This window comes from Corynebacterium sp. (assembly GCF_052107835.1).
In the GTDB taxonomy this organism is placed as follows: Bacteria; Actinomycetota; Actinomycetes; order Mycobacteriales; family Mycobacteriaceae; genus Corynebacterium.
In genome coordinates this window covers 1-115,343 of sequence record NZ_JBQEDF010000002.1, presented here as the reverse complement: position 1 = coordinate 115,343, position 115,343 = coordinate 1, and the positions used below count along the sequence as shown (strand labels likewise).

The window sequence follows — 115,343 nt, the reverse complement described above, 5'->3', positions numbered from 1 at the left end:
CGGACAACAGCCAGGTGGCGTTCACCGAAGCGCTGATCTACAGCTGGTTGACGCAGAAGATCAGCGGGGAGTGAAAGGGAGGGCCGGAGGGTCCTACACTGGGAGCCATGAACGGCTTGGCCGCCGTGGACTTCGAGCTGGCGCGCCAGGTGCTGCAGCGGGGCATCGCGGCGCTGTTCCTGATCGGCTTCGTCTCCACGCTGAACCAGTTCCGACCGCTCGCGGGTGAACGCGGCCTGCTGCCCGCCCCGGAGTTCCTCGACCGGGCCCGCGAGATCGAGAAGGCACGGGGCGAACCAGTGCTGCGCCCCACCCTGTTCCGCCTGCTCAGGTACACCGACCGGCGGTTGGCTGCCCTCTGCTGGGTCGGGATCGTTGTGTCCCTGCTGCTGGTCCTGGGCGTCCCGCAGACCGGTCCGCCGTGGGTGCCGATGCTGTGTTTCCTGGCGCTGTGGTTCGGCTACATGTCGGTCACCAGCATCGGGAGGACGTTCTACGGTTTCGGCTGGGAGATGCTGCTGTGCGAGGCGGGGTTCCTGGCGGCGTTCCTCGGCTCTGATGCGCAGCCGCCCGCCACCCTGGTAATCGTGCTGTTCTGGTGGCTGGTCTTCCGCCTGGAGTTCGGGGCGGGGATGATCAAGATCCGCGGCGGACGCGAATGGCGCGACCTCACGGCGATGATGCACCACCACCAGACCCAGCCGATGCCAGGGCCGTTGAGCAGGCAGTTCCATCTGCTCCCCGCCTGGTTCCACCGGGGCGAGGTGGTCGGCAACCACATCACCCAGCTCGGGGTCACGTGGCTGCTGTTCGTGCCCGTGCTCAGCCTGGTCGTCGACGCGTCCTGGCCGGTGGTTGTCGGCGCCGTGGCCGCCGGTCTGGTCATTGTGACGCAGCTGTGGCTGGTGGCCAGCGGCAACTTCGCCTGGCTGAACTGGGCGACGATCGTGCTGGCGTTCTCGGCGGTCGGGGTGGCAGGCTCCGGGGAACAGACCGGGGACCTTCCGGTGTACTGGGCCGTCATCACCACGGCGGTGTTCGCCGTCTACGTCCTGCTCAGTTGGCCAGCGGCGCGGAACCTGTTCTCGAAACGGCAGGTGATGAACGGATCATTCAACCGGTGGCAGCTGGCGAACGCCTACGGCGCCTTCGGCACGGTGACGACGACACGTACCGAGTACGTCATCGAGGGGACGCTGGGCGGTGGGGACTGGCAGGAGTACGGCTTCCGGGGCAAGCCCGGCGACGTGCGCCGGGTCCCGCGGCAGTTCGCCCCGTACCACCTGCGGCTGGACTGGATGATGTGGTTCCTGCCGCTGGGCGGGAGGCTGGATTCATGGTTCACGGTGCTGCTGCGACGGCTGCTGGAGGCTGATCCCGCGACCCTGCGCCTGCTCGGCGATGACCCCTTCGACGGTGAGCCTCCGGACGCGGTGCGGGTGATCTCCTACCGCTACCGGTTCGCCACCCGCCGGGAGTTCGCCGAGCAGGGCGTGCGGTGGATCCGGGACCGCCGGTACGAGCTGGTCCCGGCTATGTGGCGGGACGCGGTGCTGTAGCGGATCCAGGTGCACGCACCAGGAGCAGGTTGCCGACCACGACGGCAAGGCCGAACATCAGTGCCGCGTCAATGGCGTGGGCCAGGAACGCGCCCACCGCGGTGGGGCCACCCCAGGCGTTGACGGTCATCGCGGGGTCGGTGCTGAACCCGACCTGCATCCCCATCCTCACGGCCAGGTAGCCGCAGAACAGGGCGACGATGACCGCACCGACGAAGCGCAGGAAGAACAGGAAGTTCCGTGTGCTCTTCACCGACCCCGTGGCATCCCCGAGGGTCGCCCGGAATCGTTGGGCTGTCCGTCTGCTCCATGGGATTCCGAGCCAGCGCAGCGTTCCGTGGCGCCAGGTCAGGACACCACCACCGAGTACCAGGCACAGCGCCAGGACCACGTGCTGCGCGATGGCGTTGGTCGGGGGATCGTGGTCGGGTGCGTCTGTCCCCGTACCGGCGGCGATGAAGCCCAGAACCACGCCGGCGGCGAGCGCCGTCACGGTCAGGGACACGAGGGGGCGGGACAGTGTGTTCCGGGACAGTGTGTTCAGCATGGAACGGACGTTATTGTCCGGTGGTCCCCGACCACATCACCCGCCAGAGGGATATTCCCTCCCGGGGTCAGCCGCCGAACTTCTCGTCGATGAACCCGGTGACGTGCTCCGCCAGCAGTTCATTCGCCCGCGTCGTCAGATGTTCCGAGGCGGCGAAGATGTGGGTCTGGTCGGCAACCTCCGAGACCCAGGCGTCCTGCCCGCACACCACCGCCCCGGGCACCGCGCAGGCGTCCTCGTTCGCGCCGTGGGTGAACCCGTGGTCCCCGGCATTGTCCACCAGATCGTCGATGAAGGAGTACGTGTCGAGCACCTGGACGCGGTCGTCCTCCGGCAGGGCGTCCTGCAGCTCATCGTTGTAGGCGACGGTGAGCTCGCCGACGAAGTCCCGCGAGGCCTCCGTCTCGAACCACGGCGCCTTCGCCAGGTCGTAGAGGGTGAACACAACGATCTGCCCGGCATCGTTGTCGAGCATCCGCTGCACCGTGTCCGCTTCGTCGGACGCCGCCTCCCGCACGCGGTCACGTTCGGCGTCCATGACATCACCGGACACGGGAACGTTGTCCCGCAGCGACTCCGCCATCTCCTGGTTGATCATTGGATCGTAGTTGTAGGCGACGTCGTTCGTCCCGACGAACACTGTCGCCACCTGACTGGGGCTGAACGAACCGTGTTGGTCGAGGAAGCGGTCCAGCTGGACGTCGGCACTGATCGGGGCACCGTCGGGATCATCGGACACCGCGGAGTACGGCTCGGCGGCACGCGCACCACCCTGCGCGTAGTTCAGGTGACCCGGGCCCGGTTCCCACGTAGACGTCCGCGGCGTCCCTGACCGCCTCATTGGAACCGGTGGGTTGTCCCAAGTCCTCGGCGACATGCTGCGCCCAGGTCTGTCCCGGCATCGTGGTGAAGCGGAACCCGTAGGTTCCCGCATCGGTGAGGCTGTCGCCGAAGAACACCGCCTCGGCGGTGCCGGAGGCGGACCTGTCGCTGCTGCAGCCTGCGAGCACCAGCGCGACGGAGGCCACGACCGCCGCGGGGGTTCCCGGAATTGTCCGCGCGCTCACTGGAACGCCCGCTCGATGATCTCCAGCGCCCCGATGGCGTCCTCCGGGGCGACGGGCGGAGGGGCCCCGTCCCGGATCGCCGAGGAGAGCCCGCGGTAGAAGTCCCCGTAGTTGCCGTCCTCGGTGGGGATGCGGTGCTGCACCTCACCGGCGTACAGCATCCCCCACTGCTCCTGCGGCGTCGTCCCGAAACCGGGGTCACCGGGGCGGCGTCCCGCCTTCAACGCCGCCTCCTGACCATCCAACCCCCAGGTCACGTACCCCGCGTCCGACCCCGACACGCTGAAGCGCGGTGCCGGAACCGGTGCGACCGCACTCGCCCACAGGTGCGACATGACGCCGTTGGCGTGGTGCAGTGCGAGGAATGCGTCATCATCGGCGGCGGCGAACGGCCGGCGGCTGGCGATCTCCGCGTGGACGTCCTCCACCGGGCCGAACAACTGGAGTGCCTGGTCGATGATGTGCGTACCGAGGTCGAAGACGATCCCGCCACCCTCGCCGTGGGTGCTGGTGGTCTTCCACGACAACGGCTGCTGCGGCTTGAATCTCTCGAACCGGGACTCGAAACGGTGCACCTGTCCGAGGTCACCGCTTTCCACCAGCCGGCGGACGGTGAGGAAGTCGCCGTCCCAGCGCCGGTTCTGGAAGACGGTCAGCACGAGGCCCTTCTGCGAGGCCTTCGCCACCAGGGACCGACCGCCCCCGGATGTCAGGGCGAAGGGCTTGTCCACGACGACGTGCAGACCGGCGTCCAGCGCCCGGTGGGCGAGGTCCTCGTGGGTGGAACTCGGTGTACCGATCACGACCAGGTCGTAGTCCCCGGCATTGGCCCAGACATCGTCCGGTGAGTCCAGGAGCCGGACGTCCGGGTACTCCTCCAGGGCGGCCCGACGCCTCTCCCCGTTGCCGGTGACCACGGCGGTGACCTCGAAATCAGGGTCGGCCGCCAGGAACGGCGCGTGGAAGATCCGGCCGGACAGTCCGAAACCGAGGATGGCGGCGCGGATGGGTGTGGTGTCTGCGGTGCTCATGCCTTACGAGAGTAGTTGCGGACGGGCCTGGGCGACCCTGTCCCTCACCGCGGTGATCTCCCGCGGTGTCACGCGGCAACACCCGCCGATGTAGCGCACCCCGGCATCGAGGAGGTCGGGGACGGCGTCGATGAGGGACGCGGGTTCCCCGCTCCGGGGTACCCACACCCGTCCGATGTGGTCCCAGGTCTCCCCGCTGTTGGGGTAGGCGATCAGGGGTGTGTCAGTGAACTCTGCCATGCGGCGGACCCCGGCGAGCACGTCGGGCACCGCCCCACAGTTCACGCCGAGCCCCTGGATCACCGGGGTGTCAGCAACGATCGACGCGACCTCCTTCAGGTCCGTGCCGTCGCTGAGGGTGCCGTCCTTCACCGTCACCGACAGCAGCGCAGGATGCCCTGCCGCGGACAGCTCCCCCGCCAGCGCCTCCACCTCGAGGATCGAGGGCACGGTCTCCGCCAGCAGCCAGTCCGCGCCGGTGTCGGCGAGGATCCCGATGCGGCGCCGGTGCCACCGGGCGAGTTCGCCGGACGAGACGCCGTAGGCGCCGTCGTACTCGGTACCCTCCCCCGGGCCCGCACCGTAGGGGCCCACGGAGGCGGCGATTCCACGGTCGCGCCCATCCACGGCCGATGCCTCAAGGGCGGCGTCCTGCGCCAGACGGACACTGGAGCGCAGCAGGGATTCCGCGAGTGCATCGGCGTCCTGCGCCGGGGCGCCGGCCGCGATGAGACCGTCGACGGTGACCTCGTAAGAGCAGGTGGTGGCGATGTCGGCGCCGGCGTCGAAGAAGTCCCGGTGGGCGGCGAGCACCTCCGCAGGGTTGTCACGCAGGATCTGCGCGGACCACAGCGAACCGGTGATGTCGTTGCCGCGGTCCTCCAGCCGGGTGCCGAATCCTCCGTCGAGAATGAAAATGGGGTCTGTCATCCAACCCAGTGTAGACCGAGCTGTACAGTGTTCGCATGACCGCACAGACCAGCACCGACGACAGCACCAGCACTGCGCCGGAACACTCCTCCCTGAAACGCTCCATGGCCTCGCGCCACCTGGTGATGATCGCCCTCGGTGGCGTGATCGGCTCGGGACTGTTCGTCTCCTCCGGCTACACCATCGAACAGGCCGGACCGCTCGGGGCGGTGCTGGCCTACGGTATCGGCGCGCTCGTCGCGTGGCTGGTCATGACCTGCCTCGGCGAACTCGCGGTGGTCTACCCGGTGTCCGGCGGCTTCCACGTGTACGCCACCCGGAACCTGGGGTCCGCCTGGGGTTTCACCACCGCCTGGTTGTACTGGCTGTGCTGGGCGGTGGCGCTGGGCAGCGAGTTCACCGCCATCGGGATCCTGATGCAACGGTGGTTCCCGTCGGTTCCGGTGTGGGTGTGGTGCCTGGTGTTCGCCGCGGTGCTGTTCACCCTGAACGCGATCTCCTCGAAGGTCTTCGGCGAGGCGGAGTTCTGGCTGTCGCTGATCAAGGTCATCGCCGTGGTGACGCTGATCGTGGTGGGCGCCGCGTCGATCATCGGCATCAATCCCCTGACCGATGAACCGGCACTGGGGCTGGGCAACTTCGACACCGGTGACGGCCTGTTCCCGGCCGGTATCGGCGGCGTGCTGATCACCACCCTCGCGGTGTTCTACGCCTTCTCCGGCACCGAACTGATCGGGGTGGCCGCCGGGGAGACCAGGGATCCGTCGACGACGATCCCGCGGGCCATCCGCACCGCGGTGTTCCGGCTGACGGTGTTCTTCATCGGCGCGATCGCGGTGATCGCCGCGATCATCCCGTACGCCAACGCGGGACTGGACGAGAGCCCGTTCGTCACCGTCTTCGACGTCGTTGGACTGCCCGGCGCAGGTGACGTGATGAACTTCGTGATCATCACCGCACTGCTGTCCGCGGGCAACTCCGGGTTGTTTTCCTGCACCCGGATGCTCCACTCCCTGGCTGCGGAAGGTCAGGCGCCGGCGGTACTGGCACGGACGACGGCGAAGGGCATTCCCATGGTCGCCCTGTGCGTGTCGATGCTCGGCGGACTGGCGTCGCTGCTGTCGAGTGTCGTCGCCCCGGGCAGCCTGTTCCTGGCCCTGGTGTCCGTGGCCGGGTTCGCCGTTGTGGCGGTGTGGATCTCCATCGCCGCGTCCCAGATCGCGTTCCGTCGGCGGTTCACTGCCGCGGGAGGACGCACTGCCGCACTGCCGTACCATTCGCCGCTGTTCCCGGTTGTTCCGGTCACGGCCCTGGTGCTGCTCGTGGTGTCCCTGATCGGGGTGGGGTTCGACCCGTCACAGCGGGCCTCCCTGTACTTCGGGGTGCCGTTCACGCTGGCATGCCTGGGGTACTTCCGGTGGAGGCACGGTCCCGGGGTGTTCCTGCCCGCGCGGAGTGTCGAGGAGGACTTCACGGACCGTGCTGTGCCCGTGTAGCGGCGTTGAGGATCGTCGGGATCACACCTCCGGACCGGAGCAGGTCGATCTCCATCCCGGTCTCCACCGCCGCCGTTGCGACGTAGTGGTCGGCCCCGGCACCGTGGTGGACCATGATCTCCACAGGGCCACGCGGTCCCAGTCCCCGGGCGGGCAGGACATCCACCGTGTCTCCAGGGGCCAACGCACCCAGAACCGTCGTGAGCTCACCGGATGTCTCCACCGGGAGAATGCCCATGCCGACCAGGTTGGACCGGTGGATCCGCTCGAAGCTGGCGGCCAGGACAGCACGAACCCCCAGCAGCGCCTGGGCCTTCGCCGCCCAGTCCCGTGACGAACCCATTCCGTAGCGCTCCCCCGCCACCACGATGACCGGCAGTTGTTCATCCCTGTAGCGGCGCGCGCCGTCCCACAGCCGCATCCGGTCGCCCGACGGACCATGCACCGTGTACGCCGACGGTGCGTCCTGCTCCCCGGCGCCCGGAAGCAGGGAGTTACGGACGGCACGGGCAGCGAACGCGCCGCGACCCATGACCTCCCAATTCCCCCGACGGGATGCGAAGACATTCAGGTCATTACGGTCCTCACCATGCTCGACCAGGAAGTCCGCGACGGCACCGGCGCGCGGGATGGCACTCGCCGGAGAGATGTGGTCGGTGGTGACGTCGTCACCGAGTACCAGCAGGGGGTGGGCACCGGTAACCCCGTCCAGCACCGGCGGCGACGGTACCCCGTCCGACCGGGCGAACGGTGGTGGGCGCAGGATCGTCGACGCTGGATCCCAGGGGAAACGGAGAGAGTCCGGCACCTCCAGCTGCTCCCACATCTCATTGCGGGAGGCCGCACGGAAGTCGGCGGCGAAGTCCGCCGGGTCCACAGCATCGGCGACGGCCCTATCGACCTCGTCGGGACCCGGCCACAGGTCAGCAAGGTGGATCTCCCTCCCGTCAGCCAGGATCTGCACCGGCTCGGCGGTCAGGTCACGGCGCAGGTCACCTGCCAGCGCAAAGGCCACAACCATGGCTGGGCTGACCAGGAATCCGATGCTGAGATCCGGGTTGATCCGCCCGGGGAAGTTGCGGTTACCGGACAGCACGGCTCCGGGGACGATGCGTCCTGCGTCCCGCGCCCGGGTGATCCCGTCCGGAAGCCCACCGGAATTGCCGATGCAGGTCGTGCAACCGAAGCCCACGATGTCGAAGCCGACGGAGGACAGGTCGTCGAGTAGCCCGCCGCGTCGGAGGTAGGACGCCGCTGCCGGGGATCCCGGCGCCAGCGAGGTCTTCACCCAGGGCGGTGGGGTGAGACCGAACTCGCGGGCCCTGCGGCCGACGAGACCTGCGGTGATGATCAACCGTGGATCGGTGGTGTTCGTGCAACTGGTGATGGACGCCAGTGCCACGGGGAACTCTGGCATCGCGTGCGGCATATCCGGCGCGTCCGGTGCCCCCGCGCCGGGCTCCGACATCAGTGCGTCCGGGATCCCCGACACCGGCAGCAGGTCCTGGGGGCGCCGCGGTCCGGCGGCGCTGGGCGCGACCGCCGACAGGTCGATGGACAGCGTGCGTGAGTAGGACGGTTCAGCATCCGGATCGAACCACAGGCCGGCGGCACGGCAGTAGCGTTCGACGAGGGCGACGTGGACGTCATCCCGTCCCGTCATGCGCAGGTAATCCAGCACAGCGGCATCCACCGGGAAGTACCCGGTTGTGGCGCCGTACTCCGGTGCCATGTTCGCCACCACGGCCCGGTCACCGACCGACAGCGTGGAGACACCCGGTCCATGGAACTCCACGAACTCCCCGGTGACACCGAGATCACGGAGACGGTGGGTGACCACCAGCGCCAGGTCGGTGGACGTTGTTCCGGGTCCGAGCTCGCCGCTGAGGTGCACCCCCACGACATCGGGGATCCGCAGCGTGGTCGGCATGCCGAACATCACAGTCTCGGCCTCCAGGCCGCCGACCCCCCAACCCAGCACGCCCAGACCGTTGATCATCGGGGTGTGGCTGTCGGTGCCGACCATCTGGTCGGGTACCACCCAGAGTTCGCCGTCCCGTTCCTCGGTGGTGACCACGGTGGCGAGTTGCTCCAGGTTGATGGTGTGCATGATGCCGGTCCCCGGCGGATTGATGTGGATGTTGTCCATGTTGTCCGATGCCCACCGCAGAAAACGGTAACGCTCACGGTTGCGGCGGATCTCCTCCCGCAGGTTGCGCGAGGTGGCGTGAGGGGTGGCGTAGGACTCGACGGCGAGGGAATGGTCGACCGCGACCTCCACCGGCAGCGTCGGTGACACGACCGCGGGGTCGATGCCGGACGACGCGAGTTCGTCGCGCATGGCTGCCATGTCCACCAGCGCCGGGGTGGACGTGGTGTCGTGCATGAGGATTCGGCTGGGAGCGAAGTGGATCTCGTCCCTGCTCGTACGGGTTTCCGGCCAGGCGCGGAGGGCCGCGAGCATGTGTTCGCGGTCGTTACCACCGGCACACCGCCCAACGTTCTCGGCGAGAAGCCGGAGGACCACTGGCCAGCGTCCGTAGTCGTCACCGAGGGTGACGGTAGCCGCGAGGTAGCGGTGCCGTATGCCGTTGACCGTCATGGCGTTCGTCGAATCCGCACCGTTCATGCTGGTCATCCTCATCTCCTCGCAGTCTTATAATTTATAGACTGTAGCTGAATGCCGGGATGGTGCGGTACTCTGCTGCTCATTCCCCCGTCAACATCTCCTCGGCGAAAGGCAGCGGTGCCCCCACCTCCGAATGGCCCGTCCACCAAGAACGACTACGCCTACGCTCAACTCCACAGCATGATCCTCACCGGGGAACTGGAACCCGGATCACGACTCGACCAGAGCCAACTCTCCCGTGACCTGGGACTGAGTACCACGCCCCTGCGAGAGGCGATCAGGAGGCTGACCAGCGAAGGGCTTGTTCAGCTCTCCGCACACCGGGACGCACGGGTATCGGCAGTCAGCGCCGAACAGGCCACACATCTTCTCGAGGTCCGGGAAACACTGGATCCACTGGCTGCCGGACTCGCCGCAGACAGACGCACCGACGAAGACCTCGAGCGGATAGGACGGGCGGAAGAGGGCCTTCGTCCGCTGGGCACTCCTGCCGACCCGGATTCGCTGCGCCACGCCCTGGAGTCCCACCGGACCTTCCACCGGGCCATCTACACAGCCAGCCGGAACCCGGTCCTCATCGATGAGCTGGAACGCCTGTGGGACAAGGCGGACCGCTATCGGATCATCGGATTGAAGTCACGCCGGGACGCAGGCGACGACACCCGGCGCGTCGCCGCCGAACACCGGGGCATCACCGCGGCAATCGAGTCGGGGGATGCAGCCCTCGCCTCCGACGCGATGCGCCTGCACATCCGCGGCAGTCTCGGCTGCCGGGCGATTGACGCACTTCACGATTAGTTCATAACTTTCACCGGACTCCCCCCAGGGGTGAATTGATTCAGTCCCGACCACCCCCGTCGACGGGGGTGGTTCGCGGTGACCTGGTGGATCATCCGTGGTCAGACCTCTCTTCCCTCCACTCCCACCTTTCACCGAATCAGTGGTGTGCATCACTCCGGGATGCAAGCGTGTTCGTCCTCATACTGCGACCCCATACAGTTTTGCTCACCCGTACCTGGACCCATCGACTGCAACGGACCGCATGAAAGGAACCGCCGAGCAATGCCGAGCGCAACTGCCGACGACCCCCCTCCCTCCTCCGAGACACCGGAAGAACCCGGTGGTGCGGGGAGCCCATCACCCGATCGACCTCCCTCACCGATGAAACGGGTGGTGAGCGTCATCGCCGCAGTCGTCGGCGTAGCGCTCGTCGCCTTCGGCGTCGTCGACGCCAACAACTCCACCGCAGGTGCGGACGCACGCTCCGCCCTCTCCCTCATCGCCCCCGCCGACGCGGGTGGCGGCTGGGACAGCACCGCCCGCGAGGCCCAGCAGGCGTTGCGCGGCGAGAGCATCGTCAACAACCCCCAGGTGGTCAACGTCCCCGGTGCAGGCGGCACTATCGGGCTCAGCCAGCTTTCCGGGATGAACGGTGACGCCACCACGATGATGGTCACGGGCATCACCATGCTCGGGGCGATCCACATCAACGGTTCCGGCATCGACCTGGACGACGTGACACCTATCGCCCGGTTGACCGACGACTACGACGTGGTCGTTGTCCCCGCGGACTCCCCCATCAACTCCATGGACGACCTCGTCGACGAGTGGCGGGCCAACCCGGACAGCTTCCCGTTCGGCGGCGGCTCCCTGGGCAGCCTCGACCAGATGATCATTGCCCAGATCGCCGGCGAAGCCGGTATCGACCCCACCTCGGTCAACTACCTCGCCCACTCCGGTGGCGCGGAGCTGGCCACCGCTCTTCTCGCGGGGACGATCACGGCCTCGGTCAGCGGTTACGCCGACTTCGAGGACCAGATTGACGCAGGGCGGTTGAAGATGATCGGCGTATCCGCCCAGGAACCGGTCGACGGTATCGACGCACCCACCCTCATCGAGTCCGGGTACGACGTCTCACTGACCAACTGGCGCGGCCTCGTCGCCCCTCCCGGTCTCACCGACGAGGAACGGGCCAACCTCGAGGACATCGCGTCCGAAATGATCGCGAGCGACACCTGGGTGGACGCCATGGAACGAAACAACTGGACGGACACCTCGCTGATCGGCGAGGACTTCACCACGAACCTCGACGAAGAGACGGCAATCGTCGACGGTATCTGGTCCGACCTCGGCTACTGACCCGGCCAACCGAAGAGAGAGGAGAAACCATGACTTCCAGCACCACCACAGTACTGCCTTCCGGGAAGCGATCCTTCATGACCGGACGTGGCTCGCTGTACCTGGCCGGCGTCCTTGCCCTGTTCACCGGATACATCGCCTACGGCATCATCACCATGGACGTCCCGGAGTCCGCACAGGCACCGGGACCGAAGTTCTACCCCACGCTGCTTGTCGTGGCGACATCACTGATCATCATCGGACTGGTGATCAGCGCGCTACGTAACCCCGACATCGAGGAAGGGGACACCCTCTACATCCCACCGGTCGGTGAGAACCGCAGCGAGTCAATGATCCAGTCCACCGACAAGCCGGACACCCGCAACCTCATTGTCGCGATGGCCAGTTTCCTGGTGTTCGCCCTGATCCTGGAACCGGTCGGCTGGATCCTCTCGGCCGCTCTGCTGTTCTGGGTCCTGACCCTGACCTTCAACGCGAAGAAGCCGTTGTTCAAGCTCGCCGTCGGCCTGGTGGTCTCCTGTGCCATCCAGGTGGCGTTCTCCAACGGTCTGGGGTTGGCCCTGCCGGCCGGAATCCTGGGAGGGGTGTTCTGACATGGACTCACTGTCACTGTTGATGGGGGGCTTCGGCGAAGCCCTCAACCCAATGAACCTGGTGTGGGTCTTCATCGGTGCGCTGCTCGGCACCGCAGTGGGCGTGCTGCCCGGGATGGGCTCGGCCATGGCCGTCGCCCTGCTGCTGCCGATCACGTTCACACTCGACCCCACCGCGGCGTTCATCATGTTCGCCGGGGTCTACTTCGGCGGGCTCTTCGGCGATTCGACGATGGGCATCCTGGTGAATACACCGGGTGGTTCCACGGCGATCGCCACGTCCTTCGAGGGCTACAAGATGACGTTGAACGGCAGAGCGCCCCAGGCCCTGGCGACATCAGCCATCGGTGCGTTCACCGGTGGTCTCATCGCCACCACACTGGTCGTGTTCTTCGCGCCGCTGTTGGCGGACTTCGCCGTGAACTTCGGCCCGGCCGAGTACTTCGCCCTGGCCGTCTTCGCCTTCCTCGCCTGTTCCGCGGTGGTCTCCGACTCACTGATCAAGGGGCTCGCGTCCCTGATGATCGGACTGTTGATCGCGACAGTCGGCATCGACGGCATCTCCGGGACGCAACGGTTCACCGCCGGTGTCCCGGAACTGTTCGACGGCATCAGCATCATCGTGGTCACCGTCGGCATCCTGGCCCTCGGCGAGGTGTTCTACACCATCTACGAGCGCCGTCGCCCCAAGGCGCGTCCGTCCGTCAAGGTCACCGGAAGCGCGTACCTGAAGTGGGAGGACTTCAAGGAAGCCCTGCCCGCCTGGTTCCGTGGGGCCAGTTTCGGTGTGCCTTTCGGGGTGATCCCGGTCGGCGGCGCAGAGGTACCGACTTTCATGGCCTACGCCACCGAGCGCAACCTGGATGCCCGGCGTAAGGATCCCCAGTTCGGCAAGGGTGCGATCCGCGGCGTCGCCGCACCGGAGGCCGCCGGAAACGCCACCGCCGGTACCGCGATGGGCGCCCTGCTGTCGATGGGTCTGCCCACCTCGGCAACCGCGGCAATCATGCTGGCCGCGTTCCAGCAGTACGGTATCCAGCCCGGTCCCCTGCTGTTCGAGCGCAACGCCGATCTGGTGTGGCCGTTGCTGGCCTCACTGTTCATCGGACTGTTCGTGCTGCTGATCCTGAACCTGCCGCTGGCACCGATGTGGGCGAAGCTGCTGCTGATCCCCCGTCACTACCTGTACCCGGGTATCGCGTTGTTCTGTGCCCTGGGCGTCTACGCAACCTCGGCGGCGACGACCGATCTTCTCCTGGTGCTGGCTATCGGCTTCGTTGGTTTCCTGATGAGGCGTTACGGGTTCCCCCTGGCTCCGATCATGATCGGTGTGATCCTGGGCCCGCTGGCGGAAACCAGCTTCCGCAACGCACTGCTGGCCTCCGGCGGGTCGTACTCCTCACTGATCGACTCCCCGATCACCTGGGTGCTGTACGGACTGATGGCGATCGTCATGGTTGCCGCCGGATACAAGCACTTCTCCAATATGCGTAACTCCAGGAAGGCGACGCAGCGTGCCGAGAAGGTTGCGGAGATCGAGGCTGCTGACGCCAACGCCGACGAAACCGCGGACCGGAGTTCCTGACCTACCCCCGGTCGTGGATGCTCAGGTCCACGTGGCGGCCGAACGTCCATGCCGGGTCCGTGAGGATCCGTGCCGCGATCAGGCCCGCCCCGATGGCGATGATGCCGAGACTGGCGGTGACCGCGGAGCCGATGGCGGTGTTGATCGCCCCGTCGTTGAGGTAGTACACCGTCTCGTACAGGGCTGGTCCCGGGATCATGATGACCGAGGCGGGCACGGTCAGCGTGATCCGTGGCAGTTTCGTGGGACGCGCCAGCGCCGCGCCCAGCAGGCCAACCGTCAGCGCCCCGACGAAGGCCGCCCCATGATCCGGCACACCGATCTCCAGGAGCAGCAGTCTCCCCACGTTCGCGACGGCGCCGATGGAGGCCGCGACCAGTGCCATACGCCGTGAGGAGTTGAACAGCACCGCGAAACCGCCGATGCCCACCACCGACGCGACCGTCGCTGCCGCGTACCAGGCGATACTGGTCGACGGGGAATCCGCGGGAAGCGGATGGAGCCCGGTCAGCAGGGACACCGCGGCAGCCGACATCGTGGCGGTGAAGATCACCGTGGTGGCGTAGCCCAGCCTCGACATCCCCGCCGTGAGATCGAACCGCCCCAGGTCGAGCAGCGCCGAGAACAGCGGGAACCCCGGCATGAGGAACAGCACCGCGGCCACGAAACCCATGCTCACCTCCTCCGCCTCCATCACCCCGGTCGCCGAGAGGGTCTGGGAGAGCCCGGCGAAGACCAGGCAGGCCACCGCAGCGGAGATGGCCGTCGTCCCGATCTGGTTGAAGTTGCGGTGCGCGAAGAAGTGCCGGGCCGTCTGCCCGACCGCAGCGGACGCCCCGACGATGAGCACCCCGGGCAACGAGTAGTGGTTGAGGATGCCGAAACCGGCGCAGGCAAACCCTGCCGCGAGCGCCTGGGCCCAGACGGCCCAACGCTTCGTCACCAGTTCCTCGACCCGGTCGAGTTCACCGTTGAGCTTCTCGGCGGTCAGGTCGGGCCCCATCCGGTGGCTGAGGTTCTCCAGCGCCTCGATCCGCGACGCGTCCACCGCCGGGGTGTTCCTGTTCGCCACCACGGTGCGGGCCATCCCCCTGCGTCGGAACGTGCAGGTGATGCTGTTCACGGAGACCACGGCATCCACCCCGTCGAAGCCGAGTGCACGTGCTGCCCGCTTCATCGCCCTGATGATCCGGTAGCCACCGGTGCCCGCTCCCATGAGCAGGGTCCCCAACCGGAGGACGGCCTCCGCCCCGTGGTCCATCGTGCGCTGTTCCTCGATGATCCTGAGCAGCGCAGCATAGTCTCGCTCATTGTCAGCCACACCCCCATCCTCCCACCACAACGCCGATGGACGCTGGGCGAAGCCCCCGGGTGCGGGGACGGCTACAGCTCCAGCAGTCGCGCCACCAGCAGATCCGCGAAGCTCCCGCCGGAGACCTTCCCGGGAGCAACCTCCGCCTCCAGCACCACCCGTACGTTGGCACCGTCGACATCCACGCCGGTGCCGTCCGGGTTCCGGGACGCATTGCGCTGGTCGCGCATGTCGCAGATCGTCTGGCCGCGCCCCGGGCCGGCCGAATCGTCGACCACCACCGGCACCCGGGGTGCCCGCACCAACGAGACCTCCCCCAGGGCGATCGCCGCCGCCAGCGGGTCGTGCAGCGCACAGCACCGACGTCCGCACACGCTCTCGTAGAAGCCGGAGTAGAAGTCCAGCATCTCCCCGATCGCCTCCACGACCGGCACACCCGACGACTGCAGCCGCCCGATGTGGGAGGCCTCGAAGGTGTGCTGCATCGTCACGTCCAACGGCACCAGCGTCACGGGCCAGGACGCCGACACCACGATCTGCGCGGCCTCCGGGTCGTTGAAGATGTTCGCCTCCGCCGCCGGACGCACGTTCCCCGGCTCCAGCGCCGCACCACCCATCGCCGTGACCCCGCCGACCCGTCCCGCCAGGTCGGGGTCACGTTCCAGGGCGATGGCGACGTTGGTCAGCGGACCGATGGCGATCACCCGGAGGTGATGTCCGTACTCGTGGGACAGGCGGATCAGCATGTCCGCGGCGTCCTCCCCCACCGGCATCGCGTCCGCCGCGGGCAGCAGCCGGTCGCGCACCCCGCCGACCCCGTCGCCGCCGTGCACCTCCACCGCGCCGCCACCGAAGTTCCCCGCCACCGGCTCGGACGCACCGACGGCGACCGGGACGCCGGAGCGTCCCGCCATACCCAGCAGCCGCAGGGTGTTCTCCGCGCCGCCGGACGCACTGACGTTGCCGTGCACGCTGCCCACACCAACCAGGTTCACCTGCGGCGCGGCCAGCAGGTACCCCAGTGCCAGGGCATCGTCGATGCCGGTGTCGCAGTCCAGGAACACGGGAATGGAGGCGTCGGTCGTGTGGGGCATGACCGCGATAGTAACCCGGTGAATTAACCGCGTGGAAAACGCGGTGCCATCAAATGGGAACCCGCCGCGCCGTATAATGATCCACCGTGATGTTTCATCGGCGATCACGCCCACTCTCCCCCGCCCGCCCCGTCGCGGTCCTCACCTCGATACTGGCCGTAGCGTCCCTTGTCCTCAGCAGCTGCGCCCTGCGCGGCCTCGACGACGACGCCCTACGGATCCAGTTGTCGTTCATCAAGAACTCCCAGAACGCCGGTGAGTACATCGCCGACCACGACGGGTACTACGAGGACGCCGGCTTCACCAAGGTGGATCTCATCGCCGGGCCGACCGCCGTGGAGCAGTCCGCGGCCGCCGGGCACTCCACCGTCGCCGGGTCGACCGCGCTCGGTGCGGCCAACGCGATCGACGCGGAGGGGATGCCGATCAAGATCATCGGGGCGATCTACGCGGTGAACGCGTTCACCATTCTCTCCATGGACGGCCCGAACGCCATCCGCACTCCCGCGGACCTCGAGGGCGCACGCATCGCCGTGACCCCCGGTACCGCGCAGTCCATGGTCGAGGGGCTGGCCCGGGCCAATGACATCGACCCGTCCACCATCACCTTCGTCCCCGCCGGTGAAACCTCCGTCCTCACCAGCGGCGAGGTCGACGGCTTCCACGGGCTGACCGCCAACCAGGGGATCCAGCTCGAACAGGCCGGGAACGACATCGTCTCCCTGGACCTCTCCGAGCACGGCATGCCCTTCGCCGGTGCGGCTTACGCCGTCTCCCAGGAGAGCCTCGACGACAACCGCGACAACCTCAAGAAGTTCCTGGAGGCGTCCATCAGGGGCTGGCGCGACGCCATCAACGACCCCCGGTACGGCACAGACCTCACCCTGGACAACTACGGCTCGGACCTGGGGCTCGACCCCACCAACGAGCTCCTGCAGTCCGAGGCGCAGGTCCAGTACATCGACAATGACTACACGAATCCCGGTGAGCTCTTCCGGCTCACCGACGGGGCCATGGACGAGAACGTGGAGTCTTTGCAGCTCAGCGGTATCGACATCACCAAGGACGAGCTGTTCGACATGAGCCTGCTCGACGAGGTCTACGAAGAAAACCCCGAACTCAAGGACGCACCATGACCACTCAAGAGAACACCGGCATCAGGCTCGACAACCTCACCAAGACCTTCCCCGGCGGGGTGACCGCACTGGGCGACGTGAGCCTGGACATCCCCCACGGCAGCTTCCTGGCACTGGTCGGCCCGTCCGGCTGCGGAAAGTCCACCGTCCTGCGCATCCTCGCCGGCCTGGAGGAGCCCACCGAGGGCACCGCGTCCGTGCACGACCTGACGCCGAAGGAACTGCGCAGCCGCCATGAGCTCGGCATCGCCTTCCAGGACGCCGCCCTGCTGCCGTGGCGCTCGGTCTCGTCGAACATCCGGCTCCCTCGGGAGATCGCCAAGGACCCGCTGCCGGACAGTGTCCTGGCGGACCTGATCAAGCTGGTGCGCCTGGAGGGCTTCGAGGACTCCAGGCCCGCCCAGCTCTCCGGCGGTATGCGCCAGCGCGTGTCGATCGCCAGGGCACTCGCCGCCGATCCGTCCGTCCTGCTCCTGGACGAGCCCTTCGGCGCACTCGACGACATGACCCGCCAGCGCATGAACCTGGAGCTGCAGCGCATCTGGACGGAGAACCCGTCGACGACGCTGCTGGTCACACACGGCATCTCCGAGGCGGTGTTCCTGGCGGACTCCATCGCGGTGATGAGCGCGCGTCCGGGCACGATCCGCGAGATCGTGGAGGTGGACCTGCCCCGGCCTCGCACCCCGGAGATGATGCGGACGCCTGAGTTCCACGCGATCGTGGACCACGTCTCCGACCTGCTGTTCTCCTTCGAGGAAGCAGAAGCAGAAGAAGCACGGGACGCATGATGACGGGAACGACCACCGCCCTCCGCGGCACGCTCAACGTCCTGGCCGTCCTGGTCGGCGTCATCGCCCTGTGGTGGCTGCTGGCGGCCACCGTCCTGCGTCCCCTGGAGACGATCCCCACCCCCGGCGACATCATCTCCCGCATCGCCGACGACGGACTGAACTTCTACTGGACGAACCTGTGGGTCACCGCCCAGGAGGCCGGCCAGGGCTACCTGCTCGGAGTCGGCCTGGCGATCGCGGTGTCGGTGCTGGCCCTGCTGTTCCCCCGGCTGCGCGGGATCGTGATGCAGGTGGCGGTGATCACCTACTCCCTGCCGATCATCGCCGTGGGGCCGGTGATCTACCTGATGGTCGGCGCCCCGTCCAGCGGGGATCCCTCGGCCACCGCAGTGCTGCTGTCGGCGCTGGCGATCTTCTTCACCACCGTGGTCGGCACACTGTTGGGCCTGGACGCGGCGGACCAGCGGTCGCTGGACCTGGTGGACGTCTACGGCGGCTCACGCCTGACCCGCCTGATGAAGGTGCAGCTCATTGCCGCGGTGCCGTCCACACTGAACGCCCTGAAGATCGCGGCGCCGTTGTCCGTGCTCGGTGCGATCCTCGGTGAGTACGTCGGTGGTGTGGACCGTGGCCTGGGCCCGGCGCTGCTGAACGCCCAGCAGTCGTCGGACGTGTCGCGCACCTGGGCACTGGCCCTGGCGGCGGCGGTGCTGGCCGGGGCCTGGTTCGCCGTGATGGCGGTACTGTCCCGCGTGGTCACCCGGCTCGGCTGGGGTGCCGCGGAGGTGTCGACCACCGCGACGGTGAGGAAGCGGAAGTCCCCGCTGGCCGTGGCCGTCGAGGTCGTCGTCTCCCTGGTGGTCATCGGCGCAGCGTGGACGTTCGGCCTGTGGCTGTTCGACATCTCCCCCTTCGTCGGCCGCACCCCGGCGGAGGTGCTGGGTTACCTCGGGGACAGCACGAGTGTCGAGGAAGGCGGGGACGGCGGGAACAACCTCGCCGCCCTGCTGCCGGACCTGTGGCGCACGCTGCTGGACACCGGGATGGGCTTCGCGCTGGGGCTGGTGGCGGCGATCGTCGCCTCGTCACTGTTCCTGGTGTTCCCCACCCTGGAGCGCGCACTGATGCCGCTGGCCCTGTTCTTCCAGTCGGTGCCGCTGGTGGCGATCGCCCCGGTGCTGATCATCGTCCTGGGGCGTGGGCAGGTCACCGTGGCGATCATGGGCGCGATCATCGTGTTCTTCCCCGCACTGGTGAACATCGGCTCGGCGCTGAAGAACGTGCCTCCGGCACTGATTGACCTGGTGCGCACGTACGGAGCGGGACGCACCGGGGAGCTCCTGAAAGTCAGGATCCCCGCGTGCCTGCCGGCGATCTTCGCCGCGGTGCGCATCGCCATCCCCGGCGCGCTGTCCGGTGCGCTGCTGGCCGAGTGGCTGGCGACCGGCCAGGGCATCGGCTCGACGGTGATCACCGCGGTCGGCAACGCCGACACCGATGTGGTGTGGGCGTCGGTGACCGTGGTGACGGTGACCGCGCTGATCCTCTACGGCCTGGCTGCGCTGCTGGAGGGGGCCGCACGGCGGCGCTGGGGGACTTAGGGGGCCTTCCTCTGCACCGGGTCAATCAGCACACCCGGGTTCAGGACACCCGACGGATCCAGTTCCGCCTTGGATGCCCGCAGTGAGCGGGCGAAGGGGCCGGAGCGCTGCCGGTCGTACCAGGGCCGGTGGTCGCGTCCGACGGAATGGTGGTGGGTGATCGTGGCCCTGTGCTCCACGAGAACCTCGGAGACCGCGGCCTTGATCTCGTCCCACTGCTCCACGGTTCTCCCCCACGTCCCACCGGCGTAGATGCCGAAGTACGGCGCGGGGCCGTCCGGGTAGACGTGGGTGAACCGGCAGCTCACGACACCGGTCAGTCCGAGCTTCTCGAAGGCGGCCATCGCCGCGGCATTCACGGCGTCCCTGAGTTCGGCGAACTTCTCCCACGTGCAGGCGGTCTCGAAGGTCTCGACGATTACCGACGACGCCGCCAGCGCGTCCCGCTGGTACGGCATCCGGATGAAGGACGACTTCCATGTGTCGGACGCCCCGCTCTGGTCGGATTCGCCGGCGCGTCCCGCGTCCTGCTCCGGGACGCTGCCACCATGGTTCCCGCAGATAGACAGGGCATGACGCATCGGCTCGTCCATCGGGCGGGACGCCGACTCGAAGCCCAGCACCAGCACGCCGCCGGACGTGGCCGTGCCGGCGTTCAGGAAGGCCTCGACTGGATCGAGCAGCCGGCAGTTGGCCGGGAACAGCCCCGACTGCGCGATCTCGCGTGTGGCGTCGACGGCCTTGGTGTAGTCGTCGAACAGGACGGATGCCTTGCTGCGGTACCGCGGACGCTCCTGCAGCCGCATCCACGCCTCCGTGATGATGCCGAGCGTGCCCTCGGAGCCGAGGAACAGGCGGTCCTGGGACGGGCCCGCGCCCGAGCCAGGCAGCCGCCAGGATTCGGAGGCGCCGGTCGGCGTAATCACCCGCATCGACTCCACCAGGTCATCGATGTGGGTGTACACCGTGGCGAAGTGGCCCCCGGCGCGGGTCGCCAGCCAGCCGCCGAGTGTGGAGAACTCGAAGGACTGCGGGAAGTGGCGCAGCGTGTACCCCTCGGGACGCAGCGCCTCCTCCAGAGCCGGGCCGTAGATTCCCGCCTGGATTCGTGCTGCACGGCTGACCTTGTCGATCTCCAGGATCCTGTTCATCCCGGTCATGTCGAGGGAGACCACGGCCGCATACTGATCCAGCCCGCGCGGTTCCACTCCCCCGGTCACCGATGAGCCGCCGCCGAACGGGATCAGGGCGATGTTGTTGGTGGTGCACCAGTCGAGGACATCGACCACGTCCTGCTCGGTTCTCGGTCGGATGACCAGGTCAGGGACGTTCTCGACCTTTCCGAGCAGGACGCGCACCACGTCGCGGAAGGCCTGCCCGTGCGAGTGTGCGACGCGGTCCTCGAGGTCGTCGGAGATCAGCGATGCCAGTGACTCCGGTGGCTGGATGCGCGGCGGTTTCACACCGAGCTCGGTCAGCGGCGGACGGGTGTGTTCGGTGAGGTCGGCGTCCGGCAGCAGGAGCCGGACGCGGTCCAGGAGCTTCTCGCGCTCGTCGCCGGTGACGGCGTCCTCGATGTTTCCCCAGCCCCACCATGAGCGTGTCATCGACTGTCTCCTCTCCGGTCACCGAAACCTATTTCAGGAGACAATCTACCGTCGCGCGGTGCCCGGGATGCCCGAATCCGTTGATCAGGCCGATGGGCACTTGGTACAACGACTGCAGATCCCCGGATCTCATGGCAGTAAACAGGGCACTTTGCAGTCAAAGCTGCTCGCCGCCACGCGCGGCCAGCAGCACATCCCGCGCCAGTGCCGAGGCCGCCTCACCATAATGGTCCGGGTCGGAGACGATGCCGCCCGGGAGCCGCTCCCGCTCCTCCAACGGAGCAATGAACCCGAGTAGGACGGCGTGCGGCGACTCGAAGTTCACCTCGTACTCCGTGAGCCGTCGATGCCCGACGTCCGTCTCCAGGTACCACCCCGAATCACTGAGCAGATCAGCGATCGCCGACTTCTCCCCGCGGGGCATCCCTGTGGTCGCGACACACAGCAGAACCAGCGCACCGATCTCGTTGCCCAGCTTCCGGTCCTCGATCGAGGAGTCACCCGTCATCATTCGCTTGACCAGATGTCTCCACAGCACCTGCGGATCCCCCACCGCCTTCTTCCCCGCAGCGGTGAGCACCACATGCCCGCGGTAGGTGCGCAGCAGCCCGAAACCTGTGAGAGCCCTACGCACCTCCAGGACCTGCTTAACCAGGGACTCACTGTTGCCCCTCACATGACGGTCCATGGAAGCCGGAAGCGCCGCCCATGCTTGCTTCACGATCGCCGTCGGCAGGTAACCGGACGCCGTGAGCTTCACACCCTTGTCACCGGCATCAGCGATGATCTCCAGGAAGTGGGTGATACCGCTCAGAGCATCAGCCTTCTGCTCGGGGGCGAGGTCATCCCGCTCCCGGTGGAGCACCTCCAGCTTGGAGCCGAGGAACACCGTCCACGGGGACTGCTCCAAGTAAGTCCAGATCGTCCGGAACACGGGGTAGCCGCGCAGCAGGCCAGGAACATAGTCCGGGTCGGAGGACGCTTTCGCCCACCATTCCACCGCCGTCAGACGTTGGTTGATCTCCTCGACGTCGATGAACTCCAGATCACTGAGGACGTCCGGGAACGCGTCCGCGAACTCGCCGAGTTCCTCCGCGGTTCGTCGGCTGCCGCAGTCCTCCGGTGGTGCAGCCCGCTCCCCGCCGAGGTACACGGCAGCCAGCGCGTCCTGCTCCCTGTCCTTGACCTCCACGAGGGTGACGGTCAGGTCCCAGTTGTCGCCGAAATCGTAGAGGTAGTGCAGGACGTCGCCCGGCTGCTGGACGGTCTCATCCAGCCGGACCTCGGAGGCGGGCGCCCCGTCGTTGTACGGGTCCGGCTCGTTGACGTCGAACGGGCAGAGGAACAACTCGGCGTCGGCATTGAAACTGTCTGCGCTGGCACCGAGGGCGAACCGGTAGAGGTGGTAGTCCCACCACAGGTAGGACGCCTGGATCGCCTGGTGCAGGACGCCGAGCGTCAGGTCCGACGCGACGTCCACCTCACGCCAGATCGGTGGATCGGAATCCACGATCTCCAGGCGGATACGGAAGGTACGGCGCTCCGGTAGAGGCTCGCGGCGCAGGTGGGGACGGTCCGGGATGGGCCCCAACATCTCCTCGAAACCGGGCGGGGGCTCGGACGGTTGGTCCTGCGGCTGATGGATCGGCATGGTGGCCAGGGTAGACGCGACCGCAGGCGTGGAACACCCATCTGCCTGCCGGTACAGTTACCCCACCGGCGGATGCCCGGATCCGATCGAGATCCGGTTGTAGGCGTTGATCAGTATGATCGCCCACTCCAGCGCGGCGACCTGCTCGCCGGTGAACTCCCCCAGCGCGGCGGCAACGGCGTCCTCCACCGTGGGGCGTCCCGACCCCGGCTGCGGTTCGGTGAGCGCCTCCGCCAGCCCCAGCGCGGCGCGCTGTGCGGGGTTGAACACGCCGGACGCGTCATGGCGCCAACTGGGCAGCAGGTCCAGTTCGCTCTGCTCCACCCCTGCCTTGCGGGCGGCGGGCACGTGGACACTGAGGCAGGTGGGGCAGCCGTTGATCTGGGAGACCCGCACATTGACCAGCTCAATCAGCGAGCCCGGCAGGTCGGCGGCGTCGTAGGCCCTGCGTCCGGCGAGCACGGCGCCGTTCATCGCGCGGTAGATCTCCGGCTGGGTCTTGTCGATGTAGGGGCGCGGATCCCCGGGACGGCTCACCGGTCGCTCCCGTCACCGTGCTCCTCCACGAAGGCCAGGTCATTGTTGGTGGGCTGGCGCAGCGGTCCGTCCCACCCCTTCTTCTTCGTCCAGGAGTTCACGTACGGGCACACGGGAACCACGGTCAGCCCCGCAGCACGGGTGTCCGCCAGTGCGTTCTCCACCAGGACGCCGGCCAGGCCGCGTCCGGAGTAGTCGTCGCCGACCTCGGTGTGGAAGAAGATGCGGGCGCCGTCGTGGTCGACGAAGTAGGCGGAACCGACCTTCCCGTCATTGCCGTCAATGTAGATGCCGTAGGCGTTGCCCTTGGGGGTCAGGCGGACCTCGACGGGTGCGCCGGTCTTGTCGGTGAGCGGGGCTGGGGTGCTCATGGTGTTCTCCTTGTTTGTGGGTGGTGTGGGTGCGTAGGGGTCGTCGCCGGGGCGGGCGACCGGGGACGGGTTGGACCTGGCCTTCAGAGGAGACCCGGGGATCTCCGGCGCGGGCAGGCGGTCGGGCCCGTCCGGGTCGTGCCCGGTGTAACCCTCTGTCTTCCCGAACAGCTCTGAGTGGCTGTTCCATTCCTCCCGGAACCGGCGGATCTCGGCGTCCGAGCGTCCGACGAAGTTCCACCACATCACAACCGGTTCGGTGAAGGGTTCTCCGCCAAGCAGGATCAGGCGGGCCCGGGTGCCGCCGGTGTTGCGGATGCGCAGTTGACTGCTGCCGGTGCCGGTGTAGGCGAGTTCGGTGCGCCGGACGGTGGCGTCCTCCACGGTGACGGTGCCGGTGTCGACGAGGACGCCGTGCTCGAAGGACTCGTCGACGGGGAGGTCCAGTCTGGCACCGGGTTCCAGGTGGATCTCCGCACCGAGCAACGGGGAGAAAGTAAGCACCGGCGACGTGCTTCCAAGGGCGGAACCGAGAAAGACCAGGGCGTCCCCACCGTCGAAGACCACCGGTTCGGGGACGTAGTGGTCGAAGCGGCGTTCACCGTGGCGTGCGCCCTCCGGCAGGACGGTCCACAGCTGCACGCCGTGGAGGATGACGGTGTCGTCGGTGGAGACCTCGGAGTGGCAGATGCCGGCACCAGCGGTCATCAGGTTGACCTCGCCGGGTCGCACCGTTTCGTGGATGCCGTGGGAGTCGTCGTGCCGGATCTCGCCGGTGAACAGCCAGGACACGGTCTGCAGTCCGGTGTGCGGGTGCGGGGCCACGTCCATGCCGCCGGTCTCGCCGACAGGGTCGGGACCGTAGTGGTCGCAGAAGCACCAGGCGCCGATGAGGCTGCGGCGGCGCTGGGGCAGCGTGCGGTGCACGGTCATGGCGCGTGGACCTCCGAGCGGGACGTCGCGGGCTGTGATGATCTCGACGTCGACGCCGGTGTCACCGGTCGTGCACAGCTGCTCCGCGGGACGGGGATCGGTGTTGGACATCGGGGTGCACCTTCCGTGTCGGCGGACTGGCATCTAGTTGATGTATCACGTACTTACGCCCACAGTGTACGCGGACCCATCCGGAAACGGAGGCCAACACACACTCCACACACGACCACTACCCTGGCGGACATGTCTGACATCAAGAACATCCCCGTCCATGCACTCGACGGTTCCGAGCTGAACCTCGCGTCCTTCAGCGGGCCGGTCCTCGTCGTCAACGTCGCCTCGAAATGCGGGCTAACCCCGCAGTACACCGCACTGGAACAGCTGGCGAAGGACTACGGCCCGAAGGGACTGACCGTCGTCGGCATGCCCTGCAACCAGTTCATGGGCCAGGAGCCCGGCAGCGCCGAGGAGATCGCCACATTCTGCTCCACGACCTACGGCGTGACCTTCCCACTGCTGGAGAAGGCCGACGTCAACGGGGAGAACCAGCACCCGCTGTACGCCGAGCTCACCCAGACCCCTGACGCCGACGGCGAGGCCGGGGACGTCCAGTGGAACTTCGAGAAGTTCCTGGTCAGCTCTGACGGCCAGGTGCTGAACCGCTTCCGCCCCGCGACCGTGCCGGACGATCCGGCGGTGATCTCCGCGGTCGAGGCGGCGCTGTAAGGGCTGCCGGGAGGTACAGCTAGCCGAGCGACTCCAGCACCAGGGCCCCGGCGCGCTGCACGTAGGCATCGGCGTCCGACGGGCTGCGTCCCTCCTCGAAGGACGTCGTGGCCGTCAGGGCCACCGAACGTCCCGGAAGCAGGATGTAGCCTGCATCGTGACTGGCGCCCTCGACTTCGCCGGTCTTGTTCGCCAGGACGTCCTGCGGAATCACCGCGCCGAACTTGGTGTCCACCTGCTGGCCGCGCATGAGGTCGATGAAGTGGGCGCTGGACGCCGGGGACAGGATCTCGCCGCGCTTGATCTGCGCGAGGAAGTTGGTGACGCCGGCGGCACTGAGGGTGTTGGGACCTTCCGACGTGCCCCCGGGATCCATCATCTTGGACCCCAGATGGAAGTCGCCGTAGCCGAGGGACGCCATGTAGTCGTTGACCGGGGCGAAGCCACCGACCTCGTCGATGAGGATATTCGCCGCCGAGTTGTCACTGACCTGGATCATGAGCTGGGCCAGCTCACCGACGGTGACCTGCTGGGGGAAGTTGCGGTCCTTGAGCTCACCGGATCCGCCGACGATGTTGGGCTCGTCGCCGTTGAGGGTGACGGTCTTGTCGAGGGACGCCCGCCCCTGCTCCGCCTGGTGCAGCAGGGTCGCCAGGATCGGCAGTTTGATCACGCTGGCAGCCCTCTGCTGTTCGCCCGAACCGGCGTCGACACTACCTTGCGCGGCTACCGGGTTCAGGTCCCGCACGGAGACGCCGAGGTTGATGCCGTCGGCTGCGGCCTCGTCGACGAGCGCGGAGAGTTGTCCGTCCAGGTTCTCCCAGGATGTGTCCTGGCCGGGAATGACGGATTCGGCGATGTCACTGATGGGGCCCGGGAGCGGCGGCGGGCCACCAGGGGCCGCCTGGGCGAATCCCGGTGTGGCCGCGGCGACGGCCACCGCCAGGAGCGGCGCCGCAAAGGTTCTGGACTTCGCGTGGGTTCTGTTTGTCTTTGGCACGTGATCCTCTCGTCGCAGGCGATGTCGGGATAACTTCCTCGGAACTTCCGGGGACGGTACATCATCGCGGCGGGACGTGCCAGGTAATCGGTGGGACTGGTGTGACCGGAAAGTGTCACTGTCAGGCGACGGGACTAGGACGAGCCGGGCATGGACCCCTGAACCGACCCCAGCGGCGAGCACTCCCGGGACGTTGCGAGAGCGGCGACGATACCGGCACCCAACCCGTTGGCGTACTCGGTTTTCTCCTGCGCGGTGATGCCATGCGCTCCCCCGCCCGTGGCACTGCCGTACTCACTGTAGATCCACGGGACGTCGGCAATCAGCGAGATCACCGGCAGGTTCCCACCCCACAGGCCGGGGCGCTCATCGAAACTGTTGTCCGTGACCTGTACGTTCCTGCGCTCGGCCAGTGACCTCGCCCCCGCGACGACGGTGGACATCCGCTCGGATTCCGCGGCCACGCCTGCATTGTCGAAGGTGACGGTGTGCGGTTGCCCGTCCTCCCCGGTGCCGGTCCTGGACCCGCCGTCACGCTGCGGGAAGATGGCGGAACCGGCGGCACCCGGCGTGCTGTGGACGGATACCCCCATCACCGCGCCAGCGTCGGTGGCGCGGTCAACACGTTCGCGGTAGGTGACGTTGTCGGCGACACTGTCCTTGAGCAGGACGGCCCGGAACCCGGCGGCCTCCACCCGCTGCTTGACCGTGGTAGCGACGTCCAGGACGTCGGCGTCCTCCCGGCCGTTGGGGTAGTCCGCCATCAGGACGCCCGTCTCCGGGTCGACGGTGTTGGTCTCGACCCCGTTGTGACCGGGATCGATGGCGACGGTGCAGGTTGTTGCTCCTGTCGAGCCGGCTCCGGCGCCCGAGCCAGGAAGTGACGACCCGGGCAACGGTGCCGCTGACGCCGTGACAGTGCCGGCGACCACCGCCAATGCGACGGACGCTGCGGCTGCCGCCGCCATTGCCGGTGTTGTGGACGGACCCCTTGGGGCACGGACGACAGAACGTTTCCTCACGAAAGTCATGGGTCCAGTGTATAGAGCACTCAGAATTCAGTCACTTCTGCCCCATGTGTAACAGGTTGTGGGCCACGGCCACCGCGAGTACAACCTCAGGTTGCCCAGCGACGCCGAGCCTTCGTAGTAGTTGGGGTGCGGGATACCGAGGATGACGTTGTCCGGGTACTCGGATCCCTCCGGCAAGATCTCCTTGGTGAACTCACCGTGCGGTCCGGTCACTTCGAGCCCCCGGGCCCGCTCGATGGGAAGTACGCAGAGCGGAAATGACTCCTTCCACCGGGGTTTCATTCACCGTGATTCTGGTTTCGCAGCGATTCAAAGCGTTGAGACGTCCCTTCCGAAGGGCCAGAGTCATGCTGCATGACTCGCGAACTGATCTACAACGCCTTTCTCCACCTCACACCAAACCACCACAGCCATGGGTACTGGCGCACCCCCGAAGGCCAGGGACAGTACGGGTACTCGAAGCTTCAGCCGTACGTGGAAGCCGTAAAGACCCTTGAGCGAGGCCGATTCGACTCACTTTTCATCGCAGACGTCGTCGGAGTGTACGACCTCGACTTCGGCGACGGAACCGCGAGCATCCGAGCTGGATCCCAGTTCCCCGAGCCTGATCCCGTATCGATCGTCTCAGCCCTCGGGCTGGTCACAGAGCACCTGGGCCTGGCAGTCACGAGCAATATCATTCAGAGTCATCCATTCTCATTTGCACGCCAGTTGTCATCTCTTGACCACTTCACTGATGGTCGTGTCGCCTGGAACATCGTCACGTCCTACCTGTCCAACGGATTCAGGAACTACGGGCACGACACCATTGTCGGGCACGACGATCGCTACCGGTGGGCCCAGGAGTACGTCGACGTCGCATACAAGCTCTGGGAACACTCCTGGGAGGATGGAGCGGTCCTTCACGACCCGGAGACAAACCGATTCTTCGACCCGGAGAAGATTCACCGGATCTACCACGAGGGCGAGAACTACAAGGTCGAAGGACCCCACGTTGTCGAGCCTTCGCCACAACGCACCCCCGTTCTCTTCCAAGCAGGAAACTCCCCCGCCGGCCGCGAGTTCGCCGTTCAGAATGCCGAGGTCACCTTCCTGCCTTCCAACACCCCGGCTACCGCGCAGCGCGACATCGCCGTCCTCAACGACTTGGCACGACGTCGCGGAAGAAACCCTGACTCGCTGAAGAAGATTGTCCAGCTGTCAACAGTCATCGGTTCGACCGAGGAAGAGGCACGTCGAAAGCAGGAACACCTTTACGACAACATCGATTACGACGCACTCCGGGCATTTCTCAGCGGCGGAAGTGGCATTGATCTGTCCTCAATCGACCCCGACACCACTCTTGATCAACTGAAGGACAGGACGGAGCTCGGGGACGGAGTACGTTCACATTTCCGAGCCGCCGTCGAGGCCGGCTACGGCAATGGCCGTCCCGTGACGTTCCGCGACTTTCTCCGCGACCACGCATTCCTCCCCGGCCGGTTCGCGGGAACACCCGAGCAGATCGCAGACCTCGTACAGGAATGGGCCGACGCGGGAGTTGACGGGTTCAACGTCGTTCCGGTGACCACGCTTGGAGGCTGGTGGGACGAATGGGTCGATAACGTCGTACCTGTCCTCCAGGAACGCGGACTCGCACAGCGCGAGTACCATCCCGGCACTCTCCGGGAGAAGCTGTTTCGTTCCGGCCCCTCCATCGACCCGACCCACCGCGCTCACCAGGTGAGTCTGAACGACGGAGTGTCGACGGAGACTGCCTCGTGACCCCACCCAGAACCCTCCTACAGGGCACTGGGGTGCTCGGGATAGCAATAGCCTCGGTTGCTGCAATCACCTCATGTACATCCTCCTCAGCCACCACAGCATCGGATACCCCGAGGGATGACACGATCTCCTACGTCCACGCCCAAGAGCCACCCTGCATCTGGGGCTCCTGGGTGCAGGCGGCCTACACATCCCGCCAGGTATTCGATTCCTTGGTCAGCTGGGACGATGACCACCCGGTCCCCTGGTTGGCGAAGGATTGGGAAGTCTCGCCCGATGGCAAGGACATCACCTTCTCCCTGAGGGACGATGTCACCTTCACCGACGGCACCGAGTTCAATGCCGCCGCAGTTGTCGCGAACACAGACTACTGGGTGGAGAACCTCGGCTGGAACAGCTTCTCGTATCTGGAGGGCGCCTCGGAGAATGAGGAATACAATGTCACCCTTCATCTTTCAGAACCCAATCCAGGGATCTTCCGTGTGCTCTCGAACGGTCATTATGGGATCCAGTCCCCAACCGCACTGGAGAACAATTCTGAGGCGGAAAACTGTCAGTACCCCGTCGGGTCAGGACCATGGAAGGTAGACGACTGGTCCCAGGGGCAGAAGATTCTCTTCGAGAGAAACGACGAGTACAGTTCCGCACCGACCAACGTCATGAACCAGGGGCCACCCCACGAAAAGTACCTTGAATGGAAGTTCGCCCCGGATGCGAACACACGCTGGAGTGCGTTGACCAGTGGCGAAGCGGATGCTGTCTACGACCCACCTGCCAGCCAGTGGGGCACCGCGGAAGAGGATTACCAGGTCCACTCGTACATCACGGGCGGACGCCAGCAAGCGTTCTCCTTCAACGTTGAGCAGGGCCCGTTTACCGATGTCCGGGTACGTCAGGCATTCGCCCACGCGACAGATCGAAAGCGCATCACAGAAACTGTCTTCAAAGGGTCGGCGCCGTACGAGGCCAACGGATCACTGAGCCCCGCCAATCCGTACTACCTGGACGTCAACGACAGCTACGGCTTTGATCCAGAACGAGCGGGGGAACTCCTCGATGACGCTGGGTGGAAACTCAATGACGACGGTGTGAGGGAAAAGAACGGCGAAACCCTCCACATCCGACTTCCCTTCGGCTCGGATGCGATCGTCGGGCAGGACGGGACCGCTGCACTTCAAGCCGTCAAGGAGCAGGCTGACCAGGTCGGATTCGACCTGGAGCTCATCCCTCTGACACAGACCCAACACTTCGCGGGTGAGAAACAGGGAGCCGACGAAGCCGAGCTGATCTTCGGGTACTGGGTCTGGCCATCTCCGAACATCCTGGACATCGTCTACAACGCCGGCACGGAGGAGGAACCGAACGGAAACAACAAGAGCCACTTCAGCAACCCGGAGGTTGAGGAAAGAATCATGGCCGCCCAACGAGAGACCGACCCTTCCGTCAGGGAAGACCGGTACCACGACCTCCAGTCCTACTTCAACGACGAAGCGATAGCGGTCGGATTCTATGACTTCACCAATAATGTTGTCACGCAGAAGGACCTTGAAGGGTTCAAGCAGGACCAGGGAAGCAATGGCATGCCCATCTTCAACGACGTGACGTTGGAGGACGGATAAATGGCCACCACAACAACCTCCGGCCCCCTGTCCGCTGCCACCGAGGACCCACAGTCAGTTGCCGCGTCGAGAAGGAAGAGCCTACTGGCGATAGTCGGGAGGAAAGTGCTCTCCTCCGTCTTCGTCCTGTGGGGAGCGTTTACCGTCACCTTCATAGTCTTGTCCGTCCTGCCAGGTGACCGGGCCACCATCGTGTTGAACGTGCAATCGGGCTTGACGACCGTGCGGACCGGTGACGAAATTGCGGCGGTTGAAGCGGAGTACGGTTGGGACCGCCCAGTGATCGTCCAGTACTTCGACTACATCTGGAATGCTCTGCAGGGCAATCTCGGCGAATCCTGGGAATTGCGCAGGTCAGTTGTCGACATCATCTCCGAACAGCTGTGGCCGACGATTTCCCTGGCAGTTTTCGCGCTGGTGCTGGCATGGATACTGTCGGTCCTCTGGACACTGATCACAGCCGGACGCGGCTCACGCACAGGTTCCATCGGTTCGGGCGTGGAGACCATCGCCGCAGGACTGCCCCAGTACTGGCTTGGAGCGATCCTCCTCATCGTCTTCGCCGTACAACTTGGCTGGTTCCCCGTTATCGGCGGCACAGGATTCGTAGACACCATCCTGCCCGCCCTTTCGCTGGCGATTCCTCTGGCAGGCTTCCTCGGACAGGCAACGCGGACCGAATTCGACCGCGCGTTCCGCCAGCCATTCGTGACCTCTGCGCGAACCCGTGGCATGAGCGAGAACGGAGTCCGTGCACGCCATGTCCTGCGCCATTCCCTCATACCCGGGATCACTTTGTCCGGATGGGCCGTGGGCAGCCTGATCTCAGGTGCCGTGCTTGTCGAGCAGGTCTTCGCACGACCGGGGCTCGGTTCGGTCCTGGTCCGCTCCGTGTCCAACAAGGACTTCGACCTCGTGATAGGGATCGTTGTCCTGATCAGCCTCTTCTACGTGGTCGTCAACCTGATCGTCGATCTCGTCTACACCGTCGTTGACCCGAGACTCAAGGAGACGCAATGAGTACCCCGGTAGCGTCCCAGTCCACGATCCGGGCCCGGTACCGACTACCGAAACTGGGCGTACCGCTCTCCGTTGCGGTGTCCGGAGCCATTGCATTCGTACTTCTTGTCGCTGCGATCGCACCATCCCTTCTTGCCACCCACTCACCGTCCGACATCAGCCTGGAGAGTCCTCTGGCAGCTCCGTCCACCGAGCATTGGCTGGGGACCGACGCCATCGGACGTGACCTTTACAGCAGGATCATCCACGGAACCCAGACTTCGCTTCTGATCGGTGCCTTGGCCATGCTTCTGGCGCTGGTGTTGGCGATCATCCTGGGCTTTGCATCTTCTCTCGGGCCGAAATGGATTGCTTCGGTAGTCGATCGACTTCTCGAAGTCCTCCTCGCGTTTCCGGTCCTGTTGCTGTCCCTGTTATTCGTGGCATTGCTCGGACCTTCAGCGACCAGCCTGGTCATCGCCGTGGGAATTGGATCCGCCCCCGGCTACGCCCGACTCATCCGCGCACAGGGGATGAGGGTCCGGAACTCATCGTATGTGGAAGCGGCGCGGGCTCTCGGACACAGCCGTCGAGTGCTGTTCACCCAGCACATCTTCCCCAACGCTTTCAGACCACTTGTGGCACTGGTGTCCCTCGGTATCGGACAGAGCGTGGTCTGGGCTTCAGGGCTGTCGTTCCTCGGGCTCGGCGTTGCGCCTCCGTCGCCAGAGTGGGGTGCGCTACTCAACGCCGGCAAGGGCGATATCGCCACCGCCTGGTGGTTGGTGATCATGCCTGGTCTAGCCATCGCGGTAACTGCGCTCGTATTCACACAGATCGGACGGTTCATCCAGGATCGATCGGAAGGGATTTCACAATCATGACCACCACCCCACTACTTCGAGTTGAGAACCTCAACGTCTCCTTTGCGAACTCCGGTCGCAGTCGGACTAGCAAGGATGAGCTGAAGCCTGTGGTCAAGGACATCAGCTTCACGCTCGACCGCGGGAGGTGTATCGCACTCGTCGGGGAATCCGGTTCCGGGAAGTCTGTGACTGCCCGCTCACTGGTCGGGCTCACCGGGGAAGGTGCGGTAGTCAACGCCGACGCGCTGGAGTTCGAGGGAGCCGAGTTGCAGGGGCGCCCGGACTCCTGGTGGCAGGACATTCGCGGCTCAAGAATCGGCTTCGTCCTCCAGGACGCGCTGGTGTCGTTGGATCCCCTTCGGCCCGTCGGCAAGGAGATCTCCGAGGCTTTCACACTTCATGCGGGCACGAGGGGTGTCGACGTACCCGAGCGGTCTGCACGAGACGACGCGGTCACGAATCTTCTTGCCGAGGTAGGCGTACCCGAACCCGAGATTCGTGCACGCCAGCGACCCGACGAGCTTTCCGGTGGGCTCCGCCAGCGGGCCCTGATCGCATCAGCGATTGCTCTCAACCCGTCTCTGGTCATCGCCGACGAACCGACAACTGCACTGGACGTCACTGTCCAGGCACAGGTTCTTGACGTGCTGGAGACCATGATATCCGCAGGTACAAGTGTCATTCTCATCAGCCATGATCTTGCTGTGGTTGCTCGCTTGGCGGATGAAGTACTGGTCATGAACGGCGGAAGAGTCGTGGAGTCCGGCCCTACTGAAGAGCTCCTGCGGGCACCACAACATCCGTACACACGCCAGTTGATCAACGCAGTTCCCAGTGAACGGACAAAAGGCGGTCGCTTGACCACCCCTGCACGGTCGCACCGCTCCGCCTCGAGTCTCTTCCCCCCACATGAAGCCAATCCCGACTCTGTTCACTCCGAAACTTCTGGGCCTGTTCTCGACGTCCAGAATGTGTCCAAGTCCTACCGTGGCCCTGATCGGCAGTACAGACGAGTTGTCAAGGATATTTCTTTCCACCTCAACCGGGGAGAGACAGTGGGCATCGTCGGTGAGTCCGGCTCCGGGAAGAGCACCTTGGCACGTATCGCACTGGCCCTGGTGAAGCCTGATTCCGGTCACGCCTATTTCAACGGTGAACGGTGGAGCGATGCCTCTGAACCACGGCAACGCGCGATTCGTCGCAAGATATCGGTGGTGTTCCAGGATCCACTGAGTTCCTTTGACCCACGATGGAAGGTGTCCAGAATCCTCACGGACGCCATTCACCTCGGGGATCCCAGATACGCCAGTAAACCCAGGGACAGAGCCGTAGAACTGTTGGAGATCGTGGGACTGTCCTCTGATCATCTTGATGTCTGGCCGCTTCACCTGTCCGGCGGGCAACGTCAGCGCGTCGCGATTGCACGTGCTCTGGCGACCGATCCAGAGATCATCGTGCTCGACGAGGCAGTATCTGCCCTTGACGTCTCAATTCAAGCTCAGATACTTGACCTTCTGAGCGATCTACAGGACCAACTCAACGTGAGCTACCTGTTCATCTCCCATGACCTCGGAGTCATTCACCACATGAGTGACCGGGTTCTCGTCATTCAGGACGGGAACCTGGTCGAACACGGACCTGCCGACACGGTCTTCAACGCTCCGCAGCATCCATACACCCAACAACTCCTCGAGTCGCTTCCACGGCTCGACGCAGCCCGCACACCCGACACGATCGCATCGTGAACCTTCAGGAAGGAATCTCCATGACGACGGCAACAACCACTTCGCCAGCCTCAATCTCCGACCGGGTAACGGAGGTGACGAAAGGGATCAGGGAGGATGCCGTGCAGCGCGAGCTATCCAGCCTGTCGCCCGAACCCCAGGTGAGAGCCCTCGCGAAAGCTGGTCTGGGACGACTTCGTGTCCCGTCTCAATTTGGCGGTGCGGACGGTTCAGTAGCCGATCTGCTGGAACTGCTGGTACCTCTGGCCGCGGCGGATTCAAACTTCGTCCAGATCTTCCGTGGGCACTTCGGTTTCGTCGAATTCCTCCTCGATCAGGCGGACTCCCCGGTACGCAATGATCTCCTCAATGCCGTTGGGCGCGGAGAGATCTTTGGTCCCGCTGCATCGGTTCCCGCCACTGGGCAGCCGGGCGGTGGGGCGGCCCCCGCAGTCATCATCGACTCAACGACCACACTCCGGAAAGAGGGCGATCACACGCTGCTCTCCGGAACGAAGTTCTACACAACAGGCAGTCTCTACTCGGACTGGATAGCCGTTGCCGTCGTGGACGAGGACGGCGCGAAAGAGGTTCTGGTCCGCCGCGATGATCCCGGCGTGACCGTGGTAGACGACTGGGGCGGGTTCGGCCAGCGCTTCACAGCAAGCGGAACAACAACTTTCGACGACGTCAGCGTGCGCGATGGTTACGTGTTCGCCCGTAACGAGTCTGGGACTGATGCATATCTCGGTGCTTTCTATCAGTTCATTCATTCCGCGACCCAGGCCGGAATCATCCAACGGGCGACCGAGGATCTCGCGGAGGTCGTTCGTAAACGGAAGAGGAGCTATCCCCTGGCGACCGTGGCTGTTCCTCGAGATGACCCGGAAGTTCTCCAGGTTGTCGGCGATGTAGCGTCCGCGAAGTTCGGAGCACGTGCGAACGTGGAATCGCTGGCACGTGCCTTTGACAACTACCGATCGTCCAACAAGAACACGGACAAGTTGACGCAGGCTATCGTTGCATCCGCGCAGACACAGGTACTGAACACCCGGTTAGCGGGGGAAGCGACGTGGAACCTTTTCAATGCGGCCAGCGCATCCGCAACCAACGGCGATTTGGCATTGGACCGTCACTGGAGGAATGCGCGGACGATCTCGTCCCACAACCCCGTGATCTACAAGGCTCGCACGGTCGGTGACTTCACGGTCAATGGATCAGTGCCGGACGTGCACAGGGGGTTCGGCGCATCCGCCACTCGCCAACAGCCCGGAGAAGAGGACACCGACGGCCGTTAACGGTTGATGTTGCCGGAGCGGTGCCACTCAGCTATCCACTACCGGGACTGAATACCCCATCATCTCCAACTCCCCCGCCACAGCCAACGCCAGATCCTCCCGTCCGGGGGCAGCGACCACCTGCACGGACAATGGCATCCCCGACTCACCGTCCACAGCGACCGGGACGGAAACCACCGGGCAGCCCGTCAGCGTGACCGCACGGCAGTGGAACATGAGCTCCCACCCACTGAGGACATGACCGTCAACGGTCATGGTTCCATCGTGACCGCATGCCGGCCCCGGAGCGACGGGCAGCACCACGACATCCACTTCGTCGAATACCCGCAGCGCCTCCGCCCGCGACGCCAACGCCGTCGGCTTCGCAGTTTCCGCGTCCCCGACGGGATCATTGGCGATCGATGCCGCCGTTCCCGGAGACAGCAGGGCGTCCCTCCCGACGACGGCTGCGCGGTGGTCCAGCAGCGGTTCCGCGTCACGCCACGCGTTGTACTCCTCAACAAGCCCAGTGAATACCGCGGAGTTCTCGGACACTGAATGACCGGCACCACCCAGGTGACCAGCAACAGCGGCGACGGCTGCAGCAACTTCCGCACTCACCGGTTGGATCCGTTCGCCAGTGCTCCAGGCGATGCGAAGCGGGGTACCCACCGACTCGCGATCCGCCGTCACCGTGTGTCCGGACATGATCTGCCAGGCCGTTGACACGTCGGCGACTGTGCGGGCCATCGGCCCGATGACCTGCAGCAGCCCCTGCACCGAATCAGCAGGTTCCACCGTCCCCCCTTCCTCGTCGATTCCCATCGCCCCGCCCTTCCCGGGAACCTGCCCGTCGGACGGCATCATCGCACCCAGCTCCGCATCACCAATGGCACAGGGCGCCGTGGGACGCAGTCCCACAATCCCCGTGCACTGGGCGGGCCACCGGATGGAACCGCCGAAATCCGTCCCCACCCCCAGGGCCGACAGACCAGCCGCCAGGGACGCCGCCTCACCGCCGCTGGATCCTCCGGGCGCCAGCGACTGCTTTTTCGCGGCGGCCAGGGGATTCTCCGTCCTCCCTCCCTCCGGACTCGTACAAGTGACCCCGAAGGCGAACTCCGGGCAGTTGGTCTTGCCGATGATGATCGCCCCGGCGTCCTCCAGCCGCTGCACGGCGGTTGCCGTCACCGTGCCGATCTCTCCGTGGAACGCGCGGGACGCTGCGGTGAGCGGGAGCCCCGCGACAGCGATGACGTCCTTGATGCTGACAGGAACCCCCGCGAGCGGTCCAACCCTTCGACCGGCGGCAACGGCACGGTCGATCGTGTCCGCGCGATCCAGTGCCGCCTCGAAATCCACGGAGATGTAGGCGTTCAGCCGGGCGGACGCCGCATGGAGTCGCCGTGTGGCCTCGATGACTGAGCGGGCGGTGAAGCGGCGTTCCTGCACCCCGTCGGCGATGTCACCCGCTGACAGCCAGCGGGGATCATCGATCCCGGGGTCCCGGTCCAGGTAGGAGCGCTCGCCGTGATTCTCGAACTCCTCCATGGCGACCGTACTGTCGGCGGTTTCCATGGCGTTCAACAGGTTCACGTGCCGTTGGTAGCCATGCATCAGATCGCCGTGTTCCGCGGCCTCGTTCTTGAGGTTCCACGACATCCACACCTGCATCTGGGTCATCAGCTGCCGGTAGAAGTTGCTGAGCCGTCCGCTGTCCGCCGCGTCCACCACCGCGGTATGGAAGCCGATGTTCGTCCGGGTGAACGCCACGGGGTCGCCCGATGTGGCGGCCTTGTGCATCTTTCCCAGCCAGGATCGCGCAGGGGTGAGCGCCTGCGCCATCGACGGTGGGGAGCCAGCCGCACCATGCAGGATCTTCTCCAGCGCGAACCGTTCGAGGGCATGCCGCAGGTCGTAGATCTCCCCCAGATCCCCGTGCGTCATGTCGACCACCCGGTGGCCCCGCCGGGGCAGATGTGTCAGGAGACCGCGGGTCTCGAGGACGCGCAGGGCCTCCCGGAGAGGGGGTCTGCTGATCCCCATCGCCTCGGACACCCGCGGCTCACTCACCCTGTCCCCGGGGCGGAGCCGACCGCCGAGAATCTCCTCGGTGATCTTCTCGGCGGCGGACTCCACAAGACTCTGCTGCTGCTTCATGCGTCCAGTAAAGCATGGGGATCCGACATTTAACCGGTATGAAACCAAAGGTCACAAACCTGCAAACTCAGTTCTGTAGACAGTTCAGACATGAGTAGAGAACAGTCCCAACCCCTTGTCGAGATGATCGTCTGCCCCATGACGGCGCCCTCCGACACCTCCGCACTGGAGCGTGCGGTGGAGGACGCCGACTTCTCCCCCGCAGACGTCATCGCCCTCGTGGCCAAGTCCGAGGGCCACGGCCTGCCCAATGACTACGGCCGCGTCCTGTGCGAGCAGTCCCTGAAGTCCAGCCTCGCGACGCTCCGCGGTACGGACACCGATGAGGTGTCCGCCAGCACCTCGGTCATCGTCTCCGGTGGATCACCGGGCGTCCTCAGCCCGCACGTCACCGTCATCGCGCAACGCTGGGTGCCGGCCGACCCGGAACGTCCTGCGGAGCCGGAACCGGACGGTGGCGGACTCGTCCTCGGACGGGCCACCACCGAACCGATCCTCCCGGAGCATGTCGGCCGCCGTGCGCAGGTCGAGACGGTGTCCACCGCCGTCGCCGCGGCCATGTCCGATGCGGGCGTCGCCGATCCCTCGGACGTCCACCTCGTGATGGTGAAGGGGCCCGCGCTCACCCCCAGGACCATTGACGAGGCCCTTGCGTCCGGAAAGAGCGTGGTCACCACTGATCCGGGAATCGGCCCGCAGGGATCGATGTGCTTCTCCAACGACGCCTCCGCCCTCGGCGTGGCCGTCGCCCTCGGCGAGGTGCCGGACTCCGCGGTCACCGATGAGGTCATCCGGCAGGACTGGAGCCTCTTCAGCTCCGTCGCCGCGACATCGGCCGGCGGGGAGAAGAAGCAGGGCGAGGTCCTGCTCCTCGCCAACCGTGCCGACTCCCTGTCTCCGCTGCGCATCGGCCACAGCCTCATCACCGACCTCCTGGACACGGACGGGGTGCGGAGGGCCCTCGCCAACGCCGGTCTCGACGTCGGCCCCCAGGCCACCGGGGATGAACGGGGACGTATCGCCCAGGTCTTCGCGAAGGTCTGCATCCCCGCGTCGAATGAACTGCGCGGCGCCCCCATCGTCCTCAACGCCGACCATGAAGCGCATCACGTCGCCAAGGCACTCGGTGCCGCCATCGTGGGTTCGGTCACCGGAAAAACCACCGCCTTCGTCTCCGGCGGCGAGAAGAACTCCCACATGGGGCCACCCGGCGCGAACCCCGTCGCCGCCGTGGTGCGCAGGTAGAAGGGCTGCGGAACCATGAAGATCGACTGGTTCATCGTCTCGCTCCTCGGCGTCCTCGCCGTCGGGCTGGTCCTGCCCGCCAGCGGGAGCGCGTCCCAGGCGGTCTCGTGGATCGCGACCGGAGCCGTCGTCACCCTGTTCCTCCTCAACGGTCTGCGCATGTCCCCGGCGGATGTCTGGAACGGTGCGCGGAACTGGCGGGTCCAGGGGCTGATCCTGCTGACCGGCTACGTCGTCTTCCCCGTCCTGGTTCTGGCGGTCACCCTGGCCGCGTCCGGGGTTCTCGACCCGGATCTGGCGGCCGGACTGGTCTTCCTCAGCACCCTGCCCACTACGGTGCAGACCTGCGTGATCTACACCGTAGAGGCAGGCGGCAACGGGGCTGCGGCACTGACCGCCGCCACCGCCTCGAACCTTCTCGCGCTGGTCCTCTCCCCGCTGCTGGTCCTGCTGATGCTGGGGTCGCACGTGTCCATGGGCACCGGAACCGTTGTCAGCATCGTCCTCCAGATCCTCCTCCCGTTCGGCCTCGGGCAGTTCCTCCGCCCCTGGTGGGGACCGTGGGCCACCCGTCACGCCGGACGGCTGAAGTACATCGACCGCACCGCGATCCTCACCATCGTCTACTCCGCTGTCAGCGCCGCCACCCTCGCCGGTGTCTGGGAGACGGTCAGTCTCACCTCCCTGGCGGTGGTCGTGGGTGTGGCCCTCGGTCTGCTCCTCGTGGTCAGCGGATTCATCACGCTGGCCACCCGCACCACCCGGCTCCCCGGACCGGACCGTACTGCGGTGCTGTTCTGCGGCAGCCAGAAATCCCTCACCACCGGACTCCCCATCGCCGGGGCACTGTTCCCGGCCGGGGGTCTCGTCATCGTCCCGCTCATGATCTACCACGTCGTCCAGCTCATCATCGGCGCCGCGGTGGCACGCCGCATCGCGACATCGCCACAACCCGCCGGAGTCACCCCGTGACCACCCACCACCCCACGGAGAACACCATGGAACCCTCGCTGAACCTGACAACCGCCACCGGCATGCCGCTGCCGAGCGGCGAACTGCTCCCCGACGGAGATGAGAGAGTCGCCGCGCTGTCCGACCGCGTCCGCACCGACATTGACGTGACCTCACACCACGGCCCCTGGGTGCCGCACGATGATGATTCCGTGCTGGACGTCGTCGTCATCGGCGGCGGACAGGCCGGCCTCGGGGCCGCCTTCGCCCTGTCCCGGGAGGGGATCGACCGTGTCCTCGTCATCGACGACTCGTCCGACAGAGAGATCGGATGCTGGACCCGGTACGCCCGGATGCACACCCTTCGCAGCCCCAAGTGGCTCAAGGGAATCGAGCTCGATGTCCCCAGCCTGCACGTCCGGCAGTGGTTCGAGGCCGCGTACGGTGCAGCCGCCTGGGAGGAGATCGACTTCATCCCCCGCGTTGACTGGCACGACTACCTCCGCTGGTACCGGTGGGTGACCCGTGTCAGCGTCCGCGACCACACCACCGTCACCGACGTCGATCCGCCGGACGGGTCCACCGGTCCGGACGCGCCGTTCACCCTCACCGTCGAGTCCGGGGACACCACGGGGATCGTCCGGGCCCGCCGGGTGGTCTTCGCGCTGGGCCTCAATGGTGCCGGTGGTCCGCGGGTCCCCTCCATCATCGCGGACAACCTCCCGCGCGAGCGGTGGTTCCACACCGAGGAGAGGATTGACTTCAGCGAGATCGCCGGGCGTCGCGTCGCGGTCCTCGGCGGAGGATCCTCCGGCTTCGACAATGCCGCCCTCGCGCTGGAGAACGGGGCGTCCGCGGCAACCGTGTTCATGAGGCGGCAGGAGGTTCCCGTGCACAATTCCCTGCGGTGGATGGAGTTCCCCGGGATGCAGGAGCACTTCTACGACCTCACCGATGAGCAGAAGTGGGAGTTCTCCCAGTTCAACGGCGGTCTCCCCCAGCCGCCGACGCAGCACACCCTGTGGAGATGCTTCGGGCTCGACGGATTCTCCCTCCAGCTCGGGCAGGGGTGGGATGCCGTCGCCGTGGTCGACAACCCCGACGCCCCCGGCGGGCGGGAGGTCGAGATCACCACCACGGTGGACGGGGAAGCCCGTGTCTACCGGGTGGACTGGGTGATCGCCGGAACCGGGTACGACACCGATCTGCACCGGCGTCCGGAGCTCCGTCAGGTGGTGGATTCCCTCGCCCTGTGGAAGGACCGGTTCGAACCCTCCGACGGACAGCCTCTGGGCAACAGCCCCTACCTTGGCCCGGGTTTCGGGTTCACACCGGTGACCGATGACCCCGATCTGGCATGGGTGACACGGCTCTACCACTTCTCGACCGGGGCCAAAGCCTCCATGGGGTTGGCCGGCCACCAACTGTCCGGAATCTACGCCGGAGTCAAACGTCTCGGCTGGGGAATCAGCACCGACATCACCCGTGAGAACTGGCCCCGGATGATGTCGGAGTTCCGCGAGTTCGAGGACCGGGAAGTCAGCTTCATCGGCCCCTACCACCAGGGCGAAGGCTGGTTCCCCGGCCGCTCGTCCTACGCCACCGACATTGCGCGGTAGCAGCCACTGTCTCAGGAGTTCAGGAGGAACCCATGGGTAAGAACAGTACGAAACAGAAACCAGACACCACGCAGGACGCTGCGTTCATCGGCTCGGACGTCGACACATCCCTCGGCTGGAAGCTGAACTCGATGTTCGGCATCCAGCACGTCCTGATCATGTACGTCGGCTGCGTGGCTGTCCCGCTGGCCTTCGGTGCGGCGCTCGGACTGGATTCCGAGACGGTCGCGCTGCTCATCAACGCCGACCTGTTCGTGGCGGGCATCATCACGGTGCTCCAGAGTCTGGGCGTCGGGAAGATCGCGGGTGCCCGGCTCCCCATCATCGGCGGTGCCACGTTCGTCCAGGTGGCAACGATGATCTCCATCGGTCAGCAGTACGGGCTGCAGGCCGTCTACGGTTCCATGCTCGCCGGTGGCCTGATCGGGATGCTCCTCGCATGGCCGTTCAGCAGGATCCTCAAGTTCTTCCCGCCGATGGTCACCGGGTCGGTACTCCTGGTACTCGGAGTATCGCTGGTCAGCGTGGCGACTGACCTGGTGGTCGGGAGCCCCGATTCGGCCGACCACGGCAACCCGCGGAACATCGCCATCGCGCTCGTCGTGATCATCATCGCCGTCGTCGTCAGCGCCCTGGGAAAGGGGATGCTGAGCAAAGCCTCCCTGTTCATCTCCATGATCTGCGGAGTGATCATCTGCATCCCCTTCGGGATGGTGGACTTCAGCGACGTGACCGACGCGCAGATCTTCGGGTTGATCGCCCCGTTCCACTTCGGCGCCCCTGAATTCCCGCCGGTGGGCGTGATCAGCATGGCCATCATCATGGCGGTGATCTTCGCCGAGACCATCGCGAGCCTCTCCGCACTGAGTGAGATCACCGGGAAGAAGCTGTCGAAGGGAGATGTAGCACGCGGGCTGGCTGTCGACGGCTTCTCGGGCGTGCTCGGCGGTGTGATGAACGGGTTCATGGACACCGTCTTCAACCAGAACGTGGGTGCGGTGAAGACCACGCGCATCTACTCCCGCTACGCCACGGGCTTCGCCGGGATCTTCCTGATCATCCTCGGGCTGATGCCAGTGACCGGTGCGGTCATCGCGGCACTGCCGGAACCGGTGGTTGGCGGTGTGGGCCTGGTCCTGTTCGGGTCGATCGCCGTTGTTGGTGTGGGGACGCTGAAGAGCGTGTCCACGTCAGACACGATCAACTCGACCATCATGGCGCTCGCTGTGGGCGTGGGATTGATGACGAAATTCGCACCGACGATGTGGGACGAGTTCCCGGACTGGTCGCAGAGCATCCTGGCGGACGGCGTGGTCTTAACGGCCGTGACGGCCGTGCTGCTCAACCTGATTTTCAACCACACATCGATCGCGGACCGGGCACGGGCGAACAGACGGGAGGAGAAACCGGTGCAGTACTCGGCGTTCATGTAGTGCGGATGGGCGCTGAGTCCCGAACCGGAATATACTGTTATCCATCCACAACTCCACCGCCACGAAGGGCCCTCACACGTGACCAGGAAACCCGGAACAACGAGGGTAGGCCTCGGTCTCCTCTGCAGCGCTGCACTCGCCCTCGGGTTGGCGGTATCAGCCACCGCACTACCGTCATCGAGGTCCTCTTCCTCCCCTTCTTCATCCTCCTCCTCGTCATCATCGGTCGGTGGCTCGCTTATCCCGTCCCCTCCGGACGAAGGCACGTGGCTCGGGAGTTGGAGCGCCGCGATGACCGAACCCGATGTCGAGGGCACCATCTCAGGCGACGGATTCACCGACACCACGGTGCGGCAGTCCGCGCACCTGTCCATCGGTGGCCAGTCAGTGCGCCTCCGCCTCAGCAACGCCTACGGCACTACTCCGCTCGACGTCGGTGCCGTCACCGTCGCACCAGGCACGCCACTCTCGGAAGTCGACGAAAACCAGATCACCCTGGTCACCTTCGACGGCTCACCCTCCACCACTGTCCCGGTCGGACACGAACTGCTCTCTGATCCCGTCCCACTGTCCGTCGAACCGAACTCCGACCTGGTCGTCAGCATGCACCTGCCCGGCCCGACCGGTCCAGCCACCACCCACCCCCTGGGAATGTCGACGTCCTACATCGCCGACGGCGACCAGACCTCGGCAGGAACCCAGGTTTTCTCCGAGCTGGATCAAGGACGCTACTTCCTCCGCGGGGTGGACGTGACCTCGTCCGCCCAGAATTCTGTGGTGTTCTTCGGCGACTCGATCACCGACGGTCACTCGTCCACGGTGGACGCCAATCTCCGCTACCCCGATCAAGTGGCCGACCGACTGCTGGAGCGTCCCGTCCCCCAGCAGTGCGGCGTGCTCAACTCCGGGATCAGTGGCAACCGCCTCCTCACCGACGCCGGCACGAACGGCGATGCCGCGATTTTGCGGTACGACACAGACGTGATCGACCGGCCGGGTGTCGAGACCGTCGTCCTGCTGGAGGGCATCAACGACATCAGGACGACCGACGGCACTGTACCGGCAGAGGAGTTGATCGAGGTCTACCGCGAATTCATCGACCGCTCCCACGACAACGGCCTGCGCGTCATCGGAGCAACGCTCACGCCGTTCGGGGCGTCCGACCGGTACACCGATGCCGGCGAGGAAACGCGTCTGGCCGTCAACGAATGGATCCGCACCTCCGGCGAGTTCGACGACGTCATCGACTTCGATCACGCGGTGCGAGACCCCTCCAACCCCGGACAGATCGACCCCGAGCTCGACCCCGGCGACCATCTGCACCCGAACGACGCCGGCTACACGGCCATGACGGACGCGGTGGACCTGGAGTCGGTCTGCTAGGAGCTAAGCCGGATACGATCAACCCTCCTGCGGCACGGTCGCCCGGGCGAACTCTTCCGACATCAGCCGGTTCAGCTCGCGCATCCGTTCTGCGTCGATCTTCACCACGGACCGGTCGGCGGTCAGTAGGCCGTTGAGCTCGTCCTCGACATCGGACAATTGGGTGTAGACGACAGCGGAAAGCCCGGCGGTGATCGCGGGCAGCACCTCGTCACGGTGCAGGCGGTCGACAGCGTCCGCAAACTCAACGGCAGTCCGGAAACTCCGGTAGCCGAACTCCTCGCTGCCGCTGAACTCGTGGCCCTCCAGTCGCAGGCTGTACCCGCCGTACTCCGTCACCGCCACGGCACGCCCGTCGCTGCCCCACCCACTGTCCGGACTGATCGGGCGGGAGTAGATGTGCAGGCTGCGCATGTCACCGCCGCCCTGGTCATGCCAGCCACTGGCGTGGTCGATGATGCGGTCGGGGTCTAGGCGACGGACGCGGTCCGTGACCTCCAGGGCGTCGAACTGGCCCCAGCCCTCGTTGAACGGCACCCAGCACACGATCGAAGGAACACTGCCGAGCAATTCCACGGTGCGGTCGAGTTCGCGTCGGAACTCCTCGCGGCCGTCAGCGTCCTGACGTCCGAACACGCTGTAACGACTGTCATCGAGCTGCTCTGACATGCCCGCGGGAGCATCAATGACGGTGGGGTCGTAGCGCCGTCCGCCATTGACGAAATCCTGCCAGACCAGCATGCCGATCCGGTCACAGTGGTGGTACCAGCGCAGTTGCTCAATCTTGATGTGCTTGCGGAGCATCGTGAACCCGAGGTCCTTCATGGCTGTGATGTCGTGGACGAGGGCCGCGTCCGACGGCGCCGTGTAGAGACCGTCCGGCCAATAACCCTGATCAAGGACACCGGCGTGGAAGTACGGCTCACCGTTGAGAAAGAGTCTGGGAACCCCATTGCAGTCGGGCTGCATGTCAACCGAGCGCATCGCCGCGTAACTGGTGACGTGGTCGTCGCCGAGAGTGACCTCGAGGTCGTAGAGGAACGGGTCCTCCGGTGTCCACGGGTGCGCGTCCGGAATGGGGATCCGCACCTCCTCCCCCACAGGTGCGTTCACCTCGGCGACGGTGTCACCCTCGGCGAGGACGGTGACGTGCACGTCGGTGCCGGTGCTGGTGCCGGCGACTGACCCGGCGCCCGCGTCCACGACAATGCTGAGTGTGCCATCGACCAGGTGGGGACGGGTCCGCAACTTCCCGACGTGAACTGCGGGCACCGCCTCCAGCCAGACGGTCTGCCAGATGCCGGACTGCGGGGTATACCAGATCCCGCCGGGGTTGCTGGACTGCTTGCCACGCGACCGGTGGCTGGCATCGGTGTCGTCGGTGACGGCCACGGTGAGTTCGTGCTCGGCGCCGTCGGCGAGTTCGTCGGTCACATCACAGGTGAAGGGCCAGTAGCCACCACGGTTCGCTCCGACGCGTACACCGTCGATCAGGACGGTGCAGTCCTGATCCACCGCGCCGAAATGCAGGAGCACCCGGTCCGTGGACGTCGTGCGGAAATCCTGCGGCAGAGAGATAACTCGCTGGTACCAGAGCGTTTGGCCGACTTTGAGGCTGCGCCCAACGCCGGAGAGTTCGGATTCGGGCGAGAAGGGGACGATGATGCTCCCGTCCCAGGTGCCTGGACCGTGCTCGACACGCTCGCCGCGCTCACCGTGGTCGCCGCGCTCACCGTGGTGTGGCGCTGGACCGTCGGTAATCGCGTAGTCCCACCGTCCGTTGAGGTTGAGGTAGCTGTCACGGACGAGCTGCGGACGAGGATATTCCGGCAGTGGATCCTCCGGGTCCAGTTCTTCTGCCCAGCGGGTGTGCATGCGGTGTCCTTTCTGGTGCGGGGCGGGGTCTGCGTTCTCGTCGCCGACTGGTCGATCGATGACATGCCGACGTCCCCGCACAGGGTATTCGCGGTTCCCGGGCTTTTCGAACAGCACGCCGGCCATGTCCGCCCCTTGCCGTAGACATGTGGGTGCCGCGAATCACACCGGACTCTGAAGGGAACTCGCATGCTGTTCGACCACAACAACCTGGACCCCTCTTCTCGCGAACCAGGTCACGACCCGAACGATCCCCTCTACCACTACAGTCCTCACGTGGTGGACGACATCAGCCTCGACGGTGAGAGTCGCGACAACCCACCCGACCAGTTCATGGACGCAAAGCTTGAGTTGTCCCGGACAAAGAGACATGCCCTGGCGATGGACATGGTCGGGAACGTGGGAAGACTCAACCAGGGAATCTTCAACAACGCCATCGCACTCCAGACGTTTCCGCGGGCCACGCACCTCGAATCCGCCACGGGTTGGCGCACGCTCGGACGGCGGATCCTACCGGAGACACACCCTGCTGTAGCGCTGCGTGTGAACGGCCCCATCGAGTTCGTGTGGGGTATCGCCGACACCGTACCTCTTGACCAACACCACGACGTGACCGATCCGCGGGCCGAACGCAGGAAGATGTTGGACGGGCTGCACATCGATGTGTCCGAGGACCTCCACAGACTCATGTACTCGGGGATGATGGGGATCGATTTCCATCTCGTCGATGGGCAGGACGAACCGGTGACCCTGCAACGTCAAGAGATCACGGGAAAGAAGCGACACGTCATTGGCTGCTACTCCTACTTACTGCGATCTTCAACGACGGCTGACCCGGGTACCGTGTGGGATGCCCTGATTCGCACACTTGCCGGTATTCACCTCCGGCACTTCGGGCTCAAACCTGGAGCCATCACAGGCTCGCACCGCAACGGTATCGACCCTCAGGCACTTCTCTTCGAGCGGGAAGCTGTGGCATGGATCCTGGAACGCCGACGAAAGCCCCAGACTCCACCGCCGTCGGCACTGAAACCGTGGATTGATGGCGCGGAGATCCCCGGCGACGTTCGCCTTCGAATGGTCTTCACGGCGGCCGGCACGATCGACCGGTGTATGAGGTGGAACAGGCTGTGAGTAGGTATCGCCTGGGAGGGTAGCAAGGGCGCGACAGTGTCGACTTCCCCGGGGTGTTAGGGGTGTCCGCACTCGATGTGTGGCGTCCCAGGGTGGAACAGCGGGGCGAAAACGCCCTACGGCGCCACGCCCAGGACGGGGCGCTCCGGGGATGCAGCAGCGCCGCTTCCATGCCGAACTTCATCGACGGCCCAGAAGACCTCCTCGGGCGTGGACGGCAGCGGCAGAGCAACCCGAGGAGCAGCCCCACCGTCACCCGCCGATCTACCAAAAGCCCCCACCGCTTCCCGTAACGCCTCACGCACCGACAGCGCCAGCACCAGCGGCGGCTCCCCCACCGCCTTCGATCCGTACACCGCACTCTCCTGCCCGCCGTCCGCGCCGCTGACACGATCCTGGTCCAGGAAGGACACAGTGAACTCCCCGGGCATCTCCGACAGGCTCGGGATCTTGTAGGTGCCCGCGCCATTCGTCAGCAAACGGCCCCGCCCCGGACCGTCGGACTCGTCCCACCGCAGATCCTCCAGCGTCAGCCACCCCAACCCCTGCACGAACCCGCCCTCGATCTGCCCTCGGTCAATCTGTGGCGCCAGTGACTCCCCCACGTCATGCACCACGTCCACCCGCCGCACCTCGTACGAGCCGTCGTACCGGCTGACCTCCACCTCGGCCGCCGCGGCACCGTAGACGAAGTAGCGGAACGGTGAGCCTGTCACCGTTTCAGCGTCCCAGTGGATCCCGTCCGTCCTGAAGAAGCCGGACGCCGACAGTTGGACGCGCTGCATGTACGCCGTCGCCACCACCGACTCCCAGGACACTGATCCAGCACCCGGTGCGAACACCCGACCGCCGGAAAAACGGACGTCATCAGGATTCGTCCCCATCATGGTCGCTGCCACGCCCCGCAGCCGCGAGAGGATCTGCTCGCACGCGTTCTTCACTGCCCCACCGTTCAGGTCGGTCCCCGAGCTCGCCGCGGTGGCCGAGGTGTTCGGCACCTTGTCGGTCCGCGTCGGGGCCAGCCGCACCCGCGACACCGGCACCCCCAGAGCTCGTGCAGCGACACCGATCATCTTGGTGTGCAGCCCCTGCCCCATCTCCGTCCCGCCGTGGTTGATCAGCACCGAGCCGTCCTTGTACACCAGCACCAGCGCGCCGGCCTGGTTCAGCGTCATGAACGTGAACGAAATCCCGTACTTCACCGGCGTCACCGCCAAGGCGCGCTTCCGGTCAGTGTGCGAGGCATTGAACGCGGCGATCTCCGTCTGCCGCCGCGCAACGTCTCCCTCTGCGTGCACCTGTGACCACACCGCCTCCAACCGTGGAACCTGCGTGACGGTCTGCCCGTACGGCGTTGTCTGCCCCTCACGGTAGAAGTTCCGCTCGCGCAGCACTGACCCCGACAGCCCCAGCACCGGCGCCGCCTGCCCCAGGATCTCCTCGATCAGCACCATGCCCTGGGGCGCCCCGAAGCCACGGAATGCGGTCTGCGAGGTCTTGTGGCACTTCGCGATGCGCCCGTGCACCCGCACATTGGGCAGGTGGTAGGCACTGTCCACCGAACACAGCGAGCGTTCCAGCACCGCCTCGGACAGATCCAGGCACCAGCCACCATCGGCGGTCATCGTGGCGTCCAGCGCGGTGATGCGTCCGTCCGCGTCGAACCCCGCCTTCCAGGTGTAGTGGTAGCCGTGGCGCTTCCCCGTCAGGGCCATGTCCAGCGCCCGGGGAAGACGGATCCGGACAGGACGCCCGGTCAGCACCGCGCCGAGTGCGGCGACGGCGGCGAAACCGTGGTGCTGCATCTCCTTGCCGCCGAAGCCGCCGCCCATGCGCAAGCACTGCACGGTCACCGCGTGGCTGGGGATCCCCAGGACGTGCGCCACGATCTCCTGCATCTCGCTGGGGTGCTGGATGCTGGCGTGGATGAAGACCTGCCCGTTCTCGTCGACCAGCGCGATGCAGGTCTGGGTCTCCAGGTAGAAGTGCTCCTGCCCGCCGATCTCGGACTCACCGTCCAGGACGTAGGACGCTTCGCTGAATCCCGCATCGATGTCCCCGCGCACCATCGTCGGGCGCGCCCCGTGGAAGCTCCCGGCCGCGATCGCATCGGACAGGGAGACCAGTGACGGCAGCAGTTCGTAGGAGACCTCCACCGCCTCGGCACCCATCCTGGCCTGCTCGAGTGTCTCGGCGAGCACCCAGGCGACCGGCTGACTGTGGAACATGACCTCCACGTCCCCGCCGGGGAACAGCGGCTGGTCGTGGCGGACGCCGGCATCGTTGACCCCCGGCACATCCGCCGCAGTCAGCACCCGCACCACGCCGGGCATCGCCAGCGCCGCGTCCACCCCTAGGGACAGGACGCGCGCATGGGCGTGCGGTGACATCACCGGCCAGGCCTGCAGGACGCCGGACAGACGCCCCTGCAGGTCATCGGTGTACAGCGCCGCACCGGTGACGTGTCCGACCGCGCTCTCGTGGGTCACAGGGCCACGTCCGGGTCGAGGAACTCGTTGGTGTACAGGTCCTCGCCGCTCAGGTCGTCGGCAACCGCGTCGTCCTGCTCGGTGAAGATCGGCGTGAGCTGGTCAATCAGGGTGGACGTCCTGTCCTCGTCGAAGGACCCGAGTGTGCCGTCGGTGCCGTTGGCGACCAGGCCCTCCTCGCGCATTGTGGTTACTCCGTAGTCGGCGAGCTCGGGCCCGTAGATCCAGCCGGCATCGAACTGCTCAACGATGTCGACGACGAAGTCGTTGGTGGCGTCCGGTTCATTCATGTAGTCCGCGAGGCCGCGCTGCAGCACCGGGACCAGTTCGGAGAGGCAGTCGGACTGCTCCTCGACCTGGTCGCTGCGCATGGAGAGCGTGGACTTGTAGGTCTCGAATCCGGTCTCGTGGACGAGTTGGTAGTCCACCGGCTTCATCCAGCCGTCGACCTCGTTCTCGTACTGGAAGGGCTCGGTCGAGGAGAAGCCCTGCTGTGCCTTGGCCCCGTCAGCGGCGACGAAGTTCGACGGAGAGCCGTCGTAGCTGGAGTCCGTCTGCGACTCGTCGAGGATGCCCTCGCCGATGAGGTACTTCATGTAGGTCTCGTCGGAGAAGTACAGGACGTCCGCCCGCTCGTCCTTCAGGTCGGCGATGGTCTCGACGTCCGGGTAGGTCTCCGGATCCCACATGATCATGTGGGGGCTCACGTCCAGGGTGGACATCACGGATGTGGTGGGCATGTCCTCGGAGTGCTGGATGGCGGAGTCCATGTTCACGTAGCCGAGCATGATGTCCGGGTCCTGGTACATCAATGACGTGACGGCCTGGTTGCCGATGGCCGGCCCACCGGAACGGATCTCTAGGTCAACACCGGTGTAGCCGTTGTCGCCGTCGACGAGTGGGCCGGTGACGGCCTTGGCGTCCGTGTCGATGTTGATGGAGTCGGCGGTCTCCCCCTTCGCGTCGAGCAGTTCGTAGAGGTGTGCCTGCTCAGCACCGGGGAACCAGTCGGTCTGCACGGTGACGGTCTCGGGGCAGGACGCTGCGAGGTCGGTGGAGCCGATCTCGCCGTCGTAGCCGGAGGCGTTGTTGGTGGATGCGCTGTCGTCGCCGCAGGCCGCGAGGGACACGGTGGTGAGAGTGGCCAGTGCGGCGGCGCTGATGGTGCGGAAGGTTTTCATGTTCTCTCCTCGGTGGTACAAGCTCAGTGGTTCCAGAAACCGATGTGGGGTGCGGCGGCCTGGTCCTCGAGCAGTGGGCCGATGACCTGAATGTGGCGCTGTCCGCTGGACGCGACGGTGCGGCAGTCGAGACTCATGGTGGGGTTCTCGGGGTCGTCGCCGGTGAGTTCCAGCAGGCGGGCTTCGGACAGTCCATAGACGATGCGTCCGATGCCGGTCCAGTAGGCCGCGCCGGTGCACATCACGCAGGGTTCGGCGCTGGTGTACAGGGTGGACGCGGCCATCTGGTCGGAGGTTCGGTGGCGGGACGCCTCGGCCGCGGCGGTCAGTTCGGCGTGCTGGGTGGGGTCGCCCGGGGGCATGGAATTGTTGCTCCGTGAAGCGACAATCTCCCCGTCGGCGTCAACGACGAGGGAGGCGAAGGGGTGCCGGCCGTCGGCCTTGGCCTTGTCAGAGAGGTCGATGGCGTGCTTGAGGAAACGGAGGTCATTGTCGGTGGGGTTGTCTGCAGTCGTCACGAGAGGTGAGGGTATGACGGTGATTGCGATACGGGAAGTGAAGAACCATCGACATATCCGATGGGTCACTGTATTTCGCGGTACCCTTCCAGCATGCGACTGACACTTGAGCAGGTGGAGGCGTTCGTCCTCGCCGAACGACACGGGTCCTTCTCCGCCGCGGCACGGGAGATGGGACGCAGCCAATCGACGGTGAGCACATCAATCGCAAACCTGGAGATCGCGTTGGATACGGAGTTGTTCGACAGGACGTCGCGGTTCCCGAAGCTGACACCGGCCGGGGTTGCGCTGCTTCAGGAGGCGAAGGCGCTGTACAACCGCGGAGTCGAATTCGAGCGGCACGGGGACGCGCTGGCGGCGGGCGAACCGACGAATATCACTGTCGCTGTCGGAGTCCCCCACCGACAGGTCGCCCCGGTGTTCGCCCGCTTTGCCCAGGAATACCCGCATGTGGACCTGACGATCCAGAACCCGACGAACGGTGATGTTGCGTCACTCGTCCTGCAGGACGAGGCGCTGCTTGGGGTCGCGTTGGCTGTGCCGCAGTACCCGGAGGGGATTGCGTTTCGGCAGTTGGGACGGTTGATCATCTCGCATGTGGTGCACCGTGACCATCCGTTGGCTCGGTTGCAGCGGCCGTCCTTCGAGGACATGCGGGATGTGCGGCATCTGGCGTATACGGCGCATGCGGCGACATTGCCGACGAGTGAGTATCTGCAGTCGACGCAGACGTGGTTCTCGGATTCCTACCAGTCGTTGATCCACCTGACGTTGGCTGGTGTGGGGTGGGCGACGGTGCCGCGACAATTGGTCTTGTCCGAGATTGCCTCGGGCGAGCTGGTGGAGTTGAACTTGGGCGCGTACCCACACACGGACTGGTCGGAGAATGTGGATGTGCTGTGGCGCCGAGACCGACGCTTCCCTCCGGTCGAGGAATGGTTGCGGCTGCAACTGTGCCGGCACCGGGTGCATGAGATCGGGCGGGACGGACAGGATACGGCAGGGTTGTAGTCCAAGACACTTGCACTCTCCCCCACACAACTGCCGGTACCATTGCGCTGACTGATACTGACGATGACAGGCAGGAACACATGACACCACCGATGTGGGGAATCCACAATGACACTCTGACCGAGGAGCTTGTCGATGAAGGCTTCATCAGCATCGGCTGGGACGAACTCGGTGACCTCAGTGAAATCCGTAACGGGCGAACCGGGATTAAGAAGAATCTTACTGCTCTGCACCCAGACGACAAACCACGAAGTATCGCCGGCCAGGCCGGTGTCCTCTATCGCTTTTCGTCGGAAATTGCTCTCGGAGACATCATCCTCGCTCCGTACAAACCCGACAGCACAATCAACATCGGAGTTGTTACTGGGCCCTACCACTATCGAGGTGACGCCCCAACCCATCGACACCGTCGATCAGTACGATGGGTAAAGACTGGCTTACCACGTGCTGTGTTCAGCCAGTCTGCACTCTACGAATTTGGCTCGGCTCTCACACTGTTCAAGATCGCTCGTCACACCAAAGAGGTCGAGACAGTCCTCGAGGCCGACACCGATGATGCCGACCAGATGGCAGAAACCATCGACACGCTCCCCGGCCCTACACCAATCGACGATGCTAGCGACGATGAGGAGTTTGACCAGCCACGGGCCTCACGGATCGAACGCCACACACGAGATTTCATTCTTGAAGCCCTCACCAACAAAATCAACCCACGCGAGTTCGAAGAACTTGCGGCTGATCTTCTTCGTGTGATCGGGTATCAAGCCCGTGTAACGCAGTACTCCCAGGACGGCGGAGTCGACGTTATTGCGCACAAGGATCCTCTTGGGATTGAACCGCCGCAGATCAAGGCACAGTGCAAACAAAAGGTCGCCACGATAGGTTCGCCGGAGGTCCAACAGCTCGCTGGCACGCAGGGCGATGGCGAATTATGTCTGTTCTTCACTCTCGGAACGTACAGCCGCGAGGCCCTGGCAATAGAACGGCAGCGCCCGGGACTTCGCCTACTCTCAGGGGAGGACATCGTCACTTTGGTAATGGACAATTACGACAAACTCCCTGAGAGATGGCGTCGCACAATACCGCTTACGGCGGTCCTCGTAGTTTCCGATAACGTGGAGTGAGGGGAGCTTCTCCGAGTTCGGTGTAACGCCCCAGGAATGATTCTTCCGAAGGCACTCGAAGATGCCACGTACCATGGCCGACATGATCTCCGATTTCGACGAACTGCTCCGACATATTCGTCCCCTGCTCCCGGAAAACGGAGCGCCAATCGAGGTCGACGCCGAAGACTCCCTCACAGTAACTTGGCCCTCCTGCTCACTCATGGTGGATCGCTTCGCCGTTTCTACCAACCGGACGTCGATGCGCCGACTGACGGCGGACCAATCACCGGAACCAGGTGAGCATGTGCACCTCTGGATGTACCTCAAGGATTCGGCTGACAAACAGCTTTTGTCCCGACAGTCTGCGGATCCCGCAGCACTCGCAGCTCTCCTCGACCAGTGGTTCCACCCACCCGTGCCGAACCCGATCGAGTTAACCGTAGAGGGCCTTTCCTCTCCCCTCCGGGGATCGGTCCGGCTGACCATCGACATCCCAGAGTCGTTGCCAGGAGAAGAGTCACTGTGCCCCGAGGACGCCTCCGCACTGGCGAATCTGCTGAGGTCAGTGGACCCGGACGTCCTGTCTGAGCACTGGCCGCTGGATGCCAAGGGGCGTCCCAGCCCACGAACCACTGTCGTACTTGCAGTGTTCGGCCAGACCAGCACCACGAAGAAGCAGCCCTGCCTCACGGTGACAAGCGGAACGCTAAAGGATGCCACGGCATGCGCATCGATTAGCCTGCTCTTCGTCGATAACGCCCGACATAATTGGTCCGAGTTGCCCTGGCTCTGGCGGAATGCGGGAAATGGCGAGCCGGTACGACCTGTATCTGATCCCCCGACAACAGAGCCAGGCTGGTTCGACCGCTGCGCAGACAGCCACGGCATCATCGTCGACGACAGCGTCCGACTCCTCGCCGCTGGCCAACCCACGAGCAAGGTGGACCAAGTTTCCCCCAGCATGGCAGGACGAGTTGCGGAACAGTCTGGCGGCACTGAATCTCGCTGCTCTTCGCTCGGCGATGGCCTGGGCCCGCAGCCGGGCTGACGCTAGTCGGAAGACCCGATTGCCGACGGGGCAGCTCGAGCGGCGACTGTTGTTGTTTTCCGGACAGCGTCACCAGTCGAAGGAAGGACTTTTTCTCACTGAGTCTGAAACCGGTGAACCTGTACTCACCATCTCGCATTCCGCATCGAATGCCGTCATCCCGGATGAATGGTGGCAGAGGTGACTGAGCTCAAGGGCAAGCACCGAGAGATTGCGGTGAGTTGATCTGCTCAACCTCGTTGCGCTCGTTCGCGCGCCCCGGTCCATGCCGGACGCCAACTTAACTGCGTGGAAATGCCCTCGATCCTGAAACTCAACATATAAGTGATGAGATCATTTCCATGGTCGTCATTGCGCAAGTCATCATGGCTCTCACCCTGGTCCTCATGATGATCCAGAGACTCCCGCTCTACACCACCGCCGTTGTCGGCTCTGTCCTCGCGGCACTTGTTGCAGGTATCCCCTTCACCTCTGACGATGAAGAAGCCACCACAATCACTTCGCTCATCACCGACAGCATGCACCCAGTGCTCGCCGACATGGCCGGCGTCCTCCTCTTCATCGGGGTGATGGAGAAGTGTGGTTACCTGCAAGCCATCATCATGGCAATCATCCGCTTCAGCAACCGTGTTGGCGGCGGGCCGGGAATCGCTACCGGAGGTGGCATCGCCGCCGGTCTCATCGGCGGCTTCACTGGTTTCACGCAACCGGCCATCACCGGTGCGGTGACTGGTCCGGCCTCCGTGAAGCTCGGCGTAAACCCCAACGAATCCGCCGGCACACATGCCCATGCCGGGCACCTCGGGAATTTCGCCGGATTTACCCACCCGACACTGCTGGCGATTCTGGCGATAGCCGGAATCGGATTCGGATGGATCAACCTCGTCGGCCTGGTGACAGCGCTCGCCATCTTCGGATTCTCCTTCTTCAGGATGGTTCGCCACATCAATGGTCGCGTCACCTTGTCCGACGAGGAAACCAGGGAGGTCATGGAGGAGTTCGAGCAGGAGGGCGATCAGCCGTCCCCGTGGGTGGCCATCATCCCCTTCATCCTTTTGGTCGTTGGCTTCGGCGCTGGCCTGCCGGTCTTCGCCGTCGGCTTCATTGTCTCTGTACTGGTGATGATCCTGACCCGATCCAACCCGCGGGACGCCGAGGCTGCAATGCTGACCTCGGTCCAGAGGATCGCCATTCCCCTGATAGCCGTGGTCGGCTTCCTTTTCCTGTCCAGCACCATCAATGCGATCGATATCGATGAACTGCTGATCGATTGGGCCGAGCCCCTGATCGAAACGGCACCGATTGTCACCATGATCGTCGTCTCTGCAGTAGCGGGCTTCCTGACACAGTCGAATGCCGCATCCGCTGCGATCATCGTCCCTGTGGCCACGATCATCGCTACCCATGGCGGCGTGGACCCCCTGGCGCTGGCGGTGGCAGCCGCCGGCCCGACGGCCGTCACCCAGTACTTCCTCACCGGTGGCCCGGTGGCGGCACTGTCGACGACAATCCCGGTCGTTCCGGGATCAGACCTGAAAGCCGCCAACCGGTTCCAGCGGCCTTCTCAGCTCGTCGGTCTTGCGGTCGTTGTTGTCATCGCCCTCGTGCTCGGTGGGTTCTGAGACCGCGCTGCGCTAACAGCACCGCGCCGAAGCATCGCGGTCTCACAACTATTCTGCCGCGAGTCCGGTCACAACCTGCAGCAAGACGTTGATCCCGTCCTCACAGGCCTCCGGCGTCGAGTACTCGCGCGGATTGTGGCTGATCCCGTCATACAGGCCCGGCACGAAAATCATGCCGGTCGGCGCGATGAGAGCCATCTCTCCGGCGTCGTGCCCTGCACCGGACATAATCTCCTGGGCAGTCAGCCCAAGGTCCGCCGTCGACTTCGCGACCCTGTCCTTCACCTCGTCAGCGAAAGTCACCGAGCCAGTGCGGGCCGTTGTCTCCACCTCGATATCCACTCCGCAGCGTTCCGAGACCTCCGCAATGATCTCCTGAAGCCGCAGATCAACCCGCCCCATGTCATCATCACGGGTATTTCGCAGATCAACGGTCATCAGCGCTCGCGAGGGAACGATGTTGACGGAGTTTGGGGCGATATCGAGGCGCCCAACATTGGCAAGCAGTTGGCCGTACTCACCCGACTCGACCATCTCCGTCACCGCAACATTGATCAGCGAGGCCGCCAACCCCGCATTGCGACGCAGCTGATGCGGCGTGGTACCGGCGTGCGCGGCCCGACCGTGAATAACGATCTCCTTCCAGTTGATCGCCTGGACACCAGTGACGATGCCGATGCCAGTGCCAGCTTCCGAAAGAATCGGCCCCTGTTCGATATGGCATTCCACATAGGCGTGGGGGGCCGTCATCGGCAACGGGACATCGCCTTTCATACCGTGCCGTTCAAGCTCGGATCCGACGGTGACCCCGTCACGATCTGCCCGGCCGTACGCGTCGTCCAGATCAATACGGCCAGCCGCGGTCGCGCTGCCCAGCATGTCGGTCCCGAACCGCACACCCTCTTCCTCGGTGAAAATAGCCAGTACCAGCGGACGCGAGGTGGTGACGCCAGCATCGTTGAGGGTCCTGATCACCTCCAGGCCGCCAAGGACGCCGAGACAACCATCGAACCGTCCTGCGGTCTCAACACTGTCGATGTGCGAGCCCATCATCACCGGGGCGGCCTTAGGGTCGGTCCCCTCACGCCGTCCGAAAACGTTGCCGATTGCATCGATGCTCACGGTCAACCCCGCGTCCCGCATCCAGCCCAGGACGAGCTTTCGTCCTGACATGTCCTCATCAGTCAGCGCCAGACGCCGAACGCCATCCAGGTCGGCATCCTCATCGAAGTAGGCACCGATCTGCCCCAGCTCAGTCAGGCTGCTCCACAGCCTGTCCTTGTCCACACGGAGTCGGCCGGTGATTTCGTGCAACTGCGCCTGTGCCCCCGCACCAATGATCTCCCTGTAGGCCTCGGGGTCGGTCGCACCCTCGGTGGAGAAGACGAGGACGACATCATTGGGCTTGAAATCCAGGTCATCCTTGTGTGCCATCAGGCCGGCGAGACCCGCTGCACCGCTCTCCCCGGAGACGATGCCGTCAGTGGCCAGCAGACGCATGGCATCCCGCGCCTCATCATCGGTGACGGTGACGAAGGTATCGATGCCGTGGGAGACATCGTTCCAGGCGATCTTCGACGGTGTGCCGCAGTTCAGACCGGCCATGATCGAGGTCTGCGGCCCCTCGATGGTGGTGATCCCACCCTGTTCGATACTGGTGGTGACGCAGTCCGCGTCCTCCGGTTCCACGCCGACTACTCGGCTTGCGGGACGCTCCGCAAATCCGCGGGCGACAGCGGCGGCGAAAGCACCCACACCGATCTGCGTGGCGACCACCGTCGGCTCCGGGACGTCCTCCCCGAGGTGCTCCAGGACCTCACGGATCATGGTGGAGTAACCATCGATGACCCAGCCCGGAGGCTCCGTGTAGCCCTCCCAGGAGGTGTCCGAAACCACGAGATCGGTCGGGGACGCCTCCTCGGCGCTGCGGTTGATCGCGTCGTCGTAACCGCCGTCGACAACCTCGACGGTCGCGCCCTCGTCCTGCAGGGCGTCGATACGTGCCTGGACCATGTCCGAGGGGACGAAGATGTGGACGGGCAGGCCCAGCATCCGCCCCATGATCGCCACCGCACGACCGTGGTTGCCATCGGTGGCAGCGGTCAGCGACAGCTTCTGCCCGGATGCCTCAACAAGCTCGCGCAGCGCGGTGATATCCGTGCCCGCATCCAGCAGATCCTCCCGCCCCAGATGACTCAGCAGTACCCGGCAGGTCGCCCACGACGCACCCAGGATCTTGAACGAGGGGGTGCCGAGTCGCGTCGACTCGTCCTTGACGTAGACGGCCTGCACTCCAAGCGCCTCAGCTGCCGACGGCGCCGGACGCAACGCCGTGGGCGCATAACCGGGGAACCTCTCATGGAACTCGCGGCTCCGGGCGTCCAGAGCAGACACCGCCGTGGCGTCCTTCGTCGGATTGGACACGGCCCGTTTACGGGTACTTTGAACCATCACTTACTCCTCAACTTGTAGGACAACTATCACGATACATAATGTGGGCCGCTTTGACTAAGCTGGCCAAGCGAAGCCTCCCCCGACGACGCGCACGACTACCGAGAGGACAACAGTGCATAACGACATTTCCCGGATCCGGGACCGACGACCGCTGCAGGAGGAGATCCGGGAGGCCATCCTGAACGACTACATCCTCTCCGGCCGGGTTGCCCCGGGCGATAAACTCCCGTCCGAGCACGAACTCACCGATACCTTTCGCGCGTCGAGGGTGACCGTCCGCGGGGCGCTGCAGTCCCTCCGGGACCAGGGCTACATCCGCATCGCCCGCGGCTCCGGGTCCCTGGTGTTGCCACGACCTGAATCGATTGCGTCGGGAATCGACCGGCTGGTCTCCTTCGACGAGTTCGCACGCGCCGCAGGCCGTGAGATCACGACCACGGATATCCGTATCGACCAGGTCGGGACGGATCTGGAAGCCACCAGGATTTTCGATGCGGGCCCCATGACACGGGTCCGCCGCTCGAAGATGGTGGAAGGCCGCAATGTCGGCTACATTGCCGACTACGTTCCCGAGCATGTCATGCCTTTCAGCGAGATAGAATCACGATTCTCTGATTCGGTCCTCGACCTGCTCATGGAGACCGAGGGGCTCGTCGGCTACACGGACTGCACCCTCGTCCCGGTTGTTCATGATGACGACATCGCCGAGCACATCGACAGGCCAGCGGATGGGGCGCTTCTACTGATGAATGAGCTGACCCGGAGCCCGGCAGGGAAGCTGGTCAACCGCAGCGATGCCTGGATATCACCGGAATTCTTCCGGTTCCATCTTCGTCGGCGTCCGGCGCTCTGAGTCCTGGGCTCGCGGGACGTCATCGCCTTCCGGGGTGTCGTCCGAGTCTGCCCCGAGGTCTCTTTCATCGCCGCTGAGGTTTCCGCGTCGTCCATCAATCCAGTTGATAAGCAGGAAGGACAGCAGGCCGAGTCCGCCACCAATAATGATCGGGTCAATGCCCCACAGCGAGTCCGTGAGTTGCCAGCCAACGCCCCCGATGGTGCCCAGGATGATGGAGACCAGACCTGCACGGCGGCTGGTCCTCCTGCTCATCAGTGCGAAGATATAGGCGGAGAACGGCCCAGCGGACCTCATTGTGAAAGCGAAGATGAGCAGCGGGATAATCGCCTGGCTACCGAGGGAGATCAGTGTGGCAATGGCGCCACTGATAATCACGGCCCAGCGGCTGATCTTGAGTTCCTGCGTCGCCGTCACGTCCTTCTTGACCCTGGGGAGAAGATCCTTGACGAAGATCGATGCCGCACCGAGCATGTCTCCGCTGGCGCTGGACAGCGTGGCCGACATGACCGCACTGAGCAGTAGTCCCGCCATCAGCGTGGGAAGAAGCCCTGTGGCCACCGTTGCCAGGGCATTGTTGCCCTCGATATCCGGGTAGACGGCGAGGGCGACCAGACCCAGAATTGCGGGGATGAAGGCGTAGAGAGCCATCAACACCCCGGCCAGCAGGGATCCCCGCACCGCGACCTTCGGCGACCGCGCTGAGTAGTAGCGCTGAACGGCTTCCTGGCCGGTCGAGAAGGTCATCGTGTACATGATGATCAGGCCGATGATCGTCGGCCACCCGATCTTCGTGAATCCGAGTTGGCCTTCGGGGAGGTTGGCGGTGATGGTGTCCCAGCCGCCCGCGTTATTGATGGCGAACGGCACGGCCAGGGCGAAACCGAAGATGATGATGAAGAACTGGATGAAGTCGGTGAGCGTGACGCTCCACATGCCACCGAGCCAGGTGTAGAAGACCACGATGACGCCTGTAATGATGATCGCCAGCTCGAAGTTCAATCCGCCCAGAACGCTGACGATTGTTGCGGTCGCAGTGATCTGCACGGCGGTGAGCGCCACCATGGCGACGAGTGCGAGTGTGGCTGTGATCACCTGGCTGGCGGTGCCGTAGCGGTTGCCGATGACCTGGGGCACAGTGGTCGCCATTGACCTCCGCATGGCGGGCGCGACGAAGGACACGAGGACGAGGGCGATTCCCGCAGAGACCACGTACCAGCCCGCTGACAGACCCCAGTCGCCGTAGGCACGCTCAGCGACACCAACAGAGCTGCCTCCGCCGATTTCGGTGGCTGCCAGCGTTCCCGCCAACATGACCACCCCGAGTCGGCGACCCGCCAGGTGATAGTCCTCCGAGTCCTTGATTTTTGTCCGGGCATACAGCCCGACTCCGATCATTGCCGCCATATATACGACGACGATGGCGATTATCCCGACATCCATTGTCTTCTCCGATTCTTGAGTGCTTGCGCGTCAGATTGGTCAGAACTTTGCTTCGCGGGTGACGACCCCGGGGCGTGCACGTGTGTGCGCACCGTTGCGCCATACCGGGGTGCCGCCAACCATCACCAGGTCGACCCCGGGCGGGTTCTGGTGCGGGGAGTCGAAGGTGGCGGTGTCCACGAAGACGGTTGGATCGATGAGGACGAGGTCCGCTCGTTTCCCCACCTCGATGACACCCCGGTCCCCCAGCCCGAGGAGGGCGGCAGGACGAACCGACAGCCGGTCAACGGCTTCAGGGATGGAGATGAGCTTCTCCCGGATCGCGTAGCGTCCAAGAACCCTCGCGGCGGTGCCGTAGAGACGCGGGTGCGGATGGGGGTTGAACACACCGTCCGACCCCACCATGGAGTTCGAGGACGCGAAGATCTCACGCACGACCTTCTCCGAGGAATAGTGGTCGATCATCGCCGCATCGAGGCCGGTGTCGGAAAGGAGGTCCATGACGGCGAACTCGGGTTCCACGCCTCGTTCCTTGGCGATCTGGGCTACGGACTTTCCTTCGTCGATGCTGCGGTCGCCTGCGGCCTGCGTGATGACGATATTGTCCGCACCACACGCCCCGAACAGGTTCTCCCACCGTGGCAGGCCCTTTGCCATGTCCCTGGCCATGCGGTCGCGCTCCGACTGGTCGCACAGCCGCTCCAACAGCCCGGCGGGGCCGTCCTCGTTGGCATAAGGAGGCAGCAGCGCGGACAGGATGGTGCTGCCTGCGCCGTAGGGGTACTGATCGACCGTGAGGCGGATATCGTCCGCTTCACGGGTGAGGACGTCGAGCAGATCGGAGAGGAGCTCCGGGAAGCCGACGAGTTTGAGGTGTGAGATGTGCAACGGTGCCCCGGAGCGACGTGCCACATCGATGAACTCACGCATCGAGGCGACGATCTCCTTGGACTCATTGCGCACGTGCGGGACCAAGGGGGCATCGTAGTTCGCGGCTATCTCTGCGAGCTGCAGGAGTTCTTCGGTATCGGCGTAGAGGCCGGGGGCGTAGATCAAGCCAAAAGACAATGCCCGACAGCCCGCTTCAAAAGCTTCTGTGACCAGGCTCTTCATTTCGGCAATTTCATGACGGTCTGGCGGCCGGTTTGCCGGTCCCATCACGACTTCGCGCACAGCACTGTGGGGGACGCAGCTCACCATGTTGGTGGACGGGCGTGCTTCCGAGACTGAGCGGAGGTACTCACTGAAGTTCCGCCAATCCCACGGCGCTTTCTTGCTGGGCTCAAGACCGTGAAGGTAGAGCTGTCGATCCTGGGAGAACTGATCACTGACTGGGGCGGGCCCGAGTCCGTCCGGGCAGATCAGCTCGGTGGTGAATCCCTGGGAAACCTTGGGACCGAGCAGCGGATCATCGAATACCCGCAGTGCCGAGTGGGCGTGCAGGTCAATGAAGCCAGGGAGAAGAAGATGCCCTAACGCATCGATGACCTCGCCACTTGATGACACCGGAAGGTCAGGCCCCACAGCACTGATGCGCCCGTCGTCGACCGCCACATCGAGCTTGTCGACCCGCTTGCCCACTACGACGTCAGCACCGCGTATGAGCAGACTTGTTTCCATTTCTCCTCCATTGTTAGTTGTCCTACAACTGTCAACTATCATAAGAAGGGGTGCGGGCCAGCTCAAGAGCTAGAACGTAAACAGTATGTAAAACCAGGCGCACGGCAGACTCACGTCGGTGTGCACCCCGTCATTTCACGCAAAGAGCGGCACCTTCCCTAGCTCTTCAGTACACTTTCCCTTATGGAATCATATCCTGCGCAGAAGCTGAAAGCTGCCCGTGACTTTGCGGGCACATGGCAGAGGCGCGGTAATGAGAAGGAAGATACTCAGAGCTTCTGGTTGGAGCAGTCGCGTGATGTGGTCGGCATGGACGATGTGACCACTGCTGTCCGCTTCGAGCAATATACCGTGGACCGCGGCTACATTGACCTGGCCATCGCGGACACCAAGACCATCATCGAGCAGAAGTGTCCCGGCATCAGCTTGGACAAGGAAGAGACCCGCCAGGGCCGCATGGTCACCCCGTTTAAGCAAGCGAAGAACTACGCCGATTCCATGCCGAACTCGCAACGCCCATACACCGTCATCGTCTGCGGCTTCAATGAGTTCCACATCCATGATCTGGGTACGGAGAAACCTGGCGAGCACTACATCAGGCTCACCCTAGACGAGCTGCCGGACAATCTCTCCCTGCTGGATTTCCTGATTGATCCGCAGCGTGCCCGTCGTGTCCGCGAGCAGCGAGTGCCTGTGCATGCCGGAACCTTGGTCGGCAAGCTCTAGGAGTTACTGCGCGCCCAGTACTTGGATCCGGATTCCGATGAGAGCCAGCACGCGCTGAATGTGTTGTGCGTCTACCTAGTGTTCCACCTTTTCGCGAAGGATGCTCGCCTCTTCACCATGTACGTGTTTTACAGGTATCCCAACAGCTACTCTGCTGAACAGATGCGGCTGGCATTGAAAATTCTCTACGCATGGCTGTCCACCCCAACCTGACTTGGCTCAATTTAGTACGACGACCGACCGCCCCGACGCCTGATCTTGAGAATCTGCTCGGATAGGCCCTCCGGCAATGGACTCGCCGCGACTGCCTCATGCCCGCCGACGTTGATCCGCACTTCACGGTGAACCCTCAGCTCCCGGACAAACCGCTTGATCGACATCCCGGTCACCGACTCAATCCACCGGCCCACGGCCATCGCAGCCATCACCACGGTCAGGTGCGCATCAATCGAATCCTTCTTCGTGTGAAAGATCGGACGTGCCGCCAAGTCGCTCTTGGCCATCCGGAAGGACCTCTCGATCTGGAACAGCCGGCGGTAGTAGCCGATGATCACCATCGGATCATCATCCAACCTGCTGGTCACGTACAGTTTGATCCCCGCCAACTCACGATGCTTGCTGGCCAGCTCCAGGTTGACGTCCTTGGTCGCCGCACCCATTGTCACGTACCGGTCGCGCTTGACCGTCGGCGATGTTATTCGCCTTGCGCAGCGACTCGTCGATGCCTTTGATGGTGCGGCGGGCCCGGTCGGCCGAGTAGTGGTAGATCTCCCGGCACGGTTTGATGCCCTTGGCCTGCCGGCCGGGATCTGTCTGCTGCCAGATCTGGTCATGGACGTACTCGACACCCGGATTCTGCTTGCGCCAGTTGTAGATCACATACGGCAGCTGCCGGGTCTTGCCGCCCAACACGTACGACAGTCCGGCAGCATCCAGCTCGGCGCGGTTGGCCTCGCTGATCATGCCCGCATCCGCGACCACGGTGACATCGGCGAGGTCGTAGGTGTCCATGAACGCCTGCACGCTCGGGATGAAGGTGTGGGTCTCTGCTTTGTTGCCTTCGAATGCCTGGATCCGCAGTGGGAACCCGTCGGCATCGGTGAGCATCCCGACAGTGATCTGCGGGTCAATGCGGCGTTCCTTCGAGAATCCCGGCTCCCGGAACCCGTCGCCCTCATCCGCCTCGTAATACAAGGTCGTGACGTCGTAGAGCACCAACGATGTTGGTCCAATCCCAGCATGATCGGCACAGACGCTGGTCACTGCGTCGCGGAACTCGTCGGTGGCATAGCGCGGCAACCGGCGTTTGATCGTGGCGTAGCTCGCCGAGTCTGCACCGGCTTCGTTGAGCACCCGGATCGAGTCCTTCTTCGAGCCAGGCTCCAGAATCCGAGCCAGCACAAGGTTCTTGAACACCTCGTCACCGTCAGCGGCGTCGTCCAGGCCGATTGACCGGTACGCGGTGGTCAGCGCATCGAGCAGGTAGCCGCAGCGCTGCGAGGTCACCGTCCAGGGGGTCTCCGCAGTCCCTGTAACTTGGTCGGGCTCTACGTCGGGCAACTCCAGGCCCAGGTCGAGTTGGTCGCCCTGAATACGGCGGGCGGCCTCTGCCTTCAGTGCGGCGAGCTCGGCGTCACTGTGGGCCGAGCCGACATGGTCCATCGAGGTCGTTCCACCAGCGTAGGAGTGGATGATCTGCACCGCGGTGGCCCCGGAGGCAGTGCGCACAGTGCGGATCCGGGACGTCATTCGCCCGATTCCACCTGGATTACCGGGCCCGGTTAGTACGGTTTTTCGGCACATTCCAGAGCGAGATACCAGGTCACAGCGTTGGTGGTCGTATCAACCTCTGAAGGTGAGCCAAGTCAGGGGTCAGTGCGTATGGTCAGCCGGACAGATCGAGGGGGAAGAAGTTGATGGCCAGGGTGATTAGCACCCTGCGCAAGGAACTGCCTGCGGGACTGGAGGAGCTGGCGCAACTCGGCCGGACCCTGTGGCACCGTCGCGACGACATCCTGGCCTACTTCGACCTCGGCGCGTCCAATGAGACGGTCGAGGCGATCAACGGACAGTTGGAGCATCGGCGTGGCATCGCTCTGGGGTTCAGGAATCTGGACCACTACATCTTGAGGTCCCTGATTCACTCAGGCCAGCTGAAGGACAAGATCAACGCACTCTAAAACGCGAAGGGCCAGTTTAGCCCTGGGCTCCTCCCACGAGCTGGTCGGTGTTTTCATCCCCGCCACGTTATCGATGGCCACGGCCGAATCCACCTTTAGAAAATACACCCACTTTTGGAGGGCAGCTTTACTACGCAGAAATGCTGCCGATCCGTGCGCTCAATACATCAATGCTGCGGCCTATTGTGCCGATGTCGTGTCCTCCCGCAATATCGAAGCACCCACCGGGCGGCCACCGCTTTGCGCACCGTCACAGCCAAGTTTTTTCCGATGGTACCACCATCGTCAGATTCCGCGCCACCCACGTCCACGAATTGGCCGGGCCATTCACCAACTTGCTAGGCCTATGTGGACAAGTCGGAGTGGTCGGCCTCTGCAACGTACCTGTCGATGGAGCCGAAATTGACGGTATTGGGGATAGAGAAAACGCGCCTGCCGCCAACCTCGGAAAGTCACAAAAACACCCAAACAATCTAATCCGTAATCAGTGGATCAGAATCCGCGAGATCGTTTTCGATCGGTTCATCCTCACGATCCCACGGCCACATCTGCGTGGAGTATTTTCTGTAGAAAAGAAAGGAACGGTCAACCAGTTGCACTAGACGACCTGGGCGGTGGTAGGTTAGCACCGGTGGACTTATTTTAATCTTCTCCTGAAGCTTGTCGATCCGATCGAGAGACTGCGTAAGGTCACTAGGCCGAATTGTTTGATTAATCTCATTTATCTGATCCAATAACGCTTTCGAATCAATTCCCTTTGAGAGCAGGACCGAATCTTCCACTGAAGTAAAGGCCCTTAAAAGGTGGAGATAAACGACCAACCCTTCGGGTAGTCTGCGCATACCACGCACAAAGTTGTTCGCAAAAGTATCGAATCGCCCGGCCATTTCATCGGAAACTTTCTGGCGGGCCTGGCTCAACGAGTCACCGACTTCAATTGTGATACCCGGCTGCCGCCCATCCACGTCTTCTATCTTGCATATTCTGCTCGCTAGCCTATGCAATAGGCCAACATTCCCGTACGCGTCTTTAACCAGGGACTGTACCAAATCATCCGAGAAACTAATCTTCAAGGCCTCGGCACCTCGCCGTAGGACCTCTTTGAGATCTGCATCTGACCAATTCAAGTGAATATCATCGACACGCCCGTCCAAGTCACCATTGAAGTATGTTAAAAGATGACTTTGTGACCAAACTCCGATGATGACTACGTGGCAGCCATATTCTCCAAGCGCCTTCATCCAAGACGCGAATACTCGTTGTTCATCCTCGGGAAGATAATGAAAATCTTCAATAACCAGTTGTTTTGCAGAGAAAGTGAAAGCATTCGCTACCCAGTTCAAATTAGCAATACTTTGTCCGATAAGTTCTTCCAGGGTCTCCGTTTGCCGTTCAGATTCTCCTTCAACCACGGCTCCAGCGGCAGCATCTCCACCCCCCAGGAAAGGGATCTTCATTTTAGCTTTCGCTTCAGCTGATACCGATACAGAGCCAGCCAGCTTCCCATTCTTCTTTCGACTAAGTTCGGCACTTACGCCGATATCTTCAAGAGCCTCTTCAAGTAGCGACTCAGCCTTTGAGGTTATAGTTGCCTGTACGACAATCGAATCGTCTGAAGATAGCCCACGCTTCCGCAACCAAGTTTTTCCTTGTTTACTTCCACCGTGTACGCTTACGTGCCTTGACGACGACAGTCCTTCCCTGAAAACTTTATCCAATTCCCCCCGATCAACATAGGCAGGTGTGTCAGGCCCGACGCCAATTCCGAATACTTCATCGACCTGGTATCATCTTGATTTTTCCATATAATATTTTTCCTTTTCCCGTCGTTGGCACTCGCCGAGTACTGTAGCTTTTCCTTCATATATGCTGTTCTACTCCTCACCCCTCATCCGTACTCAACGCAGCAACAAACGCTTCCTGGGGGACAGAGACCGATCCGATGGACTTCATGCGCTTCTTGCCTTCCTTCTGCTTCTCCAGCAACTTCTTCTTGCGGGAGATGTCACCACCGTAGCATTTACTCAGCACGTCCTTACGCAAAGCGCGAATATTCGTGCGAGAGATAATTTTAGAACCAATTGCGGCCTGCACCGGCACCTCGAACTGCTGACGAGGGATCAGCTCCTTCAGCTTCGCCGTCATCTTGTTGCCGTAATGCAGTGCGTGATCCTGGTGCACGATCGCACTGAACGCGTCCACCGGCTCCCCCTGCAACAGGATATCCACCTTCACCAGGTCAGACTCCTGCTCCCCGTTCTCCTCGTAGTTCAGCGACGCATAGCCCTTTGTCCTGGACTTGAGCATGTCGAAGAAGTCGAACACTATCTCCCCCAGCGGCATCCGGTAGCGCAGCTCCACACGGTCCGTGGACAGGAAGTCCATGTTCTTCATCTGCCCACGCTTCTGCTGGCACAGATCCATCGTCCCGCCAAGGAACTCCTCCGGGACAATCACCGTCAGATCCACCATCGGCTCGTAGATCTCCTTGAGCTTTCCCTCCGGCCAGTCCGACGGGTTCTGGACATGCATCTCCTCGCCGTCCTCCCCCACCACGCGGTACACCACACTAGGGGCAGTAGAGATAAGGTCCAGGTCGAACTCTCGCTCCAGGCGGTCACGGGTGATCTCCATGTGCAGCAGGCCCAGGAAGCCACAACGGAAGCCGAAGCCCAGCGCTGTGGACGTCTCCGGTTCGAACGTCAGGGAGGCGTCGTTCAGCTGCAGCTTCTCGATCGCCTCGCGCAGCTCCGGGTACTGGTTCGCCGAGATCGGGAACAGGCCCGAGTACACCATCGGTGTCGGCTCCTTGTAGCCGCGCAGCGGATCCTCTGCGCCATTGATGGCCCACGTGACCGTGTCGCCCACCTTCGACTGGCGGACGTCCTTCACACCGGTGATGATGTAGCCGACTTCGCCGACGCCCAGGCCCTTCGACTTCTCCGGCTGCGGGGAGATAACCCCAACTTCCTGGGCCTCGTGCGTGGAACCGGTGGACATCATCGTGATTTTCTGGCGCGGCTGCAAGCTCCCGTCGAACATGCGGATGTAGGTGACCACACCGCGGAAGATGTCGTAGACCGAGTCGAAGATCATCGCCCGGGCCGGGGCGTCCCGATCCCCCTCCGGTGACGGCACCAATTCGCACACCCGATCCATGAGATCGAGGATGCCCTCCCCCGTCTTCGCGGAGATGCGCAGCACATCCTCCGGTTCGCAGCCGATGATGTTGGCAATCTCCAGGGCGTACTTCTCCGGGTCCGCGGCCGGCAGGTCGATCTTGTTCAGGACCGGGATGATCTCCAGGTCCTTCTCCATCGCCAGGTACAGGTTCGCCAGCGTCTGCGCCTCGATGCCCTGGGCGGCGTCCACCAGCAGGATCGCACCCTCACACGCCTCCAGGGCGCGGGAGACCTCGTAGGTGAAGTCCACGTGGCCGGGAGTGTCGATCAGGTGGAGTACGAGTTCCTCGTCCTTGTGCGCACCGGACTTCGGTATCCACGGCAGGCGCACGTTCTGCGCCTTGATCGTGATGCCACGCTCGCGCTCAATGTCCATGTTGTCGAGGTACTGGTCGCGCATGTCACGGTCCTCGATGACTCCGGACATCTGCAGGATGCGGTCGGCCAGGGTGGACTTGCCGTGGTCGATGTGCGCGATGATGCAGAAGTTCCGGATCCGCGAGGGGTCGGTGAACGTCTCGCGGGCGTAGTTCTCCTGCTTGGGGGCCATGGGGTGTCAGTCCTCCTGTGGATGGTGGGTGAATGTGTCGAGCCTACCTTGTGGGGGTGTGGGGGTTGGAGTCGCGCGGGTTGGAGCGGAAGCCGCTCGGCACAGCAAGTAGTATTCCGTCTGAAATAGGTTCCGCGAACAGAGCCCGCCTTCGACTCTCCGCATCCTCGTCAGAGACCGAGACTTCCGAAGCTTCGATAGAACCCACCGCAACCTGTGCAACCGATCTCACCCTGTACCAGCCCGGAACCACGTTCTACAGCGACGGCACGAGGGGGTACACCGCTGCATGCCAGCAGCAGATGGAGGATGCCATGGAGTCCAGCGTCCAGTCCCCCGACTACCCCTTCGGCAATGTCGACCCGAACTTGACAGAGGAGGAGATCATGAACTCTGGAGGTCCGGCTGGGCCGTGATCAGGACTCTGAATCCCGGGTAGAGATTCAGGGAGTGGACGGCGTCACGAAGTCCTCGACCCCCACGAGAACGCGCTCACGCAGCTGATCCTTCTCCGCTCCCGTCAGGAAGGCCCCCTCAACAGCGTTGAGCTCAGCCGTAGCGAATTCGTCTCCACCCCAACCGAACTGTTCGGCAATCCGACGGAACTCCACGCTGCAGTTCGTCCGGGACATGCCGCGGTTGTCCGGGTTCACGGTCAGAGTGAACCCCAGTTCCCGAAGCAGGTCAATCGGGTGATTCTCGATGCCGTGAACCACCGAGCCCTTGGAGTTCGAGGTCACGCACATCTCCAGGGGGATCCTTCGATCGACCACCCACTGTGCTGTGCGGCCCAACGACAGTTCCGCCTCACCCTCCGCCCGTGCCGCAGCGACGGTCTTCACCGCGGTCCGTGCATTGAGCGGACGCCCGTTGAGCGTCACGTCCTCAATGATCCTGGCCCCGTGCCCCAGACGCTGCGTATGGGCAAGGTGCACGGTCTCCCACACACTGTGCGCCCCATCGTGCTCACCCGTGTGAATCGTGTACGGCACTCCCTCACGGTGAAGCAGCGTCGTCGCGTCCAGATGATGACGCACAGGGAAACCGTCCTCCGGGCCAGCGATGTCGAAACCGGCGACGCTTCCACCCCATTCGCCGTAGGTGTCCACAGCGAGTCGGGCGATCTCGAAACTCAGGGTCGACGACCTCATCCCGCACAGGAGTTGCCGGGCACGGATTCTCCCGCCAGCAGCAGCAACCTCCTCCTCACCTTCCCGCAGGCCGGTTGCGACCGCCTCCACAGCGACACGGAGCGGCAGGCCACCAAGGATGTGCTTCTCTGGAGCCCAGCGGGTCTCGCCGTACAGGACGCCGTCAGCCGCCGCCTCGATCACCCACTCACGGGCGATGCGGAACAGGGACTCCTCGGTCTGCATCACTGAGGTCGTGAGTGCGAACTTGTCATCCCAGTGCTTCACGGGTGGCTCGGAGATAATCCCCGACAACCACTGACTCAGCATCTCGGGATCGTCGTAGGGCAGGTCGATGCCCTTGTCGTGTGCCAGCTCGACCATCGTCTCCGGGCGCAGGGAACCGTCCAGATGGTCGTGCAGGGTGATCTTCGGGAATGCGGCCCACGGTTCGTTGTCCTCAGACCAACGGGGGTATCCGGGAACAGTAATCATGCCAGTGCCTCCAATGCGAACGTCACGACGTCCTCGAAAATGGTCTCCCTTTCCAGTGCAGTCATGTCACTGCCCGGCTTGTCGCTGATCGTGCCGAGCATCAACGCCTCAATGCCTTCCCGCATGGCGACGGTGTAGAGGCCGACGGCCTCCATCTCCACGCCAAGCGTCCCCAGTCTCTTCAGATGGCCAATGACGTCGTCGCCGGTTCCCGTCCCGTAGAACAGGTCGGATGTGAACATCGGGCCGACGTGGATTGTCTTGTCCGAGGTATCGCCATAGTCCACGGCCTTGCGGAGCAGGTCGAAGCTCGGAGTCGGGGCCAGCGTGACGCCTGGTGCAAGCTGGGTACTGACCATGGAATTGGTGTGGGCGCTCGACGCCGCGACCACGTCTCCGACCTCGAGATAGTCCTGGATCGCACCGACCGTACCGACGCGGATGATGCGCTGGACACCGAAAACCCGGGCCAGTTCGGTGGCGTAGATGGATATGGACGGCACCCCCATACCCGAGGCCAGGACCGAGACCGGGCGCCCCTGGTAGGTACCGGTGTATCCGAGGATTCCGCGGACTTCAGTGACGAGCGTGGGATTGTCGAAGAACTTCTCGGCGATATGCCGGGCACGGTAGGGGTCGCCCGGCATCAGAACGTCCGGAGCGAAGTCGGCTGAGTCGGCGGAGATATGTGGCGTGGGCATCTGAGGCCTTTCGTCGTGTTGATTCGGAGTGGTACGTACTGGTGGATGGTTGTGGGTTCTAACGCGCCTGCCCCGGCGCGTACCGGTCCAGGACGCGCCGTTCAGCGGCGCTGACAGCTGCGTAGAACAGGAGGGAGACAACAGTGAGAATGACGGCTGCCGCCCACAGGGCCGTGTAGTCGGTGTGCGCCCGGGAGATCACGATCATATGGCCGAGCCCGTTTCCGGTGGCCAGCCACTCGGCCAGGGTCGCGGCGAGGATGGCGTTCGGTGCCGCGATGCGGGCGGAGGCGAAGATCGACGGAAGCGCCGACGGTAACTGGAACCGCCACATGCGGGTGAGCAACGATGCGTCGTAGCTGCGCATCAGTGTCATGCCGTCCCTGGACACCTGCTGAAGTCCGGTCTGCACATTCGCCATCGTCGGGAAGAACGTGACGATGGCGGTGATGGCCACCACGCCGCCGAGCCCGCGGCCGAACATCAGGATGAGCACGGGGATCAGCACGATGATCGGGACCGAGCGCAGTGCCACCGCCAACGGCGTGAACACCCGTTCCGCGATCGGGAAGGTCACGAATGCCGCCGCGGCGAGAACCCCGGAGAACAGTCCGGCGATGTAACCGACACCGGCGTGCAGGATGGTCGTCCCCAGTGCCCCGAGGAGTTCGGAGCGGTGGCCGGAGGCAGCGTCCCCCGAGAAAAGGTAGGAGACGACGTCCCCCGGTGTCTTGCCGACGAAACGCGACACATCGAACGCCGCGAGGTACAGGTACCAAGCGAGGACGATGATGACCAGGGACGCGACAACCCACACGGCTGCCCGCACGAATCGGCGTCCCGCGGTTCCGGAGGCTGGTTTGGCCGGCGCCGCGCTCGTACTCATCGATGCCGACCAGGGGGAAAGCTTCTTCCGGAGAAGCCCCAGCAGAGCGTAGGGAACGGCTGCAGCGACGGTGACCACGACAACAACGGCCCAGACCCGTGCAAGGTTCTGGGACATCAGGCCGTTGACCACGAGAACCCCCAGACCGGATTGGGCTCCGATGAACTCCGCGAAGATCGCGCCGAGGACCGCTGCCGGAATCCCTACCTGCAGGCCCGTGAGAATCGACGGCAACCCCGAGGGGAACCGCACGAAGCGCAGTGACTTCCAGCGACCTCCACCCCACGCCGTCACCATCGTCATGGGACCACCGTCCGCGGAGCGCAGTCCAAGCATCGTTCCAATGAGCGTGGTGAAGAAGACGGCCAACGCCGCCAGTATGATCCTGGCATTCTCCGGCTCGAAGGTCAGCTGCAGAATCGGGTTGACCGCAACCAGCGGCAGGCAGAACAGTGTGATCGCCAGCCGGAGGAAGAGAGTCTCCAGGACTGGGACCTGCACGAAGAGAACGGCCACGATTATCGCGGCAAGGTTCCCCCAGAACCAGCCGAGAACCGCCACGTTCGCCGTGATGGTCGCGTTGCGGATATAAAGCTGTGAGTCCTCGACGAGGCTCGCGATGATATCCGACGGTGAGGCGAGGACGCCGAGGTCAGTCAGCCACACCCGTGCCAGGATCTCCCACAGCACGATGAAGAACACCGAGGCAACTGCCGTGATCAACCAACTCGTGCGCTTCGCCTTCCTGACGTTCTGCTTCTGCCTGGCGAGGTCCCGCTGCAGGGCACGTGACGGTGCGTCCATTTCCGTTGGCCGATCCACTGTGGCGGTCGTCGGGGTCACGGTGTACCACCCGCTGCAGCATTCGCGGTCTCCGCGGTGGATCCTGAGTAGAGCACTGAACTCAGGTGGTCACAGACTTCGTGGAACTCCAGGGTGGTCAGCAGGTCACGGGTACGCGGACGGGGGAAGTCGACGGGAATGTCCCCGATGACCCTCCCCGGACGTGGTGACATGATCACCACCCGGTCGGCCAGGAAGGCGGCTTCCGACACGGAGTGTGTCACGAGCAGGGCGGTGGCACCGGATTCCAGCCAGAGCCGTTGGAGTTCGATGTTCATCCGTTGGCGGGTGATCTCGTCCAACGCTCCGAAGGGTTCATCCAACAGGAGAATCTCGGGATCCGTGGCTATCGCCCGGGCGATGGCAACACGTTGCCGCATTCCACCGGAGAGCTCACCGGGTCGGGCACTCGTGAAGTCCTCGAGACCCACCAGGGTGATCAGGTCCTCCACACGCTCCTTGGGGACCGGTTTCCCCATCACCTGGCCCGGCAGACGGATATTGTCGCGGACGGTCCGCCAGGGAAGCAGGGAGGGATCCTGGAGGGCCAGGCCCAGCCGGTGCGAGCGACGAATGGTTTCGGGAGTCTCACCATGAATTGATACCGCACCTGAACTGGGATCCTCGAGGTCCGCCAACATCCGCAGGATCGTGGACTTGCCGCAGCCCGACGGGCCGAGGAGGGCGGTCATGGACCCCGGTTCCGCAGTCAAGGACACACTGTCGAGCGCATGCACGTCTCCTCTGGCCGACTCATAGACCTTGGAGACCGCGTCCAACGTGAAACCGACGTCGTGGGATGCCCCGGTGTCGTGTTCGGGCCCGGTCATGCCGCATCATCCGTTTCCGCGTCCTCGGGGTAGATCTCCTCGAGGATCGACGTGTCGAACAGACTCTCGTCGACCCCGTCAATACCGAGCTCCGTCAGAGTGGCGACGTTGTTCCGTATCCCCTCCTCGGAGATCTGCAGGAGGCCACGTTCATCAGTCTCCGGGGTGACCAGGAGCTCCATCTGCCGTTCCGCCTGTTCCGTCTGGTTCTCCTCGGTGAGGCCGCTGTCCGCCGCGTAATCGTTGACGGTGAGATCAACTGCCTCCGCGGGATCGTCGACGTAGTCCTCCCAGCCCTGGATCTCCCCCTTCAGGAAACCGGTGATCGACTCCCTCTTGTCGTCGTCCTCGAGCGAGGCCCGGTCAACGGCGTAGACCTGAGCGTAGTTGTCGAAGCCGAAATCCGAGGTCATCATGACGTTCCCCTCCTCACCGGCTGACTCCAGGTACGACACGGGCTGCTCCGCGTAGAAGACCCACAGGCCATCGACCTCGCCGGACGTCAACGGGGCGATGTCGAAGCTCACCGGCACGCTCTCCACCTGGGCCTCATCGACGTTGTTGTGTTCGATCAGGGCGTTGTGGGCCGCATCATCCCCGGAGGGCACCCCGATTCGCTTGCCTTCCATGTCGGATGGCTCGTTGATGGGGTCCTCGGGCGTCGACAAGAGGGACAGGGGGTTCTTCTGGAAGCCCGCCGCCACGATGACCAAGTCCGCGCCTTCGGCGTTCGCCCGGGCGACGGTGTCCGCATTGGACATACCGATGTCAGCCTGCCCCGAGACGACCGCGGACATCGCGTCGACATCCGGCCCGCCCGGCAGGATGTCGACGTCGACCCCATTGTCGTTGTAGTAGCCCTCGTTGTCGGCGATGTAGCTCCCTCCGAACTGTACGAGGGGAACCCACGACGTCTGCAGGGTTATCGGTGTGTTTCCGCCGTCGCCGTCTGCGCCGTCGTCGGAGACTGAGCATCCCGTGACGGCAAGGGATAGTGCGACGGTGCTTGCAGCGGTCGCCCGGCGGGCGGTTGATGTGTTGCGGGATCGGGACTGTCGGGACACGGTCACTCCTCGGTGGTGTCAAGTCGTCGGAAGGCTGCAGTTGAATGTGACCAAACCGATTTGCATATGCTCACGCAAGACTATGGACGCTACGTTTCCCGCCTGTTTCACGGCGTGTAAGCGCATGTAACGCCGGAAGTCCCTCGCCCGGGCAAGGGACTGGTCGGCACAAAACGATTGGTGCGCTATAGTCATCGCCATGGAGGACGCCCACACTCGACCGATGACAATGCAGGACATCGCCACCGCTGCCGGCGTCAGCGTGACGACCGTGTCCCATGCGCTGTCGGGGAAACGGTCGGTGAGCGCGTCAACGCAAGAGCGGATCCGCCGTATCGTCGACGAGTCCGGCTACGTGCCGGATGCAGCGGGTCGGCGACTCAAGACAGGTCGCAGTGGAGTTATCGCACTGGCCGTACCGGATGTCTCCGACCGGTACTTCGGAAGTATTGCGCGTGGAGCGGAGGAGGAGGCTGACCGCCGGGGCTACGGTCTCCTGGTCAGCAGCACAGGGGACTCGGACCCGAACAGAGAATCCCGCTACTTCAACCTGGTGCGGACACGTTCCGTGGACGGGCTGCTGTACACAGGGTCGCGGGACATGAAGCCGAGTCACGATCTTGCACGCCTCTCGGACCAGGGCCCGGTAGTACTGGTCGACGAGGAGATGCCCGCCCTCACAGCACCCTTCGTCGCCTCAGACAATCTCGAGGGTGGACGCGTGGCCGGCAGACATCTCCTGGCCCTCGGCCATAACAAGGCAGTGGTATTCAGCGGGCCCCAGGGACTGAAGTCCCAGGTTGAACGTGTTCAGGGGTTCAGGGAGAGTTTCCCGCCATCCCTGGTTCTTCACGGAGAGTTCGATATCGAATCGGGCTACCGGTCCGCGTCGGACGTTCTGGACAGCGGGCTCGACTTCACCGCCATCTTCGCCGGCAACGATCTCATAGCAATCGGTGCGATCCAGTGCCTGCGCGAACGCGGATTCAGCGTTCCCGACGATGTCTCCGTCATCGGATTCGACGACATCGACCTTGCCGGTTTCGTCTCGCCCACGCTCACCACGGTTCGACAGAACTCGCACGAAATGGGTGCCGAAGCAGCTCGCAGACTGCTGACCTGGCTTGACACCGGAAACTCTCCCGAGTCGGCGGTGATACCTGTGGAACTCGTGGACCGGCAGTCGACCGCGGCGTGCTCACAGCGGGCTGAAAAGGTTGACAGTCGCAGCCAGGAGCGGTTGTTCTAACTACAGGCACCGATTTCCGCTGCCGGGCGGCGAGCATGCCTGCTGCGGTACTGCGCACCCGCCATCTATGAGCTCGCAAAGCGGACGTGAAGGTCACTTGGTGAGGTAAAACGTCCCCGGCACAAGCTCCCCGGGGTGACTTGTTCCTGCCGTGGGATTCGGGATCTACAGACTCCCCGCCAGACTTCCCTCACCGCTCCCCGGCAGCGACCCCGCCGGCTCCTCCGGCTCGGGTTCCGGAGCAGGATCCTCACCGCCTCCGACATTGCCCGACTGATCGAAGCTTGGTGTGCCGTACGTGGCGAACCACTCCTCGGCAGTAGCGAAGTCATCGGTGAATGCCCGCGACAACAGCAGCAGGATCCGGGCCTTCACCGCGGTCAGGTCACCTCCGGCAATCACTCCTTCTCCCCCGTCATGTACCGAGCCGGTACCCGTCCGGGTCGTCGAGACGAACCACACGTCCTTGTCCTCGTACGCCTCAGTCTGCGCGGCACTCATCGCAGGGGAGATACCGCCCGCGCCTGTCCCGGCTGTGACGATACCCTTGACTCCGGCGTCCGCGAAGGCCTTGATCGATTCCGCCCCGGCCTCCTGGTAGGACGTCAGGACTTCAACACGCGGCAGCGCCGCACCATCGACCTCAGCCAGCTCGAACGGGGTGAACCACTCTTCGCTATCGCAGTCCATGACACGAGCCGGCGCACGCCCGAGCGTGATGTCGTCCCCGTCGATCCAGCCCAGTGGTCCGTACCCCGGGGACTCGAAGGTGTCCGTCCGGTAGGCATTGGTCTTCGTCACCTCACGCGCCGCGTGGATCTCGTCGTTGAGCATCAGGGTGGTTCCGAAGCAGTAGGTCTGCTGAGATGCCGCGACCTTGATCGCGTTGAACAGGTTCGCCGGGCCATCAGCGCCGAAGACCTGGTCGTCCGCAGCGGTCTCGCCCGCGCCCCACGGGCGCATCGATCCGGTGGTGATCACCGGCTTTCGCGACTGCACCGTCTGATCCAGCCAGTAGGCGAACTCCTCCTGGGTGTCCGTTCCGGTCGTGACAACGACTCCGTCGGCATCCTCCAGCTGCTTCTCGACCTCGCCGGTCAGGGAGTGCAACTCCTCCATCGTGTAGCCGGAGGAACCCGCGTTGCCGAACTGGAGTGCGCTCACATCCGCAACCGCATCCACTTCAGGACGCAGTGTGTCAAGCATCTCGTCCATCGGGTACGTGCCAGCCGCGTAGTCGGTGAAGGTGTCTCGCCCCTCCGCTTGGCCTGCGATCGTACCGCCCGTGGCGACGACGACGATCTTCGGCTTCTCGGCGGTTTCCGGACCGTCGAGCTTCGTGTCGGTGGTTGCCGCAGCGTAGCGGTCGGACGTGATGCCGAGTGCATCCGCAATCGGATTGCCGTGTGCTGCCGGTGCAGCGAGACTGCCCGCGAACGCCGTTGCGAGGGCGATGCCGATGGCGGCAATCCCCGGCCTTCTGCGTCGTGGTGTCTCCGTCGACGGGGATGCCGGTGTTTGTTGAGCGTGACTCACTGGAATGGCCTTTCCTTTGAAACGTCAGTGACGTCGGGCCACGCTATGAGGGCCGTCTTTCCAGACCGTGTCCGCACCGTAACGATTCACTTCAATAACTCCAGTCACATATGTCGCTTATGTAACATAAGTCCGTCTACTGTCCGAAGGAGCAGTACCCGCCATCCGCCACTCGAGTCTCGGCGCACCAATGAATTTCCCATACGGCACAGAAGTCTATGAGAACGTGTTCCTATGGAAACATTCATTGGAGACCTACCTACGTGGCTGACATTTGCGGTCGCCGGCGTTGCAGCAGTAGTCGCCTGGACCCAGTGGAAAGATCAGAAAGAGGCACTCACACGGGAACGGCGTCGCGAGCACAGGGAGCACGCATCGCAGCTCTCTGCGTGGCTCGAAAAGCGGAGCAACGACACCGATGGCGGCTATACCCTGGGGGTGAGGATCCACAACTTCTCCGACCTCACCTTCGGGGATGTGGAGATCACCGTAAAGCTGGGTAGTGAGGAGGATGTCCTAAGTACCCGACTTCGCACATGCCCTCCCGGCGACATCTTTATCCCGAAGAACCCCCAGAGCGAGAAGTACCCCTTCAGCTTTCCGGAACGGATAATCGCTGAAGAAGATGGCTGGTACCAGCCATACATCAACACCGACAAGTTTCGGGTGCTCGCGCTGAGCTTCCATGACAACTCTGGGACCCGCTGGCGTCTCGATGACCGCGGGATTCTAGATGAAGTCGGCCAGGACCGGATAGCAACGCAAACGGCCCGTGTACCTCAAGCGCCATCCACGCCAACGTCACAACAGCCTGCACATGGTTGGGGCAGGTAGTCCTGCGGTAGTGGACCCCGCCCTAAGCCACCCCAGCAACCCGGTCAGCCATGAACTCGGAGCCTGCGTCCGACGGGTGCACGATCATGTTGTAGTCCGGCGTCGTCGTGTCGATCACCCCGGACACGAAACGCTGCTGGTCGGGGGCGCACGTCCCATTGCCCGCTGAGCCGTTCTTGACCTCCACGTACGTCGCACCGATCTCGGCGGCGGCATCGATCTGGTTCTGGCGGTTCCAGTTCTCCACATCACGCAGCAGCGGCACCGGGATCCCGGCCGGCAGATCCGGCACAACATTGAGCGGGCAGAACATCGAGTTACCCGGATCAGCGATAGTGAGCGTCCCCGGCACCACGATCTGCGCACCCGGCGCGACCGCCCGGATCTTGTCCGCTGCCGCATGCAGGTCCGCCAGGAAGCCACCGCGCACCGCACCGGGGTCCACGATGTTCACCCCGTCGGCCACCCCGAAGGGTCCGTAATTGTTCAGTCCCACGGCGAGCACCACACTGCGCGTCCCGCCGTGCAGGTCACCGATGGCAACAGCGTGGTCGATGCGTCCCAGCATCGTCCGCGACGTGTTCCCGGTGCATGACCAGTCCGACAGCGGCGCGCCGGTCTTCGCGCCGACCTTGCGCGGCCAGTTGTTCGGCGCCTGCAGGCATCCCGCCTGCTGCGGGTAGTCGCCGACGATCTCCAGGACCCCACGGAAGGTGTTCAGCACCTGGTCCGGATTGGAGGTGTAGGAGTCCCCGAAGGTGACGATGTTGCCTGGCGCCCCGGCGGCCGCCGTCTGGGCCTCCGCCTCCGGTGCCGCAACACCTCCCAGGGCGAGCCCGCCGGCAAGCCCAAGGGCAGCGACACCACCTGCCACGGCCTTCGTCAGCTTTGTGCGGGCACGTCGGTCAGTCACAGTGTCTCCTCCAGCGTCTCTGGAGAGCATTGCCGCGGGCAGGCTCCTCTTCCTGCAAGGGCGCTCTCCTTGTAATCTCCTTCTCTGATTCCAACGCTACGCCGGGGAAAACCATTAACATCTGAACGGGGGCGGCGAATGAGCAGGATAAACGCAGAAACCACACAAGTGGTCACCCGCCATACCCTGTCCCAGGCGTCCACAGGACCCCGGACAACCGCGCTACACTGTGGACCCATGAACCCTGTGCGTCGTTTCTTCGAGCGCTTCTTCCACCACCGCGGAAACCTCGACTCAGGACTCGCCGAACTCCACGCCAACCTCGGCCTGGACCAGTCCACCCACACCGAGACCACGGTCAAGGCCGTCACCGCCGCCACCCCCACCAACGAGCACGCCCGCCCGGTCATCTACGCCCCCGACATGGACGGGCAGGCTGACCCCGGTGAGGTCATCTGGTACAAGGTCCTGACCCACCGGGAGGCCACGCCGGAGCTCAGGGCCTGCATCGTTGTCGGACGCAACCACCACACCCTGCTCGGCATGATCATCAGCTCCAACCCCGCGCACAGCGACGAGGACAACTGGGTCGCCATCGGTGCCGGGCTCTGGGACCCGCGCGGCAACGAGTGCTGGACCCGTGTGGACCGCATCATCGAGATTCCCGAGGCCGACATCCAGCGCCGCGGTGTCTCCATGCCCGAACGGCGCTACGAGCGCATCGCCAATATCCTGCGCAACGACTACGGCTGGGCATAGGAGGCAACGATGAACGAGCAGCCCACCCTCTTCGACCTGCACGCGCCCGCCACCGGTCTGCCCGATGGTGCGCACCACCGTTCGGCCTGGCTCACCACCGAGCAGCAGCGCTGGATCACCGCCCAGTACGCCGCCTGGTCCAACGGGCCGGTCCCGCCGCACTCCCCGACCGTCCACGGCCACGAGATGAGCGTGTCGATGCTGTGCCTCGGCTGGCACTGGACCCCGTCGACCGGGTACTCAAGGCGGGCGCACGACGTGAACAACCGGCCCGTCCTGCCCGTGCCCGAATGGCTCGTCACCCTGGGACGTCGCGCCGTCGCGGAGTCGACGGGGGACGCGCGGCTTGCCGCGTCCTACACCCCCGATGTCGCCCTGGTGAATCACTACCATGAGGCGGCGAAGATGGGCATGCACCGCGACGCCGACGAGCGCGCGGAGTCCCCGGTGGTGTCCCTGTCCATCGGCGACACCTGCCGTTTCCGCTTCGGCAACGCGGAGACCCGCAACCGGCCGTACACGGACGTGTGGCTGACCTCCGGCGACCTGTTCGTGTTCGGCGGGCCCGCGCGGCGCAACTACCACGGCGTGACCAAGGTGTACCCGAACACCGCGCCGCACGACTGCGGTGTCCACGGGCGGCTGAACATCACGCTGCGGGAGACGGGCTTCTGATGGGCGAGCTGGTGACCGGCACCGACGGACTGGCGCGTCCGGAGTGGGCGGAATCCTCCTCGCTGCTGCAGGAGTACTACGACACGGAGTGGGGCATGCCCGTCACCGACGAGCGCGGCGTGTTCGAGCGATTGAGCCTCGAGGCCTTCCAGTCGGGCCTGAGCTGGGCGACGATCCTGCGCAAACGGCCCGCGTTCCGCGCGGCGTTCGCGGATTTCTCGCCGGACGCCGTGGCCAATTTCGGGGGGCAGGACGTGGCACGCCTGATGCAGGACGCGGCGATCGTCCGCAACCGCCGCAAGATCGACGCCACGATCCAGAATGCACAGGCCACGGTTGCCCTGCGCGAACGCTACGGACCGGGTCAGGGCCTGGCCGAGTTCGTGTGGTCGTTCCGTCCCGACGCCACGCCGCGCCCGGGGACCATCGCGGAGGTTCCCACGACGTCGCCGGAGTCCGTGGCGTTGTCGAAGGCGCTGAAGAAGGAGGGGTTCACCTTCGTCGGGCCGACCACCATGCACGCGCTGATGGAGGCCGCGGGGCTCATCGACACGCACCTGCTCGGCTCGCACCGGCGCGGCTGCTCGGGATTGTGGAACGCGGACGGTTCGCCCGCGTAGTATTGCAGTCAAAATCGATCTGTGTGTGACGCACAGTGGAGGTGGCTGACGATGACGAAGGAAATAACCCCCTACGAGGCCTTTGAGCTGGAAATATGGGGACTGCGCAATGCCCGCGAGCGGTACGCCACCGTCCCCGTGCTGCTGGACTTCGCGGTCCGGCAGCGATCCCTGGGGTTGGACGACGCCATCGAAGCCACCCTGCAGATCTTCCGCCGCTTCCGTTCGCGCTACCGCCGGGATGCTGCGGTGACCTCCCGTTCGGCACACCTGGTGCCGGAGATCGAGGCCTACTCCAATGGCTACAGGGCCTCCGACGGTGCGGCGCGGGTGATGCTGCCCGAGCCCTATGTGCTGGACATCGACCTCATCGCCGATGTGGAGGACTCCGGCTACCGGCAGGACTCCAGCCCCGCCGTTGACCCCACTGAAGCGTGGACGCTGCTGCTGTCACGGTTGGGCGGGATCGGCATGGTCGTGGAGACGCAGGACGATCCGGAGGTCGTCGAGCGCACCGGGGCGTACACCTTGAACGTGCACACAGCGGTGCCGGGGTCGGTGCCGCCAGTGGAGCGGGACACGGCGTCGGCCTGGTACGTCCTGCGCCTGGCACCGAAATTGGGTGGGGGTTCCGCCACCACGCCGGCCGCCGCGGTGATCGCGGAGGTACTGGGGCATATCTTCCTGGGCCATGCGCCGCAGGTGTGGTCGGATCCGCGGATCTGGTCGGGGGACGAGTCGCCGTGGCCCTCGGAGACACCGCCGACGAGCCACTGGTGGATGCCATCGCGTCTGGTGGACCCGGATCTGCTGACCAGCCGTCATTTCACCGAGTCCCAGGCTGCCGAGGCCGTGGTGGCGGGCATGGTGGGCGTGAGCAGGGCGGGGCTGCTGGAGCATCTGCCGGAGTCCGGTGAGCTGGGGGCGGTGGACCGGATACCGAAGGAGTTCCGGTGGAACGCGGTGTTGTCCGCGGCGGAGGAGGTCGAGTCGCTGTTGGCGGGCACGATGCCGCGGCGGATGGTGTACCCGCCGCCGGATGACCGGCGCACCCGGGACCTCAACGAGCCGTAAGGTCGCCCGACTCCCCGATTACACTGCGCACCCATCCTGCTGGTAGTGTCTGTCGGGTTGACCCGCGACCACTCGCGGCGTGCACACCGCAACCGGCAGGACCTTGGGTCGGTTGTCAGAGACCGTGTGTACGGCAAACCCGGGTGGGAGTGGCGAACGATCAGAAGATTTTCACCGTTCAGAAAGAGGTAAGCCGACATGGCCAACATCAAGCAGCAGAAGAAGCGCGTCCTCACCAACGAGGCCGCCCGCCAGCGTAACCAGTCCGCCCGCGCCCGCCTGCGCACCGAGACCCGCAAGTTCCACGCGGCCATCGAGGCCGGCGACAAGGCCGCCGCCGAGACCCAGTTCCGCGCCACCGCCCGTCTCTACGACAAGGCCGCGACCAAGGGCGTCATCCACAAGAACAACGCCGCCAACAAGAAGTCCGGCCTGGCTGCCCTGCTGAACAAGCTCGAGGCCTAAGCACCTCGTCCTGCAGACGCAGGCACAGCGCACAACAGTTCAACCCCACCCCCGGTTCCGCCGGGCGTGGGGTTTTCTGCGTGGGTAGAATTTCAGGATGAATGTATCCGTCCCTCCCCTCCCCCGGCCCGCGAGACGACTGGCCGCCACCGCACTCACCGGTGTGCTCCTCGGAACCTCGCTGACCGCCTGCGGGAACGACGATGCCGAAGGGTCAGGGGAGCCCACGAGCACGGAGAACGCTGCGTCCTCCCCCGCCAAGCGCGTCGAGTACCCGGTGAGCGAGGGCGAGGCCGATCCGGAGCAGAACTGGGCGGAGGTCTACCTCCCCGAGGGCAACCACGACGAGGACTCCGTGCCCCTGGTGATCCTGCTGCGCGGCGGGGCGTGGAATGAGCGGTCCAACGGCGCCGACGATGTCCGTGACATCGCCCGCAGCCTGGCAGAACGCGGCGTGGCGGTCTACAACGTGGAGTACCGCGACCGTGACAGCGGGAACCACGGGTGGCCGGAGACCTACACCGATGTCGCCGATGCGATCGACTACGTCCCGGAGCTGGATGAGCAGTTCCCGGAGATCATCACCGAGGACGCGACGGTGGCCGGCCACAGTTCCGGAGGACAGCTCGCCACCTGGGCGGCGACGCGCGACAACCTGGCTGAGGACGAGGTCGGCGCGGATCCGGTCTTCATCCCCCGTCGCGTGGTCTCCCTCGCCGGGCCGCTGGACCTGGAGTGGGACGCGAGGAACGGCGACGACAACACCTACGAAGTTCTCGGCGGGCCGCCGTCGGAGGAGCCGGAACGTTACGCGAGCATCGACCCGATCCAGAACATCGACCGGGACGTGCCGGTGGTGGCGGTGCACGGGGCGGACGACTCACTGGTGGACGCGGAGAACTCGCGCCGCTACGTGCACGCGGCGTCCGAGGACGGGGCCCCCGCCGAGCTGGTACTGCTCGAGGAGGGGGACCATGTGTCGTTCCTGAAGCGGAAGTCCTCGGAGTTCGCCGAGGTCATCGACATCATCGTCTCCGTGGCGACGGAGCCACGCGATGATCTGCTGGAACGGCTCGATGGTGGGACGCGCGAGTGGTCCGAGCAGTGACCCGATACGGAATTTTCATGCCCTGGGGCACGTCTCCGATGCCAAAGGCTGCCTGGAGGCATGAAGATTACGCGGAGCACCTGCAGCGTACGAGAACGATTACCGCACATCAGCGGCCCACGTTCCCGAGGTAGATTGGGCGGGACGCGATGCCCGACTTCCGCACGACTGCACGAAACCACGAGGAGCCACATGGACATCACCTTCGGCTGGGGTTACGACGGCGCCCGGTGGAGTGATTCCGACACCCCGGCGACCCGGGGAACGGTCGTGGTCGGTCCTGCCCGTTTCGCCGACCTGCTCGCCACCCGGCTGGCCTGCACCGCCCCCGAGCCGGAGCAGCCCACACGCATCGCAGCCGTCCGCACCGCCCTGTCCACGGTGCTCACCTCCCGCGGGGACGACGACCCCTTCCTCAGGAGCTTCCGCGCCGACCCATGGTCGCTGGCCCGGACCGTCCTCGCCTGGCGCGACGAGCTGGTCTCCGCCGGGTGGGACGGTACGTCCGCACAGGAGGCATCACCCCGGCTCACCCTCCTCTCCCGGGTCGATGCCCTGGTGACGGCCGACCCCCGGTGGGCCACCGGTCCCTCCGACCAGCTGCGGACCATCGCCGGTATCCTCGGCGACCTTGCTGCCCCGTCCGAACCGGTCATCCCCGGCGCGGCATGGCCCCTGGGCATTGACCGGGTGACCGTCGACAACACGATCGCCGATCTGCCGCCGGTCTGGCGGTCGATCCTTGACGACCTCGCCGTCCTCGGCGTCGAGATCACGGAGGAGGACGCCCCCGGTCCCATCGGGAACCTGCGGATCATCACCACCGATGCGGAGTGGGACGCCGCGTCCACCACAACCCGGATCCTCGCCGACACCCTGGTCACGAAGCAGGAGCCGGTGACTGTCGTGGCGTCCCGTGCCACCGACCTGGTCGACCGGGAACTCGCCCGCCGCGACCTGCCGCGACTGGGGGTCCGTGACCGATCCAGCGAACGCGGATTCGCCCAGATCGTGCCGGTGTTCCTCGCCGCCGTGACCTCCCCTCCGGACGTCCACGCCATCGGTGCGCTGCTGGAGCACACGGTCACCACCGGCACCGACCGTAACAGCGACCCGGTACCCATCCGCCTGGTTCCGGGCGAACTGCGCCACGCGCTGATCCAGGCACTGTCGAATGAGCCCGGCGTCGGTGGGCCGTTGTGGCGCGAGGCCGTGGACGACGGTTCAGACCTGGCCCGGGACCTCGACCGGATGATCCGCGAGACGCCGCTGGCTGAACAGGACGGTGACGTACCCGGCTACCCCACCGGCCTCGTGTCCACCCACCTGACTTGGCTCGCCGGGCGACTCCACGACCTCGCCCGCCCGAACGGCGACAAGGATCTCAAGAGTGTCGCCAGCGGCACGGCGACCGCCGGCGCACTGATCACGGATCTCGGGGACACCGTTTCCCTCAAGGAGCTCACCGGCATCGTCGCCGACTGCACCGCCTCAGCAGCGACCTCGGCCTCGAGTGGTTCCGGCGCCACCGCATCCACGCTGCAGGATGTCGTCTCCAACCCCGCACAGCTCGGCATGGGCACAACCCCGGTGCTGTGGTGCGTACCGGTCGACGACCAGGCCAGCCCCGCCCGGACCTTCCGCCCCTCCGAGATCGCCGCACTCGCCGAATCCGGGGTCGAACTCCCCGACCGGGAGGCGCTGTCGAGCCTCACCCTCGACTCGCAGCTGCGCGCGGTACGCCGCCGACGCGAGGTCACCGCTGTACTACCCGCGGAGGTGGACGGCGAAACTGCCGCACCGCACCCCGTCCTGACCTTCCTCGCCGATGACCTACGGGACCGTGACGGCACAGACAATCTGGAGGACGTCCTCGCCCGCGTCATTGTGTCCGCCACCGACCTGGTCCCGGACGCCGCGCACAGACCGGCACCCACAGACCCGGTCCGCCCCGACCCTGTGGAACGCGCCGTCGATCCCGGGGAGCACCTGATCCCCGGCTACCTCAGCTACTCGCAGTGGACCGGCCTGCTCGCACATCCGCTGGAGTGGCTGCTGGAGCGACAGCTCGGTATCCGTGCCGGCGGGCTCACCTCCCTGCCGGAGGGCAACCAGATGATCGGCACCTACCTGCACGCCGTCGTGGAGGGCATCGTTGAACGCCACCTCGAGAGCGGGAAGGGCCCGGCGAGCGTGATGCCGACCAGGGACGAGATCAACCACGAACTCACTGCCCTGCTCCCCCAGTACGCGTCCGAACTACTGCTTCCCGGCCGTGGACGGGAACGTGGCATCGTCCTCGAGTCCGGCCTGACCGCGATCACGGGCCTGTTCACCATGCTGGACACCGCCGGGATCCTCGTCGCCGGGGCCGAGGCGAAGTACCGCACCACCATCCCTGACTCGCGCGGTGCAGGTGGCGAACCGCTCTCCCTCGGCGGGTACCGTGACCTGGACATCGTCCTCCCCGACGGACGCACCGGCGTGATCGACCTGAAGTACACGAACTCGAAGAAGAAGTACCGGGAACTCGTGGAGGAGGGCGCGGCGCTGCAGCTCGCCGTGTACGCCTACTCCGTGTCGGGCTCCGTGGCCGGTGGCGACACCGCGCACACGCGGCACCTCTTCGATATCCCGGTCGGCTACTTCTCCCTGAAGCAGGACCGGATGGATACCTCGTCCCCGGACTTCGGCGCACCGGACATTCTCGAGGTCAACCCCCGCGACAACGGTGCCCGTGACCCCGATGCCCTGTGGTTCCGCGCGGTCTCCGGGCTGAACCGCATCCTCGATGACCTGCGGGACGGCCGGATCACCGATGTGGGCAACATCATCGAACTGGATGGCTGGAAGGACCTGGTCAAGAAGCTCGAGAAAGCCAGGAAGGACCTGAAGAAGGATCCGGAGGACATCATCCGGGACTCCCCCTTCACCCGCGAGCAGGTCAACGCCTACCAGGGGGCCATCGACGTGGCCGTGCACCGCGACTTCCTGCCGCTCGAGATCACCAGGTACACCGGCTACGCCCTGATCACCGGACTGACGGGAGACTACCGTGCCAACTGACACCCCATCCTCGCACTACACGGTGATCAAGGCCTCCGCCGGTTCCGGGAAAACGTACCGGCTGACCGAGGAACTCACCGAACGTCTCGCCCGGGTGAACGCCGACGGCACCCCGGAGGTCCGCCCGTCCCAGATCATCGCCACGACATTCACCCGCAAGGCCGCCGCCGAACTGTCCGGACGCATCCGCGAACGTCTCGTGGACAAGGGCCAGCTCACCCAGGCCTCCGCCGTCCCCACCGCACTGATCGGCACGGTGAACTCGATCACCGGGCGGATCCTGCAGGAGTTCGCCGTCGACGCCGGACGCTCCCCCGACCTGGACGTCCTCTCCGAGACCGCACAGGCGCGCGCCTTCTCCCTCGCGGTGGACAGCGTGATCGCCGGTGCGGAGGACGCCCACCGTCCACTCCTGGTGCGGATGGGCTACGACCTGGGCCCCAACGATGATCCGACGTACAACCCGGGCCGCGTGAACTGGGCGAGGACCGTACGTGACGTCATCGACCTGGCCCGGTCCAATGACATCGACCCCACCGAGTTCGACAACCTGGCCGAGGTCAGTCTGCAGGGTCTTTACGCCGCCCTCGACACCGCCGCGGAGTCCAGCGGGGAGGTCGGCGCCGGGGATGCGCGCAGCTACGTGACCGGGAGGATCCGCGAGATCACCGCGTCACTGCAGTCGCAGCTCGACGAGGGCAGCATCGCCAAGCGCTCGGCAGTCCCGCTGCAGGAACTCCTGGGTCCGGCGGAACGCTTCGTCCTGGACATGACCTCCAGTCCCGTCGCGCGCGAGCGGGTGACCTGGAAGGAATGGTTCGCCGCCGCGAACGGCGACGTCCCGACGGCGACGAGGAACACGACGAAGCCGTGGGAGACTGCTTTCGCGGATGCCGTGCCTGCCCCGGTGTTCGCCGCTGATCCCGGTCTGCGCTCCGATCTGGCCGACCTCACCCGGCTGGTGTTCTCCACCGCCGCGACGTGCCTGCACGCCTACGCCGACTACAAGGACTCCCTCGGGCTGATCGACTTCACCGACCAGGAGCAGCTCACCCTGCACCTGCTCCGGGAGGACTCCCCGCAGGGACGGGTCGTGCGCGAGACCCTGGCCGACCGCTTCCGGATCCTCGTCGTCGACGAGTTCCAGGACACCAGCCCGCTGCAGCTCGCGCTGTTCACCGAGCTCGGACGACTGGTGGACGAGGTCATCTGGGTCGGCGACCCGAAGCAGTCGATCTACGGCTTCCGCGGGGCCGACCCCTCGTTGATGACCTCCGCGCTGGACGTGATCACCGCCGAGGGTGGGGCCACCGACATCCTGCACCACTCCTGGCGGACCCACGCGGTGCCCCTGGACCTGACCAACCGGCTGTTCTCCCGTGTCTTCCCCGGAGAGCCCGGCCCCGACAACCCCAACAGCGAGGTGTGGCTGGACATCCCCGAGCAGCTCACCGACAGGCACGCCGGGGAAGACCCCGGTGAGGTCCAGGTGTGGACGCCGGCGAAGGGTGCGCGGTGGAATGCGCTGGACCCCTGGTTCGCCCGCATCACCCGCGGCCTGCACGACCTGGAGCGTTCCGAGGGTGTTCCCGCCAGGGGACGGGCGGTGCTGACCAGGACGAACTCCCACGCGGACAAACTGCGCGAGGCGCTGCGCCGCTGGAACATCCCCACCGAGGGCGGCGGCACCCCGCTGCTGAGCACCCGCGAGGGGACGACCGTGCGCGCCGCCTGCGCCTGGCTGACCGACGACGCCGACACCCAGGCGCTCGTCGAGCTGATCACCGTGCTCTCCGACCATGCCGCACACTCCACCTGGTTCGACACCCTGACCTCCGCGGAGAAGGCACCGGACATCGACGCCCGGAAGGAATGGTTGCGGACATGGGCGCAGGACGAGTCGCTGGCGGCACTGGCTGCCCTGCGTCCGGCCCTGCCGCAGCTGACGGTGATGCAGACCGTGGTCGCCGTGATCGATGCCCTTGACCTGCGGCGGCGCGTGGCGTCCTGGACGGATCCCGCGGAGCGCACCGGTGCGGTCAACGGCATTCTACAGGCGGTGTCCGACTACTCCTCCGATGCCGAGGGCGCGGGGGAGCCGGTGACACTGCCCGGATTCCTGCTCTCCCTCGACCCCGATTCCCACGAGCGGGAGGACACGGTCCCTTCCACGCGGGCGGCGCGGAACCCGGACGCCATCGTGGTCAGCACCATCCACCAGTCCAAGGGTCTGGAGTGGGACACGGTGGTGGTTGCCCCTCCCCTGCCCTCCGACCGTTTCCGCGCCGCCGGGGTATGGGTTGATGCGCCGGAGCAGTTGTCGCTGTCCGAGCCGTTGGCCGGACGCGAACTCCGGTTCTGGCCCGAAACCCTGCTGACCAGCACTGCCCTGACCGAGACGTTGGCCGCCACGCCGGTCCAGGAGGAACGCCACAGAGCCGCACAGCGCGAGGAACGCCGGTTGTTGTATGTGGCGATGACGCGCTCCAGGCGACGGACGGTGCTTGCCCCGCACCGCGGGCTGAAGGATCTCATGGCCTTCGCCGACAGCCCGTTCGGGCTGTGTGAGGTCAACGGAGTCGAGCTGGCGGATGCGGACGGGGACACCGCCGGCTCCCCGGCGTCCGGCCTGCAGATCCTGTTGCCCGATCCCGATGGCCCCGCGACCGATGACGAGGTCGCACAGTGCTCCGACGTGGTTGACTGCCCGGTGAGGCAGGTGTCGCACGACGTCGACGCCCTGACCGATCTGTTGCGGGAACGGACGCAGCGTCCTGTGCACCCGTCGGCGCTGGTCGATGATGACCGCCGGACGACCCCGGCCGACCACCCCGCAGACGGCTCACCGATACTCCCCGCCACGTTCGCCGCCAGCGGTGTGGAGGCTTCCGGGGAACTCGCAGCCGCTGCCACAGTCACCCCGGTCGCGGACCTCGGCGACGCCCTGGTCGACGGTGGCGGACCGGAATGGAACAGGGTCGGCGACTGCATCCACTCCTACCTGGCCGCACCGCTGGACGCGCTCGACGATGACCAGAAGAAGACCGTGGCATCCCGGCTTGTTGCCTCGTGGAAGGTCGGCGACCGCGTGACACCCGAGACGGTCATCGAGACCGGTGACCGGTGGACGACCTGGCTGCGCGAGCGGTTCCCCGGTGCCAATGCCGCCTCCGAAGTCCCGTTCACCTGGACCAACGACAACCACCAACGTGCCGAGGGCTGGCTCGACGAACTGTTGACCCTGCCCGACGGATCCCGGGTGATCATCGACCACAAGACCTACCCGGGCAAGAACCCCGTCGACCATGTACGGGAGAACTACATCGGACAGATGGCCACGTACCAACGGGCACTGACCGACATCGACGGCCGGGAACCCGCGGCCATCCTGATCCACCTGCCGCTGCTCGGACACGTGCTGGAAGTGAGACTGCCATGACCTCTAGAACCACCACCCCACTCGACCTCATCGCCTTCGACTCCCTGCTCAGCGACGACGAACGATTGCTGCGCGATACCGTCGCCGACTTCGCCGCCCGCGAGCTCGCACCCCACGTCGGCACCTGGTTCGAGGACGGCACCCTGCCGGTAAGCGACCTGGCGCCGAAGCTCGGCGAACTCGGCATCGTCGGCATGCACCTGGACGGCTACGGTTGCGCGGGCGCCTCGGCCGTCGAGTACGGCCTGGCCTGCATGGAGGTCGAGGCGGTGGACTCCGGCCTGCGTTCACTGGTGTCCGTGCAGGGGTCCCTGGCGATGTTCGCCATCCACCACTGGGGTTCCGAGGAACAGAAGCAGCGCTACCTGCCGGCCATGGCCGCGGGCACCAGCATCGGCTGCTTCGGACTCACCGAACCGGACGCCGGCTCCGACCCCGCCAACATGCGGACCCGTGCGGTCCGCGACGGCTCGGGTCAGGACGCCGACTGGATCCTCACCGGAACGAAGATGTGGATCACCAATGCTCCCGTGGCCGATGCCGCGGTCGTCTGGGCCCGCGTCCTCGACCAGGAAGGACGCGACGACGGCTTCGCCGGCTTCATCATCGACCGTGACACCCCCGGCTTCTCCACACCGGAGATCCACCGCAAACTCTCGTTGCGTGCCTCAGTCACCGGCGAAATCGTGCTCGACGGCGTCCGTCTGTCCGATTCCCAGCGCCTTCCCGGCGTGAGTTCGCTGCGCGGGCCGTTGACCTGCCTCAACGAGGCCCGTTTCGGCATCATCTTCGGTGCGCTCGGTGCCGCCCGCAATGCACTGCAGACCACCATCGAGTACACCTCCACCCGCGAGGTCTTCGACCGGCCGCTGAGTTCCTTCCAACTCACCCAGGCGAAGCTGGCGGACATGGCGGTGGAGCTCGACAAGTCCTGTCTGCTGGCCCTGCAGCTCGGCCGGTTGAAGGACGCCGGGACGCTGCAACCCGCCCAGGTCAGCGTCGGGAAGCTCAACTCCGCCCGCGTCGCTCTGGAGATCACGCGGGAATGCCGCACCCTGCTCGGCGCGTCCGGCATCACCCTGGAGTACTCCCCGATGCGCCACGCCAACAACCTCGAATCCGTGCTGACCTACGAGGGCACCGCGGAGATGCACCAGCTCACCATCGGCCAGGCCCTCACCGGCGAGCAGGCATTCCGGACCGGGGCATAGGCGCGTCCTGACCGTCCCCGCGCATCACGGCCCAGTACAGCGCCCCACCGAGGGCTGCACCGATCAGCCAGGAGAAACCCTCCAACGAGCTCAGCGCATCCACCCACACCGTGCACACCGCGAACACCGCAGCGAAGGCGACCGCCACCAGGCCCTTCACGTTCCAGCCCTTGACGTAGTAGTAGGGGCCGTCCTTGTCCAGGGTGAAGACCTCCTGCAGGTTCACCCGCTTGCGCCGCAGGACGTAGTAGTCCACGACCAGCACGCCGTACAGCGGAGCCAGGATCGCGCCGAGGGTGTCGACGAACGTCGGCAGTCCGATGTCCTCGATCAGGGCGACCCACAGTCCTCCGATCACGAAGCCGAAGGCGCCGGTGATGATCCCGCCCATCCGGAAGCTGATCTTCGACGGTGCCAGGTTCGCCATGTCATAGGCCGGCGGGATGAAGTTCGCGACCAGGTTCACACCGATCGTGGCCACCAGGAACGTGGCGGCGGCGACCAATGACAACAGGACGGATTCCGTCTGACCGACGATGTCCGTCGGGTTGTCGTAGGGATCGCCCTGACCGTCCTGGAACACCACGTAGGCGCCGGCGGTGATGAACAGGGAGAGGAAGGTGAAGAAGGCCAGCGACAGTGGCAGTCCGGTGAAGTTGCCCAGCTTCATCGACTTCTCCGATTTCGAGAAACGGGAGAAGTCACCGAAGTTGATGATCACCGCGGAGAAGTAGGCGACCATCGTGCCGACCACGCCGATGAAGGCGGTGACCACGCCCCATCCGGTCACGTCGTCGCTGTTGAAGATGTCCCCGACCGCCGGGAGCATCTCCGAGCCCGCGCGCACCCAGATCACGACGAGCAGGACGATCATCACTGCGTACACCGCCGGACCGGCGAAGTTCAGGAAGCGGGTGATCGCGTCGATCCCGCGGGCGAACAGGGCGACCTGAAGGATCGCGACGATGATGTAGGAGATCCAGTCGACCACGTTCATCCCGAGGAACTCCCTGGACTGTGGGGAGTCGAGCACCGCGTTGATCGCCAGCGCCACCGCGGTGGACGCGAAGTAGGTCTGCGCGCCGTACCAGAAGATCGCGACGATGCCGCGGACCAGCGCGGGGAAGCGCGCACCGAGGACGCCCATGGACATGCGTGCCATCACCGCGTACGGGACGCCGAGCTTCACACTGGGAGCACCGGACAGGTTCACCAGCCAGTTGACGATGACTCCGGCGAGGATGATCGCGGCGAAGACGTACCAGCCGCTGATGCCCGCACCGATGAAGAGGGACGCCGCCAGCGTGTAGCCGGCGAGGGACTGGACGTCGTTCGTCCAGACGTTGAAGATCTCGAACGCTCCCCATTTCCGGTTCTCCTTCGGAATGGGAGCGAGGTCGGAGTTGAACAGGGCGGGGTCGGAGTTCGCCGCGGAGATCTGCGCCGGATCCGCAGCATCCGCAGTGCCGGCAGTGCCGGCGGGATCCGCCGTGGGATGGTGGGTGTCAGTCATGGTTAGTGAGACTAAACCTGTTCGCGGTGATCCGCTGCATGTATACGGCACCGGAGGCCCTGCGGTTACACAGAATTCATACACGGGCACCCGTGGACCATCTCCGTTCCCCCGGCTGCCCCGGCATTCCACCCCCGGGGTTACTCCGAGGGGGAGTGGTCAGACCTCCGGGTACATGTTCACCCGAACAAACGGTAAGGTGCCCCGATGTAACAGAGGTCACACCTAAGGAGCTCCTCCCCCATGTCCGTGCTCGACCGCGACGCCATCATCGCACCGGTCACCTTCAACCGCTGGCTCATCCCGGCAGCGGCCCTGGCCATCCACCTCAGCATTGGCCAAGCCTACGCATTCTCCGTGTTCAAGAGTCCGCTCGCCGACCACTTCAATGTCGGTGAGGTCGCCACCGGCTGGATCTTCTCCCTGGCGATCGCCATGCTGGGCATCTCCGCGGCCCTCTTCGGAACCTGGGTGGAGAAGGTGGGCCCCCGGAAGGCGATGGTCGCGTCCGGCACCTGCTGGGTCCTCGGGTTCTTCGTCGCCACCCTCGGTATCTGGACCGGTCAACTGTGGCTGGTCTACTTCGGCTACGGCTTCATCGGTGGCATCGGCCTGGGTATCGGCTACATCTCGCCGGTGTCCACCCTGATGAAGTGGTTCCCGGACCGTCCCGGCCTGGCGACGGGCCTGGCCATCATGGGATTCGGCGGTGGCGCCCTGATCGCCAGCCCCCTGTCCAATGACCTGATGTCCTTCTTCAGCGACGACCCGGACTCCCTGACCCCGGGCATGCCGGCGACGTTCCTGACCCTGGCGATCATCTACCTGGTGATCATCGCCCTGGGCGCCTTCGTTATCCGCCTGCCGCACCCGGACTGGGTCCCGGAGGGCTACACGAAGCCGAAGACCCCGGCCCGCGCCATCCAATCCACCGGCAATGTCTCGGTCAACGGGGCGATGAAGACGCCGCAGTTCTGGCTGCTGTGGGTCGTACTGTTCACCAACGTGACCGCCGGCATCGGCATCCTGGAGTCGGCGTCCCCGATGATCCAGAACTCCTTCGCGATCACGGCGGTGGCTGCTGGCGGATTTGTCGGCCTGCTGTCCCTGTTCAATATGGGTGGACGTTTCATCTGGTCCACCGTCTCGGACTACATCGGACGCAAGAACACCTACATCATGTACCTCGGTGTCGGCGCGGTCCTGTACTTCGTCCTCGCCAGCTTCGGATCGAACTCGCTGGCACTGTTCGTGATCAGTGCACTGATCATCCTGTCCTTCTACGGTGGCGGTTTCGCCACGATTCCCGCCTACCTCAAGGACCTCTTCGGCACCTACCAGGTCGGCGCGATCCACGGCCGTCTGCTGACCGCCTGGTCCGCGGCAGGCATCGCCGGTCCGCTGATCGTGAACTCCGTCGTGGAGTCCCAGGAGTCCGCGGGCCACTCCGGCTTCGACCTGTACCGGCTGTCACTGTTCATCATGGTGGGTGTGCTGGTGGTCGGGTTCATCGCGAACCTGCTGGTCCGCCGGGTCAAGGAGAGCCACTACGAGGACCCCGAGATCGTGGAGGCCAAGGCCCAGGCCGACCGCGCCGCCGCATCCGAGGCATCGAACGCCCGTCAGAACCGCGACACGAAGGCCACCTCCAGCGGTGTGCACACCACGGTCGCCTCGATCCTCGCGGGCATCGTGATTATCGCCCTGGCCTACGGTGTCATCCAGACCGGCAGCACCGCCGTGGGGCTGTTCACCGGGTAGGACGGTCCGATCTCGGTGGTGGTCCGGTGTTCGCAAGGGAGCCAATGTGGTCGCGCCGACTCACTCGCCGTGACAGAATCGGCTCCCGTAGTTACCGCGACCCTGTCGATCCATGTCACCAACGTGACCAACCCCGTAGGTACACCCGATGCCCCTCACCCTCCGACTCCCCACTCCTGACGACGAGGCCCGCGCCCGCGAGCTGGACGCCGCCTTCGCCGACGAGGACTTCTCGTTCCTCGCCGGCAGTGACGGGGGCGTGGCGTGGGAGGACTTCCTCGCCACGATCGAACGCGAGCACCTCGGCGTTGACCTGCCACCTGACCGCGTGCGCGCGGATTTCCTGCTGGCGGTGGTCGGTGACGGTCAGGACGAGACAATCGTCGGACGCAGCTCCGTCCGCTACGCCCTGACGGACTACCTGCTGAACTACGGCGGGCACATCGGCTACGCGGTCGCCCGGGAGCACCGGCGGAAGGGTTACGCCACGGAGATCCTGCGTCAGTCACTGGCGCTCGCGGCGGAGAATGGCATCGAAAGTGCCCTGTTGACCTGTGACGACGACAACACCGGCTCCATCGGCGTCATTGAGGCCTGCGGTGGCGTCCTCGAGGACAGGCGGCCTCAGCAGGACGGGCAAGTGACTCGCCGCTACTGGATCGACACCGCCACCCAGCGGGCGAAGTGACGGATCCGGCCGAGTCCGGGATCCTCCGGAAGATCACCCGCTTCACCCTCGTCGGTGTCGTCGGCGCCGTCGCCGACTTCGGGACACGGACGCTACTCCTCGCACTCGGGGTCCCAGCGACCGTCTCCCGCGGCGGCAGCTACATCGTCGGCAGCACGGTCGCCTACTACCTCAACAGTGCCGTCACCTTCGGCGGCGACCGGTCGCGGGCGGAGAAGCTGCGGGCGGCCGCGTCCTACGTCCTGTGCTTCTGCACGGCTGTTCTGGTGGACAAGCTGTCCCGTGCACTGCTGCCCGAGCTGTTCCCGGAACTGTCCTACGTGGTGGAGATCTCCTGGGTGGTCTCGCAGGCGGCGGCGACGGTGCTGAATTTCCTGCTGCAGAATTTCTGGGTGTTCCGCAGGCGCACCGGCGAGCCATCCTGACCACACATGGGTGAACCCCGCACGGTGGTCGTGGCGTCCACCGTGCGGGGTTGCCCCAGGCACGATCCCGGAGGGGCGCGCTACTTCGTGTGGTGCACCGGTGCCAGCTTGTACACCGGGGTGTCGATTCCCTCGTGCCGTGCCGCGAGCTGCAGCGACAGGTAGCGGGAGTAGTGGCGGCCCTGGTGCAGGTTGCCGCCCATGAACCAGAGGTTCTCCTGCTGGGTTGGCTTCCACATATTGCGCAGCTCGCCCTCCCACGGGCCCGGATCCTTGGCCGTGTCCGAACCGAGGCCCCAGCACTTGCCGACCTTGTCGGCGACCTCCGGGCTGATGAGCCTCTCCGCCCAGCCGTTCATCGAACCGTAGCCGGTGGCCAGCACCACCACGTCCGCCTGCAGTTCGGTGCCGTCGGTCAGCACCACGCCGTCTGCGGTGTAGTGGTCGATGCCCACATGCGAGTGCAGTTCGATGGACCCGTCGGCGACCAGCTCGCCGGCGCCGACGTCGATGTAGTAGCCGGAGCCGCGGCGCAGGTACTTCGGGAACAGGCCGGACTCGTCCTCACCGAAGTCCAGCATGAACCCGGCCTTCTCCAGCGCAGCGTAGTAGTCGGCGTCCTCCTCCTTGATCGCGGCGGTGGCCGCCTTCTGCCCCTCGGGGAGGATCTTGTACGGCTGGGAGGCGAACGTCAGGTCCGCACGGTCGGTGTCCACGCCGGCGTCGAGGGCGTCCTCCGAGTAGAGCGGCGCGACCACGTGCTTGATGAAGGACTCCGAACGCACCATGTACGTCGGGGAGCGCTGGATCATCACCGGGTGCGCGCCGTTCTCGTACAGGTCGGCGCAGATGTCGTGGGCGGAGTTGTTCGCACCCAGGACCACCACGCGGCGCCCGCGGTCGGTCTCGCCGCCGGGGTGCTCGGAGGAGTGGCGGATCTCGCCGCGGAACTCCTCCTGGCCGGGGAAGCTCGGGCGGTTGGGCACACCGGACATTCCGGTGGCCATCACCAGCTGGGTGGGGTGCAGGACGACCTGCTCGCCGTCGCGGTCGACGACCACGTCCCAGGTGCCGTCGGCCTCGTTGTAGGACGCCCGCTCGCAGGTGGACTTCGTCCAGTAGTCCAGGTCCATGATGCCGGTGTAGTGCTCCAGCCAGTCCCCCATCTTGTCCTTGGGGGTGAAGACCGGCCAGTCATCGGGGAAGGGCAGGTAGGGCAGGTGGTCGTACCAGACCGGGTCGTGGAGGCTCAGGGAGTAGTAGCGGCCACGCCACTGGTCACCGGGGCGTTCGGACTTCTCCACGACCAGGGTGGGCACCCGCAGACGCTTCAACCGTGCAGCCAGCGCGATACCGCCCTGGCCACCACCGATGATCACCACATAGGGCTGCTCGGTGTAGCCGAGGTTCTCCTGCCGCTCGGCGCGGCGGTCGGCCCAGTTCTTCCGGTCGGTGTGGACGCCGTGCTGGGCGCCGAGGACGCGCTTGCGCCCCTTGTACTCGGGACGGGCGTGGAGTTCGCGGGCGGAGGTCAGCAGCGTGAAGGCCTTGCCGTCCTGGAGCCGGAGCACGCCGCGGCAATTGAACAGCGGGGTACTGAAGGTGACGAATGCCGTGGTCACACCGTCCTCGTCCTCGACGGCCTCGCCGTCGAGGGCGACATCGGTGATCTCGAGACGGTCATGGTTGTTCTCCACGAGGTCGGCGATGTCCTCGCGGCCCTCCGAGGTGTGGATGTTCCATGTGAAGGTGACCAGGTCACGCCAGAACCCGGTCTCCAGGAAGAGGTCGGCCGTGCGCTGGGCGGACGTGGCGGCGTCCGGCTCGTTCAGCGCGTCGGCGAACTCCTGGAACCAGGAGAGGACTCGGGCCTCGGGATCGTTGGAGTCCTGCTCGGCTCCGGTGGTGCGGGTGGGTGCAGACAAGATGGATCCTCCATGTTTCAAGGCGGCATTGACGCTCATGCTGTTGAGGGGTTCGGATGTGCCGGGGGTCGCAGATGGTGCCATCGTGTGATGGCCATCACTATCCCGGCGACACCTGGACCACCATAGGTAGCCGACCCCCTCCCCCACGACCCTGATATCCAGACAACTGTGCCCGTAGAACTTTCCCTGAAGAATCAACTAAGGTCAGCACACCCGCTACATCACGTCCCGGATAGCGAGCGGGGGTGACCACGGTCACCCCCGCACGCACCTCACTCAGATATGGGTCGGCAGCCCCATCGCGATGTCCGCGGCCTCAGCCACCGGCTCCGAGAGCGTCGGGTGTGGATGGATCGTCAGCGCCACGTCCTTCACGTTGAGCTGGCAGTTCACCGCCACACCCAGCTCGGAGACCAGGTCGGACGCCCCCGACCCCACGATCTGCGCGCCGACCACGGTCCCAGTGTCGGCGGTCGACACCAGGCGCACGAAGCCGTCGGGCTCCCCCAGCGCCACAGCACGCGCATTACCGCCGAAGGGGAACGTGGATGCCTTCGCGGTCAACCCGTTCTTCTCTGCCTCGGCCACGGTCATCCCGACCGTCGCGATCTCCGGGTCGGTGAAGCACACCGCCGGAACGGCGAAGTACTCGTTGGCGTCGGCGCGTCCGGCGATCGCACCGGCGGCGGTCTTCCCCTCCATGAACGCCATGTGCGCCAGTGCGGGCCCCATGGTCACGTCCCCGGCCGCCCAGATGTGCTCGACGCCGGTGAAGCCCCGGTCGTCGACCTTGATCAGTCCGTGCCGGTCGAGCTGCACACTGGTGTTGTCCAGGCCCAGGGAGTCGGTGTTCGGCGTCCTGCCGACGGTGATCATGCAGTAGTCGGCAACGACCTCCTCCACGGAGCCGTCCTCACGTTCGAAGGAGACCGAGACATCGTCCGCGGTCTGCTCGGCGTGCTTGGCGCGCACCCCGGTCTCGATGGTCACACCCTTGTCCCGGAGCTTCTTCTCCACCACCTTCACCAGGTCCGCTTCGAACGCCGGGAGGATCTGGCCGGTGCCCTCGAGTATGGTGACGTGCGTCCCGAAGTCGGCGTACGCCCCGGCCAACTCGGTGCCGATGTAGCCGCCACCGATGACCACCATCTCGTCGGGGAGGGTCGTCAGGCCCAGTCCACCGGTGGAGTCGATCACGCGGCCGTCGATGCGGAACCCGGGGATGTCCACCGGACGCGAGCCGGTGGCGATGATCAGGTCCGTGAAGGCGATCCGCCGCGGCTCGGTCACGCTCATGAACTGCTGCGGACCAGCCGGCATCACCTGGATCTCGGTGTCGCTGACGAGCATCGCCGATCCGCTGACCACCTCGACGTCGTGCTTCTTCAGCAGCCCGGCCACTCCCCGGGTCATCCGGTCGACGACCTGCGTCTGCTTCCACTCCTGCAGCGCACCGAAATCCAGGGAGACTTCACCGGTGGTGATGCCGTACATCGTGGAGTCCTTCGCCTGCTGCAGCCGCTTGCCCGCGGAGATCAGCGCCTTGCTGGGAACGCAGCCGACGTTGAGGCAGATGCCGCCGAGCGAGTCTGTTTCCTCGATGACGGTGACCTGCTGTCCGAGCTCTGCCGCGCGGATCGCCGCGACGTAGCCGCCCGGGCCCGCACCGATGATGACGGTGCCGTGTTGTTCCAGTTCCTTGGCCATTGTTCTTCTCCGACCTACCCTTCCATGATCAGCAGGTTCGGGTCATGCAGCAGTCGCATGACCGTGTTCAGGATTTCCTGGCCGCGCACACCGTCGATGATGCGGTGGTCGTAGGTCAGCGACAGTTTCATCATCTGCCCCACCGCCAGTTCGCCCTCGTCGTCGACGTACGGTGCCTTCGTTGCCCGTCCGACCCCGAGGATCGCGGCCTGCGGGGAATTTATGATCGGGGTGAACCAGCCACCGTCGACGCCGCCGAGGTTGCTGATGGTGACCGACGCCCCGCTCATGTCCTCCGAGGTCAGTTTGCCCTCGGCGGCCTTCTCCGCGTTGTCGCTGACCGCCTGGGCGATCTCCAGCAGGTTGCGGGTCTCGGCACGGTGGACCACCGGGGCGTAGAGCCCGCGGTCGGTGTCGGTGGCGATGGCCACGTCACAGGTGGAGTGGTGGACGATCTCGTCCGTCTCGGTGTCCAGTGAACTGTTCAGCACAGGGTGCTGTTTCAGTGCCGCGACGAGGGCCTTGACAATGTAGGGCAGGATCGTCAGGTGCACGCCCCGCTCCTCGGCCAGGGCCCTGTGGTTCTTCCGCTGCGACAGCAACGCCGAGACCTCGACCTCGCCGAAGGTGGTGACCGGCGGGATCGTGGCGTGCGAGGTGCTCATCGCCCGGCCGGTGGCCGCGCGAACCCCCGCGTACTTCTCGCGGCGGTCGCCGTCGCGGCCGGCGACGGGTCCGGACGCCGGGACAGGTGCCGGGGCAGGGGACGCGGCGGTGTCCGGCGCGGGGGCCTCCTGTGCGCGGGCCGTCCCGGTCGTCTCCGCCCCGAGCAATTTCGTGACGTCGCCACGGGTGACGTGCCCGTGCGACCCGGTCGGGGTGACCGTACCCAGGTCCACGCCGTGTTCCCTGGCCAGCCGACGGACCGACGGCATCGCGAGCACGCGCGTCTCTGTGGATTCGCCTGCGGACGCCGCGACATGCGGTGCGACGGGCGCCTCGGTTGGCGCGGCGTCCCGCTGCGGTGCCTCCTCCGACTCAGGTTCCACGTCCTCCTCGGACGTCGTCTTGTCGGACGCCGCGTCCGGCTCATCGGGTGAACCGTCGTCGATGACCACGAGGGTGTCGCCCACCGTCGCGGTCTCCCCGTCGGCGACGTGGATCGTCGTGACGGTGCCGGCCACCGGCGACGGCAGTTCGGTCACCGCCTTGTCGTTCTCGATCTCGACCAGGTCCTGGTCCTCCTCGACCGTGTCGCCCTCGGCGACCAGCCAGTTGGAGATCGTTCCCTCGGCCAGGCCCTCGCCCAGCTCGGGCATTGTGAATGTGTACGCCATGACTGCTTCTCCTCAGTAACTTGTGGCTGGTGGCCCTAGTAGTCCAGGATTTCCCGGACCGTGGCCTCGATGTCCGGGGCGCCGGGCAGCCAGGACTTCTCGTCCGCGGCGAAGGGGTAGACGGAGTCCGGGGCGGACACCCGGCCGATCGGCGCCTCCAGCGACAGGATCCGGTTCTCGGCGACCTCGGAGACGACGTGCGCTGCCACGCCCGCCATGTTCTGCGCCTCCTGGACCACCACCAGCCGTCCTGTCTTCTCCACCGAGGCGAAGATCGTGTCCGTGTCGATCGGCGAGAGGGACCGCAGGTCGATGACCTCGGCGTCCACCCCGTCCCCGGCGAGCGCCGACGCGGCCTCCACTGCCTGCTGGACCATCGCACCGTAGGCGACGATGGTCACCTGGGATCCCTCACGGACCACGTTCGCGGTATCCAGTGGGATGCGGTAGATGTCGTCCGGCACGTCCTCCTTGACCGAGCGGTACAGCTTCAGGTGCTCGAGGAAGAGGACGGGGTCGTTGTTCTCGACCGCGGAGACCAGCAGGCCCTTGGCGTCGTAGGCGGAGCTCGGCGCGACCACGCGCAGCCCCGGCACTCCGGCGAAGAGGTGCTCGATACTGTCCGAGTGCAGCTCGGCGGTGTGCGTGCCACCGCCGTAGGGGGTGCGCACGGTGATCGGCTGGGTGACGTCCCCTCCGGTACGGAACCGGTTACGGGACATCTGGCCGACCAGCGAATCCGCGGCCTCGAAGGTGAATGCGGCGAACTGGATCTCCGGGATGGGCCGCCAGCCCATCGCGGCCAGTCCGATGGACAGGCCGAGGATGCCGGACTCCGCCAGCGGCGTGTCGAAGACCCGGTCCTCGCCGTGCTTCGCCTGCAGTCCCTGGGTGGCGCGGAAGACACCGCCGTTCTGACCGACGTCCTCCCCGAGGATCAGTGTCCGGTCGTCCTCGGCGAGCACGTTGTCTAGTGCCTCGGTGATCGCCTGGATGTAGCTCTTGGTGCTCATGGTTACTTGGCCTCCTGTGCAGCAAGCTGCGTGCGGATATTCGGGGTCGGCTCCTCGAAGGTGTTCTCCAGGAAGTCGGTGACCGTCTGTGCGGGGGTCTTCTCCGCCTCGGTGATCGCCGCCCGGAACTCCTTCTTGTAGCTGTCGGTGAGTTCGTTCTCGTGCTCCAGGGACCAGAGGTCCTTCTCGGTGAGCAGGTCGCGCAGCCGGTTCAGCGGGTCCTGCTCGAACCAGGGCCGCTCCTCGTCGGAACTGCGGTAGCGGGACGGGTCGTCCCCCGCCGAGGAGTGGGCGCCGAAACGGTAGGTCAGCGTTTCGATGAGCACCGGGCCGTTGCCTGCGGCGGCGAACTCGCGGGCCGCCGTCGACACGGCGTTGACCGCCAGGACGTCCATCCCGTCGACCTGGACGGACGGGATGCCCGCCGCGGTGGCCTTCTGGGCGAGCGTGAGACTGGCGGTCTGCCTCTCCCGCGGGACGGAGATCGCCCAGCCGTTGTTCTGGATGATCATCACCAGCGGCGCCTGGAAGGTGCCCGCGAAGTTCATCCCCTCGTAGGTGTCACCCTGGGACGTCGACCCGTCCCCGGAGTAGGAGAAGGCGACGTGCGGTTCACCGTTCTTCTTCATCCCGAGTGCCACCCCGGCCGCCTGGATGTGCTGGGCGCCGATGATGATCTGCGGGAACCAGCTCCGCACCCCCTCTGCCATGCGGTTCCCCCGCACGTGACCGCGGGACCACAGGTAACCCTGCGCCGGGGTGATCGCCCCGTGCTGGATCATCGGCGGCAGGTCACGGTAGGTCGGGAAGAGGTAGTCCAGCTTCTCGAAGGCCGTGACGCTGCCCATGTGGCTGGCTTCCTGCCCGTTGGTCGGCGCATAGAAGCCCAGACGGCCCTGCTTGGAGAAGATCGTGGTCTGCTCATGCAGGACCCGCTCGTAGAGCATGATCTCGAGGAAGTGGACGAGGTCGTCGTCGCTGTAGGTGTCGAAGACCTCCTGGTTGACGACCCGGTGGGACGCGTCGAGGACGCGCACCGGCCCGGCGAACTCGCTGCCGAGGTTCTCCTTGATCGCCGCGAAATCGACGATCGGGGTGATGGATGGTGTTCTCTTAGACATGGTTCTTCTCCTTGTTGTCGTGGGAGGTGGTGGGGGCCTTCTCCTCCGGCGGCGGGCCGGGGGCCCTGACGACGAAGAGGATGACGGCCGAGATCGCGAGGAACACGGAGCCGATCAGCAGCGCATTGCCGAAGTCCAGGACGTCCTCGGACATCAGGGTGTTGAAGATCAGGGTGATGACCGCGCCCGCGGCGAAGCCCTGGTAGATCACCGAGTAGTTCTTCGACTGGTTGTTGTGGCCGAAGAAGTCGCCGACGATCGCCGGGTAGATCGTGATGCAGCCACCGAATGCGGCACCGAACAGCAGGAAGGCGACGATGTAGAGCCACGGTTCGGGACGCCAGGTCAGTCCGACGACCACCGACATCACAGCCAGGACGGTCAGTGCCACGGCGACGATCAGGGTGCGGGAGATGTGGTCGGACAACCAGCCGAACAGGAAGCGTCCCGCGGTGTTGAACAGGGCGACCAGGGACACCAGGGTGACCGCGGTACCGATCAGGTAGCGGGTGGGGTCCGGCGCATCCCCGGCGGCGCTGCCGGCGTTTCCGATGATGAACAGGCCGGCGAAGCAGAAGGCGGTGATGCCGAAGAAGAGCATGTAGGCCTGCGGCCGGCGCAGCATCTGCGGGATGCTGTACTCCCCGGAGGCCGCCGCATCCGCGTTGCTGACGAGCGGGGCGTCCTTCAGCAGCAGGCCTCCGCCGACGATCAGCACCCCGGCGATGACCGCCCAGAGGATGAAGCAGGCGCGCAGTCCCGCGTAACCGTTGTCCGCGTCGCCGAGCACCGGGGCGACGACGAAGGGGAGGATGAATGCTGGCGCACCGTAGGCACCGACGGAGATCCCCGAGATGGTTCCCGCCTTCTCCGGGAACCACCGCAGGCAGTTCGTGAGGCTCAGCAGGTAGCCGATGCCGTCCGCGGAGCCGACGATCACGCCGGCGGTGATGTAGAGCATCCAGACGTTCGGGACGAAACCCGAGGCGAGCAGACCGGCGGCCAGGACGACGCCGCACGCCACGAGGACGTTGCGGACGCCGTACCTGGCCTGCAGGACGTTGATGGTCAGGGTGGACACCGACAGGCAGATCATCATGATCGAGAAGGTCATGGCGATGCCGAAGGTCCGGGTGTGGTCGCCGTAGAAATGGTCGGCGAGTGCCGGATTGAGGATCGACCACGAGTAGACGGTGCCGAGGCCCAGTTGGGCGAGGACCGTTCCCGCGAGAACACGGTTGCGGGTACCGGTGGCGGTACCGGCATTGCTGGGCATCAGAGGACTCCTCGGCGACGGGGGCGGGAACGTTGTTTCTGCATGTCTCCACGGTATGTCTGATTTTTGCCCTCACCTGCCCGTTATCACCCCCGTAGTTACCCCCTATTAACAGCAAGCAACCCTAAGCCAGCCGGTCAAGAAAGTTTGACGACAAAGTGACGTGTCACAGGACACACACTGTCCCCCTGATGTCGGGGGTGGATTTTTACCCCCGCGCCAGCGTGGCGATACGCCGCACCGCGTTCTCCACCGCCCACTCCGGATCCGCGGCGTGCCCCTTCACCCCGGCGTCCAGTTCCGCGACGATCTGCACCGCCGCAGCCACCGATGCCGACGACCACCCACGCGCCGAACGCACCGTCTTCTCCAGCTTCCACGGCGGCATGCCGAACTCCGCGGCCTGGGACCGCGGATTCACCCGCGCACCGTGCACCCGGGCGATGTCCCCCACCATCCCGGACAGGGCCGAGGCCAGCAGCACCGGATGCACCCCGAGCTGCAGCGCCCGGCGCGCCGAACCGAGTGCTGCATCGGCGCGTCCGGCGATGGCCTGCTCCGCCACATCGAAGCCGGACACCTCGGCCGACCCCTGGTAGTAGCGGTGCACCGCCTCCGCGGTGACTTTGCCGTCGGTGTCCGCGACGAGCTGGCTGACCGCGCTGGCCAGCTCCCGCAGGTCGGTGCCCACCGAATCCAGCAGCGCGGCGGTCACGTCCGGGGTGACCCGCACCCTGAGGTCGCGGAACTCCTGCTCCACGAACCCCTGCCGCTCACGCCCCTTGAGCTCCGCGGCGGAATGCACCTCCACGGTCCCCTTCGGGGCTTTCTTCGGCAGGCTGGTGACCAGGGACTTCTGGCGCCCCTTGCCGGTGTGCTGCAGGATCAGCACCACCCCCGGCGCAGGGTCGGAGACGGCCTGCTCGATCAGCGCGACCGTCTCCTTCGCCGCGTCCTCCACCCCGGTGATGACCACGATGCGGTCCTCGGCGAACAGTGACGGACTGAGCAGTTCCGCCAGCTCGCCGGAGTTGATCTCCGAGGTCTTCCGCATGTCGACGGGCAGGTCCCTCACCCCGGCGGCCTCACGCGTGGCGGCGACGATGCGGTGCCGGGCGCGCTCGGCGAGGAAGCCGTCGGTGCCGACGATGAGGTTCACCGGGGCCGGAGGGCCCGACTGCGTGCTGGTTGCCATGGCGTCCATCCTATAGTTCCCGCGCTACCGGCCCTCCGCGTGGAGCCCGTCCTGCCCGAGCACCACCGTCCCGTCCCGGCACGGGAACGCCACCGGCACTCCGTCCGGCGTCCGCGACGGCATTCCGCGGCTGCGTCCGCACGCGGTCACCACATACAGGTCGGGGTGTTCATGCCCCGCCTCCCGGGCTGCCTCGTGCAGCAGGACGGCGGTCTCATCCTCCAGCACCACCACCTCATGGTCGGACGCGCCGTCGGACGTGAACACCTCCGGGACGTCCTGCCCCGACTCCCCCGGCCGCACACCCAGGTACCAGTCGACCCCGTCCAGGTCCTCCGCCCAGGACCTGCTCAACCCGGCGTCGCCGCCCGTCGCCTCCGCGTAGGGCCCGGTGGTCAGCATGCCCCGGTGCCATCCCCACACCGCGGCCAACGCCACCACCGCAATCACGGCGGACGCGGACGGCCGCCAGCGCCGCAAGACCACGCACACCACCACCGCACCCCCGGTACAGACAACCACCGCCGCGAAGAACCAGCCGCCGGGGGTGTGCAGGACATCGACCCCCGACAGCACTGACGCGACCTGAAGAATCCACCACGCCGGGGCCGCCGCACCGAACAGAACCACCGTCGCCGCACCCGTGTGCACCCCGGCGACCAGCGCCCCGAGCATCCCGATGACCGTCACGGGCGGGACAGCGACACCCACCAGCACATTCGCCAGCACCGCCGTCGGTGAGACCACCCCGGTCATGTGCACGATCACCGGCGCGGTCACCACGTCCGCCGCCAGACTCACCGACACCAGGCCCACCAGCATCGCCTGCCACCGCACCGGCGGATCATGCTCGCCCCGCCTCCTGGTACGACGGTCCGTCCACGCCTGCAGGATCCGCCGCGAGATCAACGGCGCCAGCGCCACGATCCCCGCCGTCGCCACCACCGACAGGATGAACGCGTAGTCCACCGCCAGTCCCGGCTCCACACCCAGCAGCACGATCACCGCCGCGGACAGGGCCGCGTACCCGTGCGCCCGGCGCGCCGACAGCACCGCCACCAACCCCACCGCACCCATCACCGCCGCCCGCAGCACACTCGGCTCCGGGCCGACCAGCAGGACGAAGGCCACCAGGCAGACCGCGGCTGCCGCGATCCTCGCCCACCGTGGTGCGCGGAGGGCCGTGGCCAGCACCAGGACACTGCCCGTGACGATCGCCAGATTCGCCCCGGACACCGCCGTGAGGTGCGTCAGCCCTGTCGCCAGGAACTCCACGCGGGTGGCGGGATCCTGCATGCTGATATCACCGACGACCATGCCCGGGACCAGGGTCCCGGTGTCCGCCGGGAGTGACTCCGCGGCATCCGCCAACCCGGCGCGCAGATGAGCGGTCACCGCGGACAGGCCCCCGGGTTCCGCCACCGCCTGGGGAAGCTCGCGTGCCGAGGCGCGCATCGGCACCATCGCGACCCGGTCGGTCTCATCGACCGACGCAGCGACCTGCAGCGTGGTTCCCGGCTGCAGGCCGAGCAGGGTGTCCGCGGCAGCATGGTCGACCAGCCGCTCGTTGACGAAGAGCGGCATCGTCCACAGGTCATCGACGGTGACGTTGAGCAGGATGGTCCCGCCGTCCAGCTGCTTGGGTGCGGTGGCGAGCAGGACCTCCTCATCCATCCGCGTCGTGCCCTGTGCGCGCAGCGGATGATCGTCCACCCGCGCGGCCAGCCACGCGGCGCGTCCTGCCCACGCCGCCGCGATCAGGCCCGTGACAGCCACGGTCCGCACTGCCACCCGGCGCGGATCCTCCGCAACGCTGCGTCCGGCGCGGAACGGCCCCGCCCGGTACATGACGACCACCGCCACGACGGCAACAACCAGGCAGGACGCCGCAATCCACGGGTTCCGCACACCCACCGTCACCGCAACCGCCGCCCACACCGCCGCAGCAACGGGTACCAGCCGCAGGTCGGGTCCCCGGCGACGGCGGACCACATCGGGGCTGCCCGGATCCCGGTCCGTCACCGTCCACGGGTCACCCCTGCCCGGCGCGGGCGTGAGATCCGGGTTGGGGTAGCCGGACCCAACCTCAGACCGTGACACTGTCCCGCAATGCCTCGAACTTGGCCGGGCCAATGCCCTTGACCTGCAGGAGCTGCTCCGTGGCTGTGAAGGGGCCATTGGCCTCCCGCCAGGCGAGGATCGATTCCGCCGTCGCCGGGCCAACCCCCGACAGAGTCGTCAGAATGGTGGCGTCGGCGGTGTTGAGGTTGACCGTGCCGTCCGCGCCACCTGCCGCAGAATTGCCCCCACCTGTACCCGCTCCGCCTCCCGGGATGCTCTGCTCCTGGGCCTGGGCCTCCGGTGCCTGGCCCGGGTAGACCACTTGTGATCCGTCGGCATCGACGACGATCTGCAGTCCGTCCACCACCTGCTCCGCAAGGTTGACCCCCTCCAACCGACCGTCGGCACGCACCCCGCCGGACCGGTCGATCACCTCCCCGACCCTGACCCCCGGGTCGACGGTCAACAGGCCGGGCCGGTGCACCAACCCCTGCACCGACACGATGAAGGGACCCGCATCCGCACCCTGCGGGTCCTCCGCGTAGCCCGTGCCATCGTCCCCGTCCTGCTCCCCTGTGTCCCCCGGTCCCCCGGTGTCCCCGGCCGTCTCTACCCCGGCCTCCCCCGACACCTCCGGTGACAGCCCGGCGACAACGTCCCCCCGTTCACCGCTGCCGCCGGCGTCACCCGTCATCTCGTTGATCAGCATCACCCCTCCCACGACGACCACCAGAGCCGCCACCACCATCACCATGACACGGGCGGACCGGGGACCGATCGCGGTCCGACGCTCGAAGCGGACGTCGGCCAACTCATGGCCCGGCACCGGCTGGGTCAGGGCCTCTACCCTGTCAGCCACCACTCGCCGTGTGTTTCCGGCCCGTGCCTTCGTCCTGCTCTCCGCGTCTCCGCCCATGGCCATCATGTAACTGCAACGCCGGACACACATTCCCGGGACAGCTGGCGTTCCCCCAGGACACTGTGGATAACCCAGGCGTGTGGATAACCCAGATCAAGCATGTTTGACCTGCGCATATGCGGGCCCCATGAAGGAATCTGGCTACGGTGTGCAGATTCTTCTCGACCCACCACTGCACAGACGTTCGCCGGGTGTCCAGTGACGTCGCGGCCCTTCTCCCACTGCACCGGACACCCAGTGCCCCCGAACGCTCTGTGCCCCGGATGCTCAGTGCATCAGCACTGCCATCGCATCGTGCACAGTGCCATCACAGAATGTCGGTTTGGACTGTCAAAACCGACAGTTTCCAAGGGCACTCGACCGCTTGCGATGGCACTGCGCCCAGTCAGTGCTCAGAGGCTGCCGCCGATCAGCACGTCAGCACAGTGGACGGCCAGCACGTTCCCCGTCAGTCGCGGACGAGTGAGACGCCGATCGCCCCGGGGCCGGTGTGCACGGCCATGGCGTGGGAGATGTCGACCACGGAGATCACAACGCACTCCGGCAGCACCTCGCGCAGTGATACGCGCAGCTCCTCCGCGGTGTCCTCGGCACCGTAATGGTGAACGGCCAGGTGCATCGGCACCCGCGGGAGATCCGCCAGCGGGACCTGATCCTCGGCGTGGCGACGGTGCTTGTGGTGGTCCTGCTCAGGCTTGTCTGCCTTGTCCGGCTTCTCCGTCTTGTCGGTCTTCTCGGCTTTCTCGGCCTTGTCCCGGCCGCCGAGCTTGAAAATGCGGGGCCGTTCCTCGGCCTCGCCGGAGGCATCCGCGTCATCGCTGTCATCAGCGTCAGCGGCATCAACGTCATCAGCGTCGTCGGCGTCCCCGGCGGAATCACCCTCAGCATCCTCCTCCGACGCGTCGGGGTCACCGGATTCGGAGTCCTCGGCATCGTCCCGGCCAGAAACCTCATCCCCGGAGACCTCGTCCTCGGAGGCCCCGGCGGAATCCGGGTCGGCATCGGCGACGACCTCATCGGACGGCTCAGCCGCCACCGTGGACCCGCCGTCACCGGTGACAGCGGTGTCATTGCCGGTATCGCCGTCATCACCCGCGGCAGCGTCGGAATCCCCGGCCGCCTCCTCCGGCACCGGTTCAACGGGGCCGTCCGTGCCGTCCTCGCCGTCCGCAGTGTCCGCGTCGTCCGTGCCCTCAACCAGCTCCCCCGCAGCCGCGCGGTACTCATCGGCAGCCAGAACCACCAGACGCTCCATGGCCTTGGCCTGCGTCCGTGTCCTCGCGGCCAACTCCAGCTTCCCGCCGGTCAGGTGCAGGATCGGCTTGATCGCCAAGGCCGTCGACAGCAGCCGCTGCCCCGCCGACAACCGACCGCCCCGCGCCATCGAGTCCATCCGGCTCAGGAAGATCCACAGGTGCCCGGTGTCGATCACGTGCTGCGCCGCACCACGGCACTCGTCCAGCGAACCACCGTCATCCGCGCACCGCGCAGCCGCGATCGCCGCCTGGCCGACAACCATGCCCCCGGACTGGGAGTCGATCACCTCGACCAGGCCGTCCAGCACCGCGGCAGCCTGGCACGCCGCCGACCAGGTCCCCGACAGTTCCTTGGAGATGTGGACGGCGACCACACCCTCATCCCCGCCGCGCTCCAGCAGCCGCGCGTAGCGCGCGGTGAGTTCCAGTGCCCCGAGCCCGGCGGTGGTCTCGTCGTCCCCCTGGCCCTCGGCGTGGAAGTCCAGCACCTCGATGCCGTACTCCGCCGCCAGAGCGTCCGGCAGGCAGGACGATGCATCCGTGACAACCCGCACAGTCATCAGCCACGCACCCCCCGGCCATCGCCCTCGTCGGCATTGACCACCGTCGCCGGGGACGGGGCCGTGACGCCGACGTTCCAGCCCTCCAGGAACCAGCGCGGGGAGCGCCACAGATCCGGGTCGGAGGGCTCGAAACCATCCGCCGTCGACAGCGACGGACGTGCCACCAGCTGCGACCAGCGGGTGTTCCCCAGACCACCGAACATCGGGTAGTGCTCCGTGGGGATCCCCAGCAGCCGCGAGGTCAACGCACCGATGGTGCCGCCGTGGGCGACGAGCATCACCACGCCGTCGTTCCAGGCCGCACCCCCCATCAGGTCACCGACCAGTTCCGCCGCCCGGGCAGACACCTCCACACGGGTCTCGCCGCCGGGCGGCGCCCATGTCGGGTTCAGGCGCCAGTGGGACCGCTGGCCGGGGAACACCGCGTCCACGTCCTCGTGGGCCTTGCCCGACCAGTCGCCCAGATCGGTCTCCCGCAGCCGCGGGTCGGTGGTGAACTCCAGGCCCAGGGCACTGGCGAGCACACCGGCGGTGTCACTCGCACGCTCCAGGTCGGAGCTGACCACCGTCCCGATCGGCCAGGACGCCAGTTCCGCCGCCGCGGCACGGGCCTCGGCGCGTCCTGCGTCTGTCAACGGGGTGTCCAACTGCCCCTGCATGCGCCCCACCAGGTTGAACTCCGTCTGACCGTGACGGATCAGGATCAGCCGGCGCTCGGGCAGGCGTCCCCCAGGGGAGCTGCCGGAGCCGCCCATCCGCACATCGGTCGGAGTTCCCGGTTGCACCGCCACCAGCTCCTAGAGCTCGCCCTCGTCGGGTTCCGAGCCCGCCAGCGGCAGGTCCCCGGCACTCCGGGCGGAGAACGGGTCGTCGTGCTCGAGAAGCTCGGAGAGGTCCGTGACATCGTCGGCCCCGCTGGCCCAGAAGCCCCGGTCGGCCTGTTCCACGCCCTCGACCTCGACGGTCGGGCAGTCACGGTACAGACGGTCGAGCGCGTAGTAGGCGCGCTCCTCCCTGCGCTGCACGTGGACGATGATCGTCCCGTAGTCCAGCAGCACCCAGCGGTTGTCGCGGTGCCCCTCGCGCAGACGCGGCTTCACACCGGTCTCGGTGAGCTTCTCCTCGACCTCGTCGACGATGGAGTCGACCATGCGCTCATTGTCCCCTGTGGCCAGCACGAAGCAGTCCGCCAGCGGCATTCTTTCGGTCACGTCGACGACGACGATGTCCTCGGCGAGTTTGTCGGCGGCAGCGCGGGCGGCGATACCTGCGTGGGTGATGGCGTCGGAGCTAGCGGTCACGTGGTGTACGGATCCTTGCAGTAGAGTTCGTCGGACAGATTAATCCGGGGACGATTCTACTAGCCCCGACGTCGATTACCGCATCCGGGATCAGAACCAGCCGTGGGGGAAGCGGTCCTCCTCCCCCTCCGGGTCCCAGTCCACGTCCCGCTCCGCCGGGACGTCCGGCCCCTCCGGGTCCACCGCGGAGACGCCGGATGTCGGCGACCCGGGCACATCATCCACCGCCCACGGCAGTCCTCCACCGGATCCGAGACGCCGGTACAGGGCGGTCTTCGCGATGTACTGCACCACACCGTCGGGCACCAGGTACCAGACCGACCGGCCGTCCCCCGCGCGCTCCCGGATGTCGGTGGACGAGATCGCCATCGCCGGGATGTTCACCAGGCTCAGCCGGTCGGAATCCACCTGGGAGCGCAGTGCCTCGCCGGCGTCCTCCAGGCTGTAGCCGGGGCGCGTCACCCCCACGCAGTGCGCCAGGTTGAACACGTCCTCCCACCTCCGCCAGGTCACGATGCGCTCCAGGGCGTCCGCGCCGGTGATGAAGAACAGTTCGGCCTCCGGGTAGCGGCGCTGGATGTCCTTGAGCGTGTCCACGGTGTACGTGTCGCCGGGCCGGTCGATGTCCACCCGGGAGACCAGGAACTGCGGGTTCGCCGCGGTGGCGACGACCGTCATCAGGTAGCGGTCCTCCGCGGCGGTCACCGAGGTGTCGCGTTTCTGCCAGGGTTGTCCGGTGGGGACGTAGATCACCAGGTCCAGTGCGAACCGGTCGGCGACCTCGCTTCCGGCAACCAGGTGGCCGTTGTGGATGGGGTCGAAGGTTCCACCCATCACGCCGATGCGCCGTGGCGGCTTGTCCGGGAAACGGTCCGGCCGTACGGCGGGACCCGGTGCCGGGCTCTGGGGAGTGTCAGTCACGATGTCCCATGCTACGGGGAGCACCACCCCGGATGGAACAGTGAGGCCCGGGATTCGTGGAGGTGCCGGACGCGCACCCCGGTCCGCGATACTCTCTATCCATGAGCAAAAGCACCTCCAAGAGCGGCATCAACCCGTGGAAGCCCAACCAGCACGGCGCCTGGCCCATGGTTGCGATTCCGCCGGTCATCGGCATCTTCTGGTGCCTGAAGGTGTGGGACACCCTCACCGGGGCCGACCGTGCGGACGGGCTGTCCGGGACCACGGGGATGGTCCTGGCGTACCTCGCGGTGACCGTCGCCTGGGTCGTGGGCTACCACGCCTTCTTCGCCCTCGGTATCTGGATCCGCGCCCGCAACGGCACGGTGCGCCGTGCCGCGGTCACCCCGTCGCTCGTCTACGGGGTGGTCGCGGCGGTCGCGGCGCTGGCCGCGGTGCTGCTGCAGACGCATCTGCTGTGGTGGGTCGTGGTTTTCGGCCCGCTCACCGCCATCGCCGTGTACGAGACCTGGCGCGGGACACCGCGCTCGCTGGCCTCGGGTGTGGCGACCACGGCGGCCTCCGTGTTCATCATTCCGGTCGGTGCGACCATCGGCCTCGGGGCATCCGCCCCGGTCAGTGGCGGGGTGACCTGGACGTCCAACCTGTTCACCACCGAGGTGGTGGACGCGCTGCCCGCTGCGGTGTGGGTGACCACCGCCTGGCTGCTGTTGTACACGGTGGGGACGATCCCCTACGTCAAGACGATGATCCGCGAGAAGGGCAACAACGCCTGGCTCGTCGGGTCGCAGATCTTCCACCTGTTCGCCCTGGTCCTGGTGGCCGCGTCCATCGCCGTGGACCACGTGCACTGGGCGGCGTGGATCGTGGCTGTCGTCGTCTCCGCCGCCGCACTGTGGCGCTCACGGGCGGTACCCGCATCGGCGGCCTCCGGTACCCCGTGGCCGCCGAAGAAGGTGGGCACCCGCGAGATACCGCTGCACGCCGGTGTCGCCCTGGCCTGCATCATGGCCGCGCTGCTCTTCAGCGGCCCGTTGGTGCTGTTCATCTAGCCCGGGTCGCGCACCAGCGCGGCGAAGGCGTCCGCCGCCCGCCGGTCCCCGGCACTGGCCCGGGACGGGTCCCCGGCGGCGGCACTGAAGTACCCGGCGTGGACGCCCGCATCGTCCTCGTCGGTCAGGGCGAGGAATGCCGAGCGGGGCCCGAAGTCGCACACGAAGTCATCGGGGACACAGTAACTGTGCGCCCGGAAGGCCCCACCGGTGATCAGCTCCGGGGTGCGGTGGAATGGGTTGCCCATGTACACCGCCCCGCGCAGTCTCCCCTGCTCCGCGAGCTGCTGCTGGACGGGGCCGAGCACCGCCACGCCCTGCGAGTACCCCAGTGCCACGTAGTCCGGCGCGCAGCCGGTGGATGTCTCGTACTCCTCGACCGTCTCGATACCGCCGGGTAGTCCGAGCGCCATGGAGTCGACGAACTCTCCGACCCCGGTGACCACGGTGAGCGGGTCGACGTCCTCCCCCGCCTCCCCGACAGGGAACTTCGCTGGGTAGCGCTCGGCGTCCACGGCGAGGACCTGTGCGTGGCCGCCGTCCCGTTCGCCGAAGAGATCGGGGTGGATCTGCGTGGTGTAGTCGAGGAACCGGTGCAGCGTATCGCCCTCGTAGCCGTTGGACCAGCCGTTCGCGGCGGTCGGCGGGTAGACGTCATTCTCCTCGCTACCCCGGGCCAGCAGGGCCACCACCCCGGGACAGGCGCCGGACGCGGCGCTGGTCGGTTGGGCCTCCCCCGCATGTGCAATGCCGGACGCTGCCACCCCTGCGGTGGCCATCCCGACCCCCGCCACCACCAGTGCCGCCGCGATACCTTTTACCCCGAACATTGTTGCCATAGTTGGACACCCTACAGCGGCACTCTGCCTGCCCACGCCGATTTTCACACCGGCGCGAGAATCTCGCTAGCCTCGGCAACGACCTGACCTGCAGGTCTCACGATGTGGAACCGTCGAGAGGTGTGAAAGTCAACAGGACGCCCCGACGGCCGGATGCGGCCCCTCCTC

General features: G+C 65.5%; 91 protein-coding genes and 3 pseudogenes (1 of these 94 running past the window's edge). 45 read left to right on the top strand and 49 right to left on the bottom strand.

The genetic code is table 11. The features are described from left to right. Positions 1-74, top strand: the final stretch of a protein-coding gene (locus ACTIL2_RS00990; RefSeq protein ID WP_442335573.1) for a prolyl oligopeptidase family serine peptidase. 1,357 nt of this gene lie to the left of the window's left edge; only the last 74 of its 1,431 coding nucleotides appear in the window; the start codon falls outside the window, past its left edge; the stop codon is at positions 72-74. A 33-nt stretch (positions 75-107) separates the two neighbouring features. After that, on the top strand, positions 108-1,559 hold the full coding sequence (locus ACTIL2_RS00985; protein WP_442335572.1) for a lipase maturation factor family protein: 1,452 nt from the start codon (positions 108-110) through the stop codon (positions 1,557-1,559). On the opposite strand, the gene ACTIL2_RS00980 is transcribed toward ACTIL2_RS00985, so the two are convergent. The 5 genes from ACTIL2_RS00980 to mmuM form a co-directional block, all read right to left on the bottom strand. Then, on the bottom strand, positions 1,534-2,106 hold the full coding sequence (locus tag ACTIL2_RS00980) for a hypothetical protein (RefSeq protein WP_442335571.1): 573 nt from the start codon (positions 2,104-2,106) through the stop codon (positions 1,534-1,536). The two genes, ACTIL2_RS00985 and ACTIL2_RS00980, sit on opposite strands and share 26 nt — an antisense overlap. A 67-nt stretch (positions 2,107-2,173) precedes the next feature. Continuing rightward, positions 2,174-2,845, bottom strand: a complete 672-nt coding sequence (locus tag ACTIL2_RS00975; RefSeq protein WP_442335570.1) for an SGNH/GDSL hydrolase family protein — start codon at positions 2,843-2,845, stop codon at positions 2,174-2,176. Beyond that, on the bottom strand, positions 2,835-3,173 hold the full coding sequence (locus ACTIL2_RS00970) for a hypothetical protein (protein ID WP_442335569.1): 339 nt from the start codon (positions 3,171-3,173) through the stop codon (positions 2,835-2,837). The genes ACTIL2_RS00975 and ACTIL2_RS00970 overlap by 11 nt, the downstream gene beginning before the upstream one ends. Then, positions 3,170-4,204, bottom strand: coding sequence for a Gfo/Idh/MocA family protein (locus tag ACTIL2_RS00965; RefSeq protein ID WP_442335568.1), 1,035 nt, complete (start codon positions 4,202-4,204; stop codon positions 3,170-3,172). The genes ACTIL2_RS00970 and ACTIL2_RS00965 overlap by 4 nt, the downstream gene beginning before the upstream one ends. A 3-nt stretch (positions 4,205-4,207) precedes the next feature. Continuing rightward, a complete protein-coding gene (mmuM, locus tag ACTIL2_RS00960) occupies positions 4,208-5,134 on the bottom strand; it encodes a homocysteine S-methyltransferase (RefSeq protein WP_442335567.1) in 927 nt (308 codons plus the stop codon). Positions 5,135-5,169: 35 nt separating this feature from the next. On the opposite strand from mmuM, the gene ACTIL2_RS00955 reads away from it, so the two are divergent. Next, positions 5,170-6,630: an amino acid permease gene (locus tag ACTIL2_RS00955; RefSeq protein WP_442335566.1), complete on the top strand. Its 1,461-nt coding sequence runs from the start codon at positions 5,170-5,172 to the stop codon at positions 6,628-6,630. On the opposite strand, the gene acnA is transcribed toward ACTIL2_RS00955, so the two are convergent. After that, a complete protein-coding gene (gene acnA, locus ACTIL2_RS00950) occupies positions 6,605-9,268 on the bottom strand; it encodes an aconitate hydratase AcnA (protein WP_442335565.1) in 2,664 nt (887 codons plus the stop codon). The genes ACTIL2_RS00955 and acnA overlap by 26 nt on opposite strands. Positions 9,269-9,376: 108 nt before the next feature. On the opposite strand from acnA, the gene ACTIL2_RS00945 reads away from it, so the two are divergent. The 4 genes from ACTIL2_RS00945 (at position 9,377) to ACTIL2_RS00930 (ending at position 13,576) form a co-directional block, all read left to right on the top strand. Further along, on the top strand, positions 9,377-10,057 hold the full coding sequence (locus ACTIL2_RS00945) for a GntR family transcriptional regulator (RefSeq protein ID WP_442335564.1): 681 nt from the start codon (positions 9,377-9,379) through the stop codon (positions 10,055-10,057). Between the two features lie 375 nt (positions 10,058-10,432). Beyond that, the gene (locus ACTIL2_RS00940) at positions 10,433-11,398 is read left to right on the top strand and encodes a Bug family tripartite tricarboxylate transporter substrate binding protein (RefSeq protein ID WP_442335563.1); all 966 of its coding nucleotides are present in this window, start codon (positions 10,433-10,435) and stop codon (positions 11,396-11,398) included. A 29-nt stretch (positions 11,399-11,427) separates the two neighbouring features. Then, entirely contained in the window at positions 11,428-11,991 is a 564-nt protein-coding gene (locus tag ACTIL2_RS00935) for a tripartite tricarboxylate transporter TctB family protein (RefSeq protein ID WP_442335562.1), read from the top strand. 1 nt (position 11,992) lies between these two features. Further along, on the top strand, positions 11,993-13,576 hold the full coding sequence (locus ACTIL2_RS00930) for a tripartite tricarboxylate transporter permease (protein WP_442335561.1): 1,584 nt from the start codon (positions 11,993-11,995) through the stop codon (positions 13,574-13,576). Between the two features lies 1 nt (position 13,577). On the opposite strand, the gene ACTIL2_RS00925 is transcribed toward ACTIL2_RS00930, so the two are convergent. Then, positions 13,578-14,837: a threonine/serine ThrE exporter family protein gene (locus ACTIL2_RS00925; protein ID WP_442335584.1), complete on the bottom strand. Its 1,260-nt coding sequence runs from the start codon at positions 14,835-14,837 to the stop codon at positions 13,578-13,580. A 122-nt stretch (positions 14,838-14,959) separates the two neighbouring features. Further along, on the bottom strand, positions 14,960-15,982 hold the full coding sequence (locus ACTIL2_RS00920; RefSeq protein ID WP_442335560.1) for a nucleoside hydrolase: 1,023 nt from the start codon (positions 15,980-15,982) through the stop codon (positions 14,960-14,962). A gap of 89 nt (positions 15,983-16,071) precedes the next feature. Here ACTIL2_RS00920 and ACTIL2_RS00915 point away from each other — a divergent pair, with 89 nt between their 5' ends. From ACTIL2_RS00915 to ACTIL2_RS00905, 3 genes are read left to right on the top strand one after another with little or no spacing between them, the layout of a single operon-like run. Then, the gene (locus ACTIL2_RS00915) at positions 16,072-17,118 is read left to right on the top strand and encodes an ABC transporter substrate-binding protein (RefSeq protein ID WP_442335583.1); all 1,047 of its coding nucleotides are present in this window, start codon (positions 16,072-16,074) and stop codon (positions 17,116-17,118) included. Continuing rightward, positions 17,115-17,909, top strand: coding sequence for an ABC transporter ATP-binding protein (locus tag ACTIL2_RS00910; protein ID WP_442335559.1), 795 nt, complete (start codon positions 17,115-17,117; stop codon positions 17,907-17,909). The genes ACTIL2_RS00915 and ACTIL2_RS00910 overlap by 4 nt, the downstream gene beginning before the upstream one ends. Next, the gene (locus ACTIL2_RS00905; protein ID WP_442335558.1) at positions 17,906-19,513 is read left to right on the top strand and encodes an ABC transporter permease; all 1,608 of its coding nucleotides are present in this window, start codon (positions 17,906-17,908) and stop codon (positions 19,511-19,513) included. Before ACTIL2_RS00910 ends, ACTIL2_RS00905 begins: the two co-directional genes overlap by 4 nt. Here the strand turns inward: ACTIL2_RS00905 and ACTIL2_RS00900 are convergent. The 5 genes and pseudogenes from ACTIL2_RS00900 to ACTIL2_RS00880 form a co-directional block, all read right to left on the bottom strand. Beyond that, positions 19,510-21,120, bottom strand: a complete 1,611-nt coding sequence (locus ACTIL2_RS00900) for an FAD-binding oxidoreductase (protein WP_442335557.1) — start codon at positions 21,118-21,120, stop codon at positions 19,510-19,512. The genes ACTIL2_RS00905 and ACTIL2_RS00900 overlap by 4 nt on opposite strands. Positions 21,121-21,277: 157 nt before the next feature. Continuing rightward, positions 21,278-22,771, bottom strand: coding sequence for a plasmid pRiA4b ORF-3 family protein (locus tag ACTIL2_RS00895; protein ID WP_442335556.1), 1,494 nt, complete (start codon positions 22,769-22,771; stop codon positions 21,278-21,280). Positions 22,772-22,828: 57 nt separating this feature from the next. After that, entirely contained in the window at positions 22,829-23,245 is a 417-nt protein-coding gene (locus tag ACTIL2_RS00890; protein ID WP_442335582.1) for a carboxymuconolactone decarboxylase family protein, read from the bottom strand. Between the two features lie 59 nt (positions 23,246-23,304). Further along, positions 23,305-23,679, bottom strand: a complete 375-nt coding sequence (locus ACTIL2_RS00885) for a GNAT family N-acetyltransferase (protein ID WP_442335581.1) — start codon at positions 23,677-23,679, stop codon at positions 23,305-23,307. A 48-nt stretch (positions 23,680-23,727) separates the two neighbouring features. Then, positions 23,728-24,723: pseudogene (locus ACTIL2_RS00880) on the bottom strand (pirin family protein); the annotation flags it as partial. A 132-nt stretch (positions 24,724-24,855) separates the two neighbouring features. Here ACTIL2_RS00880 and ACTIL2_RS00875 point away from each other — a divergent pair. Then, complete coding sequence (locus tag ACTIL2_RS00875) at positions 24,856-25,338, top strand: glutathione peroxidase (RefSeq protein ID WP_442335555.1); 483 nt, start codon at positions 24,856-24,858, stop codon at positions 25,336-25,338. Between the two features lie 19 nt (positions 25,339-25,357). On the opposite strand, the gene ACTIL2_RS00870 is transcribed toward ACTIL2_RS00875, so the two are convergent. From ACTIL2_RS00870 to ACTIL2_RS00860, 3 genes are all read right to left on the bottom strand, one after another. Then, a complete protein-coding gene (locus tag ACTIL2_RS00870) occupies positions 25,358-26,338 on the bottom strand; it encodes a serine hydrolase (protein ID WP_442335554.1) in 981 nt (326 codons plus the stop codon). Positions 26,339-26,472: 134 nt separating this feature from the next. Continuing rightward, positions 26,473-27,306 (bottom strand): N-acetylmuramoyl-L-alanine amidase, encoded by an 834-nt coding sequence (locus ACTIL2_RS00865; protein ID WP_442335553.1) that lies wholly within the window; start codon positions 27,304-27,306, stop codon positions 26,473-26,475. Positions 27,307-27,396: 90 nt separating this feature from the next. Further along, positions 27,397-27,582, bottom strand: a complete 186-nt coding sequence (locus ACTIL2_RS00860) for a hypothetical protein (RefSeq protein WP_442335552.1) — start codon at positions 27,580-27,582, stop codon at positions 27,397-27,399. Positions 27,583-27,723: 141 nt separating this feature from the next. Between ACTIL2_RS00860 and ACTIL2_RS00855 the strand changes: the two genes are divergently transcribed. From ACTIL2_RS00855 to ACTIL2_RS00830, 6 genes are read left to right on the top strand one after another with little or no spacing between them, the layout of a single operon-like run. Continuing rightward, a complete protein-coding gene (locus tag ACTIL2_RS00855) occupies positions 27,724-29,133 on the top strand; it encodes an NtaA/DmoA family FMN-dependent monooxygenase (RefSeq protein WP_442335551.1) in 1,410 nt (469 codons plus the stop codon). Then, on the top strand, positions 29,130-30,752 hold the full coding sequence (locus ACTIL2_RS00850; protein ID WP_442335550.1) for an ABC transporter substrate-binding protein: 1,623 nt from the start codon (positions 29,130-29,132) through the stop codon (positions 30,750-30,752). The genes ACTIL2_RS00855 and ACTIL2_RS00850 overlap by 4 nt, the downstream gene beginning before the upstream one ends. After that, positions 30,753-31,772 (top strand): ABC transporter permease, encoded by a 1,020-nt coding sequence (locus ACTIL2_RS00845; RefSeq protein ID WP_442335549.1) that lies wholly within the window; start codon positions 30,753-30,755, stop codon positions 31,770-31,772. Next, the gene (locus ACTIL2_RS00840) at positions 31,769-32,635 is read left to right on the top strand and encodes an ABC transporter permease (protein WP_442335548.1); all 867 of its coding nucleotides are present in this window, start codon (positions 31,769-31,771) and stop codon (positions 32,633-32,635) included. Before ACTIL2_RS00845 ends, ACTIL2_RS00840 begins: the two co-directional genes overlap by 4 nt. Continuing rightward, positions 32,632-34,362, top strand: coding sequence for a dipeptide ABC transporter ATP-binding protein (locus tag ACTIL2_RS00835; RefSeq protein ID WP_442335547.1), 1,731 nt, complete (start codon positions 32,632-32,634; stop codon positions 34,360-34,362). The genes ACTIL2_RS00840 and ACTIL2_RS00835 overlap by 4 nt, the downstream gene beginning before the upstream one ends. A gap of 20 nt (positions 34,363-34,382) precedes the next feature. Beyond that, positions 34,383-35,639 (top strand): acyl-CoA dehydrogenase family protein, encoded by a 1,257-nt coding sequence (locus tag ACTIL2_RS00830; RefSeq protein WP_442335546.1) that lies wholly within the window; start codon positions 34,383-34,385, stop codon positions 35,637-35,639. A gap of 27 nt (positions 35,640-35,666) precedes the next feature. Here the strand turns inward: ACTIL2_RS00830 and ACTIL2_RS00825 are convergent, their stop codons facing one another. Further along, the gene (locus ACTIL2_RS00825; RefSeq protein ID WP_442335545.1) at positions 35,667-37,778 is read right to left on the bottom strand and encodes an amidase family protein; all 2,112 of its coding nucleotides are present in this window, start codon (positions 37,776-37,778) and stop codon (positions 35,667-35,669) included. Between the two features lie 90 nt (positions 37,779-37,868). On the opposite strand from ACTIL2_RS00825, the gene ACTIL2_RS00820 reads away from it, so the two are divergent. From ACTIL2_RS00820 to ACTIL2_RS00800, 5 genes are all read left to right on the top strand, one after another. Beyond that, on the top strand, positions 37,869-39,023 hold the full coding sequence (locus tag ACTIL2_RS00820; protein ID WP_442335544.1) for a ring-opening amidohydrolase: 1,155 nt from the start codon (positions 37,869-37,871) through the stop codon (positions 39,021-39,023). 15 nt (positions 39,024-39,038) lie between these two features. After that, on the top strand, positions 39,039-39,995 hold the full coding sequence (locus ACTIL2_RS00815; RefSeq protein ID WP_442335543.1) for a bile acid:sodium symporter family protein: 957 nt from the start codon (positions 39,039-39,041) through the stop codon (positions 39,993-39,995). Further along, complete coding sequence (locus tag ACTIL2_RS00810; RefSeq protein WP_442335542.1) at positions 39,992-41,593, top strand: NAD(P)-binding domain-containing protein; 1,602 nt, start codon at positions 39,992-39,994, stop codon at positions 41,591-41,593. Before ACTIL2_RS00815 ends, ACTIL2_RS00810 begins: the two co-directional genes overlap by 4 nt. A 32-nt stretch (positions 41,594-41,625) precedes the next feature. Further along, entirely contained in the window at positions 41,626-43,026 is a 1,401-nt protein-coding gene (locus ACTIL2_RS00805; protein WP_442335541.1) for a nucleobase:cation symporter-2 family protein, read from the top strand. A gap of 291 nt (positions 43,027-43,317) precedes the next feature. Beyond that, positions 43,318-44,409: an SGNH/GDSL hydrolase family protein gene (locus ACTIL2_RS00800; RefSeq protein ID WP_442335540.1), complete on the top strand. Its 1,092-nt coding sequence runs from the start codon at positions 43,318-43,320 to the stop codon at positions 44,407-44,409. Between the two features lie 18 nt (positions 44,410-44,427). Here the strand turns inward: ACTIL2_RS00800 and ACTIL2_RS00795 are convergent, their stop codons facing one another. Further along, on the bottom strand, positions 44,428-46,284 hold the full coding sequence (locus ACTIL2_RS00795) for a glycoside hydrolase family 2 protein (protein WP_442335539.1): 1,857 nt from the start codon (positions 46,282-46,284) through the stop codon (positions 44,428-44,430). Positions 46,285-46,473: 189 nt separating this feature from the next. Here ACTIL2_RS00795 and ACTIL2_RS00790 point away from each other — a divergent pair, with 189 nt between their 5' ends. Beyond that, complete coding sequence (locus tag ACTIL2_RS00790; protein WP_442335538.1) at positions 46,474-47,418, top strand: hypothetical protein; 945 nt, start codon at positions 46,474-46,476, stop codon at positions 47,416-47,418. A gap of 116 nt (positions 47,419-47,534) precedes the next feature. Here ACTIL2_RS00790 and xdhB read toward each other — a convergent pair whose 3' ends face one another. The 3 genes from xdhB to ACTIL2_RS00775 are packed head-to-tail and all read right to left on the bottom strand — an operon-like array spanning position 47,535 to position 51,606. After that, the gene (gene xdhB / locus ACTIL2_RS00785) at positions 47,535-49,907 is read right to left on the bottom strand and encodes a xanthine dehydrogenase molybdopterin binding subunit (protein ID WP_442335537.1); all 2,373 of its coding nucleotides are present in this window, start codon (positions 49,905-49,907) and stop codon (positions 47,535-47,537) included. Further along, positions 49,904-51,088, bottom strand: coding sequence for an ABC transporter substrate-binding protein (locus tag ACTIL2_RS00780; protein ID WP_442335536.1), 1,185 nt, complete (start codon positions 51,086-51,088; stop codon positions 49,904-49,906). Before ACTIL2_RS00780 ends, xdhB begins: the two co-directional genes overlap by 4 nt. A gap of 23 nt (positions 51,089-51,111) precedes the next feature. Further along, complete coding sequence (locus tag ACTIL2_RS00775; RefSeq protein ID WP_442335535.1) at positions 51,112-51,606, bottom strand: nucleoside deaminase; 495 nt, start codon at positions 51,604-51,606, stop codon at positions 51,112-51,114. 93 nt (positions 51,607-51,699) lie between these two features. Here ACTIL2_RS00775 and ACTIL2_RS00770 point away from each other — a divergent pair, with 93 nt between their 5' ends. The 4 genes from ACTIL2_RS00770 (at position 51,700) to ACTIL2_RS00755 (ending at position 56,393) form a co-directional block, all read left to right on the top strand. Then, complete coding sequence (locus tag ACTIL2_RS00770; RefSeq protein ID WP_442335534.1) at positions 51,700-52,617, top strand: LysR family transcriptional regulator; 918 nt, start codon at positions 51,700-51,702, stop codon at positions 52,615-52,617. An 80-nt stretch (positions 52,618-52,697) separates the two neighbouring features. Further along, positions 52,698-53,741: a restriction endonuclease gene (locus ACTIL2_RS00765; RefSeq protein WP_442335533.1), complete on the top strand. Its 1,044-nt coding sequence runs from the start codon at positions 52,698-52,700 to the stop codon at positions 53,739-53,741. Between the two features lie 82 nt (positions 53,742-53,823). Beyond that, positions 53,824-54,771 (top strand): hypothetical protein, encoded by a 948-nt coding sequence (locus ACTIL2_RS00760; RefSeq protein ID WP_442335532.1) that lies wholly within the window; start codon positions 53,824-53,826, stop codon positions 54,769-54,771. A gap of 341 nt (positions 54,772-55,112) precedes the next feature. Then, complete coding sequence (locus ACTIL2_RS00755; protein ID WP_442335531.1) at positions 55,113-56,393, top strand: citrate transporter; 1,281 nt, start codon at positions 55,113-55,115, stop codon at positions 56,391-56,393. A 48-nt stretch (positions 56,394-56,441) separates the two neighbouring features. Here ACTIL2_RS00755 and ACTIL2_RS00750 read toward each other — a convergent pair whose 3' ends face one another. After that, positions 56,442-58,844 carry a diaminopropionate ammonia-lyase gene (locus tag ACTIL2_RS00750; protein WP_442335530.1) on the bottom strand — a complete coding sequence of 801 codons (2,403 nt, stop codon included), beginning with the start codon at positions 58,842-58,844 and terminating at the stop codon, positions 56,442-56,444. Positions 58,845-58,959: 115 nt separating this feature from the next. On the opposite strand from ACTIL2_RS00750, the gene ACTIL2_RS00745 reads away from it, so the two are divergent. Continuing rightward, complete coding sequence (locus tag ACTIL2_RS00745; protein WP_442335529.1) at positions 58,960-59,700, top strand: GntR family transcriptional regulator; 741 nt, start codon at positions 58,960-58,962, stop codon at positions 59,698-59,700. Here the strand turns inward: ACTIL2_RS00745 and ACTIL2_RS00740 are convergent. Together ACTIL2_RS00740 and ACTIL2_RS00735 are read right to left on the bottom strand one after the other, a co-directional pair. Further along, entirely contained in the window at positions 59,653-61,143 is a 1,491-nt protein-coding gene (locus ACTIL2_RS00740; RefSeq protein WP_442335528.1) for a sodium:solute symporter family protein, read from the bottom strand. The genes ACTIL2_RS00745 and ACTIL2_RS00740 overlap by 48 nt on opposite strands. Before the next feature lie 39 nt (positions 61,144-61,182). Beyond that, complete coding sequence (locus tag ACTIL2_RS00735) at positions 61,183-62,763, bottom strand: N-acyl-D-amino-acid deacylase family protein (RefSeq protein ID WP_442335580.1); 1,581 nt, start codon at positions 62,761-62,763, stop codon at positions 61,183-61,185. Between the two features lie 183 nt (positions 62,764-62,946). Between ACTIL2_RS00735 and ACTIL2_RS00730 the strand changes: the two genes are divergently transcribed. Further along, on the top strand, positions 62,947-63,489 hold the full coding sequence (locus ACTIL2_RS00730) for a type IIL restriction-modification enzyme MmeI (RefSeq protein ID WP_442335527.1): 543 nt from the start codon (positions 62,947-62,949) through the stop codon (positions 63,487-63,489). Positions 63,490-63,713: 224 nt separating this feature from the next. Here ACTIL2_RS00730 and ACTIL2_RS00725 read toward each other — a convergent pair. Then, positions 63,714-65,238, bottom strand: a pseudogene (locus ACTIL2_RS00725) (IS1634 family transposase). 122 nt (positions 65,239-65,360) lie between these two features. On the opposite strand from ACTIL2_RS00725, the pseudogene ACTIL2_RS00720 reads away from it, so the two are divergent. After that, positions 65,361-65,669 (top strand): annotated as a pseudogene (locus tag ACTIL2_RS00720) (transposase); the annotation flags it as partial. Positions 65,670-66,142: 473 nt separating this feature from the next. Here ACTIL2_RS00720 and ACTIL2_RS00715 read toward each other — a convergent pair. The 7 genes from ACTIL2_RS00715 to ACTIL2_RS00685 form a co-directional block, all read right to left on the bottom strand. Next, on the bottom strand, positions 66,143-67,306 hold the full coding sequence (locus tag ACTIL2_RS00715) for a hypothetical protein (RefSeq protein WP_442335526.1): 1,164 nt from the start codon (positions 67,304-67,306) through the stop codon (positions 66,143-66,145). 244 nt (positions 67,307-67,550) lie between these two features. Further along, complete coding sequence (lepA, locus tag ACTIL2_RS00710) at positions 67,551-69,401, bottom strand: translation elongation factor 4 (RefSeq protein ID WP_442335525.1); 1,851 nt, start codon at positions 69,399-69,401, stop codon at positions 67,551-67,553. A gap of 443 nt (positions 69,402-69,844) precedes the next feature. Then, entirely contained in the window at positions 69,845-71,026 is a 1,182-nt protein-coding gene (locus tag ACTIL2_RS00705) for an adenosine deaminase family protein (RefSeq protein ID WP_442335524.1), read from the bottom strand. Then, positions 71,023-71,727 (bottom strand): purine-nucleoside phosphorylase, encoded by a 705-nt coding sequence (gene deoD, locus ACTIL2_RS00700; protein ID WP_442335523.1) that lies wholly within the window; start codon positions 71,725-71,727, stop codon positions 71,023-71,025. Before deoD ends, ACTIL2_RS00705 begins: the two co-directional genes overlap by 4 nt. Before the next feature lie 58 nt (positions 71,728-71,785). Then, entirely contained in the window at positions 71,786-73,417 is a 1,632-nt protein-coding gene (locus ACTIL2_RS00695; protein WP_442335522.1) for an ABC transporter permease, read from the bottom strand. A gap of 35 nt (positions 73,418-73,452) precedes the next feature. Further along, entirely contained in the window at positions 73,453-74,286 is an 834-nt protein-coding gene (locus ACTIL2_RS00690) for an ABC transporter ATP-binding protein (RefSeq protein WP_442335521.1), read from the bottom strand. Next, positions 74,283-75,350, bottom strand: coding sequence for an ABC transporter substrate-binding protein (locus ACTIL2_RS00685; protein WP_442335520.1), 1,068 nt, complete (start codon positions 75,348-75,350; stop codon positions 74,283-74,285). The genes ACTIL2_RS00690 and ACTIL2_RS00685 overlap by 4 nt, the downstream gene beginning before the upstream one ends. A gap of 223 nt (positions 75,351-75,573) precedes the next feature. On the opposite strand from ACTIL2_RS00685, the gene ACTIL2_RS00680 reads away from it, so the two are divergent. Beyond that, positions 75,574-76,599, top strand: a complete 1,026-nt coding sequence (locus ACTIL2_RS00680) for a LacI family DNA-binding transcriptional regulator (RefSeq protein WP_442335519.1) — start codon at positions 75,574-75,576, stop codon at positions 76,597-76,599. 165 nt (positions 76,600-76,764) lie between these two features. On the opposite strand, the gene ACTIL2_RS00675 is transcribed toward ACTIL2_RS00680, so the two are convergent. After that, complete coding sequence (locus ACTIL2_RS00675) at positions 76,765-78,135, bottom strand: asparaginase (RefSeq protein ID WP_442335518.1); 1,371 nt, start codon at positions 78,133-78,135, stop codon at positions 76,765-76,767. A 234-nt stretch (positions 78,136-78,369) separates the two neighbouring features. Between ACTIL2_RS00675 and ACTIL2_RS00670 the strand changes: the two genes are divergently transcribed. Further along, positions 78,370-78,969, top strand: a complete 600-nt coding sequence (locus ACTIL2_RS00670) for a hypothetical protein (protein WP_442335517.1) — start codon at positions 78,370-78,372, stop codon at positions 78,967-78,969. Between the two features lie 22 nt (positions 78,970-78,991). On the opposite strand, the gene ACTIL2_RS00665 is transcribed toward ACTIL2_RS00670, so the two are convergent. Next, on the bottom strand, positions 78,992-79,882 hold the full coding sequence (locus ACTIL2_RS00665) for a GDSL-type esterase/lipase family protein (protein WP_442335516.1): 891 nt from the start codon (positions 79,880-79,882) through the stop codon (positions 78,992-78,994). A gap of 237 nt (positions 79,883-80,119) precedes the next feature. Between ACTIL2_RS00665 and ACTIL2_RS00660 the strand changes: the two genes are divergently transcribed. The 9 genes from ACTIL2_RS00660 (at position 80,120) to ACTIL2_RS00620 (ending at position 92,299) form a co-directional block, all read left to right on the top strand. Further along, on the top strand, positions 80,120-80,641 hold the full coding sequence (locus tag ACTIL2_RS00660) for a type II toxin-antitoxin system PemK/MazF family toxin (RefSeq protein WP_442335515.1): 522 nt from the start codon (positions 80,120-80,122) through the stop codon (positions 80,639-80,641). A gap of 9 nt (positions 80,642-80,650) precedes the next feature. After that, positions 80,651-81,316: an alpha-ketoglutarate-dependent dioxygenase AlkB family protein gene (locus ACTIL2_RS00655; protein WP_442335514.1), complete on the top strand. Its 666-nt coding sequence runs from the start codon at positions 80,651-80,653 to the stop codon at positions 81,314-81,316. After that, complete coding sequence (locus ACTIL2_RS00650) at positions 81,316-81,936, top strand: DNA-3-methyladenine glycosylase I (RefSeq protein WP_442335513.1); 621 nt, start codon at positions 81,316-81,318, stop codon at positions 81,934-81,936. The genes ACTIL2_RS00655 and ACTIL2_RS00650 overlap by 1 nt, the downstream gene beginning before the upstream one ends. A 51-nt stretch (positions 81,937-81,987) precedes the next feature. After that, positions 81,988-83,010 carry a hypothetical protein gene (locus ACTIL2_RS00645; protein WP_442335512.1) on the top strand — a complete coding sequence of 341 codons (1,023 nt, stop codon included), beginning with the start codon at positions 81,988-81,990 and terminating at the stop codon, positions 83,008-83,010. 198 nt (positions 83,011-83,208) lie between these two features. Further along, positions 83,209-83,475: a 30S ribosomal protein S20 gene (gene rpsT, locus ACTIL2_RS00640; RefSeq protein ID WP_442335511.1), complete on the top strand. Its 267-nt coding sequence runs from the start codon at positions 83,209-83,211 to the stop codon at positions 83,473-83,475. Between the two features lie 97 nt (positions 83,476-83,572). After that, positions 83,573-84,583, top strand: a complete 1,011-nt coding sequence (locus ACTIL2_RS00635; protein ID WP_442335510.1) for an alpha/beta hydrolase family protein — start codon at positions 83,573-83,575, stop codon at positions 84,581-84,583. A gap of 192 nt (positions 84,584-84,775) precedes the next feature. Further along, positions 84,776-87,649 (top strand): PD-(D/E)XK nuclease family protein, encoded by a 2,874-nt coding sequence (locus ACTIL2_RS00630; protein WP_442335509.1) that lies wholly within the window; start codon positions 84,776-84,778, stop codon positions 87,647-87,649. Continuing rightward, positions 87,639-91,088, top strand: a complete 3,450-nt coding sequence (locus tag ACTIL2_RS00625) for a UvrD-helicase domain-containing protein (RefSeq protein ID WP_442335508.1) — start codon at positions 87,639-87,641, stop codon at positions 91,086-91,088. Before ACTIL2_RS00630 ends, ACTIL2_RS00625 begins: the two co-directional genes overlap by 11 nt. Further along, positions 91,085-92,299, top strand: coding sequence for an acyl-CoA dehydrogenase family protein (locus ACTIL2_RS00620; protein WP_442335507.1), 1,215 nt, complete (start codon positions 91,085-91,087; stop codon positions 92,297-92,299). Before ACTIL2_RS00625 ends, ACTIL2_RS00620 begins: the two co-directional genes overlap by 4 nt. Here the strand turns inward: ACTIL2_RS00620 and ACTIL2_RS00615 are convergent. After that, a complete protein-coding gene (locus ACTIL2_RS00615) occupies positions 92,265-93,812 on the bottom strand; it encodes an NCS1 family nucleobase:cation symporter-1 (protein ID WP_442335506.1) in 1,548 nt (515 codons plus the stop codon). The genes ACTIL2_RS00620 and ACTIL2_RS00615 overlap by 35 nt on opposite strands. 243 nt (positions 93,813-94,055) lie before the next feature. On the opposite strand from ACTIL2_RS00615, the gene ACTIL2_RS00610 reads away from it, so the two are divergent. The 3 genes from ACTIL2_RS00610 (at position 94,056) to ACTIL2_RS00600 (ending at position 96,686) form a co-directional block, all read left to right on the top strand. Then, positions 94,056-95,573 (top strand): L-lactate MFS transporter, encoded by a 1,518-nt coding sequence (locus ACTIL2_RS00610; protein WP_442335505.1) that lies wholly within the window; start codon positions 94,056-94,058, stop codon positions 95,571-95,573. A 148-nt stretch (positions 95,574-95,721) separates the two neighbouring features. Beyond that, on the top strand, positions 95,722-96,261 hold the full coding sequence (locus ACTIL2_RS00605; RefSeq protein WP_442335504.1) for a GNAT family N-acetyltransferase: 540 nt from the start codon (positions 95,722-95,724) through the stop codon (positions 96,259-96,261). After that, positions 96,258-96,686 (top strand): GtrA family protein, encoded by a 429-nt coding sequence (locus ACTIL2_RS00600; protein WP_442335503.1) that lies wholly within the window; start codon positions 96,258-96,260, stop codon positions 96,684-96,686. Before ACTIL2_RS00605 ends, ACTIL2_RS00600 begins: the two co-directional genes overlap by 4 nt. Before the next feature lie 80 nt (positions 96,687-96,766). Here the strand turns inward: ACTIL2_RS00600 and ACTIL2_RS00595 are convergent, their stop codons facing one another. The 13 genes from ACTIL2_RS00595 to nadD all read right to left on the bottom strand — a co-directional run bounded on the left by ACTIL2_RS00595 (position 96,767) and on the right by nadD (position 113,197). Beyond that, the gene (locus tag ACTIL2_RS00595) at positions 96,767-98,650 is read right to left on the bottom strand and encodes a flavin-containing monooxygenase (RefSeq protein WP_442335502.1); all 1,884 of its coding nucleotides are present in this window, start codon (positions 98,648-98,650) and stop codon (positions 96,767-96,769) included. Between the two features lie 240 nt (positions 98,651-98,890). Next, entirely contained in the window at positions 98,891-100,321 is a 1,431-nt protein-coding gene (lpdA, locus tag ACTIL2_RS00590) for a dihydrolipoyl dehydrogenase (protein ID WP_442335501.1), read from the bottom strand. A gap of 14 nt (positions 100,322-100,335) precedes the next feature. Beyond that, positions 100,336-101,658, bottom strand: coding sequence for a dihydrolipoamide acetyltransferase family protein (locus ACTIL2_RS00585; protein ID WP_442335500.1), 1,323 nt, complete (start codon positions 101,656-101,658; stop codon positions 100,336-100,338). Positions 101,659-101,693: 35 nt separating this feature from the next. Continuing rightward, positions 101,694-102,671, bottom strand: a complete 978-nt coding sequence (locus tag ACTIL2_RS00580) for an alpha-ketoacid dehydrogenase subunit beta (RefSeq protein WP_442335499.1) — start codon at positions 102,669-102,671, stop codon at positions 101,694-101,696. Between the two features lie 2 nt (positions 102,672-102,673). Then, complete coding sequence (locus ACTIL2_RS00575; protein WP_442335498.1) at positions 102,674-103,792, bottom strand: thiamine pyrophosphate-dependent dehydrogenase E1 component subunit alpha; 1,119 nt, start codon at positions 103,790-103,792, stop codon at positions 102,674-102,676. Further along, positions 103,785-105,068 (bottom strand): OFA family MFS transporter, encoded by a 1,284-nt coding sequence (locus ACTIL2_RS00570; RefSeq protein WP_442335497.1) that lies wholly within the window; start codon positions 105,066-105,068, stop codon positions 103,785-103,787. Before ACTIL2_RS00570 ends, ACTIL2_RS00575 begins: the two co-directional genes overlap by 8 nt. A gap of 208 nt (positions 105,069-105,276) precedes the next feature. After that, the gene (gene holA / locus ACTIL2_RS00565; protein ID WP_442335496.1) at positions 105,277-106,263 is read right to left on the bottom strand and encodes a DNA polymerase III subunit delta; all 987 of its coding nucleotides are present in this window, start codon (positions 106,261-106,263) and stop codon (positions 105,277-105,279) included. A gap of 24 nt (positions 106,264-106,287) precedes the next feature. Beyond that, positions 106,288-108,285: a ComEC/Rec2 family competence protein gene (locus ACTIL2_RS00560; RefSeq protein ID WP_442335495.1), complete on the bottom strand. Its 1,998-nt coding sequence runs from the start codon at positions 108,283-108,285 to the stop codon at positions 106,288-106,290. A 64-nt stretch (positions 108,286-108,349) separates the two neighbouring features. Beyond that, complete coding sequence (locus ACTIL2_RS00555; RefSeq protein ID WP_442335494.1) at positions 108,350-109,183, bottom strand: helix-hairpin-helix domain-containing protein; 834 nt, start codon at positions 109,181-109,183, stop codon at positions 108,350-108,352. A gap of 508 nt (positions 109,184-109,691) precedes the next feature. Then, positions 109,692-111,059 carry a DegV family protein gene (locus ACTIL2_RS00550; protein WP_442335493.1) on the bottom strand — a complete coding sequence of 456 codons (1,368 nt, stop codon included), beginning with the start codon at positions 111,057-111,059 and terminating at the stop codon, positions 109,692-109,694. Next, positions 111,059-111,817: a histidine phosphatase family protein gene (locus ACTIL2_RS00545; protein WP_442335579.1), complete on the bottom strand. Its 759-nt coding sequence runs from the start codon at positions 111,815-111,817 to the stop codon at positions 111,059-111,061. Before ACTIL2_RS00545 ends, ACTIL2_RS00550 begins: the two co-directional genes overlap by 1 nt. Positions 111,818-111,859: 42 nt before the next feature. Further along, complete coding sequence (gene rsfS / locus ACTIL2_RS00540; RefSeq protein WP_442335492.1) at positions 111,860-112,363, bottom strand: ribosome silencing factor; 504 nt, start codon at positions 112,361-112,363, stop codon at positions 111,860-111,862. Positions 112,364-112,453: 90 nt separating this feature from the next. Next, positions 112,454-113,197 carry a nicotinate-nucleotide adenylyltransferase gene (gene nadD / locus ACTIL2_RS00535; RefSeq protein ID WP_442335578.1) on the bottom strand — a complete coding sequence of 248 codons (744 nt, stop codon included), beginning with the start codon at positions 113,195-113,197 and terminating at the stop codon, positions 112,454-112,456. Between the two features lie 188 nt (positions 113,198-113,385). On the opposite strand from nadD, the gene ACTIL2_RS00530 reads away from it, so the two are divergent. Next, positions 113,386-114,336, top strand: a complete 951-nt coding sequence (locus ACTIL2_RS00530) for a YwiC-like family protein (RefSeq protein WP_442335491.1) — start codon at positions 113,386-113,388, stop codon at positions 114,334-114,336. Here the strand turns inward: ACTIL2_RS00530 and ACTIL2_RS00525 are convergent. Beyond that, the gene (locus tag ACTIL2_RS00525) at positions 114,333-115,175 is read right to left on the bottom strand and encodes a hypothetical protein (protein ID WP_442335490.1); all 843 of its coding nucleotides are present in this window, start codon (positions 115,173-115,175) and stop codon (positions 114,333-114,335) included. The two genes, ACTIL2_RS00530 and ACTIL2_RS00525, sit on opposite strands and share 4 nt — an antisense overlap. Positions 115,176-115,343 lie beyond the last annotated feature (168 nt).

Excerpts from the sequence above, each read along its gene's own strand:
- ACTIL2_RS00630 (WP_442335509.1), top strand. The coding sequence starts at position 84,776 with ATGGACATCACCTTCGGCTGGGGTTACGACGGCGCCCGGTGGAGTGAT.
- ACTIL2_RS00820 (WP_442335544.1), top strand. The coding sequence starts at position 37,869 with ATGAGTAGAGAACAGTCCCAACCCCTTGTCGAGATGATCGTCTGCCCC.
- ACTIL2_RS00935 (WP_442335562.1), top strand. The coding sequence starts at position 11,428 with ATGACTTCCAGCACCACCACAGTACTGCCTTCCGGGAAGCGATCCTTC.
- ACTIL2_RS00830 (WP_442335546.1), top strand. The coding sequence starts at position 34,383 with ATGACGACGGCAACAACCACTTCGCCAGCCTCAATCTCCGACCGGGTA.
- ACTIL2_RS00795 (WP_442335539.1), bottom strand. The coding sequence starts at position 46,284 with ATGCACACCCGCTGGGCAGAAGAACTGGACCCGGAGGATCCACTGCCG.
- ACTIL2_RS00845 (WP_442335549.1), top strand. The coding sequence starts at position 30,753 with ATGGCCACCACAACAACCTCCGGCCCCCTGTCCGCTGCCACCGAGGAC.
- ACTIL2_RS00925 (WP_442335584.1), bottom strand. The coding sequence starts at position 14,837 with ATGGACCACGGGGCGGAGGCCGTCCTCCGGTTGGGGACCCTGCTCATG.
- ACTIL2_RS00550 (WP_442335493.1), bottom strand. The coding sequence starts at position 111,059 with ATGACTGTGCGGGTTGTCACGGATGCATCGTCCTGCCTGCCGGACGCT.
- ACTIL2_RS00695 (WP_442335522.1), bottom strand. The coding sequence starts at position 73,417 with ATGGACGCACCGTCACGTGCCCTGCAGCGGGACCTCGCCAGGCAGAAG.
- ACTIL2_RS00670 (WP_442335517.1), top strand. The coding sequence starts at position 78,370 with ATGGAAACATTCATTGGAGACCTACCTACGTGGCTGACATTTGCGGTC.
- ACTIL2_RS00790 (WP_442335538.1), top strand. The coding sequence starts at position 46,474 with ATGCTGTTCGACCACAACAACCTGGACCCCTCTTCTCGCGAACCAGGT.
- ACTIL2_RS00905 (WP_442335558.1), top strand. The coding sequence starts at position 17,906 with ATGATGACGGGAACGACCACCGCCCTCCGCGGCACGCTCAACGTCCTG.
- ACTIL2_RS00635 (WP_442335510.1), top strand. The coding sequence starts at position 83,573 with ATGAATGTATCCGTCCCTCCCCTCCCCCGGCCCGCGAGACGACTGGCC.
- ACTIL2_RS00570 (WP_442335497.1), bottom strand. The coding sequence starts at position 105,068 with ATGCCCAGCAATGCCGGTACCGCCACCGGTACCCGCAACCGTGTTCTC.
- ACTIL2_RS00965 (WP_442335568.1), bottom strand. The coding sequence starts at position 4,204 with ATGAGCACCGCAGACACCACACCCATCCGCGCCGCCATCCTCGGTTTC.
- ACTIL2_RS00805 (WP_442335541.1), top strand. The coding sequence starts at position 41,626 with ATGGGTAAGAACAGTACGAAACAGAAACCAGACACCACGCAGGACGCT.
- ACTIL2_RS00840 (WP_442335548.1), top strand. The coding sequence starts at position 31,769 with ATGAGTACCCCGGTAGCGTCCCAGTCCACGATCCGGGCCCGGTACCGA.
- lepA (WP_442335525.1), bottom strand. The coding sequence starts at position 69,401 with ATGGCCCCCAAGCAGGAGAACTACGCCCGCGAGACGTTCACCGACCCC.
- ACTIL2_RS00530 (WP_442335491.1), top strand. The coding sequence starts at position 113,386 with ATGAGCAAAAGCACCTCCAAGAGCGGCATCAACCCGTGGAAGCCCAAC.
- ACTIL2_RS00705 (WP_442335524.1), bottom strand. The coding sequence starts at position 71,026 with ATGATTACTGTTCCCGGATACCCCCGTTGGTCTGAGGACAACGAACCG.
- ACTIL2_RS00620 (WP_442335507.1), top strand. The coding sequence starts at position 91,085 with ATGACCTCTAGAACCACCACCCCACTCGACCTCATCGCCTTCGACTCC.
- mmuM (WP_442335567.1), bottom strand. The coding sequence starts at position 5,134 with ATGACAGACCCCATTTTCATTCTCGACGGAGGATTCGGCACCCGGCTG.
- ACTIL2_RS00765 (WP_442335533.1), top strand. The coding sequence starts at position 52,698 with ATGACACCACCGATGTGGGGAATCCACAATGACACTCTGACCGAGGAG.
- ACTIL2_RS00915 (WP_442335583.1), top strand. The coding sequence starts at position 16,072 with ATGTTTCATCGGCGATCACGCCCACTCTCCCCCGCCCGCCCCGTCGCG.
- ACTIL2_RS00545 (WP_442335579.1), bottom strand. The coding sequence starts at position 111,817 with ATGGGCGGCTCCGGCAGCTCCCCTGGGGGACGCCTGCCCGAGCGCCGG.
- ACTIL2_RS00895 (WP_442335556.1), bottom strand. The coding sequence starts at position 22,771 with ATGCCGATCCATCAGCCGCAGGACCAACCGTCCGAGCCCCCGCCCGGT.
- ACTIL2_RS00650 (WP_442335513.1), top strand. The coding sequence starts at position 81,316 with ATGGGCGAGCTGGTGACCGGCACCGACGGACTGGCGCGTCCGGAGTGG.
- ACTIL2_RS00985 (WP_442335572.1), top strand. The coding sequence starts at position 108 with ATGAACGGCTTGGCCGCCGTGGACTTCGAGCTGGCGCGCCAGGTGCTG.
- ACTIL2_RS00605 (WP_442335504.1), top strand. The coding sequence starts at position 95,722 with ATGCCCCTCACCCTCCGACTCCCCACTCCTGACGACGAGGCCCGCGCC.
- ACTIL2_RS00825 (WP_442335545.1), bottom strand. The coding sequence starts at position 37,778 with ATGAAGCAGCAGCAGAGTCTTGTGGAGTCCGCCGCCGAGAAGATCACC.
- ACTIL2_RS00815 (WP_442335543.1), top strand. The coding sequence starts at position 39,039 with ATGAAGATCGACTGGTTCATCGTCTCGCTCCTCGGCGTCCTCGCCGTC.
- ACTIL2_RS00760 (WP_442335532.1), top strand. The coding sequence starts at position 53,824 with ATGATCTCCGATTTCGACGAACTGCTCCGACATATTCGTCCCCTGCTC.
- ACTIL2_RS00855 (WP_442335551.1), top strand. The coding sequence starts at position 27,724 with ATGACTCGCGAACTGATCTACAACGCCTTTCTCCACCTCACACCAAAC.
- ACTIL2_RS00690 (WP_442335521.1), bottom strand. The coding sequence starts at position 74,286 with ATGACCGGGCCCGAACACGACACCGGGGCATCCCACGACGTCGGTTTC.
- ACTIL2_RS00800 (WP_442335540.1), top strand. The coding sequence starts at position 43,318 with ATGACCGAACCCGATGTCGAGGGCACCATCTCAGGCGACGGATTCACC.
- ACTIL2_RS00875 (WP_442335555.1), top strand. The coding sequence starts at position 24,856 with ATGTCTGACATCAAGAACATCCCCGTCCATGCACTCGACGGTTCCGAG.
- ACTIL2_RS00865 (WP_442335553.1), bottom strand. The coding sequence starts at position 27,306 with ATGGCGGCGGCAGCCGCAGCGTCCGTCGCATTGGCGGTGGTCGCCGGC.
- ACTIL2_RS00525 (WP_442335490.1), bottom strand. The coding sequence starts at position 115,175 with ATGGCAACAATGTTCGGGGTAAAAGGTATCGCGGCGGCACTGGTGGTG.
- ACTIL2_RS00910 (WP_442335559.1), top strand. The coding sequence starts at position 17,115 with ATGACCACTCAAGAGAACACCGGCATCAGGCTCGACAACCTCACCAAG.
- acnA (WP_442335565.1), bottom strand. The coding sequence starts at position 9,268 with ATGACCAGCATGAACGGTGCGGATTCGACGAACGCCATGACGGTCAAC.
- ACTIL2_RS00750 (WP_442335530.1), bottom strand. The coding sequence starts at position 58,844 with ATGGTTCAAAGTACCCGTAAACGGGCCGTGTCCAATCCGACGAAGGAC.
- ACTIL2_RS00660 (WP_442335515.1), top strand. The coding sequence starts at position 80,120 with ATGAACCCTGTGCGTCGTTTCTTCGAGCGCTTCTTCCACCACCGCGGA.
- ACTIL2_RS00645 (WP_442335512.1), top strand. The coding sequence starts at position 81,988 with ATGACGAAGGAAATAACCCCCTACGAGGCCTTTGAGCTGGAAATATGG.
- ACTIL2_RS00595 (WP_442335502.1), bottom strand. The coding sequence starts at position 98,650 with ATGAGCGTCAATGCCGCCTTGAAACATGGAGGATCCATCTTGTCTGCA.
- ACTIL2_RS00780 (WP_442335536.1), bottom strand. The coding sequence starts at position 51,088 with ATGAAAACCTTCCGCACCATCAGCGCCGCCGCACTGGCCACTCTCACC.
- ACTIL2_RS00835 (WP_442335547.1), top strand. The coding sequence starts at position 32,632 with ATGACCACCACCCCACTACTTCGAGTTGAGAACCTCAACGTCTCCTTT.
- ACTIL2_RS00890 (WP_442335582.1), bottom strand. The coding sequence starts at position 23,245 with ATGAACGGCGCCGTGCTCGCCGGACGCAGGGCCTACGACGCCGCCGAC.
- ACTIL2_RS00730 (WP_442335527.1), top strand. The coding sequence starts at position 62,947 with ATGGAATCATATCCTGCGCAGAAGCTGAAAGCTGCCCGTGACTTTGCG.
- ACTIL2_RS00655 (WP_442335514.1), top strand. The coding sequence starts at position 80,651 with ATGAACGAGCAGCCCACCCTCTTCGACCTGCACGCGCCCGCCACCGGT.
- ACTIL2_RS00610 (WP_442335505.1), top strand. The coding sequence starts at position 94,056 with ATGTCCGTGCTCGACCGCGACGCCATCATCGCACCGGTCACCTTCAAC.
- lpdA (WP_442335501.1), bottom strand. The coding sequence starts at position 100,321 with ATGGCCAAGGAACTGGAACAACACGGCACCGTCATCATCGGTGCGGGC.
- ACTIL2_RS00580 (WP_442335499.1), bottom strand. The coding sequence starts at position 102,671 with ATGAGCACCAAGAGCTACATCCAGGCGATCACCGAGGCACTAGACAAC.
- ACTIL2_RS00680 (WP_442335519.1), top strand. The coding sequence starts at position 75,574 with ATGACAATGCAGGACATCGCCACCGCTGCCGGCGTCAGCGTGACGACC.
- ACTIL2_RS00930 (WP_442335561.1), top strand. The coding sequence starts at position 11,993 with ATGGACTCACTGTCACTGTTGATGGGGGGCTTCGGCGAAGCCCTCAAC.
- ACTIL2_RS00740 (WP_442335528.1), bottom strand. The coding sequence starts at position 61,143 with ATGGATGTCGGGATAATCGCCATCGTCGTCGTATATATGGCGGCAATG.
- ACTIL2_RS00615 (WP_442335506.1), bottom strand. The coding sequence starts at position 93,812 with ATGACTGACACCCACCATCCCACGGCGGATCCCGCCGGCACTGCCGGC.
- nadD (WP_442335578.1), bottom strand. The coding sequence starts at position 113,197 with ATGGGTGGAACCTTCGACCCCATCCACAACGGCCACCTGGTTGCCGGA.
- ACTIL2_RS00980 (WP_442335571.1), bottom strand. The coding sequence starts at position 2,106 with ATGCTGAACACACTGTCCCGGAACACACTGTCCCGCCCCCTCGTGTCC.
- ACTIL2_RS00770 (WP_442335534.1), top strand. The coding sequence starts at position 51,700 with ATGCGACTGACACTTGAGCAGGTGGAGGCGTTCGTCCTCGCCGAACGA.
- rpsT (WP_442335511.1), top strand. The coding sequence starts at position 83,209 with ATGGCCAACATCAAGCAGCAGAAGAAGCGCGTCCTCACCAACGAGGCC.
- ACTIL2_RS00900 (WP_442335557.1), bottom strand. The coding sequence starts at position 21,120 with ATGACACGCTCATGGTGGGGCTGGGGAAACATCGAGGACGCCGTCACC.
- ACTIL2_RS00955 (WP_442335566.1), top strand. The coding sequence starts at position 5,170 with ATGACCGCACAGACCAGCACCGACGACAGCACCAGCACTGCGCCGGAA.
- deoD (WP_442335523.1), bottom strand. The coding sequence starts at position 71,727 with ATGCCCACGCCACATATCTCCGCCGACTCAGCCGACTTCGCTCCGGAC.
- ACTIL2_RS00755 (WP_442335531.1), top strand. The coding sequence starts at position 55,113 with ATGGTCGTCATTGCGCAAGTCATCATGGCTCTCACCCTGGTCCTCATG.
- ACTIL2_RS00585 (WP_442335500.1), bottom strand. The coding sequence starts at position 101,658 with ATGGCGTACACATTCACAATGCCCGAGCTGGGCGAGGGCCTGGCCGAG.
- ACTIL2_RS00885 (WP_442335581.1), bottom strand. The coding sequence starts at position 23,679 with ATGAGCACCCCAGCCCCGCTCACCGACAAGACCGGCGCACCCGTCGAG.
- ACTIL2_RS00735 (WP_442335580.1), bottom strand. The coding sequence starts at position 62,763 with ATGGAAACAAGTCTGCTCATACGCGGTGCTGACGTCGTAGTGGGCAAG.
- ACTIL2_RS00920 (WP_442335560.1), bottom strand. The coding sequence starts at position 15,982 with ATGCCCCACACGACCGACGCCTCCATTCCCGTGTTCCTGGACTGCGAC.
- holA (WP_442335496.1), bottom strand. The coding sequence starts at position 106,263 with ATGGCAACCAGCACGCAGTCGGGCCCTCCGGCCCCGGTGAACCTCATC.
- ACTIL2_RS00575 (WP_442335498.1), bottom strand. The coding sequence starts at position 103,792 with ATGTCTAAGAGAACACCATCCATCACCCCGATCGTCGATTTCGCGGCG.